Source organism: Nocardia sp. NBC_01377 (assembly GCF_045040005.1).
In the GTDB taxonomy this organism is placed as follows: domain Bacteria; phylum Actinomycetota; class Actinomycetes; order Mycobacteriales; family Mycobacteriaceae; genus Nocardia; species Nocardia noduli.
This window is the reverse complement of sequence record NZ_CP109566.1, coordinates 171237-286579: the sequence shown is the minus strand read 5'-3', so window position 1 is coordinate 286579 and position 115343 is coordinate 171237. Positions and strand designations below refer to the sequence as shown.

At 66.2% G+C, this 115343-nt stretch carries 96 protein-coding genes, 4 tRNA genes and 1 pseudogene (2 of these 101 cut by a window edge); 51 read left to right on the top strand and 50 right to left on the bottom strand.

The annotated features are described in order from the left end of the window. The 8 genes from OG225_RS01265 to OG225_RS01230 form a co-directional block, all read right to left on the bottom strand. Window positions 1-1426, bottom strand: partial view of a CHAT domain-containing protein gene (locus OG225_RS01265; protein ID WP_405180053.1) — the 5' portion only. 542 nt of this gene lie to the left of the window's left edge; only the first 1426 of its 1968 coding nucleotides appear in the window; it begins with the start codon at window positions 1424-1426; its stop codon lies beyond the left edge, outside the window. Between the two features lie 48 nt (window positions 1427-1474). Next, the gene (locus tag OG225_RS01260) at window positions 1475-1717 is read right to left on the bottom strand and encodes a hypothetical protein (protein WP_405180052.1); all 243 of its coding nucleotides are present in this window, start codon (window positions 1715-1717) and stop codon (window positions 1475-1477) included. A 66-nt stretch (window positions 1718-1783) separates the two neighbouring features. Continuing rightward, window positions 1784-2599 (bottom strand): fatty acid desaturase family protein, encoded by an 816-nt coding sequence (locus tag OG225_RS01255; RefSeq protein WP_405183149.1) that lies wholly within the window; start codon window positions 2597-2599, stop codon window positions 1784-1786. Window positions 2600-2787: 188 nt separating this feature from the next. Beyond that, the gene (locus OG225_RS01250; protein ID WP_405180051.1) at window positions 2788-3123 is read right to left on the bottom strand and encodes a thioredoxin family protein; all 336 of its coding nucleotides are present in this window, start codon (window positions 3121-3123) and stop codon (window positions 2788-2790) included. 12 nt (window positions 3124-3135) lie between these two features. Continuing rightward, window positions 3136-3846 (bottom strand): B3/4 domain-containing protein, encoded by a 711-nt coding sequence (locus OG225_RS01245; RefSeq protein WP_405180050.1) that lies wholly within the window; start codon window positions 3844-3846, stop codon window positions 3136-3138. A gap of 767 nt (window positions 3847-4613) precedes the next feature. Further along, complete coding sequence (locus OG225_RS01240) at window positions 4614-6404, bottom strand: glycosyltransferase family 4 protein (RefSeq protein ID WP_405180049.1); 1791 nt, start codon at window positions 6402-6404, stop codon at window positions 4614-4616. A gap of 51 nt (window positions 6405-6455) precedes the next feature. Then, a complete protein-coding gene (locus OG225_RS01235) occupies window positions 6456-8090 on the bottom strand; it encodes a hypothetical protein (RefSeq protein WP_405180048.1) in 1635 nt (544 codons plus the stop codon). Beyond that, a complete protein-coding gene (locus tag OG225_RS01230) occupies window positions 8087-10408 on the bottom strand; it encodes an AAA family ATPase (RefSeq protein ID WP_405180047.1) in 2322 nt (773 codons plus the stop codon). The genes OG225_RS01235 and OG225_RS01230 overlap by 4 nt, the downstream gene beginning before the upstream one ends. A gap of 380 nt (window positions 10409-10788) precedes the next feature. Between OG225_RS01230 and OG225_RS01225 the strand changes: the two genes are divergently transcribed. Beyond that, complete coding sequence (locus OG225_RS01225; protein WP_405180046.1) at window positions 10789-12099, top strand: phenylacetate--CoA ligase family protein; 1311 nt, start codon at window positions 10789-10791, stop codon at window positions 12097-12099. 15 nt (window positions 12100-12114) lie between these two features. Here the strand turns inward: OG225_RS01225 and OG225_RS01220 are convergent, their stop codons facing one another. Next, the gene (locus tag OG225_RS01220) at window positions 12115-13338 is read right to left on the bottom strand and encodes a glycosyltransferase (RefSeq protein WP_405180045.1); all 1224 of its coding nucleotides are present in this window, start codon (window positions 13336-13338) and stop codon (window positions 12115-12117) included. On the opposite strand from OG225_RS01220, the gene OG225_RS01215 reads away from it, so the two are divergent. The 3 genes from OG225_RS01215 (at window position 13324) to OG225_RS01205 (ending at window position 17695) form a co-directional block, all read left to right on the top strand. Further along, window positions 13324-15186: a hypothetical protein gene (locus OG225_RS01215; protein ID WP_405180044.1), complete on the top strand. Its 1863-nt coding sequence runs from the start codon at window positions 13324-13326 to the stop codon at window positions 15184-15186. The two genes, OG225_RS01220 and OG225_RS01215, sit on opposite strands and share 15 nt — an antisense overlap. A 114-nt stretch (window positions 15187-15300) precedes the next feature. Beyond that, window positions 15301-16113, top strand: coding sequence for an IS5 family transposase (locus OG225_RS01210; protein WP_405180043.1), 813 nt, complete (start codon window positions 15301-15303; stop codon window positions 16111-16113). A 142-nt stretch (window positions 16114-16255) separates the two neighbouring features. After that, the gene (locus OG225_RS01205) at window positions 16256-17695 is read left to right on the top strand and encodes an NF041680 family putative transposase (protein ID WP_405183148.1); all 1440 of its coding nucleotides are present in this window, start codon (window positions 16256-16258) and stop codon (window positions 17693-17695) included. A gap of 144 nt (window positions 17696-17839) precedes the next feature. On the opposite strand, the gene OG225_RS01200 is transcribed toward OG225_RS01205, so the two are convergent. The 3 genes from OG225_RS01200 to OG225_RS01190 form a co-directional block, all read right to left on the bottom strand. Beyond that, the gene (locus tag OG225_RS01200) at window positions 17840-19207 is read right to left on the bottom strand and encodes a TetR/AcrR family transcriptional regulator (protein WP_405180042.1); all 1368 of its coding nucleotides are present in this window, start codon (window positions 19205-19207) and stop codon (window positions 17840-17842) included. A gap of 379 nt (window positions 19208-19586) precedes the next feature. Continuing rightward, window positions 19587-19913 (bottom strand): hypothetical protein, encoded by a 327-nt coding sequence (locus tag OG225_RS01195; protein WP_405180041.1) that lies wholly within the window; start codon window positions 19911-19913, stop codon window positions 19587-19589. Beyond that, window positions 19868-20092 (bottom strand): PIN domain-containing protein, encoded by a 225-nt coding sequence (locus tag OG225_RS01190; RefSeq protein WP_405180040.1) that lies wholly within the window; start codon window positions 20090-20092, stop codon window positions 19868-19870. The genes OG225_RS01195 and OG225_RS01190 overlap by 46 nt, the downstream gene beginning before the upstream one ends. 648 nt (window positions 20093-20740) lie before the next feature. Here OG225_RS01190 and OG225_RS01185 point away from each other — a divergent pair. After that, a complete protein-coding gene (locus OG225_RS01185) occupies window positions 20741-22366 on the top strand; it encodes a vWA domain-containing protein (protein WP_405180039.1) in 1626 nt (541 codons plus the stop codon). Between the two features lie 392 nt (window positions 22367-22758). On the opposite strand, the gene OG225_RS01180 is transcribed toward OG225_RS01185, so the two are convergent. Both OG225_RS01180 and OG225_RS01175 read right to left on the bottom strand, forming a co-directional pair. Continuing rightward, window positions 22759-23433 (bottom strand): hypothetical protein, encoded by a 675-nt coding sequence (locus OG225_RS01180; RefSeq protein WP_405180038.1) that lies wholly within the window; start codon window positions 23431-23433, stop codon window positions 22759-22761. Between the two features lie 213 nt (window positions 23434-23646). Beyond that, window positions 23647-24184 (bottom strand): annotated as a pseudogene (locus OG225_RS01175) (IS5 family transposase); the annotation flags it as partial. Between OG225_RS01175 and OG225_RS01170 the strand changes: the two are divergent. The 3 genes from OG225_RS01170 to OG225_RS01160 all read left to right on the top strand — a co-directional run bounded on the left by OG225_RS01170 (window position 24104) and on the right by OG225_RS01160 (window position 28349). Beyond that, a complete protein-coding gene (locus OG225_RS01170) occupies window positions 24104-24337 on the top strand; it encodes a hypothetical protein (RefSeq protein ID WP_405183527.1) in 234 nt (77 codons plus the stop codon). The pseudogene OG225_RS01175 and the gene OG225_RS01170 sit on opposite strands and share 81 nt — an antisense overlap. Before the next feature lie 396 nt (window positions 24338-24733). Next, window positions 24734-26719 carry an ATP-dependent nuclease gene (locus OG225_RS01165; RefSeq protein ID WP_405180037.1) on the top strand — a complete coding sequence of 662 codons (1986 nt, stop codon included), beginning with the start codon at window positions 24734-24736 and terminating at the stop codon, window positions 26717-26719. A gap of 16 nt (window positions 26720-26735) precedes the next feature. Further along, entirely contained in the window at window positions 26736-28349 is a 1614-nt protein-coding gene (locus OG225_RS01160; protein ID WP_405180036.1) for a UvrD-helicase domain-containing protein, read from the top strand. Window positions 28350-28519: 170 nt separating this feature from the next. On the opposite strand, the gene OG225_RS01155 is transcribed toward OG225_RS01160, so the two are convergent. From OG225_RS01155 to OG225_RS01145, 3 genes are all read right to left on the bottom strand, one after another. After that, window positions 28520-30994 carry a beta-glucosidase gene (locus tag OG225_RS01155; RefSeq protein WP_405180035.1) on the bottom strand — a complete coding sequence of 825 codons (2475 nt, stop codon included), beginning with the start codon at window positions 30992-30994 and terminating at the stop codon, window positions 28520-28522. A 234-nt stretch (window positions 30995-31228) separates the two neighbouring features. Further along, entirely contained in the window at window positions 31229-32293 is a 1065-nt protein-coding gene (locus tag OG225_RS01150; RefSeq protein ID WP_405180034.1) for a serine/threonine dehydratase, read from the bottom strand. 71 nt (window positions 32294-32364) lie between these two features. Next, a complete protein-coding gene (locus OG225_RS01145; RefSeq protein ID WP_405180033.1) occupies window positions 32365-34407 on the bottom strand; it encodes a cytochrome c oxidase assembly protein in 2043 nt (680 codons plus the stop codon). Between the two features lie 209 nt (window positions 34408-34616). Here OG225_RS01145 and OG225_RS01140 point away from each other — a divergent pair. Next, window positions 34617-34690, top strand: a tRNA-Arg gene (locus tag OG225_RS01140). Between the two features lie 61 nt (window positions 34691-34751). Here the strand turns inward: OG225_RS01140 and OG225_RS01135 are convergent. Further along, on the bottom strand, window positions 34752-35183 hold the full coding sequence (locus tag OG225_RS01135; RefSeq protein WP_405180032.1) for a PPOX class F420-dependent oxidoreductase: 432 nt from the start codon (window positions 35181-35183) through the stop codon (window positions 34752-34754). A gap of 524 nt (window positions 35184-35707) precedes the next feature. Between OG225_RS01135 and OG225_RS01130 the strand changes: the two genes are divergently transcribed. The 3 genes from OG225_RS01130 to OG225_RS01120 are packed head-to-tail and all read left to right on the top strand — an operon-like array spanning window position 35708 to window position 37943. Continuing rightward, window positions 35708-36340: a sigma-70 family RNA polymerase sigma factor gene (locus OG225_RS01130; RefSeq protein WP_405180031.1), complete on the top strand. Its 633-nt coding sequence runs from the start codon at window positions 35708-35710 to the stop codon at window positions 36338-36340. Between the two features lie 23 nt (window positions 36341-36363). Further along, the gene (locus OG225_RS01125) at window positions 36364-37077 is read left to right on the top strand and encodes a FadR/GntR family transcriptional regulator (RefSeq protein WP_405180030.1); all 714 of its coding nucleotides are present in this window, start codon (window positions 36364-36366) and stop codon (window positions 37075-37077) included. 2 nt (window positions 37078-37079) lie between these two features. Then, a complete protein-coding gene (locus OG225_RS01120) occupies window positions 37080-37943 on the top strand; it encodes a sterol desaturase family protein (RefSeq protein ID WP_405180029.1) in 864 nt (287 codons plus the stop codon). 11 nt (window positions 37944-37954) lie between these two features. Here the strand turns inward: OG225_RS01120 and OG225_RS01115 are convergent, their stop codons facing one another. Continuing rightward, window positions 37955-38182 (bottom strand): hypothetical protein, encoded by a 228-nt coding sequence (locus tag OG225_RS01115; RefSeq protein ID WP_405180028.1) that lies wholly within the window; start codon window positions 38180-38182, stop codon window positions 37955-37957. 230 nt (window positions 38183-38412) lie between these two features. Between OG225_RS01115 and OG225_RS01110 the strand changes: the two genes are divergently transcribed. From OG225_RS01110 to OG225_RS01095, 4 genes are all read left to right on the top strand, one after another. Beyond that, on the top strand, window positions 38413-40482 hold the full coding sequence (locus tag OG225_RS01110; protein WP_405180027.1) for an acyltransferase family protein: 2070 nt from the start codon (window positions 38413-38415) through the stop codon (window positions 40480-40482). Window positions 40483-40550: 68 nt separating this feature from the next. Beyond that, entirely contained in the window at window positions 40551-42137 is a 1587-nt protein-coding gene (locus OG225_RS01105; protein WP_405180026.1) for a bifunctional phosphatase PAP2/diacylglycerol kinase family protein, read from the top strand. A gap of 105 nt (window positions 42138-42242) precedes the next feature. Further along, window positions 42243-42917: a L,D-transpeptidase gene (locus tag OG225_RS01100; RefSeq protein WP_405180025.1), complete on the top strand. Its 675-nt coding sequence runs from the start codon at window positions 42243-42245 to the stop codon at window positions 42915-42917. 70 nt (window positions 42918-42987) lie between these two features. Further along, on the top strand, window positions 42988-43332 hold the full coding sequence (locus OG225_RS01095; protein WP_216914081.1) for a hypothetical protein: 345 nt from the start codon (window positions 42988-42990) through the stop codon (window positions 43330-43332). On the opposite strand, the gene OG225_RS01090 is transcribed toward OG225_RS01095, so the two are convergent. The 4 genes from OG225_RS01090 to OG225_RS01075 all read right to left on the bottom strand — a co-directional run bounded on the left by OG225_RS01090 (window position 43333) and on the right by OG225_RS01075 (window position 47893). Continuing rightward, window positions 43333-44526: an AI-2E family transporter gene (locus OG225_RS01090; protein ID WP_405180024.1), complete on the bottom strand. Its 1194-nt coding sequence runs from the start codon at window positions 44524-44526 to the stop codon at window positions 43333-43335. It lies immediately after the preceding gene. A gap of 11 nt (window positions 44527-44537) precedes the next feature. Next, complete coding sequence (locus OG225_RS01085; RefSeq protein WP_405180023.1) at window positions 44538-45770, bottom strand: exonuclease domain-containing protein; 1233 nt, start codon at window positions 45768-45770, stop codon at window positions 44538-44540. Between the two features lie 72 nt (window positions 45771-45842). Then, on the bottom strand, window positions 45843-47018 hold the full coding sequence (locus tag OG225_RS01080) for an ABC transporter permease (protein ID WP_405180022.1): 1176 nt from the start codon (window positions 47016-47018) through the stop codon (window positions 45843-45845). Then, window positions 47015-47893 (bottom strand): ABC transporter ATP-binding protein, encoded by an 879-nt coding sequence (locus OG225_RS01075; RefSeq protein WP_405180021.1) that lies wholly within the window; start codon window positions 47891-47893, stop codon window positions 47015-47017. The genes OG225_RS01080 and OG225_RS01075 overlap by 4 nt, the downstream gene beginning before the upstream one ends. A 143-nt stretch (window positions 47894-48036) precedes the next feature. Here OG225_RS01075 and OG225_RS01070 point away from each other — a divergent pair, with 143 nt between their 5' ends. From OG225_RS01070 to OG225_RS01055, 4 genes are all read left to right on the top strand, one after another. Further along, window positions 48037-48519, top strand: a complete 483-nt coding sequence (locus tag OG225_RS01070; RefSeq protein ID WP_216914075.1) for a TrkA C-terminal domain-containing protein — start codon at window positions 48037-48039, stop codon at window positions 48517-48519. A 13-nt stretch (window positions 48520-48532) separates the two neighbouring features. Continuing rightward, the gene (locus OG225_RS01065) at window positions 48533-49726 is read left to right on the top strand and encodes a cation:proton antiporter (RefSeq protein ID WP_405183147.1); all 1194 of its coding nucleotides are present in this window, start codon (window positions 48533-48535) and stop codon (window positions 49724-49726) included. Window positions 49727-49830: 104 nt separating this feature from the next. Beyond that, window positions 49831-50688, top strand: coding sequence for an alpha/beta fold hydrolase (locus OG225_RS01060; protein ID WP_405180020.1), 858 nt, complete (start codon window positions 49831-49833; stop codon window positions 50686-50688). 34 nt (window positions 50689-50722) lie between these two features. After that, window positions 50723-51070, top strand: a complete 348-nt coding sequence (locus OG225_RS01055; RefSeq protein ID WP_405180019.1) for a dihydrofolate reductase family protein — start codon at window positions 50723-50725, stop codon at window positions 51068-51070. On the opposite strand, the gene OG225_RS01050 is transcribed toward OG225_RS01055, so the two are convergent. From OG225_RS01050 to OG225_RS01030, 5 genes are all read right to left on the bottom strand, one after another. Further along, complete coding sequence (locus OG225_RS01050) at window positions 51067-51708, bottom strand: CatB-related O-acetyltransferase (RefSeq protein ID WP_405180018.1); 642 nt, start codon at window positions 51706-51708, stop codon at window positions 51067-51069. The two genes, OG225_RS01055 and OG225_RS01050, sit on opposite strands and share 4 nt — an antisense overlap. A gap of 70 nt (window positions 51709-51778) precedes the next feature. Then, window positions 51779-52786, bottom strand: a complete 1008-nt coding sequence (locus OG225_RS01045) for a hypothetical protein (RefSeq protein ID WP_405180017.1) — start codon at window positions 52784-52786, stop codon at window positions 51779-51781. Next, window positions 52773-54125 (bottom strand): hypothetical protein, encoded by a 1353-nt coding sequence (locus OG225_RS01040; protein ID WP_405180016.1) that lies wholly within the window; start codon window positions 54123-54125, stop codon window positions 52773-52775. The genes OG225_RS01045 and OG225_RS01040 overlap by 14 nt, the downstream gene beginning before the upstream one ends. After that, window positions 54122-54445, bottom strand: coding sequence for a hypothetical protein (locus tag OG225_RS01035; protein WP_216914065.1), 324 nt, complete (start codon window positions 54443-54445; stop codon window positions 54122-54124). The genes OG225_RS01040 and OG225_RS01035 overlap by 4 nt, the downstream gene beginning before the upstream one ends. Before the next feature lie 450 nt (window positions 54446-54895). Further along, window positions 54896-55795, bottom strand: coding sequence for an NAD-dependent protein deacetylase (locus OG225_RS01030; RefSeq protein WP_405180015.1), 900 nt, complete (start codon window positions 55793-55795; stop codon window positions 54896-54898). A 285-nt stretch (window positions 55796-56080) separates the two neighbouring features. Between OG225_RS01030 and OG225_RS01025 the strand changes: the two genes are divergently transcribed. Then, window positions 56081-59548: an indolepyruvate ferredoxin oxidoreductase family protein gene (locus tag OG225_RS01025; RefSeq protein WP_405180014.1), complete on the top strand. Its 3468-nt coding sequence runs from the start codon at window positions 56081-56083 to the stop codon at window positions 59546-59548. A 12-nt stretch (window positions 59549-59560) separates the two neighbouring features. Here OG225_RS01025 and ectB read toward each other — a convergent pair whose 3' ends face one another. Beyond that, window positions 59561-60820: a diaminobutyrate--2-oxoglutarate transaminase gene (gene ectB / locus OG225_RS01020; protein WP_405180013.1), complete on the bottom strand. Its 1260-nt coding sequence runs from the start codon at window positions 60818-60820 to the stop codon at window positions 59561-59563. Between the two features lie 190 nt (window positions 60821-61010). Here ectB and OG225_RS01015 point away from each other — a divergent pair, with 190 nt between their 5' ends. The 3 genes from OG225_RS01015 to OG225_RS01005 are packed head-to-tail and all read left to right on the top strand — an operon-like array spanning window position 61011 to window position 63665. After that, window positions 61011-61844: an ABC transporter permease gene (locus OG225_RS01015; RefSeq protein ID WP_405180012.1), complete on the top strand. Its 834-nt coding sequence runs from the start codon at window positions 61011-61013 to the stop codon at window positions 61842-61844. A gap of 10 nt (window positions 61845-61854) precedes the next feature. After that, window positions 61855-62670 (top strand): ABC transporter permease, encoded by an 816-nt coding sequence (locus OG225_RS01010; RefSeq protein WP_405180011.1) that lies wholly within the window; start codon window positions 61855-61857, stop codon window positions 62668-62670. Window positions 62671-62672: 2 nt separating this feature from the next. Then, window positions 62673-63665: an ATP-binding cassette domain-containing protein gene (locus tag OG225_RS01005; protein WP_232839570.1), complete on the top strand. Its 993-nt coding sequence runs from the start codon at window positions 62673-62675 to the stop codon at window positions 63663-63665. Window positions 63666-63709: 44 nt separating this feature from the next. On the opposite strand, the gene OG225_RS01000 is transcribed toward OG225_RS01005, so the two are convergent. Continuing rightward, window positions 63710-64378: a DUF4389 domain-containing protein gene (locus OG225_RS01000; protein ID WP_405180010.1), complete on the bottom strand. Its 669-nt coding sequence runs from the start codon at window positions 64376-64378 to the stop codon at window positions 63710-63712. Between the two features lie 204 nt (window positions 64379-64582). Beyond that, window positions 64583-64903 carry a hypothetical protein gene (locus OG225_RS00995; protein WP_405180008.1) on the bottom strand — a complete coding sequence of 107 codons (321 nt, stop codon included), beginning with the start codon at window positions 64901-64903 and terminating at the stop codon, window positions 64583-64585. A gap of 405 nt (window positions 64904-65308) precedes the next feature. Between OG225_RS00995 and OG225_RS00990 the strand changes: the two genes are divergently transcribed. Next, on the top strand, window positions 65309-65845 hold the full coding sequence (locus OG225_RS00990) for a DUF4254 domain-containing protein (protein ID WP_405180007.1): 537 nt from the start codon (window positions 65309-65311) through the stop codon (window positions 65843-65845). Window positions 65846-65864: 19 nt separating this feature from the next. On the opposite strand, the gene OG225_RS00985 is transcribed toward OG225_RS00990, so the two are convergent. Genes OG225_RS00985 through OG225_RS00975 form a run of 3 tightly spaced genes read right to left on the bottom strand, consistent with a single transcriptional unit; the run spans window position 65865 to window position 68544 of the window. Then, window positions 65865-66221, bottom strand: a complete 357-nt coding sequence (locus OG225_RS00985) for a hypothetical protein (RefSeq protein ID WP_405180006.1) — start codon at window positions 66219-66221, stop codon at window positions 65865-65867. Then, window positions 66222-67406, bottom strand: a complete 1185-nt coding sequence (locus OG225_RS00980) for a fatty acid desaturase family protein (RefSeq protein WP_405180005.1) — start codon at window positions 67404-67406, stop codon at window positions 66222-66224. Between the two features lie 25 nt (window positions 67407-67431). Then, window positions 67432-68544 (bottom strand): ferredoxin reductase, encoded by a 1113-nt coding sequence (locus tag OG225_RS00975; protein ID WP_405180004.1) that lies wholly within the window; start codon window positions 68542-68544, stop codon window positions 67432-67434. 171 nt (window positions 68545-68715) lie between these two features. On the opposite strand from OG225_RS00975, the gene OG225_RS00970 reads away from it, so the two are divergent. Beyond that, the gene (locus OG225_RS00970) at window positions 68716-69336 is read left to right on the top strand and encodes a TetR family transcriptional regulator (protein ID WP_405180003.1); all 621 of its coding nucleotides are present in this window, start codon (window positions 68716-68718) and stop codon (window positions 69334-69336) included. 68 nt (window positions 69337-69404) lie between these two features. On the opposite strand, the gene OG225_RS00965 is transcribed toward OG225_RS00970, so the two are convergent. Further along, window positions 69405-70751: an MFS transporter gene (locus OG225_RS00965; protein WP_405180002.1), complete on the bottom strand. Its 1347-nt coding sequence runs from the start codon at window positions 70749-70751 to the stop codon at window positions 69405-69407. A 111-nt stretch (window positions 70752-70862) separates the two neighbouring features. Here OG225_RS00965 and OG225_RS00960 point away from each other — a divergent pair, with 111 nt between their 5' ends. From OG225_RS00960 to cmrA, 3 genes are all read left to right on the top strand, one after another. Next, entirely contained in the window at window positions 70863-71420 is a 558-nt protein-coding gene (locus OG225_RS00960) for a PadR family transcriptional regulator (protein WP_216914045.1), read from the top strand. Window positions 71421-71435: 15 nt separating this feature from the next. Beyond that, window positions 71436-73466: an FAD-dependent oxidoreductase gene (locus tag OG225_RS00955; protein ID WP_405180001.1), complete on the top strand. Its 2031-nt coding sequence runs from the start codon at window positions 71436-71438 to the stop codon at window positions 73464-73466. A 72-nt stretch (window positions 73467-73538) separates the two neighbouring features. Next, window positions 73539-74342: a mycolate reductase gene (cmrA, locus tag OG225_RS00950; RefSeq protein ID WP_109523926.1), complete on the top strand. Its 804-nt coding sequence runs from the start codon at window positions 73539-73541 to the stop codon at window positions 74340-74342. A 34-nt stretch (window positions 74343-74376) separates the two neighbouring features. Here cmrA and OG225_RS00945 read toward each other — a convergent pair whose 3' ends face one another. Continuing rightward, window positions 74377-75912, bottom strand: a complete 1536-nt coding sequence (locus tag OG225_RS00945) for a S8 family serine peptidase (RefSeq protein ID WP_405180000.1) — start codon at window positions 75910-75912, stop codon at window positions 74377-74379. A 207-nt stretch (window positions 75913-76119) separates the two neighbouring features. Next, complete coding sequence (locus OG225_RS00940) at window positions 76120-77661, bottom strand: helicase HerA-like domain-containing protein (RefSeq protein WP_405183146.1); 1542 nt, start codon at window positions 77659-77661, stop codon at window positions 76120-76122. 204 nt (window positions 77662-77865) lie between these two features. Between OG225_RS00940 and orn the strand changes: the two genes are divergently transcribed. The 3 genes from orn to OG225_RS00925 all read left to right on the top strand — a co-directional run bounded on the left by orn (window position 77866) and on the right by OG225_RS00925 (window position 79185). After that, window positions 77866-78513, top strand: coding sequence for an oligoribonuclease (orn, locus tag OG225_RS00935; RefSeq protein ID WP_405179999.1), 648 nt, complete (start codon window positions 77866-77868; stop codon window positions 78511-78513). A gap of 55 nt (window positions 78514-78568) precedes the next feature. Further along, window positions 78569-78641: transfer RNA gene (locus tag OG225_RS00930), tRNA-His, on the top strand. 259 nt (window positions 78642-78900) lie between these two features. Then, window positions 78901-79185, top strand: coding sequence for a hypothetical protein (locus OG225_RS00925; protein ID WP_405179998.1), 285 nt, complete (start codon window positions 78901-78903; stop codon window positions 79183-79185). 89 nt (window positions 79186-79274) lie between these two features. Here the strand turns inward: OG225_RS00925 and OG225_RS00920 are convergent, their stop codons facing one another. Then, the gene (locus OG225_RS00920; protein WP_198654133.1) at window positions 79275-80492 is read right to left on the bottom strand and encodes an Ig-like domain-containing protein; all 1218 of its coding nucleotides are present in this window, start codon (window positions 80490-80492) and stop codon (window positions 79275-79277) included. 309 nt (window positions 80493-80801) lie between these two features. Between OG225_RS00920 and OG225_RS00915 the strand changes: the two genes are divergently transcribed. From OG225_RS00915 to OG225_RS00905, 3 genes are all read left to right on the top strand, one after another. Continuing rightward, a tRNA-Lys gene (locus OG225_RS00915) sits at window positions 80802-80874 on the top strand. An 855-nt stretch (window positions 80875-81729) separates the two neighbouring features. Next, window positions 81730-82365 (top strand): transglycosylase SLT domain-containing protein, encoded by a 636-nt coding sequence (locus tag OG225_RS00910; RefSeq protein WP_405179997.1) that lies wholly within the window; start codon window positions 81730-81732, stop codon window positions 82363-82365. 70 nt (window positions 82366-82435) lie between these two features. Continuing rightward, window positions 82436-82765: a hypothetical protein gene (locus OG225_RS00905; protein WP_216915383.1), complete on the top strand. Its 330-nt coding sequence runs from the start codon at window positions 82436-82438 to the stop codon at window positions 82763-82765. On the opposite strand, the gene OG225_RS00900 is transcribed toward OG225_RS00905, so the two are convergent. Continuing rightward, window positions 82766-83239, bottom strand: a complete 474-nt coding sequence (locus tag OG225_RS00900) for a MarR family winged helix-turn-helix transcriptional regulator (RefSeq protein WP_405179996.1) — start codon at window positions 83237-83239, stop codon at window positions 82766-82768. 84 nt (window positions 83240-83323) lie between these two features. Between OG225_RS00900 and OG225_RS00895 the strand changes: the two genes are divergently transcribed. Further along, a complete protein-coding gene (locus tag OG225_RS00895) occupies window positions 83324-84301 on the top strand; it encodes a pirin family protein (RefSeq protein WP_405179995.1) in 978 nt (325 codons plus the stop codon). Window positions 84302-84433: 132 nt separating this feature from the next. After that, on the top strand, window positions 84434-84727 hold the full coding sequence (locus OG225_RS00890) for an excalibur calcium-binding domain-containing protein (RefSeq protein WP_109523936.1): 294 nt from the start codon (window positions 84434-84436) through the stop codon (window positions 84725-84727). A gap of 98 nt (window positions 84728-84825) precedes the next feature. Here OG225_RS00890 and OG225_RS00885 read toward each other — a convergent pair whose 3' ends face one another. After that, on the bottom strand, window positions 84826-85047 hold the full coding sequence (locus tag OG225_RS00885) for a DUF3618 domain-containing protein (RefSeq protein WP_216915377.1): 222 nt from the start codon (window positions 85045-85047) through the stop codon (window positions 84826-84828). A 137-nt stretch (window positions 85048-85184) separates the two neighbouring features. Here OG225_RS00885 and bcp point away from each other — a divergent pair, with 137 nt between their 5' ends. After that, window positions 85185-85658, top strand: a complete 474-nt coding sequence (gene bcp / locus OG225_RS00880) for a thioredoxin-dependent thiol peroxidase (RefSeq protein WP_405179994.1) — start codon at window positions 85185-85187, stop codon at window positions 85656-85658. Between the two features lie 7 nt (window positions 85659-85665). Here the strand turns inward: bcp and OG225_RS00875 are convergent, their stop codons facing one another. Then, on the bottom strand, window positions 85666-86388 hold the full coding sequence (locus OG225_RS00875) for a TetR/AcrR family transcriptional regulator (protein ID WP_216915373.1): 723 nt from the start codon (window positions 86386-86388) through the stop codon (window positions 85666-85668). Between the two features lie 173 nt (window positions 86389-86561). Here OG225_RS00875 and OG225_RS00870 point away from each other — a divergent pair, with 173 nt between their 5' ends. Beyond that, window positions 86562-87518 (top strand): ATP-binding cassette domain-containing protein, encoded by a 957-nt coding sequence (locus tag OG225_RS00870; protein ID WP_405179993.1) that lies wholly within the window; start codon window positions 86562-86564, stop codon window positions 87516-87518. A gap of 26 nt (window positions 87519-87544) precedes the next feature. Then, window positions 87545-88333: an ABC transporter permease gene (locus tag OG225_RS00865; RefSeq protein WP_405179992.1), complete on the top strand. Its 789-nt coding sequence runs from the start codon at window positions 87545-87547 to the stop codon at window positions 88331-88333. A gap of 58 nt (window positions 88334-88391) precedes the next feature. Here the strand turns inward: OG225_RS00865 and OG225_RS00860 are convergent, their stop codons facing one another. Then, complete coding sequence (locus tag OG225_RS00860) at window positions 88392-89669, bottom strand: hypothetical protein (RefSeq protein ID WP_405179991.1); 1278 nt, start codon at window positions 89667-89669, stop codon at window positions 88392-88394. 324 nt (window positions 89670-89993) lie between these two features. On the opposite strand from OG225_RS00860, the gene OG225_RS00855 reads away from it, so the two are divergent. Then, complete coding sequence (locus tag OG225_RS00855) at window positions 89994-90614, top strand: TetR/AcrR family transcriptional regulator (protein WP_232839577.1); 621 nt, start codon at window positions 89994-89996, stop codon at window positions 90612-90614. A gap of 72 nt (window positions 90615-90686) precedes the next feature. Here the strand turns inward: OG225_RS00855 and OG225_RS00850 are convergent, their stop codons facing one another. Both OG225_RS00850 and OG225_RS00845 read right to left on the bottom strand, forming a co-directional pair. Beyond that, window positions 90687-91124 (bottom strand): holo-ACP synthase, encoded by a 438-nt coding sequence (locus OG225_RS00850; protein ID WP_109523943.1) that lies wholly within the window; start codon window positions 91122-91124, stop codon window positions 90687-90689. 11 nt (window positions 91125-91135) lie between these two features. Next, a complete protein-coding gene (locus OG225_RS00845) occupies window positions 91136-100498 on the bottom strand; it encodes a fatty acid synthase subunit beta domain-containing protein (RefSeq protein ID WP_405179990.1) in 9363 nt (3120 codons plus the stop codon). A 387-nt stretch (window positions 100499-100885) separates the two neighbouring features. Between OG225_RS00845 and OG225_RS00840 the strand changes: the two genes are divergently transcribed. Further along, window positions 100886-100967, top strand: a tRNA-Leu gene (locus OG225_RS00840). Between the two features lie 1037 nt (window positions 100968-102004). Here OG225_RS00840 and OG225_RS00835 read toward each other — a convergent pair. The 3 genes from OG225_RS00835 to OG225_RS00825 form a co-directional block, all read right to left on the bottom strand. Continuing rightward, on the bottom strand, window positions 102005-102427 hold the full coding sequence (locus OG225_RS00835) for a roadblock/LC7 domain-containing protein (protein WP_405179989.1): 423 nt from the start codon (window positions 102425-102427) through the stop codon (window positions 102005-102007). Continuing rightward, the gene (locus OG225_RS00830) at window positions 102405-104192 is read right to left on the bottom strand and encodes a nitrate- and nitrite sensing domain-containing protein (RefSeq protein ID WP_405179988.1); all 1788 of its coding nucleotides are present in this window, start codon (window positions 104190-104192) and stop codon (window positions 102405-102407) included. The genes OG225_RS00835 and OG225_RS00830 overlap by 23 nt, the downstream gene beginning before the upstream one ends. A gap of 252 nt (window positions 104193-104444) precedes the next feature. Next, window positions 104445-104612, bottom strand: coding sequence for a DUF4236 domain-containing protein (locus tag OG225_RS00825; protein ID WP_216910312.1), 168 nt, complete (start codon window positions 104610-104612; stop codon window positions 104445-104447). A 183-nt stretch (window positions 104613-104795) separates the two neighbouring features. Here OG225_RS00825 and OG225_RS00820 point away from each other — a divergent pair, with 183 nt between their 5' ends. The 3 genes from OG225_RS00820 to OG225_RS00810 all read left to right on the top strand — a co-directional run bounded on the left by OG225_RS00820 (window position 104796) and on the right by OG225_RS00810 (window position 107360). Further along, window positions 104796-105680: an aldo/keto reductase gene (locus OG225_RS00820; RefSeq protein WP_405179987.1), complete on the top strand. Its 885-nt coding sequence runs from the start codon at window positions 104796-104798 to the stop codon at window positions 105678-105680. Between the two features lie 125 nt (window positions 105681-105805). Then, window positions 105806-106765 carry an HpcH/HpaI aldolase/citrate lyase family protein gene (locus OG225_RS00815; protein WP_405179986.1) on the top strand — a complete coding sequence of 320 codons (960 nt, stop codon included), beginning with the start codon at window positions 105806-105808 and terminating at the stop codon, window positions 106763-106765. Window positions 106766-106787: 22 nt separating this feature from the next. Next, window positions 106788-107360 carry a flavin reductase family protein gene (locus tag OG225_RS00810; RefSeq protein WP_405179985.1) on the top strand — a complete coding sequence of 191 codons (573 nt, stop codon included), beginning with the start codon at window positions 106788-106790 and terminating at the stop codon, window positions 107358-107360. 7 nt (window positions 107361-107367) lie between these two features. Here the strand turns inward: OG225_RS00810 and OG225_RS00805 are convergent, their stop codons facing one another. Continuing rightward, a complete protein-coding gene (locus OG225_RS00805) occupies window positions 107368-108075 on the bottom strand; it encodes a GntR family transcriptional regulator (protein WP_405179984.1) in 708 nt (235 codons plus the stop codon). 227 nt (window positions 108076-108302) lie between these two features. Between OG225_RS00805 and OG225_RS00800 the strand changes: the two genes are divergently transcribed. The 6 genes from OG225_RS00800 to OG225_RS00775 all read left to right on the top strand — a co-directional run bounded on the left by OG225_RS00800 (window position 108303) and on the right by OG225_RS00775 (window position 113947). Then, a complete protein-coding gene (locus OG225_RS00800; RefSeq protein ID WP_405179983.1) occupies window positions 108303-109679 on the top strand; it encodes an LLM class flavin-dependent oxidoreductase in 1377 nt (458 codons plus the stop codon). Window positions 109680-109704: 25 nt separating this feature from the next. After that, entirely contained in the window at window positions 109705-110889 is a 1185-nt protein-coding gene (locus tag OG225_RS00795; RefSeq protein WP_405183145.1) for a CaiB/BaiF CoA transferase family protein, read from the top strand. A gap of 28 nt (window positions 110890-110917) precedes the next feature. Then, window positions 110918-111817 (top strand): HpcH/HpaI aldolase/citrate lyase family protein, encoded by a 900-nt coding sequence (locus OG225_RS00790; protein WP_405183144.1) that lies wholly within the window; start codon window positions 110918-110920, stop codon window positions 111815-111817. 33 nt (window positions 111818-111850) lie between these two features. Further along, window positions 111851-112303, top strand: coding sequence for a hypothetical protein (locus OG225_RS00785; RefSeq protein WP_405179982.1), 453 nt, complete (start codon window positions 111851-111853; stop codon window positions 112301-112303). A gap of 104 nt (window positions 112304-112407) precedes the next feature. Then, entirely contained in the window at window positions 112408-113073 is a 666-nt protein-coding gene (locus tag OG225_RS00780) for a hypothetical protein (RefSeq protein ID WP_405179981.1), read from the top strand. A gap of 325 nt (window positions 113074-113398) precedes the next feature. Next, a complete protein-coding gene (locus tag OG225_RS00775; protein WP_405179980.1) occupies window positions 113399-113947 on the top strand; it encodes a cysteine hydrolase family protein in 549 nt (182 codons plus the stop codon). Here OG225_RS00775 and OG225_RS00770 read toward each other — a convergent pair. Continuing rightward, window positions 113944-114870 (bottom strand): LLM class flavin-dependent oxidoreductase, encoded by a 927-nt coding sequence (locus tag OG225_RS00770; RefSeq protein ID WP_405179979.1) that lies wholly within the window; start codon window positions 114868-114870, stop codon window positions 113944-113946. The two genes, OG225_RS00775 and OG225_RS00770, sit on opposite strands and share 4 nt — an antisense overlap. Window positions 114871-114881: 11 nt before the next feature. Further along, window positions 114882-115343, bottom strand: partial view of a hypothetical protein gene (locus OG225_RS00765; protein ID WP_405179978.1) — the 3' portion only. It continues 102 nt past the right edge of the window; the window shows 462 of its 564 coding nt (coding positions 103-564); its start codon lies beyond the right edge, outside the window; the stop codon is at window positions 114882-114884.

The following is a 115343-nucleotide window of genomic DNA, read 5'->3' as shown; positions in this document are numbered from 1 at the left end:
CGTCGGCATCTTTGAATATTCCTTCAAGTATCGAAACTTCGCGCCCCACGCCCACCAGAACTTCTCGTTTACCTTGATGAGAGCCGCCAAGTAGTAGGACACTCGCCGTCGATCGCGGTCGCAAGTCAACACCACCGGAAAGCGTTATACCATTTAATCGAAGGATACGGCCACAAGCCGTGCGAGTGCCTATGGTCTCGCCACCCACACGGGCCAGCTCAAGGGGGACCGAAAGCAACTCAGGCTCACTGTACATCTCGGTGAATGTATAGTCACCATCATTGGAAGCCCAAGTGCTCGCTGGCAGCCATACGCCATTTATCTCAGCAACTGCGTCCGCGAGACTATTATCAAATTCATCGTGCGACGATGGCTTCCGGCTAATGATCGCTGATTCCAGACGATCGAGGATGGTCTCCAGTACTGCAGGTGTTTTCGAGGAAATATCAAGTTCAAGAGGTGGAACATTTGCGATAGGTCGTTCCTCGACTTGAGTGGACACGAGTACGTACCCATTGCTGACTGGCACGTGTTCTATGCTGACAATTTTCATACGTGTGTCAGGCTCGGTTTCGTCAAGATAGTTCAGAATCGACAGCCTGCAATGTAGCGTCCACAGCTGGTCAGTTGGCATGCTCCGGATGCGGCGCCGATGCGCACGTAGGTCTAACTCTTCGAGAGCCGACAACATTGCGAGAGAAGCAATCGACCACATCGAGTCAGCAGGAGTTCCTGGTGCCCCGGGTTGCTCGCCGAATAGATCGGTACTTGAATCGTATAAGTTGGCAATTGTCTTTATAATTGCAGATCGAAGATTTGGTGCAATTGAGATACCTAGCAATGTCAAGATATTTAGTGCGCAATAGGTGTATTCCACGTATCCGGTCATGTTAGGATATGACGCATAGCCAGTTGCATCATTTGTCCAGCAGGAATCGACAAACCTTTCTATTCCAGCCATATCCGACTCGGTCAGTGTTCCGAGTAAGGAGAGTGTGACGGTGCCCCAGAAAGTTCCGATGAGGTCGGGTCGCCAACCGGGACTCGATACAAAAGCTGATACACCATTCACCTCAACTAAATGAGCACGAATGAAGCGTGTATGTGCTCGGCGATCGACCGAGTCCAACCCTCCGAGCATGTTCAAACATACGATGCCGTAAAATGTGTTGAACAGAACTGGACGCCCGAAAGGGTCGTCAGCAAAGCCGCCACTGGCAATCTCTCGATCCATCAAGAATTGTCGTACCCGGTTGTCGCGTAGCGTTGAAACTGCGTCCAGTGCGTTGAGTGTGACAAATGCTTGGAAGCAGCATTCCAGGTAACTGGTCGACTTCGGCCAGTTACCGAATCCGCCATCAGATTGCAGGCATGAATGTATCCTGCCGACGTTTTCGCGACGGTCTCCCATTTCAGGGAATACCACCCACCAAGGATGCGGGTACCACAGCGGGTGAAATACCATTCTGTCGCTCTAGCCGGTCAATGCGAAGCCGGCGCAGACGGCTCCGCCCACAAAGTACAGGACAATTCCCAATGTGATCATCCTCAGACCCACCGGGTGATTCGTCAAGACTTCTAATAGTTTGGCCAGACTTTCAACGAACTCTGCCGGTCCGCGCAGCTTTTCATCACGTTTACTGCGTTCTTCTAGCCAGCATAACATCGCGCCGACGACTACAAGTGCCAGCCCAATGGCCATTGCGACAGCACCCAAGATGATTCCTACCAAATCTCCACTACTTTCTTTAGACTGGAACGCTGACCGGGGCTTTCTGTCACTTCAAGCGGGATTAACGCCAACCCACATATCATTTATTACCGAGCGGTTTCGATCGCTGGACAGAAAGAATCCGTCGCAACGGGGATGCCCTGCGTACTGCGGCCAACCGCTTGTACATATGCTGTCGACCTCAGCGAGCCGATAATGCGGAACACTTGGGAACCAATGATGGAGAAGATGATATGCGTCGTCGGAATGAGGCCCTATCAGCCATCGGGACATTATATTTCCTCTCCAATTTCGACTGCCCCAAAGGCGACCAAGATTACGCATGCCGCCATGCTCCCCTAATTCTGCCCAATAGGTAATTGTCTGGTATGAGGTAAGAAACGGAACGAGCCAGTACAACAGCACGATCTGGGCAATCCACAGATGTTCCCAAATCTGCAAACCTGCCATGGCCAGGACGGCTACGACTAGCTTCAGAAGGCGGCGCCTGTTTCCTGCGAGGTCGTCTCTTAGTCTCCGCCACGGCATCACCGGAAGGGCAGCGAAAACCACATGAACTATCCAAAATCTCCGTCGTGTACACGAATTGCTGGAGCCGGTCTCAGTTCGTGTTAGCCGATATAAGCTGACATCTGGATCTCGGTTCTCATCCCATAGATACACGTGATGCAGCCTGTGCTGCTTGACGTACTGAAGGTATCCAATGCCCAGCGGCCACGCGCAGAGCAGGCCCCCGGTAAAGTCGTTCAAGAACTTCGAGCGAAAGAGTTTCCTGTGTGCTGCTTCGTGTAAAAGGTTACCTAACGCACGCATTCGACTACCGATGACTGTCACTGCAAGAATGTAGACCACAAGGCTATCCGCCATCGTGCTGATGGCAGCTGCTGCGCCCCACATCGACCAGTCGGCAAGTATGTATGGCACATTGTGAATATTGTCTATTTGTGAAGTATCCCGGACTGCCTTTTTGACAGTCAGTGGTGGCCTAGGAAGATCTCGATCGGCCGCCATGTTATTCCCCCGTGTGTACTCTTAGATTTTTCAACACTTGTAAGCTATGCCGGATGGTCGAGCCACCCGAATGCGCGAGTCATCCAATCGATAAGCCTGGCCTCCGATGCGGCGCCAGGCATGATCGACAGGATCTGGCCACTGCGTACCGCATAGAAGGTGGGTATCGCTTTGACCATTAGAATTCCTGCAACTTCCGGGCTGACATCTGTCCTGACTTTCGCAAAGTCTGCGCGGTTAGCGTAAGTGGCGGATATCATCTCGAACACTGGCTTCGATTGACTTGATGCTGGGCACCAATCGGAGTAGCAGCTTATTACGAGGGTGTTGCAATGCGCGACTAGTTCTGCGAGATCGTCTGCGGTACAGATATAGAGCACAGGGCGCTCAATCTAGTGGATATCGATCGAGAGTGATTCCGATGTATCCAGCATGAAGGTTCGAGCGGTCCCACCGCAGAATGTCGTAATTAGTTCTGCCATCCTCGCGATCGATTTCTCCAATATCAATGTATCGATGTCCGCTGAAGGCGCTTCTGTGAAGAGTGCGATAGACGTCGATGAATCTGTTACCTTGCAGAAGTCGCAATCTCGGAAGTTCCATTTGCGCGTGAGGACCCTCTCATCGTCAGCATAGATGACCTCACCCGGTCGGGTTGCCTCTTCGGCGGAACTTCCGATGGGCTGGAACCGCTCGTCCCCGTCTGAGAATCGCAGGTGTACGTCGCCAGATATCTTCGAGAGATCATATCCGCCGACCGGAAGGTAGTATTCAGTCTCGACTAGCAGATACGAGTCGACTGCTTTCGAAATTGTTGGAAATGTTTCGCCCTTTATGAGCCTTCGAAGGAAGGCTTCAGCAGTCGGTCGACTGTCCTTTGGTTTTACGCCGAACGCTCGGTACGCGTTCCTCCATGCCTCGATTTCGTTCAATTCATTGAGGCGTTCATAGGAGTAGTCCGTGAACATTTTATCTGCCGCAATTCGCTTGAGCGATTGCAGATTTTCGTCTATCCCTCTATTGTCGATATTCGAAGCCACTAGAATAGCGATTCTGAGATCGGTGAATTTGCGCTTGATTTCATCGGATACGATGAGCTTCATTAAAGTACGTTCTCCTTTTGTGTAGAGGATAGGCCTAGTCGGATATGTCTGATTATTTGGTGTACACACCACTTCCTGATGCCCGGTGGCCGTGGCATCCCCCTCCGATGCCAGGAGGTAATCGTGAAGTAGCCCGGTTTATGCTCTAAAGAGCTTCATTGCTGTAGTACTGCGCAGATATTTATGGCGCTCACCGATCGAACATTCTGGTAAGTAGCTTCGGCGAGTTTCACAGTTGTTCGAATGCGGGAGTGGTGGCACGGCACGATCGGTCGACTTAATTCTCGGCGATGTTCGTAGGCTTTGTGCTCTCCGTTCTCGACTAGACAATTGGTTCGAAAATTACCCACTCATGCCTGAGCTACCAGATCGAACCCCAGGGTAGATGGCGACTCAATGTTCCCGGTTTGAGTTAGGCGCGATTGTGCAGTTACGCAAGGGAATTCAATCACGCTCTAGGCTATGCGTACCAGCAATCCTTGGTTGAGGTCAGAGTCGCCAGCTTGGACACGCACCAACGCTACGTTGAGTCGAAAATCAAGCTTGAGTCGCCACGGGTTTGGCCTCAATGCCGTTGACTTACGCGGCGGCGTGGCTGGATGTCCGGTGGTCGATCGTGGTTGATGTTCCTGTGCTGCAGGTTTTCGGGGAAAGTGGTGTTTGGCGCGTTGGAGGACCCGAGGGTAGCTGCGGTGGCAGCGCGGCGGGTTCGGGCATCGAGGATCGCGAATATTGGCACACTGGGCGCAAGCCGTCGGGAATGGCAGTCAACAACTGTCTCCGCGCGCAGAGTTCCACACGTCGATCAGAGCAGTACATGAACGGGCCCAGGTGCAGGCCCTCGCCATCGTGTCGCGGACCGCCGCCGCGGTGGCGAAACTCGCACTGCGGTTGCGCATGGCGGCGGCGATGGCATGGCCCCAGCTCGCTGTGTCGTGCTCGATGTCGTCTGTCACGGGCACGACGACTTGGTCGTAGAGTTCGCTCGGCAGGTGCTGGTGAAGCAGCATCGCCAGTCCGCTCTGGTCAGTCGCGAGCAGGGGCGTTCCAGTAACGATGGCTTCCAGTCCTACCAGTCCGAATGCTTCAGTCCGAGAGGGCATCAGGGCCAGGTCAGCCCGCATCATGTCGTTGCGGAGGCGGTCGATCTCGGTGGTGTAATTGCGGACGATGACCCGCAAACTCGTCTGCTGCGACCAGCCGCGAACGGCCTCGTGCAGTTCCTCGGCCTGCCCCTCCGGAGAACCGCGGAGGACGAAGTCGAATCTGGGGGCACCGTTCGCGATGTGCACCGCCCAGCCAGCTGCCGCAGCGGCGATATCCAGTCCTTTCGGCTTCGCATCGCCGAGCCGGCCGAGCATGAGAATCCAGGGGCGTCCGGGCGATGGAACGCGAGTCTTGTTCTCGACTGTGTCGAATCCCGGGTCGAACCGCAGCAGCGGCGGCGGCGACTCGCATGGTGCGAGCACCGAAGAGAACCATTCGTACAGCATCGGACCGACGGCCGCGACACAGTTGGCAGCTACTCCGAGCTTCTCCTCGATATCCGATCGCGATTCGGCGCGCGTGCCCGCGTCGATGTGCCGATCGGTTTTCGACCATTCCAAATAGTCCGGGATCATGTGGACGATGTGGTAAAGGAAGGCATCCGGATAGAAACTGTCCCGCAATGCCTTGGCCTGTGGCCCGGTGACGCGGCCGTGCCCGATCAAGATGTCAGGTATGAGGTGGTCGGCGAGTGGGCGGGTCATTCCGAGCGCTGCGCCCGGCTCAAGGCCAGGGATACCAGCAGGCGTCACGAGTTCGACACCTCCTCGGCGTGCATCGGCGAACTCCTCCGCGCGTGCGGAGGGAACGACGCAGTAGACTTCCAGTCCGGTCTCGGCCAGCCCGAAGGCCAGATACCGGTTCAGCGAACTGATTCCGCCCTTCGACGGCAGCCATTCGTCGGCGACGAGCAACGCCAGCGGCGGACGACGAGACGGCACTCTCTCGCTCGGAGCCGCATGAATCCGTTGCCGGAAAGCAGGATTCGGTGCATCGGGGAGTTTTGTGAGAGCTCCTGCCCGCTGCAGCTGCTCGGACAACTCGATCATCCGGAGATAGGGCATCTCGTGCCGTAGATCTTCCGGGAGCCCTGCCCATAGGGCGCCGCGCTCGGCCGCGTCGGTGATATCGGCGCGCATCTCCCCGACGACATCCCGACTCTCCGGTCGGAAGCCGACCTTCTCGATGTCGAGGAGAAAGGGGGCGATGGCCGCCAAGACGATCGTCGGTGACGTCGCGCCAGCCGCCTGCAGGCCGAGGACGAGCAGTGTCGAGCAAAGCGCAGATCGAAGATTCCGGGTCGAGGTGGTGACCGACCATTGCCCGACGCGCATCGGAAACGGTGTGCCGGAATGGTCTTCGAGAATCGATAACAGGACGTCGCCGATTTCGCCGATCTCAGCGGCTGTGACGGCTCCCAGATCGTCGGCTACTCGGGTGACCAGGCGCTCGTCCACCGTCACCTGATCGTCGAGTGAGGAGGACAGCCAATTGAATACATCGTCGGGCACGGGACCGCCTTTTCTTGCGCTCACGGATCACACTGGAGAGTTGAACAGAATCTATTCGGTTTCTTCGAAGCGCCACCAAGCGGTCAGGAGCCAGGTCGTGACCGCGCCGATGTCGCCGATCACCTCGTCCGGCACGCGAAGATCCGGCATGACGAGCTCGGCGTAGTCATCGAGTACCCGCACGAGGTCACCGAATCCGGCATCGCCGCGATAGCAGAGGAACCAGCTGCCAGGTAATTCTTCCAGGCCGAAGACCACGAGGTTCACCTGCCGGGCCACGCCGAGGTGGAATATCCGGTAGCGGACTCGCAGTTGCTGATCGACCCAGGTGGCGATCTGCCGTTTCAGCGGTAGGTCGATGAGGATGAACGACAGCGGTAGCGCGAGCACCGCCGCTCGGTAAGCGGCATACCGGGTGGTTCGCAATGTCGTCAGGACGACACAGCGAGGTCCGGCGAACATCGCGCGTAACGCCGCCGGTGATGTCTCAGGCTGGATAAAGGCCACCGGAACCCTCCGGTCTCCGGACGCGCCCCGGGCATTGCCCATGAGCAGCAGGACCGCTCGATCCGGGGACAGATCTTCGGCCAGTTCGGCGAACTGGCGCCGCAACGTTTCTGTGATCGCATACAGCGCAACAACCCGGGTGCCGTCGGTATCGGCGATGCGGAACTCCGGCACCCGATCATCGAACGTATCCGGCGGCACGATATCCGCGACGGCACGCTCGCGGTACAGCACCGCCGATTCACGTTCAACACCCAGCGGTTCGTCTGCGACCCCGTGCCCAGGCAGGAGCAGCTCCACCATCCAGTCCTCGGGGGCCGATTCCAGAAACGACACGCGCAGTTCCTCGATGGCATGCAGATAACCGGCTTGGTCGAGAGTCGGCAGGCCCGCCGCCGTCAACCGCAACGTTGCGGTTTCCGACAATTCTGGCAACAGAAAGGTCTCCTCCCAATCCTTCAGAGCCATAATCGCCGCCGGATCATCGGGAAGTCGCCGGGCGTGCTCGTCGCCGAGTTCGCCCCCGCGTTCGGGCCATTTCTCCGCCAGTTCGGTGAACACTCCGTCCCACCAGTGCGGCGCGGCAGCGAGAATCCGGCGCAGCCGTTCGTCCGGCCGGGCCTGCGGGACGGCGACGTCCTCGACACGGAGTCGCCGGAATCCGCGCTCGGCGATCGCCGTCAGCGCGGCGGGTTGCATCGTGGCACGCAGCAGCATCTGGACCGCCGATTCCCGGAATTGCCACGGCCGATCGGATTGCCCACCCAACCGGATCCCATCGTCCAAGTAGCGCGTGTACGGGGCATTGCCCGTGAGCATTCGACGGGCGGCCGGGATCCCGACGACGCCGGACGACACCGTGGTTGCGAAGGTCTCGTGGACCGTCCGGCAGGAATCGTGCATCTCCCGCGCGATCCGACCGAGCCGGTCCATGCCGGCCTCGGCCAGCAGCCCGGCCATGGCGGACGAGATTCCCCAGCCGGTCGACCACTGCAACTCGTGGTGGAGTGATTCGTGAAGCGATACGAACAACTGCTCCACCCGGTCGCGCATCGCGTAGAGCATCACCGAACGCCGATCGCGCCCGTCGAAACCACCGAGCAACTCGTGCTGCGTGGATGATTCGAAACCTACTCGCGCACAGGCAAATCGGAACTCGTGCCCGGTCTCTTCCGTCATTCGCTCACTCCTCGATGCAGCCGGCCGCGCGAGGCGTCCTGACCATCCAGCTTCGCAGCCACCCGGGCGCGATCCGGATGTCTAAGATCGTCGAACATCGCCAGTGCGTTCTCCCAGTATTCGACGGCACGGTGCGATGTTCCACGGCGATCGTGGATATCGCCGAGTTGCTCGGTCGCCAGCGCGGCGCGGTAGTGGTCACCCAGCTCACGATCGACGGACAACGATATTTCGACGTGTTCGAGCGCGACCTCGAAGGAGCCGAGCCAGGACTCGGCAGCCCCAAGGGTGAGCAGAATATCGGCGCTGCCCTCCTCATAGCCGAGCTCCCGGTAGTACGCCAGGGTTTCCGTTGCCATGGTCACCGCTTTCCGATGGTTTCCGCATCGCGCGTTGAGCCTGGCAGTGGCGTTGAGGTAGTCGGCGTAGGCGAGTACACCGTCCTCGGGCACAGCCGATGTCAGTGCGGTTTCCGCGTGCGCGAGTGCCGTCTCATAGGCGCCGAGCGACTCGTATACCCGGCACAGCGAAAGATGTGCCTGCCGTACACCGTCCGGGTCGTCCAGCACCTCGAACTCGCGCATCGAAAGGGTGAGCAACTCGATCGCGGTGCCATGCTCGTCCAGACGAGCAGTAGCGTCACCGAGCAAGCGCAGGGTGGTGGCGTGAGCGACGGGATCGTGGCAGGCTGCCGCTGCCGCCACAGCGTGCCGGTGGATCTCCCGGCGCTCCCGGCGCCGCCCCGAGCGCCGCAGATACGTCGTGCACAGCACCGCCAACCGCCAGGCATAGGCCGGAAATCCCTCGGCCGCAGCCATTTCGACCAGGGCGAGCAGCGATCGCCACTCCCGTCCGAACCACTCCATGCTCTCGGTGTATGACCGGTCCGGCACGAATTCCGACGCTGGTTCCATCAGCGGCAACTCATGCGCTCTACACGGCTGGATTCCCAAATTGGCGGCAGTCGTGGCCCGCAGGTAGTGGTCGAGCAGGCGCGTGGCAGCCGCGCTCCGCTCGGCTGGCTCGGCGCGCGACAGCTCCTGTGCGTACAGACGCAGCAGATCGTGAGCGGCGAAACGACCGCGGTGCTCGGTGAGCAGATTCGAATGGGTGAGAACTCGCAGCAGTCGGCGCGCGTCTTCGTCGTCGCCGAGCAGGGCCGCACAGGCCTCAGGATCGATATCCGGCCCCGGATGGGCCCCGATGAGGCGGAACAGTCGCGCTGCAGGCTCGGGCAGGCTCCGATGGCTCCAAGACAGCACGGTGCGCAGATCGCCATCGGCTCCGTCGACGCCGAGCAGATCGAGCCTGCTCTGTTCGGCGCGAAGCTCCGCGACGCGCTCGGCGATCGAACGCTCGGGGAAGTCGGCGGCCACGATGCTCAACGCCAACGGTAAACGAGCGCACAAGGTTGTCAGCTCGGCCACCGCGGGATCGCTTCTGGCCGACGGTGACTCTTCCCGCAGGCGTGTGAGGAGTATGTTCGTCGCATCGCGATCCGCTGGCAGCCCAACGACGAGCCGGTGCGCGCCCTCGGTCACCACGAGACCGTCCATCCGGTTCCGGCTGGTGACTATCGTGAAACAGCCTGAGATTTCGAACAACATCGGGCGCACCTGGTCGGCAGACCGCGCGTTGTCGAAGATCAGCAGAAGGCGGCGATCGGCCATGATAGTGCGGAGCAAAGTCGTCATGGCGGTCACCGAAGTCGGGATTGTCGCCGCCGCGATCCCGAGTGACTCCAATAGCTGGTGCAGTGCCATCGCCGCATCGATCGGCGTGGCCGCGCCGAAACCCTGAAGGTCGATTAGCAGCTGACCGTCCGGGTAACGTCCGACGACGGTACGCGCCCAGGTACATACGAGTGCCGTCTTGCCCACTCCGGCGGTTCCGGTGACCACGATGATCGTCGAGTCCCCTGCTGCCGCGTCCGTCGCCGCAGCGGAGAGTCGTTCGAGCTCCTGGGCCCGGCCGACGAAATGTGGCGTGACAGGCGGCAGCAGCGGAGGGCGGGGCCCTGCGACTGCCACATTGTCGGCCGTGCTCCTGCGTCGGCCCACGGCGTCAGCTCGGTCACGCAGGGTGGCGAGGCGCCCGGAATCGGCGCCGGTTATGCCGAACCCGTGCAGCAGGCGATCAAGGGTGCTGATCGGAGGCAATATCGTGCCGTTCAGATAGGAGTAGAGCGTCGACCGGCCGATGTTCATACGGCTGGCCAACTCGGCCCGATCGATGCGCCTGCCGCTTAGCCGCTCTGCACGTTGGATCGCCGTCGTCAGCTCGGAGACGAAGCGGTCGCGCGGATTCGTACTGTTCACCTGAACCTCCGGACAGCCCCTCCAGCGGAGCGCGGTGAATCCAACGCTGTCCCGGGTTGTCCAGCGTTATCCCGCCAGCGCGGCCGGCGCCTGCGCGGAGAGCGGAAGCTCATTGTGCGTTCAGGCACTCGATACCACCCTTGGCACGAAGGTAGACCATGGCACCTACGGACACTGGACCTCAAGCGACGACATCAGCACAGTCGGCTTGGCGGGCCAGCACTCACACCGATATCGTCCCATACCCCGGCCCGGCCCCGTTCGGCACAACGGACCCGGCTGGTCGGGCCGGGCTGGTCGCCGCACTCGCGACCTTCCGCTCCGCAAGCAGCTCGCCCCGCTACGCAGCCTTTCTCGCAGCTCACGGTGTGCATGCCGAGATGATCAGCGGCCCCGACGATTTCCCGTCGGTGCCGCCGATGACCAAGAAGGATCTGGCAGCGGCCTGGCCCCTGAGCGAGTGCGTCGATGGCACATCCGAGTCGGCAGCGCTGGTGGTCGCTAGTTCGGGGACATCCGGCACCGCGACCTTCTGGCCGCGAGGCGAAAAGTCTTTCACCGACGCCGAGGAGCATTTCGATTCGCTATTCCGTTCGCAGTTCGGTACAGACGAGCACCGGACCTTGGTAATCGTCTGTTTCGCCATGGGCACCTGGACCGGCGGTACCTACGCTTTGCTTGCGCTGCTCGGCTTGCGCTTGCGGGGCCACCGGATCACCGTCATCACACCTGGCGTCGACCTGATCTCGGCCCAGACCGCGCTGACGACCCTTGGGCCGCTCTTCGAGCGGATCGTGATCGCAGGGTACCCGCCCTACGTGCGTGACCTGCTCGATCAGGCGACCGAACCGGCTCTCCGCCAGGACATCCGGCTGCTGGTCGGCGGGGAACCGACAAGCGAGGACTGGCGTGACCACGTGGTGGAACTGCTCGGGCGCCGGGAGCAGCCGGAGCGGGTGATCGCCGTTTACGGCGCATCGGAGATCGGATTCGTCGGTAACGAAACCGCTTTCACGATCGCTGTTCGCCGCACGGCACGCCGGGACGACGCCCTGGCGGCGGCAGTCTTCGGAACCGATGATTCGGGTGCTGCCACGGGGTTGCAGCCTACGCTCGTCGAGTACGACCCGCAGTCGTGCTACATCGAAACCGAGGACGGGTACCTACTGTTCACGATCGGCGGGACGGTGCCGACGGTGCGGTACCGGGTCAATGATCGGGGCGCCGTCTTCAGCGGATACGACCTCGCCCGGATTCTCGGCTCCGCGGGCCACACTGACCTGGCTGGGGCGGTGCGCGCGGATTCGTGGTATCTGGCCATGTCCGGCCGCACCGATGTCGCAGCATCCCTGTACGGCGCGAACATCTACCCCGATCCGGTCCATGCCGCCATCGACCATCCCGCTTTCGCTACCGCGATCACCGGGAAGTTCGTACTCTCCACCACCCGTCACGAACAGCGCGAACAGCTGCGGATCCAAGTCGAGCTCCGTCCGGAGATGGTCGCCGACGAGACACTGGCACAACGTCTCTCGGCCGCAGCGGCCGATGCACTCTCCGCCGCCAACAGCGAATATCGAGTGCTCCGTACACAACTCGGCACGGTCACCGATCCTGCAGTGGTTCTGGAGCCGTACGGGTCGGCCGCGTTCCCTCGTGGCATCAAACAACGCCGGGTGCGACAGCCATAGGTCGTCGCGCGGACGTCACGGAATCGGCTCGAATCGCGCGGTGTTCCGACCCGCCCGGACCGCCGCATGCAGCCGACCGGCGGCTGCGGACCATGGGAGACAGGCGGCGAGAACCGCTCGGACATGATGGGCATGTACGAACGCCGCGGGCAGATCGCTCAGGACTCGGTAGATGGCGTCGGCCCAGATCCGGCGATCGTGGTCGACATCGTCGGTGACATCGACGATCATCGTCTCCGCGACGACGCCGAGATGTTCGCGCAGCAGCTCCGCCGCACCACTGTGCGCGCTGAGCAACACCGGAGTACCTGCAGCGATCGCTTCCCAGGCAACCAGCCCGAACCCCTCTGCCCGCGAAGGCATCAGACACAGTGCCGCGCTCCGCAGGTCGCGATGGACGGCAGAGTCGCCCGTGTAGGGGCGGACGTCGATGCGGCCACGAGCGAGCCCGGACGCGGCCACGAGCTCCGCGTGCACGGCATCACAGGCTGCGGCGGGCGCACCTCGGACCTGGAGGGTGGGTACGGGCAGCGCACCAGGTGCAGGCAACGACGCGACCGCCGCAGCGGCGATATCGAGGCCTTTGAGGGTCACGTCACCGGTCCGGCCGAGGACCAGGACGGTCGTCTTCACCGGGACCTGCCGCCGCCTCTCGATGGTTCCACCTTCGACATCGAGTCCGGGATCGAGCCGAACCACCGGCACCGCGCGGTACCCGTCGCCGAGAACGTGCTCCGCGTAGCGCGTCAGCCGGGGACCGATGCCGGCGACCACGGTCGCGGAGTTCGCCACCTGACGCGTGAATGCCTCGCGGGTATCGGCTTTCGAGCCTGCGGAGGTGACGTCCTTGTACGGCTCGATCTCGGCAGGTGCGGTGTGCTGGATGTGCACGAGCCTGCTGTCGCCGTACCGGCGCGCGTACAACCAGGCGATGTGACCGGTAATCCGATCGTGGCCCACAACGACATCCGGTGCGGCTGAGAGGATCTCATCGACAGGAAGGTGCAGGTCGGGACCGGCGGGCGTGGTCCCTGCGACCACCAGACGCACGCCGCAGGCAGCGGCCTCCAAACGCTCCTCTTCGGTGGCGGATTCGACCAGGCACATGGTCGGATTGCCGATCTCGGCCACGGCCTTCGCGAGTTTCCGGTTGACTACGGAGATGCCGCCGGTCTTGGAGAACCACTCGTCGCAGGCGAAGAGGTAGGACATCGGCGAATCGGTGTGCGTATCGGTCATGGCGACACTTCAGCGAGGCGGCCGTATGAAAAGAATATCGATCGTATGAAAGCACTGGTAGGGAGTGGATTCGTGACCGATGACTTCGCGCCCGAGTGGCGTCGCTGGGCCAGTGCAATGGTCCCGGTGCGCGATCTCGTCCGCAAGGAACTCAAAGGCTGCACACCGGGCCAGCTACGCAAGGCGCGGGTCACGGTCGCGGAGGCCCCGATCTTCGCGGGGCTGGGGCCGCGCGCGGTGCCACCGGAAGACCGCGGCCGCTGGATCGCTGCCCGGGTCCGGGAGCGACTCAACCAACTCGCGGAGTCCAGGCACCCCATCAGCCCGATCGGGACGCGGGCGATTCGGTGCTGGGCGGTCTTCATCGATGAGGGACGCACGCCGATCGAGATCTACCATGAGCACCGCGATCTACTTCCGCAGAGGGAGGCGACAGACAGCCCGGCCGCGAGGCGCGGTCGCGTGCACAGCCTCATGTGGGCGGGCGGCGCGCACGGCGACAAGGACTCCATCGACGGATTGCAGCTGATCGCCGCGGAACTCAGGTCCGCGCTGTCGACCGACCTGCCCGAGGGCACCGTCATGGACGTGACAACTCTCGACTACGAGTGGCGGCGCCTCGGCCAGGTGCGCCCCGAAGGCTGCGATCTCCTTCAGGCGTTAGCTCGCCTGGCCCCCGGAGAGCCTCTGCCGCAGGCACTCCTGCGCGCGGCCGGTGACTGCCTGCCCGGCCTGATACCGGACATCTGCGCACAACCGGACCGCCTCCGCGCTACCCTCACCGAGCTTCGTGGACGAGGCCTGGTCGAACTGAAGCGCGATTCCGTCCACATCGCAGCCCGGATTGCGCCCCTGATGGTCGACCGAGCCACTGCTGCTCAGAATCTGCGTTGGACCTCGGCAATGCTGCGATTCCTGACCTCCGCACTGCCCGACGACACGCACAGCGTGCGGTCATGGGACCTCTGGCAGGCCGGGTATCCTCACGTGCTCGCACTCTGCGCCGCCGGAGAACGAGACCAGGTAAATCTCGGAGATGTCGCGTACCTCCTCGACCGGGCCTCGGTGTATGCCCGAGAAGGGTTGGAAGATGCCGACGTAGCCATCGCGCTCGGCGAACGAGCACTCGAAGTCAGCCTCAGCATGGACAGCAACGATCCCGTGCTGCACTCGGACTGCGCGGGCAATCTCGCTCTCGCCTACCGGCTGGCAAACCGCTTCGAGGACGCCCTCGTGGTCTCCGGCCGCGGACTGCAAGAGCTGGCCGCAGCGATCGGCGAGAAGACCGAGGCATACGCCGAAAGCCTGAACGTCCACGGCTCGCTGCTCGCCTCGATAGGGCGCCGCAACGATGCCGAACGGGCACACGCGCTCGCGATTGCCATCCTCGATGAACTCGGTGGCGAGGAGCCCACCGGATCCATCCGCGCTCTGCTCATCGAAGCCCTCAACGATCATGCAGTGCAACTGCTGGAAGTACGTCACAGGCCCGGGGCCACCCGTGCAGGCCGGGTGGAACAGGCGAAACGGCAACTGATCCGAGCATCGCGACTGATGAAACAGCATGATTACGGGTGGACCCAGATCGAACTGAATCTCGGCCTACTCTCCCACGAGACCGGAGACCTCGGGGCGGCACGCACCCATCTGGAGGCGGTGAGGGACTACTGTCGCGAATCCATGCCGGGGCCGTCAACCACCGCGATCGCCGCATTGAAAGCCCTATCCGAGGTGTATCAGGACCTGGGACTCCCGAACGCACAAACGATACTGCGCGAGGCTCGTCGTCTCGACGACGAGCTGGCGCCGGCCGCCAAGCGTCCACCACGCCAGGGGCGAACGCGCTGAGGTTGCCGACTTTTATATGTACGGTACGGTAGCGGTTTCGTGGTCGACGTAGCTGCCCATAGCGTGCCGCAGTGAGCCGGGTGGTGTGACTCCTGATGCTTCCGGACACGCTCTGTGGCCGTCCTCCCAGCGCGCCCGCCACTGCACCGGGTCCTCGACGGGATCCGGTGGCGGACCCGGGCGGGTGTGCCGTGGCGGGATCTGCCACCGCAGTACGGGCCCTGGCAGACGGTCTACGGACTGTTCCGGCGCTGGCAGCGAGTCGGGAACTGGGCCTTCATCCTCAAAGCGCTACAAGCCTTCGCTGACGCCGCGGGCATGATCGGCTGGCAGATCGGTGTGGACTCCACGATCATGCGCGCCCATCAACACGCTGCCGGTGCCCGCCGTGACGGGCAGCAACAGCGGGAGCCACCCGGCGGGTGTGACACCGAGCCACGAGACCATGGGTTGGGTCGGTCGCGTGGTGGTTGGACGACCAAACTGCACCTGGCGTGCGAGCAGGGCATGCGCCCGTTGTCGTTGCTGCTCACACCCGGTCAAAGCGGTGACAGTCCACAGTTCGTCGCGGTGCTGGAAGCGATCCGGGTGCCCCGGCTCGGGCTGGGCAGGCCACGAGCGCGGCCCGAGCGGGTGCTCGCGGACAAGGCGTACTCCTCCGGCGCCAACCGTGAATATCTACGGCGGCGCGGTATCAAGGCCACCATCGCGATCCCCGATAATCAGGCCTGCCATCGCAGGAACCGAGGCCCTCGGGGTGGGCGGCCACCCACGTTCGACCCCGACATCTACCGGGGCCGCAACACCGTCGAACGCGGGATCAATCAGCTCAAACACCACCGTGCCGTCGCGACCAGATTCGACAAACTCGCCGTCCGCTACCTCGCCACGATCCACATCGCGGCCATCAACCAGTGGCTACGCTGACCGACTTTCAAAACACGACCTAGCTTGAGTTTTAAGCTCGGGCGGCCGGAGTGTGGGCCCTGGTTGATCTTGAATGAAGCCCTTGGGTGATGATTCCTCTTGCGACAGAGAGAACTTCGACCCAAGGGCTTCGTTGAACAGTGTGCACGACACCGGCTCGACCGGTGCGCTCGGGGACCTGTCGGGGTTCCGGCAGGAGTTGTATCGGTGTCTGACCGCACGAGCGGATGCGTTGTTCGAGCTGGCCGATGCGGTGTTGTGCGCGGACGGGCCGGTGCGCTCGTTGCCGGAGCTGTCGCTGGTCGGTGAGCATCGCCGAGGTCACGGCAGTGTTTACGGCGCGCTGGACCGAGGCCGGATCGAGGTCGATCGGTTGCGGCGAACGCTGACCGCGGCGCCGTTGCCGCGAACGGCTGACGGCCGGTTGGTGTTGGCGGTGGATATCACCAGTTGGCTACGCCCGGAAGCGCATACGTGTCCGCAGCGGATTCTGTGTCACACCTACGGCCGGGCCAAGGACTCTCACCTGATGATCCCGGGGTGGCCGTACTCGGTGGTGTGCGCGCTGGAATCGGGGCGTAGTTCCTGGACCGCGCCGCTGGACGCTGTCCGCTTGACTCCCGGTGACGACGCGGCCACGGTCACCGCCGTCCAGTTACGCGCCGTGATCGGTAACCTGATCGAGGCCGGGCACTGGTGCCCGGGTGACCCCGATATCTGGGTCGTGACCGACTCCGGCTACGACTCGCCCCGGCTGGCGTTCCTGCTGGCCGATCTGCCCGTGGCCGTGTTGGGACGGATGCGTTCGGACCGGGTCCTGCGCCGGGCCGTACCGCCACGACCGCCCGGCACCAACGGTCGACCACCCCGTCACGGTGGTGAGTTCGTCTTCGGTGACCCGGCCACCTGGGGAGAACCCGCCACGGCGACCACGACCGATACTCGGCTCTACGGTCCGGCCACCGCCAGATCGTGGAATCGGTTGCACCCCAGATTGACTCACCGCTCGTCCTGGGTCGCCGCGACCGGGACACTGCCGGTGATCGAGGGCACCGTCATCCGACTCGACGTCGCTCGTCTGCCCTCGGGAGCGATCCCGAAACCGGTGTGGTTGTGGCACTCGGTCGTCGACCTCGACGCCGCGATGGTGGATCTGTTGTGGCAGGCGTTCCTGCGCCGGTTCGATATCGAGCACACCTTCCGCATGCTGAAACAGACCCTCGGCTGGACCAGCCCGAAACTGCGTGACCCGGCCTCAGCGGATCGGTGGACCTGGCTGCTGCTGGCGACCTACACCCAGCTACGCCTCGCCCGCGACCTCACCACCGACCTCCGGCACCCCTGGGAGAAACCCACTGCCCCGCAACGGCTTACACCCGCTCGAGTCAGGCGGTGGTTTCGGCACCTCCGCCCGAAGACCGCCTGCCCCGCCGGTGCGCCGAAACCCTCCCGACCCGGACCCGGACGACCCGCAGGCCACCCCAACCAGCGCCCGGCACCACGCTACGACGTGCACATCAAGACCGCCGGCAACGCCAGAGCATCGAAACCAGCCGGACCACGACCACGCCGCAGAGCTTAAAACTCAAGCTAGAGCCACCGACGTCGAGGAATACCGGAGGACCGAACGAAACGGCTTTCACCGCAGCAGGTTTCGGCAAGAATATCTGGCACGCGTACCTTCCATCGTCGCCCGGCTCCATCGTGGACGAGCGTGAACCCTGTTTCAGCCAGGTGGACTGGAGCCCAAAGAGTGGGGTGGGCCAGAAGCAGCGGGTCGGCTAAGGAGCCCCTGAAAAAATATCAGGTCGATTACTGAGATTATGGAATCTGCAGATTCATCACGACGACTTAGGCATCGAAAGATAATGTTGTTGGTATAGGTAGACGCAAGTTCGATCGCAGCAACGCCATTATTCAAGACGCCGTGTGCTTGCCCTTCGGTAAACGCGTCGACGACGAGTCCAGGGAAGAACAATTCTTCACGAATGCGAGTCGCATTGACCGGCGCCTGTGCAGTCTGCAGGCTGATCACCAGAGCCATCGCGTCAAAAAACGACCGGTTTTCGGCGATAAGCTCGGCAAATCTGACACCATAGCGTTGAATAATGCTTAGCGGCGTCCGCCGCAGTCGGGTGTCAACTGCAATTCGCTTCTGAAGGGCGTCGTACGCCGGTTTCAGTCCTGCAACTACGATATCGACGTTCGACGGAAATAGGTATCGAAGCGTTTCGAGATCGACGCCCGCTCGTCCTGCGATTTGAGCGCGCTCAGTTGCGAAGTATCCGCGCTGTCCGAACTCAAGTCGGGCAGAATCGATGATGGCCTGCTCAGGATCATCGGGAAGTTCGACGGTGTGGGCAAGTTGATAGCTTTTGATAGCGGCTTCGGCAAGCGGGGCCATTACATCGTCAATATGCCCATGGGTCTGATCGATATCGATGATCGATCCAAGTAATGCTACAACTGCTTCGCCAAACAAGTCGGACGGAACGGCATCCGGGTCAAACCGCGAACGTAACACCAGCCCCTCAACTAACGCCGACAGCACCACAGCCAACCGATCGAGGGTAAAGGGTTGGCGTAAACTGGCACTCCACGCGCGGAGCATCCCAGAATTAGTTTCGTTGGCGATATGTACGATATCATTATAATGAGATTGAATTCTGGCAACCGCCTCTCTATGGTCGGCGGCTACCGCGCAGACAACAAATCGAAGTTGCGTTTCAGGAGAATCCCGTACGCGTTCGAAGTCCCAACGACAAACATCGCGGATAATTCTGCGTGGATCGCCGCTGGCCTCCGCTGACCGGTTGATTAGTTCGGACTGCACTCTCTGTTGAATGTCTGATTCTCGTCGCGGTAACAGTGATGACAATAACTCGTCAAGAAATGCAGCCTTCCCGCCGACGACCCCGGACTCCGATCGCCGGGGGTAGATGTTGTAGAAGGTCTGGGTGGACAGTCCCGCTCGCTCGGCTACATGTTCCACGAGAAGGCCACTTGTCAAGATGTTGACGTCGATCTCGACAAGTAACTCACGGCCCGCAGTCAGCAGCCGCTCGCGTGTTGAGGCCGAGCTCGTTGTTGCCACGACATGTCCAATCTGCGCTCACGGCATACGACCTCGAAAGGTCGCCTGCGCGGTCCTAATCTCAAGTAAAGTATGCCCGGGCTGCCGCGTCCGCACGAAACCTCCCCGATGTATCGCGCAGAACGGGAAGTCAACCCTGAGCCGCGACAACAGGGGCGACCTGACTGCGCCGCCTGCTGTTCGAAGGTGTCTGGCAGGGTCGGCTGCCAGGATCGGCATCGCCGTGACAGCCGAGGCAACGCGCGAATCAGATTGCGCTTGAGCGCAATTGCCGGGACCCAGCCACTGGATTGTCGACAGAACGTGGATACTGGATCTCGCACAGACTTGGTGATTGCCCCGGCTCGGGATACATAGGGGTGGTGGATGTTTCATCATGTCACAGGTGTTCTAATCTTGATCGGATGAGGTTGGAATCCGACGCTACCGGTGAATAGGACGAGTCGACGCTGTAGATGGTGAGGTAGGTCAGGGTCTGGGCGAAAGTAATGCCGTCGCGGTAGCCCACGATCTGCGCGGCAGGGTCGACCTCGAAACGCGGTTCACCGTCGGAGGTTCCAAAACCGGGATGGTCGTAGACCAGATACGCCAGCCTGGCCGCGCTGAACACTTCGGCGTACGGGGCCACCCATTCCTTGACTCCAGCGAAACCGTGCATCATCACCAGTGGAGCGATCCCGACACGCCTTCCGGTCTGTACAGCCACCCCCGAAGTATCGCTGCACCCCCCTTCTTGAGGCAGTCATTGTCGTTGCTCACAAATACCACGCATCGACCCAGGTCGCCCTTCGTGGCCTCGGCAAACGTCAACCAGATCAACGCATCACGATAGCCCTTATCGGTGTCATCGAATGGATGGGTGCGACCGCAACGACCACTCCACAATCAGTTCATGAGGTGGTGCTGCGATCGGCGCAGCGGCAAAACCCATGGCGGCCAACCGCTCACGAAAGAACTGGTGCGCACGATCCTGACTGAGCCCCTCAGAGTCGCGCAACTCCCGGACCTCGGGAACTTCGACAGGACGGGCCAGTCGTCTGAGAGGCCGAGGCGTCCAAATTCTGCTCGATCAGTTTGACGGCCGTCTCCAACTTCTTGCGGGCGTCCTTGGCTGCAACGTACATGTGCCGCGCGGTTTCCCGCACCAGATCTCCGGAAATGCCACCTCCACGTCTCCCACCGCCACCACCAAGGCTAATGCCTTCCAGGCGGCGACTGCAGCGTCCGATCGGCATACACCATGTTCGTATGGATCACTAACATGGGCCGCTGTACCGACACCTCGTCGTCTAACCCGCCCGGTGGGGCAGGTCACTGACCTTCCCTCGCGCCCAACAGGTGACTACCGTTCCTGCAGTCCACTTCTCACGAGCAAGCACGTTAGCTGACCAGGAGGCAGACCGTGGCCGATCCGACTTCTGTTGACAATGTGCTCGAAGCTCTCGGCCTCTATGAGGCGAACCACGACACAGAACTCGACGCCGCCCTACGGCAAGCGTTTGGTGTCCCACCGGGCCAAACCTTCGAGAGGCGTTGTCCTCCGAGGAGCCCGCCACCATACTCATTGCGGCGGCAACGGCAGCCGCGCCGGTCGCGGCCATGGTTCGCGATGTATTCGCGGTACTCGGCAGAATTTCCCATACGCAGGCGGTCGCCAACCTGACGGCGACCTTCACCGACAACCATCTGAATAGCTTGAACCTCGATCCCAAGCAGTACGCCGCATACGAACGCACAGTGGTCGAGGAGGCGCTCTCTTCAGTCTTCGACCGCGCCCGGCTGCCCGCACGCACACCACTGGCCAACGGTCACGACGCACACTGGCCACCCGCCTGCTTCACACGCGAGCCCGGCAGAGTTCCGCCGATAGCTTGCGCCGGGTGCGACGGGCAGCCAGCTCTCCGATTTGCGCGCGTAGAACGGGCTCTCCAAAGTGCGTTGCAAGCCGAAACCTCGACACCACCTCTTTCGGACGGCGCGCGCCACGACGTCGACTGGTTTCTCGACAGGCTTCCGTCGATCCTCCCTGAACTGAGCCGGCGCGGGTGGATCGATGGCCCATGTAGCTACGAAAGCCTCTTCACAGCAGAATATCTCGATAAAGGGGTTGCCGACCTGGAGGCAGCATTCCGCACGGTAAGCGCACCGCAACTCCGCAGATTTTTCGACCTTCCCTATTGGACTCAACGCTGGCAGATCTATGAGATCTGGATCCTGTTTATGGTCTTGGACAGCTACGACATCGAGCAGTGGTCGCCAATCACAACTGGAGGGGTTTGGGACATCAAGGCTGGTTCGACCAACCCTAAAGCGGTATCGGTCTGCGATCTCAAGCAGGGTCGCCAGCTACGCTGCTACTACCAGCATCAATCGACACCCCCAGCCTCGTTGATCGCAGACGCTGAAGACCGTCCCGAGATCCTGGTCACTATCGCCGACCACGCTGATAGCGCTGCAGCACCCGGCGCATCGACCGAACAGATCATTCTCGCTGTCGAGGCCAAGGCGAGATCGAATTATAAAATCCAGGACATGAAGGGTGCCACCCTCTCACTGCTCGAATGGGAACCGCGATGCGCTCTCGGCGCTTCCTTCTACTCCCTGAAAACCGGAATCGACACACTCGACACTAAGGTCATCGGTAGCACGGAAACAGCATTAGCCCAGCACCTGCAGCCAGGCTCGCGCTCGATATCGCTCACCACCGCCTGGCTCAAGAAATGCTGGTCGGACCATGTCATCGGCAGCGTCGGGATCGTCGCGGTGGACGTCAGCGGCAGTATGGCACCTGGCGCTGCATTGCAATACATCCTGACGATGACCAACAGCGAGCTCTTCCCCGACACGGCAGACGGCCTGGGCCCAATGAAGATTTACCTGACCACGTTCGGCGAGGAAAACCCGACCCTGGTGCGCCTCCCAGCGCTAACTCAGGACGCAATCAACAGCGCCGGGCTTAGCTTGGTACCGGCAACACCCGGCGAGAATCTGTCAGTCGCCGTCGAAGTTTGGCTTCAATACATAAAGACGTTGCCGAATTTTGCGGACCGTATCGACATCCATCTAATAACGGACAAACAACCATTCCGGTCAGTCGACAGGGACGCCCTCAATCAACTGCGCGACTGCGAGATCCGTGTCCACACTCACATCGTTTGACATCGGCGCCAGTTGCACGCCCTGACCTGCCCCAATCAAGTGACCCGAGGCGGCAGCGGGCTGTCAGCAGCATGTGACGTCCTCCCTCCCACACGCGGGCAATCAAGGAGTGTGTAACCGACATCTCACCCCCGCGAGTGGGGCCGACTCCGCACTCCCAATGTCCGGAGCAGCCCACGCGACCAGCGGCAATACAGTGAGTCCGACAACACTCAACCTTGATGGCGGCGATGGTCTCGCCAACGACGCGGACTCCTACGGCTTACTCAACTTGACAACGCCGGGCTCCTCGACCATCGGCTGCGTCGAAGCCGAACTCGGTGGCCTAGTCTACCTCATTCGTCCGAGTGAAGTCGTAGCCATCACCCACTGTCCGCGAAAATACCCGCAGCTCAGGGACGGCCGAGTCCGACGCCGAGCGTCCAGGTTGGAAGCTGTAGTTCATGGGGGATCGGGATGTTGTAGGTCTTCGCGAGACGATTCACTATGGAACCGATTTCTTCGCGCATGACGTCCAAGTGCTGATTCGCGTGAATCTCGCCTTTGCTCGGCCATCCGTCGTCTCCGACGATTACGTTCTTCATCAGGTTTCGTGCTGCGGCACCGATGGCTTTCAGATCCTTTCGCAACTGATCGTCGTCGGCCATCTCGCGCAGAGCCCGGTTCATCTCTGATCGCAGGTTCCGCAGCGCCTTGATCACGTGGGGCCAGAGTTCCATGTGGACCGAATAGTGCAGCGATCGCTTGTCGGCGAGGATGTCGAACACCTGCTGAACAACTTTCGCGTTGTGCTCAAGTCTCATCAATTCGGGCAGAAGTGGGAGGCGCGGACTGGCAAGCAGCCGCCGTACCTTGGCGGTGTGATCGTCGCGCCATAGGGTCAGCAGCGCCACCGAATATCCAGGGCCGCTGTTGTTGTCGACAAGATCGTGACAGACACCGCACAGGAAGATCGCGTTGGCCGGTTCAGATCGCTGTTCGTCGGTCATGTCCGCGTCGTGTCGAGCGCTTGCGAACTCTCTGCCCTGGATATGCGCGAACTTCCCGATGTTGCTCTTGAGCAGCACGTCTCCGGTCTTGACCTCCGGGCCCACGAGTAGCCGGTTGCAGTCAGGATTGGTGCACATGTAGCCCGCACACGCCGCTACCAACGCTTTGGTTGCTGCCGAAAACCTACCATTAGCCACCGGACCCTCTGTTCATCGAATCAGACTGCGCTACAAGAGGAACCGTACCTGTCAACGTTGGCAGCCGCGCGAGGCTGCCCAAATTGTGGGCTATCGAGTCCGCCGCCACGGCCGCCCGCGACGTCCGTGCAGGACCGGTAGCGCGTCCCGTAGCGGGATCAGTTGTGTGACGTCGTGACAGTTTCCGCCGGTCAGGGTGACCGCGAGGGGTGTTCCGGCGGCGTCGGTGATCAGGTGGTGCTTGCAACCGGGTTTCGCGCGGTCGATCGGGCTGGGACCGACATGGTCCCCTTTTCAAAGCCTGCAGATGCGACCCATCGACCAAACGCGGTCGACAGGTCCAGCTTCCCCGCCGCGCGTAGTTCGGTGAGCACCAGTTCGTGCAACCGCTGCCACACCCCGGCTTCCTGCCATTCGGCCAGCCGTCGCCAGCACGTCGCACCCGAGGCCCCGTACAACCTGGTCGGCAAATAGTTCCGCCCGATCCCGGAGCGAGCCACGAACAGGATCCCCTCCAACGCCGCATGGTCACTCTCCGGCGCCGACCCGGATGACGGAAACTCCGCTGCTGCACCAGAATCAACGCCTCCAACCGCGCCCACAACGCATCGGTCACCACCTCGTCTTCCACCCCAGAAGTTCGGTCTCCTACCAGATCTTTTCGTTGTGCGTAGGTACGGATGCGTTCGCGGTCGTCTTCGGTTGCTGGATGCTGGACGACGAGTTGCAGACCCAGCGCGATGCCCTCGCTTCAGCGGTGCGCGATCTGGTCAGCAGGGTTTGACATGAGTGCGGAGACTCCCTGTGGCGCAACAACTCCCACTTCATCGCCGGGAGTATGCCCTGTCCGCAGTCACCACGTCCGGCTCGCTGTCAGGCAAGGAATCGACCGCATGCCTGCTCGGCCTGCCGGTAACCTTGCACCCGTGCCCGACGGTGCACCAGACAATCCGATCATGACCGCAGCCTTAGTGGTTCGCGAATGCGGTAGGAAACCCGGGACCTTGCTACCCCGCGATCCAGTCGGCGAACAGCAGGTTAAGCACGCGGGCGACGGGGCGCGCTAGGCTCCCAGCTTGATAGCGCGACGTTGATATCGGTTGATTCGAGAGGGTTTCCTGTGTATTTGAGCCGAGTGCGTGTGCGGGGCTTGCGGGGCTCGGTCGACCATCCATTGGAAGTGTCGCTTCCGGGGCGGTTCGCGGTGATCGCGGGCGCGAACGGCGGAGGGAAGACTACGTTCAGCGATGCGGTGTACTTGGGGCACCCGGAGCGATTCCCATACTTGCCGCGCCACTCGGCTGCCGCCCTCGGACCAGGTGACCGGGACGTCGAGCTGGCGTACAAGTTCGAGGCGGATGCCGCGAAGGAGGGCCCGCTTGGCCTTCAACTGCAGGCGCAGAGCGGCCGTTCGGCGCCCGGCACGGTCGCGGCCCTCTGGGCGCGGACCCTGCACCGGAGCATGGGGAGCATCAAAACTCAGGTCCTGACAGCGTCCGTAAGTGGAGTCGAGGACAAGATTCTGCTGGTGCACTTGCCCGCGTGGCGCAACCCCCTCGATGAGCTGTCGCGCCGCGAAGCGCGAGTCTTGGTGGAACTCCTGCGTGCACAGCAGCAGAACCGTGGTCGTGGTCGCGACCTGTCAGACCTACGGGCGCACGCTTCCCGGCTGCTCGAGAAGCTCGCGACGCACGCGGTTCTCGAAGACCTGGAGGACCGGGTGGGGGAGAACCTTCGGGCTCTCTCGGCCGGCGTGTCGCGAAATTGGCCCTACATTCGTGGCCAAGTCATCGATGACCGCTACTTGGCCAGGGTGCTGGAACTGATGCTCGCCACCTTCGAGGGCCGCGCCGACGCGCTGCCGCTGGAAGTCGTGGCCCTCGGTTACGTGAACCTGCTCCACATCGCTGTCACTCTCGCCGCTATCCCGGACGCGACCCAGATCGCAGCATCAGCGGCTGCCGCACAGGCGGCCCTCGCTCAGCCTGCCGATACAGCACCGCAGCCGCCGGGTCCGCAGCAGGCCGAGCACGCGGTTCCGCCACCCGAGCCGACCGCGGACCAACTTGTCGAAGCCGACCGCATCCTGGCCCAAGCCAGGGCCGAGAGCGAGAGCATCGAGGACTCCTTCTTTCCGGATAGCCCGTTCCACGTGACCCTTTTGATCGAGGAACCCGAGGCCCACCTGCACCCGCAACTGCAGCACTCCCTGGTGCGATACCTGCGGCGTGAGGTCGAGCTCCGCCCCGAGCTGCAGGTCGTTCTGTCCAGCCACGCGACCGACATCATTACCTCCTGTGACCCGACCGAGTTGGTCATCATCCGCCGAGATCGCGAGGGTCGCCCGCTGTCACGGGCTGTCGCGGAAATTCCGCTCACCGCACGGGACGAGGTCTTGCGGAAGGCCAGGCTGCACCTGGACGCCAGCCGATCGGCTTCGCTGTTTGCAAACCGAGTCCTGCTCGTGGAAGGGGTGACCGAGGTAGCCGTCTTGCGTGAGCTCGGATGGGCTTGGGCCAGCGACGACGTGGACAAGCAGGCGTTTATCGACGCGCTCAGCATCGTCCCGATGGGCACCAAAGTCGGCCCATGGGCCGTCAGGCTACTCGCGACCCGAGACCACGAACTCTGCGGCCGCGTGGCGGTTCTTCGAGACAGCGACCAGGACTTCGACGAGGAGCCGGAGCAGCCGGCGTGGGCGGCCGACCACGACCCCGACGTCCTACTCGTCGAGCACAGCCACCCAACGCTGGAACCGCAACTCACCGAGTTCAACGCGGGCTACATTCGGCTGGCCTTGCAAGACGTCGGCCTGGACGTGCCCGACGAGGTGTCCCCCGAGGCAGTGCGGGACATCTTCCGCGGCAAGCACAAGGATGACGGCCAGACGGTCAAAGCCGGGCCAGGCGCGTCGAAGAAGGGTGAGTTCGCCGAAGCGCTCGCCGGGCGGCTTCGCGACGCTCGATACGCAGGAAACATCGATGTTCACGTACCTCATCCGTACGTGAACATCTTCCAGTTCCTGCACGCCGCCCTACCATCGTCGCTGGCTTCAGGACCGCCGTCGGAGGACGCAGGCGCCGTCGCTGACTCGACGGTCGCAACCGACGACACTGACCAAGCCACTACAACTGGGCCGGAGAGCCTCGACGTCGACGAGTTCTGAAGGAGGTCGGACAATCGTGACTGGCTCTCTCGCTCACGCAGGCGCGATCGATACGCTGACCGCTCAGCAGAGGCACGCGGCGGCCACCAGGCAGAAGAACATCTTCATCGAAGCTGGCCCAGGAACCGGGAAAACAACCGTCTCGGCTCAGCGATTCGGCGTCCAACGGTTCGCTGCCGAGTACCGGCACGACCCGCGTGCAGTCGTCGCAGTCAGCTTCACCCGTGCGGCCACATACAATTTGCGTCGCCGGGTCCAGCGTCTCTGGGGCACCGAAGCTCTTGCCTGGCCCCACCGCATCGTCACCCTCGACACGATCATGTCCGACCTCCTTCACGACCTCCTCCGTGAAGGGCTCGTCGAGTGGCCAGGCGCGAAGAAGTTGTGGCCCGACGGAAACGTGAAACTCACGGTCCGCGACAGCTGGGCATCCTGCGGCGGTACGACGTCCACCCGTTCCATCTACGAACTAGGGCTGAACGGCAAGTCTCTGACGTTCAAAGAGACGTTTGCGACGAGCTACGCGAACCGCGTCCCAGCGGTCAACATCGTGCCGCACATGCTCCAAGGTATCTGCACCCATGACGACGTCCGCAGCATCCTTCAGCACGCTCTGACACGCCCTGACTGCGACACACACATTCGAGAACGCCTGGGGCAGCAGATCCGCGCGCTCGTGGTCGACGAGGTCTTCGACGCGAACGAGCTCGATATCGCCATAATTGAGGCCGCCATCGCGGCCGGTGTCGCTGTCACCCTCGTCGGTGATCCGTGGCAGGCGCTCTACCTGTTCCGAGGTGCGAAGCCGCACGTCGTGCCCGACTTGCTGACCCGAAACAGCATCCCGACGCTGCCTCTCACGCGATCGTTTCGGTGGCAAACGGAAGAACAAACCGAACTCGCCAACAACCTCCGAAACGGAGCCGGAGTCGTCCTTCCCGCCGACCTGGCCGACTTCGACGTAGCCCTCGCGTTGTTCTGGAAGGACCTTTGGGCAATCGGCGGTGTCCTCCCACTCGCCTACAATTCGTTCAAAGGCGGGTACGAAGAAGCCGCCGCGACCCTCCTGCTCAACCATGTCACCCGCAACATCCTCGATCTGGACGCCACATACCTCGGCGACGCGCTCACGGCGCTCAACATCGAAGACCGCGACGTGGTGAGACAACTTGAGCCCGCCCTCCAGCGGGTCATTGAGAAACTCGAGCCCGGGACCCCCGCTGCCATCAAGACTGCGTACAACGAGCTCGTTGCAGTTGTCGGTGCCGTGTCCGCCCGGAACCTCCGTCCTGCGCACACAGCGCATACCAAACGGCTGGCCTTACTTCAGTCGCGCATAACTTGCCCCGGACGTCCCGTACCAGGCCTCACCACCCACCAAGCCAAGGGAGGGGAATGGGACATCGTCGGTGTTTTCCTCAGCGACAACGAACGCAAGGTGCTCGGCGCTGGGCTCTCCGTGACCCAAGACACCCACCGCAAGATTTACGTCGCGACTACTAGAGCTCGCTACCGCACCATCGAAGTGTTCCCGGCCGCCCCGCCGCCGAAGAAGCGGGCGGCTCGCAAGGCCACAAAGTCGACGACCGGCGAGGAGTGTGTAACCGACATCTCACCCCGATCACGGTAGCCATCGCTTCGTACATGATTACGCCCCTTCGCATCCGGACCGGGAGACCCCCGGTTGTCCTCCCCCGTGTCACGGGGGCACCTTCAGCGTGGTCGACCACCTACCCTCGTGGCAGCGCGATCTCGGGAATGTGGACAACTTTCCGGATTGTGGACAACCCGTGCTTCGCCTCATACCGCGGCGAGCGCGGCGGTGTCGGCGGACAGTGGCAACTCCGTCGAACTGGTCCCCACGTGCACGGTGAAGACACCGGGCTCGATACGCCAGTTCTCGTCCCAATGCGCGAAAGTCCTCGGCGACAGCGGGATACGGATCCGGACGGATCGTCCGGCCTCGACCTCGACCGGGGTGAAGCCCGCCAGCCAGCGCACCGGGCGGTCGACGGTCGACTCCCCGCGCGACAGATAGACCTGAACGACCTGCTTACCGGCCCTGGCGCCGGTGTTGTGCACGGTGACCTCTATGTCGACGGAACCGTTCACGGTCGGGTCGGCGACGACGAGATCGGTCAGCGCCCAGGTCGTGTAGCCGAGCCCGTGTCCGAACGAGTAGGCAGGCCGCACACCTGCCTTCAACCAGGCTCGATAGCCGATATGAATGCCTTCGTCATAGCGCAGGACCCCGCGCACCGATGTCGTCGACAGCACCGGGACGTCCGATTCGGCCGCGGGCCAGGTCGTCGGCAATCGACCGCCCGGCTCCCGGTGACCGAGCAGGACATCGGCGAGCGCGTGCCCCAGTTGCTGTCCACCGAACCAGACGAGCAGCACCGCGGCCACGTCGTCGCGCCACGGGAGCAGGACCGGACCACCGGAATTGACGACGACCACCGTGCGCGGATTCGCGGCGGCCACCGCACGCACCAGGTCGTCCTGTGCGCCCGGCAGCGCGAGGGTGGTGCGGTCGAAACCCTCGCTCTCGGTCTGCGAACCGGTGCCGACCACCACCACCGCGACATCGGACGCACGCGCCAGCGCCACCGCCTCGGCGATCGCCTTCGCGGGGTTCGCTGTGCCGCTGGCTGTTCCGAGCGTGATCGCGACCAGGCCGGGCATCGCGTCGTCGGTGGCGAGTCGTTGCCGGACACGCACCGCGTGGACGACGTCGGTGCTCACCGGAACCGTCGCGACCCCCGGCGTGAACAACGCCGCACCGAGAGCCTCGCCGCTGCCGGTGAGCACGGTGTCGAGGACCGGCGCACCGTCGATCTCCATCCGGGTCGCACCGATGCCGGCGACGCCGAGCAGCACGGTTTCGGGGTCGTCGGGTCCCGCGAGGTATTCGGTGGTGAGTTCCAGCGTCACAGCGCCTTTCGGGACCGTTCCGAGGTAGACCAGTTGACCGGCGCCACGATGCTCGCTCAGCAGTTCGGCCCCGTCGCCGTCGAGGAATCGGGCGCGCAGGCCGGGCTCACCGATCGACGGATCGGTCATGGCCGTCAGCGGCAAGGGTTGGATTCCGGTCTGCACCGGGACCCCCGGGTGGGCGATGATCGTCGCGTCCGGCAGTGCCGTGCGCAGTCCCTGGACGGGGTCGATCACCTCGTCCGGTACCACCGTCGCACTCCCGCCGCCCTGCGTGCGCGGCCACGAGCCCGCTTCGCCGATCACCGCGATCGTCCCGGGACCGGCACTCGGCCACGGTAATTCACCCTCGTTGCGGACCAGAACCATCCCCGCCGCGGCCACCTCGCGCGCCACCCTCAGGCCCGTGTCGGGCGTGTGGGACACACGGCTGCGACCCACGCCGTTTCCCGCGACCGGAGCATCACGATCGGTCAGGTTCAGCGCGCCGACCCGAGCCGCCAACCGGAGCAGTCGCGCCACCTTCGCGTCGACGGCCGCCTCCGGCACCGTTCCCGCGCGCACCGCCGCGACGAGTTCCTCCCCCCACGGTCCTTCCGGTCCCGGCATCACCAGATCCTGGTCCGCGTTCGCCGATGCCTCGGTGCTGCGCACGGCGGTCCAATCCGACACCACCACGCCGTCGAATTTCCATTCGGTGCGCAGCGGCGCCGTGAGCAGGCGGTTCTCGGTCATCGTCACGCCGCGCACGGCGTTGTAGGCCGACATCACCAGCCACGCGCCCGCACGCACCGCGGCTTCGAACGGCGCGAGATACAGCTCGCGCAGCGCGCGGTCGCCGACCTCGACGTCGGCGGTGTAGCGGTCGGTCTCGAAATCGTTGGCCACGTAGTGCTTCGGGGTCGCCGCGATCCCGTGCTCCTGTACCGCGCGCACGTACGCGGCGGCCAGCTGACCGGTCAGCAGCGGATCCTCCGAGAACGCCTCGAAATGTCTGCCGCCCAGCGGACTGCGCTGCAGATTGATCGTCGGCCCGAGGACGATGTCGACACCTTTGCGCCGCGCCTCGGCCGCCGAGGTCGCACCGTAGGCGCGGGCCATCTCGAGATCCCAGGTCGCGGCCAGCGCGGTCGCGGACGGCAGATTCAGGGAGGGCTCGCGTTCGTCCCACACCGGTCCGCGTACCCCGGACGGACCGTCCGACATGGTCATCGACCGCAGGCCGATGGCGGGCTCCTCGGGCGTCGACCAGATGTCGGAACCTGTCAGCAACCGCACCTTCTGTGCCAGATCCAGTTTGCCGACCAGCGCGTGCAGGGTGTCGTCGGTCAGCTCGGACATCAGTGCTTCTCCCTCGGATCATGAGCCTGAACAGCCGAACCGCATGATTCGACCGCACCTGATCCGGCCCGACGACCACGCGGTTCACGTTGTGTCACCGAGTGCCAATCTACGCATCAGCTATCAATCAGCGACCTCCCGCGCCAGGGGATATCGACCTGTTATGCAATGTGGAACATCGGCATCCGCTCGCGGTCAGGACGCGACCGAGATATCAGGCGTGATCGCGGCGGTTCACTGCACGACGTGTTCGGTATTCGCGCTGCACAGGACGATCACCGGCCGCTCACCCGGCGGCGGCACGTACACACCGCTGTGCACGGCGGCGAGCGCGGTGGCACCGGTCGCCTCCACGACGATGCGGAATTCGCGCCACAGGTATTCCCTGGCCGCGACGACGGCGTCATCGGCGACGAGCAGCGAGCGGATGTCGTAGCGCCGCGCGATCCCCAGCGCGATCGCGCTGATGCGGTGCGCGTGCGGAGCATCCGGCGAGCAGGGTCCTACGGCGGGATCGGTCTCCAACGCGGTGTGCAGGGCCGGGTAACCGACGGGTTCGACGCCGATCACCTGTTGCCTGCGACCGAGTACCGAGGCGACACCCGCGACCAGCCCGCCACCACCGACCGAGATCAACACCGGTGGCCGCCCACGAACCTGTTCCTCGAGCTCCAGCCCGACGACCCCGGCGCCCGCGACGACCGCGGGCAGATCGTCGACGCGCAGCAGGAGCGCCCCACGTTCGGTCGCCAGATCCGCCGCGTGGCGACGCGCCTCGCCGTAGGTGGTGCCGTGCCACACGACTTCGGCGCCGTGCGACCACATCGCCGCCACCTTCGTATGCGGCGCCGATTCCGGTACGACGACCGTGCACGCCTTACCCAGTTGCGTGGTCGCGACCGCCGTGGCGATACCCGCGTTGCCGTCGGAGGCGATCACGACCTCGCCCGCCGAGACGGGCGACTCGAGTAACGCGTTGAGACTGCCCCGCACCTTGTATGTCCCGCCGTGCTGGAGATACTCGAGTTTCAGCGTGACCGGCACCGGGCCGTTCGGACCGGCGATCGAGGTGTGCAGCACGGGTGTCTTGCGTATCCGCCCCGCCAGCCTCTTACGCGCCTCGCGTGCGTCCGACCGGGAAACCCGTCGGGGCGCGCCCGCGTCATCGGGACCGGCCCCGACCACACCACCACCGGGCACGGAGCCACCGAAACCGGCGCCGATGCCTGGTCCACTCACTGCCACATTGTGCTCACTCACGATCAACCGGCGCCCGAGCAACCCCGCGTCGAGGTCCATCGTGCACGAGTGTGACGGGTTCCGCTCACCTCACGCATGCCCGAGGTCCACCATCGCCGATTGCCCGCAATTCACTTGCGCACCTCGCGATCCCGTTTCGCCAGCTCCGCGTACATGGCGTTGTGGGCGGCGAGTTCGACGCCGTGATCGCGCTCCGCGGCACGGTCGATGCGCTTGGCCAGCTTGGCGTCGCCACGAGACCACTGGATGAGCAGCGCGAGCATCACCACGACCAGCGGAACCTCGCCACTCGCCCACGCGAAACTGCCGCCCGTGCGCTGGTCGCCGAGCAGATCGCCGTTCCAGTCCAGCCCGAGACCGCGGAAGAACCACCCGCCCATCACCGTCGTCATACTCATCAGCGCGATGCCGAAGAAGGCGTGGAAGGGCAGCGAACCGAACACCATCCCGAGTTTGGTCAGCGGTTCCACCTGACGCGGTTTCGGGTCGATCCCGACGACCACCCAATAGAACAGGTATCCGCTGAGCAGGAAATGGATGTTCATCAGCAGGTGCGCGGCGTGCGAATCCGCGAACGAGTCGTAGATTCCGCCCATGTAGAGGGCGTAGAACCCGCCGACGAAGATCACCGACGCCACGATCGGATGGGTCAGGAACCGCGAGACCGGGTTGTGCACCGCGGCGAGAATCCATTCGCGCGGTCCGGGCACCCCGCCGCGTCCGGCGGGCGGCAGCGCTCGCAGCGCCAAGGTCACCGCGCCGCCGAGGGCGAACAGGATCGGCGCGAGCATCGACAGCGCCATGTGCTGGCCCATGTGCACGCTGAATACCGCGGGCGCGTACCGCCCGACGCCCGAGGAGGTCGCCAACAGCAGGACCGCGCACGCCGACAGCCAGGCGATCGTGCGCCCGACCGGCCACGCGTCACCGCGCGACCGCAGCCGCCGCACCCCGAGCAGATACACCACCGCGAGCACGATGGCCAAGGTCCCGAAGATCAGATCGAAACGCCAGTCGAACAGCAGTCGGCTCGCCGACGGCGGTCCCGCCAGGTCGTATCCGAGTTCCACTTCGGCGGGTGTGGGAACACTGGTCGGCGGTGGCGGCGGGGTGCGTCCGAGTCCGACGGCCAACCCCATGGTCGCGGCGAAGATCACCGCCTCCACCCCACCGAAACGGATCAGCGCGGCACGGTCACGCGGGTCGGCGGCGAGCGCGGGCAGCGACGCGCGACGCTGGAAGTAACCGAGGATCCCCAGCACGATCAGCGCTGCCGCTTTGGCGAGCACCAGCCTGCCGTAGGTGGTGGTGAACAGTTCGTCCAGCGGAACCCTGACCCAGGAATTGATCACACCGCTGACGCCGATGACCACGAACGCGACGGTCGCCGTCAGCGAGAACCGGCGAGCCGCGATATCGGTGTGCGCGCCGCCGCGCATCGCGTGAGCGAGGACGGCGAACAGCCCGCCCACCCACACCGCGGCCGAGATCAGGTGCAGGATCAGGCTGTTGGTGGCCAGGTCGTGCGCGCCGCCGGAGGAGGAATGCCCCGTCAGCGCCAGCGGCATCATGGTCACGATCGCGCCGCCGAACAGCAGCGGCGTCCATCCCCACCGCAGCACGAGCTTGCAGCCCACCGCGACGATCACCGCGAACACCACCGTCGTGCGCCACGCCTCGGCCAGCGCGATCTGGTCGACAGCCCGCCACAACTGTTCGGGCCGCCACACCTGCCCGACCGGCTGACCTGTCGTATCCGAGACGGTCAACGGGACCAGCAGCGCCGCGCAGCTCGCCCACGCCAGCGCGAACCAGGAGGCGCGCCGCACGGCCCGATAGCCGCCCGCGTCGAGCAGCCCGTCCGGCTGCGGAGGTGTCAGGAAGGCCGCGAACAACAGCGAACCGACCGTCAGCGCGGCCGACAGATCGGCGAGCGCCCTGATCGCGGGCAGACCGTAGGTCGTCACCGGGCCCGGATCCGGTATGCCGAGCAGGCTCAGCGCGTGCGCCGCCGACAACCCGACCACCAGCGCCGCGACCACCGCGGCGACCGCACCGGCGATCACCGCGAGCACTCCGAAATTCCCCGCCGCACCCGACCTGCCGACGTCCGAGACATCGGTTTCGACGGGCTGATCCTGCGGCAATGACATACGACTGAGCGTAGTTCCAACAATATGGCGTGGCCCGTTCGGGCTCGGCCGGATAATCTGATCTCGGACCTGACCGCCCCGGTCAGTACGTCCTTCCGCGCGACCGAGGTGGCCGAAACGTTGCTGACACTGAGAACTTAGCCAGCTGGACGGTCGCTATACTTTCCGTGCTGGACAGCACGGTCGACGTCGACCGAGGTTGCCCCACTGCCTCCGTAGCTCAGTTGGATAGAGCAAGGGCCTTCTAATCCCTAGGTCGCAGGTTCGATTCCTGCCGGGGGCGCAACACCGGGTTGACCTGGAATATTCCAGGTCAACCCGGGACTACCCACACAGCGCAACGCTCAAACAGCCGGAAATCCCGACGTCGAATTCCGGAGCGTCAGGTTCCGAAGCCGGTGATCCGTTCCGGAACGACACGCACGATCCACCGTCGAACGTCCGCGGGCTCCGGCGGCGGTAACTCCCCCACGTATTGTCAGGGACAACCGCGCCGGAAGTCGCTTGTCCGGATCCGGCAGCAGCTCGGCGGTTCCCGCGATATCGATCGTCCGGTAGGGATCCTCGGAGTCGAGCACGGTCACGCTGACCCGGGGGTCGCGGGCGAGATTGCGCCCTTTCCGACGTCGCGCGGTCGTCGTGAACACCAGGGCGTCGTCATCCCTGTCCACCCACACCACCGACGTGTGCGGTGAGCCGTCCTCGTTCACCGTGGCGACCACCGCAAAGTTATTGTCGTCCAGCATGTTTCGAATGCGATCAGGAAGTTCGGTCATTACACGAAAGCTACCCGTGTGGGGTATCCGGGAACATGGCCGGAAGACTCATCCCCATATCCCGATCGCTCATCGAGCCCGCGACGGCGGCCAAAGCGAAGTTCGTCACGGGACGGTCGCCCGCTCTCTGCCTCGGGCGTCGGGACCACGCCCGAGATCACGCGGAACGTGGCCGAAGCGTGATATTTCCGCAGGTCGGCTCCATTTTCGTACCGAAAGTCGGTATACGCAGACTTCGCAGGTTGCGAATCCCCCAATCTGGCGCAAATCGGGTGCGGGTGTGGGCGATACGTCATACAGTGCGCAGTATCTCGATCGCAGCAACATTCGAGCGGCGCTCATCGGCGAGCGGATCGCTCGGTCGATCGACTGACTGCGGTACGCGACATAGCGTGCCGCATTCGGGGCCGAAATGCGGGGGAACAGGGATTTCATAGCATATGGCCGCGTCCCGGCCCCTGTCGATCTGACCGATCTCGGCACCGAACAGCGATCTCTCAGCCTTACCGGATGTGGAGCAAGCGATGATAGTCACCGCACAGCAACGGGATGAAGTGGCGTCTTCTCTCGAGCTGGAATTTCCTCGCCATCACCTCGGCGACCTGCTGACCGCCACCGCCGCGGGGGACGAAAACGCGTTCGCCGAGTTCTATCGGGCGACCAACCGGCGGGTGTTCGGACTCGCGGTGCGCATCGTGCGGAGCCCGACCATGGCCGAGGAGATCATGCAGGAGGTCTACCTCCAGGCGTGGAACAGCGCCCATCGATACGATCGCTCCCGCTCGGCCCCGCTGACCTGGTTGATGATGCTCACGCACCGGCGCGCGGTGGATCTGGTCCGGGCCGAGCAGGCCAGTACGGACCGCGACAACGCCTACGGCAGTGCCGATTTCCGGCCGGGGCACGACACGGTCACCGAACAGGTCGATCTGCGTTTCGACCATCAGTCGGTGCGTGACCATCTCGGTCGACTGACCGCGCTGGAACGTGAGTCGATCGCACTCGCCTTCTACGGCGACCGCACCTATCGGGAGGTCGCGGAGTTGCTCGACATCCCGTTGCCGACCGTCAAGAGCCGCATCCGCTGTGGCCTGAAGCAGTTGGAAGTGCGGCTGAACAGCGAATGGAATGACTGGTCCAACCAGTTGACCAATTGACCTGAGGGTTGCACACTGGTCACGTGGAATTCATCGTCGTCACGCGCACCGCCGTCTCCGACGAGGTCTTCGGCCAACTCGTCGACGCGATCCTGGCCGGACGTATCGCCCCGGAGGACGCGCTGCCGGGCGAACGGGAACTGGCCGAGAGCTTCCAGGTGAATCGGCACGCGGTGCGCGAGGCGGTGAAGCGGCTCCAGCAGAGCGGGCTGGTCCGGGTGACGCAGGGCGGTAAGACGCGAGTACTGGACTGGCGCACGAACGCCGGGCTCGACATCCTGTCGTCGCTCGCGCGCTCGGGCGCGGTCCCCGCGCAGCGGATTCTGCGCGATATCGCGGTGATGCGACGCTCGATCGCGGCCGACGCGGCCCGGCTGTGCGCGCGACGCGCCGATGACGTCCAGCTCGAAGCGGTGCGGGCCGCCGCCGACGCCTACCCCGATCCGACCGAGGAATTCGACACCGTCGTCGCCGCCGATATCGCGTTCTGGGTGGCGATCCTGGACGGCTCGGGCAACCTGGCCTACCGGCTCGGGCTGAATACCCTGGTCGCCGGTTATTTCGGCATCGGCATGGAGCGTATCGCCGAACTCGGACTCGGCAAGGAATACGTCGATCGCGACGCCCATCAGCGGTTGGCCGGACACATCACCGCCCGCGCGGCGGACGCGGCCTACGACCTCGCGTACACGCTGCTGAGCGGTTTGGTTGACGCCCAGGAAGAACCGAGCGAGTAGCCGTGTTCGACCTGATCGCCCACGCCATACCGGTTTTCGTGCTCTGCCTCGCGCTGGAGGCGATCTCGTTCGCGGTGCGGCCCGACGACGAGAAACTCGGCTATCGGTTCGACGACGCGCGCACCAGCGTGCTGATGGGCCTCGGCAACGTGGTGATCAATCTCGGGTGGAAACTCGTGGTGGTCGCGGTCTATGCCGCGGTGTATCTGGCCTCGCCCCTGCACCTGCCGACGAACAACCCGCTGACCTGGATCGCCCTGTTCTTCGCCGACGAGATCGCCTTCTACTGGTATCACCGCACGCACCACACGATCCGGGTGCTGTGGGCCAGTCACGTCGTGCACCACAGCAGTCGGTTCTACAACCTCTCCACCGCGTTGCGACAGCCGTGGACGCCGTTCACCGCCCTGCCCTACTGGCTGCCGCTGGCTCTGCTGGGATTCCCGCCGTGGATGATCCTGCTCCAGCAGTCGATCAGCCTGCTCTACCAGTTCTTCATCCATACCGAACGGGTCTCGACGCTGTGGCGGCCCATCGAATTCGTGTTCAACACGCCGTCGCACCATCGCGTCCATCACGGGTCCAACGAGCAGTACCTCGACACCAACTACGGCGGGATACTCATCGTCTGGGACCGGATCTTCGGCACCTTCCGACCGGAACGCGAGAAGGTCCGCTACGGGCTCACGAAGAATATCGACACCTTCAACCCGATACAGGTCGCCACCCACGAATTCGCGGCGATCCTGCGTGATCTACACACCGCGCGCGGCTGGCGCGAACGGGCGGGATACCTGTTGCGCGGGCCCGGCTGGAAACCCGCCGACACCCCCGCACCGGGACCGGGCCTCGCGGAACCGGCCTGATGTCGGCTTCGTCACGTCGAACCGCGCCTGCGCGTCAATAATCCGGCGGCCCAGCCGATCAGGAACATCACCAGCAGGATGAGCCACATCGGCGCCGTGATGCTGACGAGCAGGATCTCGATGGACACCTGCGCGCGGTTCTCCACCACGAAAATCACAGCGAGCACGGTGAGTCCGAGCGCCAACCACTGGGTAGGCGAGATCCGGGAGAACAACGAGCGTTTCTTCGTCTCGGCCATATCCGCTCCCTTCGTCGCCATGGGTCCGACCTCCAGGTTCGTCGCGGACGAAGTGGGGTACCTCACCCGCGAGGGGTGATCCGTGCCGCGTCGGCAACCTCGCGTACGCTCCCGATACATCTGCGGTTTGCCTGAAGTGTGCCCGGTACGGCATCGTTTTCTTGGTTCGTCGGAAATTCGGCAAACCCGGCTCCGGAATCGGGTCGGGTGCTTACGGCGGGGAGTCCTGGGTGTTCACACAGACATCGACGGTGACGCGGCGGTCCGACGCGACCCACCGACACGATCTGGACGGGCTGCGCGGTGTCGCGATCGCGCTGGTCGTGGGTTTCCACATCTGGATGGGCCGGGTCTCCGGCGGCGTCGACATCTTCCTCGTCCTGTCGGGCTTCTTCTTCACCGGCATGCTGTTGCGCCGGGTCGACGCCTCGGACCGGGTCGCGGTGTGGCAGACGCTGCGCCGCACCGCGCGCAGGTTGTTGCCGACGCTGGTGGTGGTACTCGCGGCCGTCATCGCGGGCACGGTCTTCGCGCGGCCCTACACCCAGTGGGGTGACATCTCCGCGCAGACCCTGGCTTCGGTCTTCTACTACCAGAATTGGTATCTCGCGCACGCCGAATTGAGCTACGCCGCCGCGGACCCATCGGTGAGTCCGCTGCAACATCTGTGGTCGATGGCGATCCAGGGTCAGTTCTACCTCGCCATGGTGCTGCTGGCCGCGGTGTGGGCGTGGCTGAGCCGGGGACGCGGGCCGGGACCGCGTCGGGTGAGCCTGCTCCTGGTGATCACGGCGCTCGGCGCGGTGTCGTTCTGGTACGCGGCACAGGGGTCGGGACGTCATCAGGCCTGGAACTACTACGATTCCGGCGCGCGCGCCTGGGAATTGCTCGTCGGCGCGGCCGTGGCGGTGGCCCTGCCGTGGATCCGGCTCTCGACGCCGATCCGCGTGCCGGCGGCGGCGCTCGGCGCGGCCGCGGTGCTGTCGTGTGGGGTGTTGATCGACGGCGCCGACCTGTTCCCCGGTCCCGCCGCGCTCTTCCCGGTGGGGGCGGCGGTCGCGCTGATCCTGGCGGGCGCCGGTCTGCCGCCGGGCGCGCAGCCATGGCCCAACCGGCTGCTGGCGAGCCGGGCCTGCGTCGAACTCGGCAGCCTCGCCTACGCGCTGTATCTGTGGCACTGGCCGCTGCTCATCTTCTATCTCGTCGAAAACGGCAAGGCGACACCGGGTCCCGGCGGCGGACTGTTGATCCTCGCCTGCTCGGTGATCCTCGCGGTCCTCACCCAGCGTCTGGTGGAATCGCCGCTGCGGGCGCGCGCGAACAGCGAGGTGAAGACCGAAGGGTCACCGAGGTACCGCCGCGCGGTCGGCGTCACCGTCGCCGTGACCGGCGTGGCCGTTTTCGCGGGCGCCGTCGGCTGGCAGATGATGTTGCGCGCCAACCCGGCCCACCCGCCCCAGGCACTCGACGCGATCAGTTATCCCGGCGCCGCGACCCTGCTCAGCGACAGCGTCGAGCAGAAGTCGGCGGCCATGCGACCGACCGTCTTCGAAGCGGAGGCGGACGCGCCCGCGCCCACCTACGACGGCTGTATCACCCCGAATCGTGAAGTCCGCGTGTGCACCTACGGCGCCCCCGATGCCGCGCGCGCCATCGCCGTTGTCGGTGGTTCGCATTCCGAACACTGGCTGCCCGCCTTCGAAATGCTCGGTAGCGAACACGGTTTCCGCGTGGTGACCTATCTGAAGGAGGGTTGTCCGCTGACGCTGTCGGATCAACCGTCCTACGCCGAATTCCCCTTCCCCGAATGCCGGGAATGGACCGAGGAAGTCCTCGATCGGCTCGCCGAGACCCGACCGGAATGGGTTTTCGCCCCGGGCACCCGCTATCGCATGCACGCAGACGGCGACGAGGTTCCCCCGGAATTCCTCGACATCTGGACGGCGCTGTCGGACCGGGGGCTGCGGGTACTCGCGATCAGGGACACCCCTCGGTTGCGCCGCGACGGCATCATGTACCGGGCCATCGACTGTCTCGCGCATCGCGGGACCGCGTTCAGTTGCGGTGTCGAACGCACGACGGCCCTGGATCCGCAGAATCCCGCGGAACAACCCGCCTCGGCCTATCCCAATGTCTTCCCCTTCGACCTGTCCGACTCGATATGCAGACCCGACCGTTGCCAGGTGGTCGAGGGCAATATCCTCATCTATCGCGACGAACACCACCTGACCGCCAGTTACTCGCGATCGCTCGCACCCGAACTCGGCAGGCAACTCGGCGCGCTGACCCAATGGTGGTGACCGCGCGCGGCATCGTGACTTCGGTCGCCGGGCGAATACCCGGCGCCACGCTGGGTACTGTCGATCCCGTGAATGTGTGGTTGGGCCGGAAGTTCCACCGGGTGGGTCGATTCGACAGGGCAGTGAGCCGGGCGGTGGCCGAGATCCCTGTTTCCGCCGTCGACAGCGGCCTGCTGCGCCTGACCCGATCGGCGAACTACAGCCTGCTGTGGACCGGTGTCGCGGCCGGGCTCGCCGTCCGGCCGGGCGCCACGCGCAGGGCCGCGTTGCGCGGCATGGTGTCGGTGGGCGGCGCGAGTTTCGTCGTCAACGTGGTGCTCAAATCCCTTGTCGCGCGACGCAGGCCCGCCGCCGAACTGCTGCCGCTGCCGCGCAGGCTGATCAACGCACCGACCTCGTCGTCGTTCCCGTCCGGGCACAGCGCGGCGGCCGCCGCCTTCGCGACCGCGGTCGCGCTGGAGAGTCCGCGCACCGCGCTCGCGGTGGCTCCGCTGGCCGCCACCGTCGCGTATTCACGGGTCCACACGGGGGTGCACTGGAGTTCCGATGTGGTCGTCGGCGCCGCGGTCGGCAGCCTGATCGCCCTCGCCACCAGGCGCTGGTGGCCGGTGCGTGAATCCGATGAGGCGCAGGCCCGCATCGTCGCCGAGGTGCCGCTGCTCACCGACGGCAAAGGTCTTGTGCTGCTTGTCAATCCGGTCTCCGGCGCGCCGGGCTACGATCCCACCGAGGATGTGAAGGCCGCCCTGCCCGCAGCGACGGTACTGCGCACCGAGATCGGCCGCGATTGCGTCGAGCAGTTGGAGGAGGCGCTCGGCGCGCAGCCGGACAAGGCGCTGGCCGTGGGCGCGGCGGGCGGTGACGGCACCATCGCCGCCGCGGCCACCGTCGCCTTGCGCAACGCCCTGCCGCTGGTGGTGATCCCGACCGGAACGCTGAATCATTTCGCCCGCGATCTGGGCGTCTACGACCTGCTCGAGGTCGTGGACGCGACGGGCGCGGGTGAGGCCGTCGGCGTCGATATCGCCGGGGTCGAACTGGAGACGGACGAGGGGACCCGCACCTTCCACTGGATCAACACCGCCAGTCTCGGCGCGTATCCGGATCTGGTGCGGCGGCGCGAACAGTGGCAGGACCGGTGGGGCAAGTGGCCCGCGTTCACCGCGGCGCTCATCGTCACCTTGCGCAAGTCCGAACCGATCCGCGTACGCCTGAACGGGCAGTGGCACGACCTGTGGTTCGTCTTCGTCGGCAACAGCGCCTACCACCCGCACGGCGCGGTCCCCGCCTTCCGCTCACGCCTCGACGACGGATTGCTCGATGTGCGCTGGCTGCGCGCCGATCTGAAATTCTCTCGAACCCGCGCGGTGCTCGCGCTCATGCTCGCCGCCATCGGCCGCAGCAAGGTCTACAGCGAGAAACAGGTGAACGAACTGATCGTGCACCTGAATGCCCCCGAGTCCGTCGCCGCCGACGGCGAAGTGCTCGGTGAGGCAAGCCGACTGCGGTTCACCGTGGCGGGGCAGGTCGCGACCTATCGACGTGACGAGGAAAATCCGCGCTGGGCGACGCGCGCGCGGCCACATCATCGCAGGCCGCTGGCTCGGCTCCGGGATTTCCGACGCGGAAGGCCGCAGAACCGGGACCTCGACTAGGCGGCGGATCGCCGCCCCGACCTCTCCGGCCTTGCGCGGGCGCCCACATCATGATCAGCTATCTTTCAGCTATCGGCAGATCCACCCGACGCGGGGAGTTGCCAGATGTCCAAACGGAAGATCCTGATCATCGCGGCGCTGGCCGCCACCACGCTGGGCGCGAGGGAGAACGTGGCGGCCGATCTGCCACTGCCCTATTTCGGCACCGCGGGCCAGGTCATCACCGTGGTCGCCGACTCGCCCAGTGCCACGACCGCGACGCTGACCGCCTGGCAGCGACGTCCGGACGGCTGGCATTCCGAGATGGGCCCGGTCCGGGCCTTCGTCGGTAGCGCCGGGGTCGGACTGACCGCCGACAACATCCCGCGCACACCCGTCGGGGTGTGGTCGCTGACCGAAGCCTTCGGCATCGAACCCGATCCCGGCACCGCCTTGCCCTACCGGCATGTCGACACCTCGGACTGGTGGGTTTCCGACGCACGCGCGCCGCAGTACAACAAGCACGCGCGCTGCTCGGCGGGCGGCTGCCCCTTCGACGAGGCCATCGGCGAGAACCTGGGCGAGATGGGACCGGTCTACGACTACGCCGTGGTGATGGACTACAACCGCAACCCCGTCGTCCCGGGTCTCGGTTCGGCGTTCTTCCTGCACGTCACCGACGGAACGCCGACCCTGGGGTGCGTGGCGATCGGCGTGGACGAACTGCGCGACATCATGCGATGGTTGGATCCAGCTCATCGTCCGGTCATCGACATCGGGATCGCGCGACGTCTGTGGTGAGCGGACCGGGGGCGCATCGGTCCCGCGCAGCGCGTTTCCCGAGGCCCCGCCCCGCTCTACACTGAGCGGCGTGCGTTGTCGAAGACTGATCACCCTCGCCCTGTTCGCCCTGCTCGCCGTCTCGGGAGGGGCCGCGTGCACCGTCGAGGGACCGGGAAGCAGCGCCGACTGTCATGTCAGCGGGTGCACCGTCACCTTCACCCGCGGTGTGGACGCCAAGGCCAGCGTGCTCGGCATCGACGCCGAACTCGTTGCGGTGAACGGTAATACGGTCACCTTGAAGATCGCGGGGCAGCAGGTTCTCGTCCCGGTCGGCGAGACACAGCCCGCGCAGGGGCTCGATGTCACCGTGCAGGAAGTCACCGACGAGAAGGTCGTGATCAAGCTGTCGACGGGTATCACCACCACCGGCTGATCACCGCGCTGGCGCGTCGTCTTCTGCCGCGTCGGCGCTCTTGTCGGACAACGCTTCCCGCGCGGTGTGGTCGATGCGCGGATCGTCGGGCACGTCGTAGCGACGGATGTAGAGACTCAGGAACGCTTGCACGGTGGCCGTCGCCGGAATCGCGAGCAGCGCGCCGACCGCGCCCAACAGCGCGCCGCCGCCGAGTACCGCGAGTAGCGCGACCGCCGGGTTGACGTCCACCGTGCGGGCGGTCAGGCGCGGTTGCAGGATGTAATCCTGGAACAGCTGGTAGACCACGACGAAGATCAGGATCCACACCGCGTCGATCGGGGATACCGTGAGCGCGACCAGTACCGGCAGGATTCCGGCGATATAGGTGCCGACGGTGGGGACGAACGAGGCGATCACCCCGAACCAGATGCCCAGCGCGACGGCGTCGGGAATGCCGAGTATCGCCAGGAAGACCCCGTGCGCGATCGCCGAGATCGCGGCGAGCAGCGCGCGACTGTACAGGTAGCCGCCGGTCTTCTCGATGGCCAGATCCCATGCGCGCAGCACCGCGTCGTGACGCCGGGGCGGCAGCAGCGAACAGATCGCGCGGCGCATCCGGGGACCGTAGGCGGTCAGGTAGATGCTGAACAGCGCGATCATCAGGAATCGGACGAGTCCGCCGAGAATCGTATTCGACAGTCCCCAGGCATTGTTCGCGGCGCGTTCGGCGTACGCGCTGATGACGTCGGAATCCTTCAGCAGTCTTTCCCGCAATTGGGTCACGGTGAAATCCTGATCGAAGGTCCTGTTGATCCATTCGACCGATTCGTTGAGCAACCGCGGCGTTTCCCCGACCACATTGTCGACGGTCTCCACGAGCAGGATGCCCAACGCGGCGCTGAATCCCACCAGGCAGGCGAACAGCACCACGAAAACCAGTCCGGTCGCGAGGCCGCGCGGCATGCCACGCGCCGCCAGACCGTCCACCGCGGGTTCCATCGCCAGCGAGACGAAGAAGGCGACGAGCACGACGACGAACAATCCGAGCAGCCGGTGCACGGCCCAGGTACCGAGTTCGTAGGCACCGAGCAGTACGAAGGCCAGCGCCATCGCCTTCGGCAACCAGGGCGGCATCCGACGCGCTCGATCCGCCGTCCGGGACGCGGACGGGCTCACGACGACGGATCCCTCGTCGGCAGGCGGATCGACCACGCAGCCCAGTGTCATCCAGTGACCTGCGAATTCCCGGTTACGACTCGCGTCGGACCGCTATCGCCGAAGGTGACCCCGGCACCGTCGAGTTCGACAGCCTTCGCCAGCCGGTGATCGGATTCCGCACCGGGCAGGGTCAGCACATCGGTGACCCTGGCGGACATATTCACCGCGGCCGAACCGCCCAGCTCGCCGATGCGCGCGCGGATCGCCGCCGCTTGCGTATGGGATCCGCCCAGGACCAGGAATCGGCGTCCCGATAACGGTGCGTCCGCTCGGTTCTCCCGGCCGCGCCGTGAGGCCGCGGCGGGATCGTCCTTGCGCCGACCGGGCCGGACCTTCTCCAGCAGCGTGCGGAACTGTCGTTCGGTCAGCACCGGCGTCGCGTATTCGACGGCTCGGCGTGCCTTGCCGGTCCCGGAATGTGGCATGTTCGTGACGAGCGCGCTCGTCAGTTTGCTGACCGCGCCGGTGACGTCGAGTCCGGCCGCTTCGGCTTCGGCGACGAGGATGTCGCGATCGACGCTCGTCTCACCGGTGAACGCGATCTTCATGCCCTGCACCAGAGGTCCACCGGCACCCAGCCGACCCGGATAGGCGTAGAGGCAGGGCTGTTTAGGGCCGGTGCGCGATGTTCTGCGGCTCCAACTGTCCCGGTAGTTCTCCTTGGGCGGGCAGGCCAACAGGGGCGGCGCGACACCCAATCGCGCGGCGTCGGCCACCAGTGCTCGCAGCACACCCGCCAGCACGCGGGTGTCGTCGAGGGCGTCGTGCGCCCGCGTCTGCGCGATGCCGTAATAGGACGCGAGTGTCGCGAGTTTGCAGTCCGGGACGGGCAGACAGACTCGCCGTGCGAGCGCCAGGGTGCACAGCCGTCGACCCACCGGCAGGACGTCGCCGGTGAGATCGAATTCCCTGGCGAGGAATCCGTAGTCGAACCGGGCATTGTGCGCCACCATGACCCGGTCGGTGAGCAGTTCCGAGAGTTCTTCACGCACGTCGGCGAACGGGGGCGCGCCGCGTAAGACCTCGCGGGTGAGGCCGTGTATGTGCACGGGTCCCGGATCGCATCCGGGATCGAGCAGGGTGTGGAATTCGCGGGTCACCCGTCCCGCGGTGTCGAGGGTCAGCGCCGCGACCGAGAGGACGCGGTGCTGCGCGGCCCGCAATCCGCTGGTCTCCACATCGACCACGGTGAAAGACCCGAATCCCGCGTCGAGGGACACCTCACCAACATTCGCCATCGGCTGCATGAGCATCGCATCGCGCGGGCACCCGAAAATGTTGCACCGCACGGTGTGTCACTCGCCTGATGGTCAATCCTGTATCGCGAGCGCCTGTCTGATCGTCAGCCTGCCCTGGGTCTGCGTGAGTGAGCGGCGGTAGATCTTCTCCGCGACGACGACGATGCCGTAGGCCGCCACAGCCATCAACGCCAAGGCCACCAACGGTTCCCACCACGCGGCGGTGCCGTCGGCGAGCCTGCTCGGCATGGCGACGATCGACACGACCGGGACGTAGGAGGCGACCACTCGGCCGGTGCCGGTGAGGAATATGCCCGCGAACAGCACAATCATGATCAGGATCGACAGCGGTGTCGCGGTGGAGTTGAGGTCCTCGCTGCGCGTCGCGAGTGATCCGGCCACGGCCCACATTCCGGCCAGTGCCAGGAATCCGACGACGAAGAAGACGATGAACCAGCCCGCGGCGCCGCCGATCCGGCCGACCTGGTCGGCGCGTCCGGTGGCGGCCAGGCCGACGAGTCCCGCGCCGACGAACAGCGTCAGCTGCGCGAACGCCATCGCGGTATTGCCCGCGACCTTGCCGATGAGCAACTGCCGCAGCGGAATCGCGCTGGCGAGGATTTCGACGATGCGATTCTGTTTCTCCTCGATGACGCTCTGCGCGATCGACATGCCGAACAGCACCGACGCCATGTAGAACAGCAGGGCGAAGACGAAGGCCACGATGCGTGCCAGCGCCGGGTCGACCGCGCTCTCGTCCAGCAGGTCGTAGGTCACCCCGCCACCGCGGCCGAGTTGTTCGAGCGAGGTGCCGGAGGCCTCGGCATTGCGCTGCAACGCGATCTGCTGTGCGGCCGCGCCGAGATAGGTGGCGGCATTGTCGTCCTCGGCGGATTTCCCGATGAGCCGCCAGCCCGAATCCGTCGGCACCAGCCCGACGTCGACCTGTTCGTCGCGTACCTGTTGTTCGGCCGCGGCGATATCGGCGACCGGATGGGCGGAGAAGGCGACGTTCTTGTCGGCGCGATCGGCGAGCGCGCCGGCGGTGCGCAGCACCTGCTCGGTGTCGGCGCCGACCACCGCGACCTCGATCGTGTCGGTACGTCCGGTCACCAGGGTGCTGATCACCAGCGAGGCGACGATCGCCGCGATCGTGACGAGCGTGGAGATCAGGAAATTCTGATCGCGCAGTTTCACCGCGATCTCCCGTGCGGCGACGATCCGCCACACTCCGCGCGGGGCGCTCACGCCGTCACCTCGCGGTAGATATCGGAGACAGATTGGCGCACCTCTGCCAGTTCGCGCACCGAACCGCGGGCGAGCGCCTCGGTGAGCAGGTCGTCGGTACTCGCTCCGGTCAGTTCGAGCAGCGCGGTCGCACCGTCGACTTCGAGCACCCGCACCCCGGCGAAATCCTCCAGCCAGCCCGCGTCACCACCGAGCGCGAGCCGATACCTGGTCGTGCCACGCGCGCGCAGATCCGCCACCGATCCCCGCCCGACCACCCGGCCCGAGGCGAGAATCACCAGCTGATCGCACAGCCGCTCGACCAGATCGAGCTGATGCGACGAGAACAGCACCGGAACCCCCTGCCGCGCATAATCTCTCAGCAGCTCGGCCATGGCGTCGACGGCGCCGGGATCGAGACCGGAGAACGGTTCGTCCAGGATCAACAGGCTCGGCTCGGCCATGACGGCTGCGGCGATCTGCACTCGTTGCTGATTGCCGAGCGACAGGGATTCGAGTTTGTCCCCGCCCCGGTCGCCGAGGGCGAAACGTCGCAACAGCTCATCGGCCCGGCGTCCGGCATCGTCGGCGCGGACGCCGCGCAACCGGGCCAGGTACACCAGTTGATCGCGGACGGGCTGTTTCGGATACAGACCGCGTTCCTCCGGCATGTAGCCGAACGAGCGACGATCGTCGACGGTCACCGGCCTTCCCCGCCACCACACCTCACCCCCGTGGGCGGCGAGTACGCCCATGATCATCCGCATGGTGGTCGTCTTACCCGCCCCGTTGCCGCCGACGAATCCGGTGAGCGCTCCCCCGGGCACCTCGAACGACACATCATCGACCGCCACCTGCTCGCCGAACCGGCGAACCAGGTTCGCGACTTCCAGCATCGAGTCCCCTATCCGCGTCGATACACTCCACCCTACCGAGCGTCGGCGTCGGCGCGGCCCTGCTGCCACGGCCCCTCACAGGCGACGCGTCAAGAAAGTAAGGTAAAGTAAAGGTAATGTGGAGTTAAGCGTTAGGGCGTGGGGTGAACGTTGAAGTGACACCGCTGCCGGGAATCGGTGTGCGTAAAGACTTTTCATTGAAGGGCGTTCGTCGCCGGGTCGGTGTGGTCGACCACAAGGACGGCACCATAGATCTGATCTTCACCACCGAAGCGGATCCCGATACGACGGTGCAGATCCCGCTGTCGGGCAACGAGGCCAGGGTGCTCGCCAATCTGCTCGGCGCACCCCAGCTGGTCGCCCAGCTCCGCGAAGAACACCGGGATATCGAAGGCGTGAACACCAGGACGCTGCCGGTCCTCCAGGGTTCGCCCTACGACGGGCGCACGCTCGGTGAGACCGAGATGCGGACCAGGACCAGCGTCTCCATCGTCGCGGTGATGCGCGCCGGTCAGGTACATCCCTCCCCCGGACCCGATTTCGTGTTCACCGCCGGTGATCTGCTGATCGCCGTCGGCACCGCGTCGGGCCTGGACGCCGCCGCCGAACTCCTCGCGGACGGCTGAGCCGCCGATGGTACTGGAAGGAACCACGCTGGCACTGATCCAGTTGGGCGCGGTCTTCTTCGGGTTGGGCGTTCTGGGCCGCGTCGCGGCGAAAATCGGGTTGTCGCCGATTCCGTTGTATCTGGTCGGCGGACTCGTGTTCGGCACCGGCGGCCTGATCGAACTGCACGAAGTCGACGAATTCATCCATATCGCCAGCGAGATCGGCGTCGTCCTCCTTCTGTTACTCCTCGGCCTGGAATACACCGCGGCCGAATTGGTCACGGGCATGCGAAGATCGTGGCCTGCCGGTCTGCTCGATATCGCGTTGAACGCCACGCCGGGCGTCATCGTGGCCCTGATGCTCGGTCTCGGATTCACCGGCGCGATCGCCCTCGCCGGGGTCACCTACATCTCCTCCTCCGGCATCGTCGCGAAGGTGCTCAACGATCTCGGCAGGCTGGGCAACCGCGAAACCCCGGTCATCCTGTCCATCCTGGTCTTCGAGGACCTCGCGATGGCCGCGTATCTGCCCGCGCTCACGGCCGTGCTCGCCGGTGTCGGTTTCGTCGCGGGACTCACCACGCTCAGTATCGCGCTCGTCGCGGTGACCGTGGTGCTCGTGGTCGCGTTGCGCTACGGCAAATACGTCTCGGCCGTCGTCGCCAGCGACGATCGCGAGATCTTCCTGCTCAAACTGCTCGGCGCGGCGTTGCTCGTCGCGGGTCTGGCATCGGCGGTGCAGGTGTCGGCGGCGGTCGGCGCGTTTCTCCTCGGTATCGCGATCTCCGATTCCACCGCGCACAACGCGACGAAAGTCCTCGAACCGCTGCGCGACCTGTTCGCCGCGATGTTCTTCGTACTGTTCGGGCTCAGTACCGATCCGGCCAGTATCCCGCCGGTGCTCGGCTGGGCGATCCTGCTCGCGGTGGTCACGACGGCGACCAAGATCGGCACCGGGTGGTGGGCCGCCAAACGCACGGGCGCGAGTCCGTTGGGCCGGGCCCGCGCGGGCACGGCGCTGGTCGCGCGTGGCGAATTCTCCATCGTCATCGCGGGTCTCGCCGTCACCGCGGGCGCGCTGCCCGCCGAATTCGCCGCGCTGGCGACCACGTATGTGCTGCTCATGGCGATTCTCGGACCGATCGCGGCGAGGGTGGTCGAACCGATCACGCGGTGGCTGCTCGACCTGGCCGCGCGACGTCGGACCGACCCCGTTCCGGACTGACCGAACACCGTGCCGCCCGACCCCGATGAATATCGGGTCCGGGGTCCGTCTTCACCTGCGACCCCACCGGATACCGGTGGCGCACGCAGTGAGAGGCGGCAAGCATGGAGACGATCACCACCCCGGCCGGAATCGAGATCGCGTTCGATCGCTACCGCGGCGGCGACGCGGGAACGGTCATCATGATCGGTGGCGCGTTCAGCTTCCGGAAGTTCCCGAAGATGGAGGAGATCTCGCGCGCGCTCGCCGACGCACACAGGCTGACCGTCCTCAACTACGACCGTCGCGGTCGCGGTGACAGCACCGACTCGCCGGGTGTCTACGACGTCGACAACGAGATCGATGATCTCGCCGCACTCGTCGAGGCGGCCGGTGGCTCCGCGTCGCTGTTCGGATGGTCGTCGGGGGCGGGCCTGGCATTGCGCGCGGCGGCATCGGGGCGGGTGCCAGGTATCACGCACGTGGTCGCCTTCGAGCCGCCGTTCGTCGTCGATCACGAGAATTTCGTGCCGGGGGCCGAGGTCGGCGCGCGCTTGCACGAGTTGATCGCCGACGGCCGTCGCGCCAAGGTCGTGCGGTTTTTCATGACCCGGGCCATGGGGATGCCGCGCTGGGTCGTGGCGCTGATGCGGGTCACGCCGATGTGGAAGGATCTGCTCGCCACGTCGGGCACGACCGCGCACGATTGGGCGATCATGGAGCCCTTCATGCGGGGTGAGGCGCTGATGGCCGCCGACTGGGCGGGAGTCACCGTACCGACGCTGGTCATCTCCGGCGCGAAGAGCGACGCGCTGCTGCGCACCGCCGCCCGCGCGATCACCGCGGCGCTCCCGAATGCCACCCACCTGGAAATCGCCGGGTTGAGCCACAACCCGAAGGTGAAGCTCATCGCGCCGCACGCGGGCGCTTTCCTGACGGGGACGACAGCACACGGGGATTCGGTCGCCCCCGAGCACGCCTGACCGACCGATCGGCCACAACGACGAGGAGATATCGATGCGAAAGATCACCGCGGGCCTGTTCATTTCCCTCGACGGGATTATCGACGACCCGCAGGACTGGCATTTCCCGTACTTCGACGACGAGATGGGCGCGGCCGTCAACGCCCAACTCGCCACCGCCGACACCCTGCTGCTCGGTCGCGAGACCTACGAGAGTTTCGCGGGCGCGTGGCCGGAACGCGAAGCGGCCGGTGGCGTGGACGCCGGGATGGCGCGCGCTCTCGGTGACCGTGGTGTCGCACCGGATTTGACCACGGGCGTGCTGCATCTTGTCTACGGACCCGGGGAGTTGCTCAGCGCCGATTACGACGATGCCAAGGTCCACCTCGAACAACAAGGCTAGGACCGTTGCGGCGCCGCGGCGGCCAGTTCGTCGACGGTCCCGGACATGATCGTGCGGATGTGGGCGGTCAGGTGCTCGAGGGGCCAGTCCCACCAGGCCAGCGCGAGCAGGCGGTCCACCTCGGCATCGCTGTAGCGGCGGCGCAGCAGCCGCGCCGGATTGCCGCCGACGATCCCGTAATCGGGTACGTCGTCGACGACGACCGCGCCGGACGCGACGATCGCGCCGGAGCCGATGCGCACTCCCGGCATGACGGTGGTCCCGTTGCCGAACCACACGTCGTTGCCGACGACGGTGTCCCCGCGCACCGGCAGATCGACCAGCAGGTCGGTGTGTTCGGCCCACGATCCGCCCATGATGGGGAACGGGAAGGTCGACGGACCGTCCATCCGATGGTTGGCACCGTTCATGATGAAACGGGTGCCGGTCCCCAGCGCGCAGAATCTGCCGATGACCAGCCGCTCGGGTCCGTAGTGGTACAGCACGTTGCACGTTTCGAACGCTGCCGGATCGTCCGGGTCGTCGTAGTAGGTGAACTCCCCCACTTCGACCAACGGCGAGGTGATCAGTGGCCGCAACAGGATGACGCGCGGCTGGTCCGGGATCGGATGCAGGACGGTCGGATCGGCGGATGGCACCGGGCGGCTCCTCACTTCGCGTGCGACGACTGTCGGGCCATCATGGCCGATCGCGGCCGCGCACCCCGCCTCAGCCCTGCGCGATCGCCGTGATCAGCGTGCGGTTGGCGGACGTGCGGGTGGTGATCAGCTGGGTGAAGGTGTTCGCCTCCTCGCCGGGAACCTGCTGGGTGAGGCGGACCCGCCACCGGGTCTGACCTTCGGTCCCCTCGGCGGGGGTGATCTCCACGCAGTACAGGGTGCCCATCGGCACCTGGTTGATACCGCGCTGGATCTGTTCGGCGAGCGGGACGAGGGAATTCTCCGCCACCACCGCGCGCGCGGCGAAACCGGAACGCTGGACGTAGTAGGCGCGTTCGAAGGCGAGGATCGCCGAGGGGCCGTCGGTGGTGCCGCCGGGATCGGTGCCCGAGACGATGCCGGGGGCGCGGCGCTGTTCGCATCCGGGGGTCGCGATGACGGCGGGTTCGCCCGGCGCCGGGCTGGTTCTGGCGGCGACCGTCGACGACGGCTGCGCGCGAGCACTTTCGGTTGCGGCCGGTCGCTTCTTGTCCGAACCGTGCAGCGCGATCAGGACAACGGCGCCCAGCGCGACGACGATGCCGACCCCGATCAACGCACCGAGCCATCGACTGCCGCCGCTCCCCTGCTCCTGCGCGGTGCGACGCGGACGGCGCAGGGCGACACCGGGATTGCCCCCGGTTCGATCGACGATCGACGGGACACGAATTTCCGGATCGTCCTCGGGCGGCGGTTCGACGTCCTCGTGGCGAGCGCGCGGCGGCGGCTCGACGATCGGTTCCGGTACGGGCCTGGTCCGCGCGACGGGTTCGAGCCATTGCTCCCAATCCCCCGAGCGCCCCGTGTGATCGGAGGGCGGACCGGGATCGGGCAGCGGCGGTTCCGCCGGATAGTCGGGCGTTTCCGCGAGCGGATCCGCGGCCGCCGGACCGGTGCGAACCGGCGGCCTGCGCCGCTTCTTGGGCTGTTTCTTCACCGGCTGGCGCAGCATGGGCAAGCCGGTGTCGAACGGGTTGTCCGGGCCGGGGCCCGGACTGCCGGAATCAGACGAAGTCATCGCCGAAATCGCCGATGACGGCGGCCGGGACCGTCACGGGTTCGAGATCGAGCCCGCCCGCCGGAACCGTCACGCCGAGCTGGCCGTCCTTCGGTTTGTGTTCCTGGTCGTTGCCGCCGGATTGCGGCGGCATGGCGACACCGCCGGTCGGCCCGTGCTGTTGCGTGGGTTCGGGCACGGACGGGCGCGGCGTCGCGCCGCCGTTGTTCTGCGGACTGTTCGCGCCGAAGGGCGCCTGCGACAACGGCGCGGGCCTCGGATCGTCGGCGACGGAGGGATCGTCGCGGCCCGGCTGGACCAGCGTGCTGCGATTGTTCGGGGTGCCCGCCGGACCCGTTCCGCCGAAATCGAATTGGCCACCACCGGGTTTCGACCCGGTTCCGGTTCCGGTCCCCGTGCCGTTGCCGTCACCGGTGGTGCTGCCGGGATGGATCAGCTCGGGAATCGCCTTGTCGATGACCTTGTCCACCGAGGCCGCGACAGTATCCATCGCGTGGGTGCCGACCTCGACGATCTTGTCGATGAGGTGGGTGCCGATATCCACGCCCGCGCTGATGCCCGCGGTCCCCAACTGCACGCCCGCCGAGATCAGCTGCTGCTGCAATTGCAGCTGCGCCGCGAGCACCGGATCCATCTGCTGCACATTGACGTTCTGCGTGCTGCCGCCGGTGGCGCCGCCGGGGACGTATTGCAGCGTGCCCTGGGTCTGGGACCGGTTGTCGTAGGTGGTCTGGTTCGTGTCGAAACCCGCGGGCGCCGATACCGTGACCGGCCCGGTACTGCCGAGCTGCCCGGTGAGATTGTCCATCTGCGAACGGGTGGACTGCACGGTCTCGATGGCATCGCGCAACGCCTGCGCACCGCGCTCGACCACCGCGTCGGTATCCGGCGACGCCGTGGCGACGCTGAGGATGCGGCGGGCGTCCCTGCGGAAATCGGCGATGATCTCGTCGACCTTCGCCGCCCCGCGCGAGGTGGTGGTCTGCGCGTCGGAAAGCACCGCGAGATAGGCCGGTCCGCGATCGGAGATCTCACCGAGTTCGGTCTGGGTCGTCCGCAGATTCGGGATCGCGGCGTCCGCGGCGTTGGAGGTCCACGTGGATTCCAGCGCGTGCAGACCTTCGCGATGCGGAGTCTCGGTATCGGCCGTCGTGGTCGACGCCGCGGACAGCGCGCTGGTGATGGCCTGGTTCGGGGTGCCGACACCGGTGCCGAGTGAGGCCCGCAGTTTCAGGATGGGCTCGACGAGCACGGCGACCAGCGGCGGATCGACGGAGGGATCGAGGGTTCTCAGCGAACTCGCGTCGCTGTCGGAACCGCGTTTGCGTAACCGCCTCATGCCCATTCCTCTCCGGTCCTGGCCAACCCGCCCGCGGTGTCGGCATCCAGGTCCTGCATATCGGCGCTGTAGGCGCGCAGCACCTGACCGTAGGTCGCGACCAACTGGCCCGCCGTCGACAAGGCCCGCGAATGTTCCGCGACGGCTTCGGTGAACCGCGCGGCGAATTCGGCGCCGACCAATCCGAGATCGGCGGCGAGTTGTTCCGGGCGCACGGCCTCGGCCGCCACGGCCGCCGCCGAGGCGAGCTGCTGCGACACCCTGTCCGCGGTGGTGGTGTAGGCGGCCACCGCCGCCGGGTCGAGATTCAGCGCGTCCACTGTTCCCCCTTCACCGAAACCGGCAATTCCGAAACCCCATATCCGAGAATCGACAACTCGGCGTCATCAACAGCGCGGTGTCATCGATAGCGCAGTGTCATCAATAGCTCGGCGTCGCGGCATGATTCGACACAGCGAGCGTACCCGTGAACGCCCCTCCCGTGCGCCCGATCCCCGGAGTCCGGGCAAGTTCCGGCCCCGTCGCGTGCCCTCGGGCCGCCCGGTTTCGCGCGGCTCCACAAGGCACGACGCCGATTGCCCGGCGCATGCCGGACAGGTACGCCGGTACCGAACGAGACCGGAGAGTCCGGGTCGGGCCGACGGGACCGGGTGGTGGCGACGGATTTGCCGATGGTCGGGAACTCTTGCGCCACAGCGTCGTCGGCCTCGACTTCCGGTCCGGAGTTCCGGCATTGTGGCGTGCGCCACGGCCGGATCATCCCGCGACGGTCAGATCGCGGATCTCGCTTCGAGGTCCGGGCGCTCGACCGCCGAGGACGCGGCATCGACACGACGGTTGTCGAAATGATCTGCCACGGCGGTCAGCACGGCCGAACAACTCGCGTCGAGGACGAGGGTGGCGAGATCGTCGGCGCGGGTGTGCCCGCGATTCAGGATGACCACGGGTTTGGCCTGTTTGGCGGCGTGGCGGGCGAAGCGCAGGCCCGACATCACGGTGAGCGAGGAACCGGCGACGAGCAGCAGGTCGGCGGCGTCGACGAGGGCGAACGCGGCGGCGACCCGTTCGCGCGGGACGTTTTCGCCGAAGTAGACGATGTCGGGTTTGAGCATGCCGTCGCAGTGTTCGCAGTCGACCATCCGGAAATCGGCGGTGTCGGCGACGATCGCGTCCGCGTCCGGGGCGACCTCGACACCGGTGATCGCCATCCGCTCCCCGAATCCGGGATTGGCGGCATCGAGCCGGTCGGCCAGTGACATGCGGGAGATGAGCGCCCGGCAGCCGAGGCAGCACACGCGGGCGTAACTGCCGTGCAGGTCGAGCACCGTGCGGTGCCCGGCCTTGGTGTGCAGCAGGTCGACGTTCTGGGTGATCAGACCGGTGACCACACCCTGACGTTCCAGCCGGGCCAGTGCTCGATGCCCCTGATTCGGTCGCGCGGCGTCCATGTGCCGCCAGCCGATGTGGTTACGTGCCCAATAGCGCTGCCGGAACACCGGGTCGCCGACGAACTGCTGATACGTCATCGGGGTGCGCGGCGGCGAGTCGGGGCCGCGATAGTCGGGGATTCCGCTGTCGGTCGACACGCCGGCACCGGTCAGCACCGCGACCCGGCGGCCGTCGACCAGCGCGAGCAGCCGCGCGATCTCCGGTTCGGCGAATTCCGACATGGAATTCAGGGTACGGCGACCCGACGAATCCGCCGCGCGCGGCCACGGACCTGCCGACCCCGGGTGGGCGGATCTCGCGACGGCGACCTCGTTCGGCGCGGTCGGGATCACCTCCACCTCCCATCCTGCCTATGCAATGCACATCCGAAGGCTCGGTAATCGTGCAGATTGCTCAGTCATTCCGCTATCGGTTGTTCACCTGGTGCTTTGTGGGCAAGATGGCCGTCACGAGTGATCAACCACGTGATGCGCCCGACCGGCGCCCGAGCGAATGGGTGGATCCGCATGACCGACCTCACCGATCGCGCACCGATTCCCACCACCGACGACCTGGCCGACCGCTACCGCGTCGGTGCGAGCACGACCGTCCTCACCGGCGTCCAGGCGATCGCCAGGCAGTTGGTCGAACAGCATGTGCGCGATCTGCGTGCCGGGCGGCGCACCGGTACCTTCGTGTCCGGCTATCAGGGCAGCCCGCTCGGCGGTGTGGACAAACTGTTGTTCGGCATGCCCGAGGTGCTCGCCGAACACGACATCGCCTTCACCCCAGGGCTCAACGAGGAACTGGCCGCGACGTCGGTTTTCGGCAGCCAGGCCGTGCTGCCAGGCGACGCCGCGACACACGACGGCGTGGTCGGCGTCTGGTACGGGAAGGGACCGGGGCTCGACCGCGCCACCGACGCCCTGCGCCACGCGAACATCTACGGCGCGAACCCGCACGGCGGCATGCTGCTGCTGGTCGGTGACGATCCCGCGGCGAAATCCTCGACGGTGCCGGTGGCCAGCGAACGCTCACTGGCCGCGATGCATATCCCGGTGCTGTTCCCGCGCAATGCCCGCGAGGTGATCACCATGGGATTGCACGGCGTCGCGCTCTCGCGCGCGAGCGGCTGTGCCGTCGCGCTGAAGATCGTGGCCGATGTCGCCGACGGCGCGTGGACCGTGGACGGGTCGGTGGGCGATATCGACATCGTCGTCCCGGACATCACCCGCGACGGACACCCGTTCACCTACCTCCAGCGTCCGATGGCGGCCCCCGCGGCCAGTGTCGCCGCGGAGGCCGATCTGCTCGGCCCGCGCTGGGACCTGGTCAAGGCCTACGGCGCGCGCAACGATCTGGACGTCATCGAGGTCGATCCGGTCGACGCCACGGTCGGGATCGCCGCGGCGGGAACCACCTTCGACGCGGTACGCCAGGCCCTGCTCGATCTCGGCGCCGACGACGCGGCGCTGCGCCGCGCGGGCATCCGGTTGCTCCGCATCGGCATGCCCTATCCCCTCGGCCCGCAACGCGTCAGGGAATTCGCGACCGGATTGAGCTGCCTGATCGTGGTCGAGGAGAAGTCCGCCTTCCTCGAGTCCCAGATCCGCGGCATCCTCTACGGCACCGTGGCGCCGCCGCGCGTCATCGGCAAATACGACGACGACCTCCCGCTGTTCCCCCTCGACGGCGAACTCACCGCGGCCCGCGTCATCGCGCCGCTGCGCCGGGCGCTGGCCGGTCGGCTGGAGATGAGACGTCCACTGCCGCCACCGCTCACCCTGTCGGTCCTGCCCGCCCAGCGCACCGCCTACTTCTGTAGCGGCTGCCCGCACAACCGGTCCACCGTGGTCCCGGACGGCTCACTGGCCGGTGGCGGGATCGGCTGTCACACGCTGGTGACGATGTCGGGCCGCGCCGACAACCAGGTGCTCGGACTGACGCAGATGGGCGGCGAGGGCGCGCAGTGGATCGGGCAGGCCCCGTTCACCGGTATCGCGCACCTGTTCCAGAACCTCGGCGACGGAACGTATTTCCACTCCGGGCAACTCGCCGTGCAGGCGTGTGTCGCGGCCGGGGTGAACATCACCTTCAAATTGCTGCACAACGAGGTCGTCGCGATGACCGGCGCGCAGCACGCGCAGGGCGCGCTCACCGTCCCCGCGCTGACGCACCGGCTCGCCGTCGACGGCGTCCGCCGGATCGTCGTCTGCACCGACGGCCCGTCCAAATACCGCGCGCGCGATCTGGCGCCGGGAACGCTGCTGCGACACCGCGACCAGCTCGACGAAGTCCAGCGGACGCTGCGCGAGATCCCGGGTGTCACGGTGCTGATCTACGACCAGCACTGCGCCGCCGACGCGCGCCGCGACCGCAAGCGGGGCACCATGCCGGCCCGGCGGACCAGGGTCGTCATCAACGAGGCGGTGTGCGAGGGCTGCGGTGATTGCGGCGTCAAGAGCAACTGCCTGTCGGTCCAGCCGGTCGACACCGAATTCGGCCGCAAGACGCGGATCGACCAGACCTCCTGCAATACCGACTACAGCTGTATGGACGGCGATTGCCCGTCCTTCGTCACGGTGGAACTGCCCGAACCCGGGCGCGCGACGCGGCGAACCCGCCACCGGCAGGATCCGCCGATGCTGCCGGAGGTGGTGCGTGGCGCACCCGCCGCCACCCAGAACGTCTTCCTCGCCGGGATCGGCGGCACCGGCATCGTCACCGTGAATCAGGTGCTCGCGACCGCGGCCCTGCGCGCCGGATACGAGGTGGCGAGCCTCGACCAGACCGGGCTGAGTCAGAAGGCCGGACCGGTCGTCGCCCATCTGCGATTCGCGGCGGGACCGCTGGAACCGGCGAATCGGCTCACCCCCGGTTCGGCGGATTGCGTGCTCGCTTTCGACCTGCTCGCCGCCGCGGACCCGAGGAATGTGGTCTACGGGTCGGCGACGACGACCGTGTCGGTCGCCTCTACCAGTCGCACGCCGACCGGGCCGATGATCTACGACACCGGCGTCACGTATCCCGACACCGGTGAACTGCTCGCCCGGCTCGGCACAGCCTCGCTGGCGCTGCGTTCCTTCGACGCGCTCGCCGCCGCCGAGACGCTGTTCGGCGACACCGCCGCCGCCAATTTCCTGCTCGTCGGCGCGGCGTACCAGCTCGGTGGACTTCGGTTGCCCGCCACCGCGATCGAGGAGGCCATCGGCATCAACGGCGTCGCGGTGAGCACCAATATCGCCGCGTTCCGCTGGGGCCGCGTGGCGGTGCAACGGCCGGAGGATTTCACGGCGGCGACGGCCACTCGACCGTCGCGGCGCACCCAGATCACCGTCCCCGCGCAGCTGCTCGACGGGCTCACCGCGACCGGGGAGACCCGCCGCCGGGCCGAGTTGCGCGCCGGAGAGCTGATCGGATTCCAGAATGTCCGCGTCGCGCGGCGATACCTGGGTGTCGTCGAACATATCTGGCGAGCCCAGCGATCGGTCACCGAGCGCACCGAATTCAGCGAGGCGGTGGCGGCGGGCCTGTACCGGTTCAGCGCGTACAAGGACGAATACGAGGTGGCCCGCCGCCTCATCGATCCGGAATTCCGGGCCGAGGTCGGCGAGCGTGTTCCCGACGGCGCGAAACTCACCTACCGCCTGCATCCGCCGATCCTGCGCGCGATGGGCAGGCGCACCAAGATCGGCATCGGGCCGCGCGGTCACTTCGCTCTGCGGGTACTGGCCGGAGGGAAGCGGTTGCGCGGCACCCCGTTCGATCCGTTCGGCTACGCGCGGGTGCGGCGGGTGGAACGGGAACTGCTCGCGCACTACACCGCGATGGTGACCGCGCTCGCCGACGAACTCACCCCGGCGAACTACGACCGCGCGGTACGCGCCGCGGCACTGGCCGAGACCGTCCGCGGATACGAGGACGTCAAACTCGCCGCGGTCGCCCGGTACCGCGACGGCCTGCGCGAACTCGGGATCGACCCGCCGCGGATCTGATCCGCGGCGCGGTCATCCCGCGCAGATGGACCCGACCGCCTCGGTGAGCACGGTCAGCCCGTGGTCGATCTCATCATCGGAGATGGTCAGCGGCGGCATCAGTTTGATGACCTCGTCCTCCGACCCCGACGTCTCGACCAGCAGTCCGCGTTCGAAGGCGATCCTGCACACCTTCGCGGCCCGCGACGCGTCCTCGAAGACGAGACCGTGCACCAGTCCGCGCCCCCTGGTGGACAGACCGCTGTGCGCGCCCGCCACATCGGCCAGCGCGGCGCGCACCCGTTCCCCCTTCGCCAGGGTCGAGGATTCCAGCGCACCGTCGGACCAGTAGTGCTCCAATGCGACCCGCGCGGTGACGAAGGCCGCGTTGTTGCCGCGGAAGGTTCCGTTGTGCTCGCCGGGAGTCCACTGATCCAGTTCCGGCCGGAACAGCACCAGCGCCATCGGCAACCCGTAACCGCCGATCGACTTGGACAGCGTGACGATATCCGGGGTGATATCGGCGACCTCGAACGAGAAGAACGGCCCGGTTCGCCCGCACCCCATCTGCACGTCGTCGACGATCAGCAGGATGCCGCGCGCCGAGCACAGTTCGGCGAGGCTGCGCAGCCAGTCGGCGCGCGCGACGTTCACCCCGCCCTCGCCCTGCACCGTCTCCACGATGACCGCCGCGGGTTTGTCCAGGCCGGAGGAGGAGTCGTCCAGGGCACGGCGCATCCATCGCAATTCGGACTCGTCGCCGAGGTATCCGTCGTAGGGCATCGACGCCACGTGGACCAGTGGCACCCCCGCGCCCGCGCGTTTGGCCGCGTTGCCGGTCACCGCGAGCGCGCCGAGGGACATGCCGTGGAAGGCGTTGGTGAAATTGAGGACCGACTGCCGCCCGGTGATCTTGCGCGCCAGTTTGAGCGCGGCCTCGACGGCGTTGGCGCCGGTCGGGCCGGGGAATTGGACCTTGTAGTCCAGACCGCGCGGCACGAGGACCAGGTCGCGCAGCGATTCGAGCAGGGCGCGTTTGGCGACGGTCGACATGTCGAGCGCGTGCGTGATGCCGTCGCCCATGATGTAGTCGATCAGCGCCCGTTTCATGACCGGGTTGTTGTGCCCGTAGTTCAGCGAGCCCGCTCCCGCGAAGAAATCCAGGTAGTCGCGACCCTGTTCGTCACGCAACCAACTGCCGCTGGCGGTGTCGAAAACGGTGGGCCAGGATCTGCAGTAGCCGCGAACATTCGATTCGAGTGTTTCGAAAACGGCCATCTCGGCGACAGTCATCGGCGACCCTTCCTGTCGTGACGAGCGGTTGTGCCTTGTCAGAGCGGCGATGGCGCCAATCTGAAGTGACTGTGTTTCTAACACTGACGCGTCAGGTGTGCAGCAGTTTTCGAAAAGACGCGCGGAATCCTTCCGCGTGTCCGCGTCGCCGCACTAGAGTTGACTCCTTGTGCGCGGCGGTGCTGAGGGGGTGGAATGGCTTGCCGTGGCCATGCGCGCCCGGCGAACGGCGCGGGTGTACCAACAACTCGCCGTCGCCGGATTCCGCCGCCAGTCCCAATACAAGTTGGCGATGTTCGCCGGCCTGTTCACCAATTGCGTGTTCGGGCTGGTCCGTGCTGCGGTGATGGTGGCGGCCGTACGGGCCGCGGGCGATTTCGGTGGTTACGACGAAGGCTCGATCGGCGCCTACGTCTGGCTGTCACAGGCCCTGCTCGGCGCGATGCAATTCATGGGCCCGCCACTGGAATTGGTGGACCGGGTCAAGAACGGCGATATCGCGGTCGACTTCCTGCGCCCGGTCGACGTTCAACTGTCCTATCTCGCCACCGATCTCGGACGGGCCGCATGCACATTGATCCCTCGAGGCATACCGAGCGTCGTCTTCGGCTATCTCACTTTCGGACTCGCGATGCCGCATTCGCCATGGCCGTATCTGCTCGGCGCGATCTCGGTGTTACTCGCGGTGGCCCTGTCGTTCCTGTCGTTATTCGCTGTTGGCCTGATCGGTTTCTGGGTGGTGGAGACCCGTGGCATACGGGTGCTATACCAGATTTGCGGCACGTTTCTGGCCGGGCTGTTCGTGCCGGTCCACATGTTCCCGGAATGGCTGCGCACGCTCGCGCACGCCACCCCGTTCCCCTCGATCCTGCAGGCGCCGATCGATATCCTCTCCGGTCGTGTACTCGGCTCGGAGGCGATCGGGGTCGTTGCCACGCAGATGGTTTGGGTGGTGCTGATCGGCATCGCGGGTCGGATACTACTGGCGGCGGGCCGCCGCAGGCTGGAGGTGCAGGGTGGCTGAGCTTCCGCTGGTGAGTACACCGGCAGGCACCTGCCTCACCCCGTACATCGCGGTGCTGCGCTCACGCATGCGCGCCCAGCAGTCCTACAGATTATCCTTCGCCAGTGAGGTTTTCAGCGCCTTCCTGATCGGGCTGATCGAATTCGCCGAAGTCTGGGTCATCTTCCACACCGTCAAGGTGCTCGGCGGCCTCGATCTCGACGCCGCGCTGCTGCTTTTCGGCCTGAGCAACACCACCTTCGCGCTGGCACAGGTCATGGTCGGCCACCTCGATTCCCTGCCGACGCTCATCCGGCTCGGCACCCTCGACGCCTTCCACCTGCGCCCGCAACCGCTGCTGCTGCAACTCATCACCAGCGATATCTCCTTGCGCCGCCTCGCGCGCGCCGCCGTCGCGATCGTGGTGCTGACACTCGGGCTGACGCGCAACGATATCGACTGGGGGCCGAGCACTGTCGTCCTGCTCGCGATCACCTTGATCGGCGGGATCCTGATCTTCGGCGGGATCTTCGTCTGCGCGGCCGGACTGCAATTCTTCCTGATCGACGGCGCCGAACTGACGAACAGTTTCACCTACGGTGGCTCGTTCGCCGCGATGCAACCCGCCTCGGTATTCCCCCCACCGCTGAAAATCCTGTTCGGGTTCGCGATCCCGGTGTCGTTCACGGCGTATCTGCCGACCATCTGCCTGCTCGGACTACCCGGTCCACCACTTCTGCCGTCCTGGCTGGTGTGGTGGTCCCCGGTCGCGACGATATGGGTTTGGCTGCTCGCACTCTGCTTGTGGCGAATCGGTACTCGGCACTACCAGGGAGGCGGCGGGTAAGCGTGGCGGCCAGCGACTTATCGGACACGATCATCGATATCGAGAATCTGACAAGGGAATTCACCCTCTATCGCCGGAACGGCAAGAAATGGCGCCGTACCCGCGACACCCTCACCGCCGTCGACGGCATGACCTTCCGGATCGAACGCGGCGCCGCCGTCGGCTATATCGGAGCCAACGGCGCGGGGAAATCCACCACCATCAAGATGCTGACCGGAATCCTGGTGCCGACATCGGGCAGCGTGCGCACCTGCGGACTGGAACCCGTGCGTCAGCGGCGCAGACTCGCCTCGCGGATCGGCGTCGTGTTCGGGCAGCGGTCCCAGCTGTGGTGGGATCTGCCGCTGCGCGAATCCTTTTCGATCCTGGCCGCCATCCACCGACTCGACCCGGATATCACGCGTAAACGCACCTACGAACTGGTCGAACAGCTGGAAATGGCCGAGACGCTCGATACGCCGGTACGGCAACTGTCGCTGGGGCAGCGGATGCGGGCCGAGGTCGCCGCGGCCCTGCTGCACTCACCGGAACTGGTGATCCTGGACGAGCCGACCATCGGCCTGGATGTGCTGTCCAAGCAGCGACTACGTGAATTCCTGCGCGCGGAACGGGTGGACCGGGGCACCACGCTGCTGCTCACCACCCACGATATGGGCGATATCGAGCGACTGTGCGATCGCGTACTCGTAGTCGACCACGGCAGCCTGGTCTACGACGGTTCGCTGCCCGGTCTCGGCGCGACGGTCGGCGCGCGCCGAGTGCTTGTCGTCGACCTGGCCGAGCCGACCCCCGACCTGCTCGACCTACCGTGCGACGCGGAACTGCTCACCAGCGAGGGCGACGGGATGCGGCAGCGATTGGCCTTCGACGCGGAGAAGACGACGGCCGCGCGATTACTCGCCGCGGTCTCGGACCGGGCCCAGGTACGGGATCTGTCCATCGAAGAACCCGAAATCGAGGATATCGTCCGGCGGATATACGAATCCGCCCGCTGACAGCGTCAGCGGGCGGATCAGCGCTATTCCTCCGGGGGCGGGAATCAGGGTTCGCGCGGCCCCTGGTCGAGCCGGAACGGCGGATATTCGTCGCGCAGCAGCCCGGCGTAGACCGATACGCGCAGCAGCCATCGGTTGGCGCCCATCGAGAAATCGAAAAGCCCCTTCGGATAGACGCCGGTGAACAGCAGACCGAGCACCGCGATCAACGCGAGAACACCGAGCAGCGACGGCCACGACACCGTGTAGTCGTCGGAGACCGTGGTGTATCCGCCGACGAAGACCATGGTCACCAGGTAGTGCGGAATCGCAAGCAACCACGACTTGACCACTACCAATCCGCGATGCAGCCGCTCGGGATAATCGACCTCGAGATCCGCGGGATAGTTCGGATCGGAGGCGAGCGTGAACGGCGGATACTTATCCGTCCCGAGCGGTGACCAGGCATAGAAGCCGACGCGCCAGCCCCAGCGGAGCACACCGATCGAGTAGTCGAAGAGCCCGCGCGGATACTTGCCGGTGAACAGGATCGCGAAGAACGCGATCACCGTCACGACGAACCATCCGATATGCAGGAAGAACAGCACAATATAGTGCGGAATGGCCAGGATCCATTTGACCAGCCACATCCATCGCGACAGCGCGGGATCCAGATCCCCCCTGACGCGAACCGGACTCGCGGAACTGACTGGCTTCTCGAGTTCCATTTCCATGATCGACGCTCCTTCCGGGCTTCGATGCGGCGGCAAACCGTAGAACGATAGTCGGATTGTCCCGTATCGGGGAAATGTCCCGACCACGATCCGATACCGACATGCCAACGATCGAAACGTCGTCATCGATATTTCCGCGGACTCCGGTCACTCGCGAGGAACCACCGCCCCCGCCGAGTGCACGGATGTACGCCGCGCGACCGGTCAGTCGGGAGCCTGATCGGTCGTCGAATACAGGCTCACCTCACCGCTTTCGCTCAGGAAGGCATTGACCAGCATCACCCGATTGGCCTGGAGTTGTTCGCGATCCGGCGCGGCGGTGGTGATGTCGATCTGCGGAATCGTCGCCCAGTTCACCACATACCGCTCGGGCGGGCCGTCGTCGTCGGACAGCCGCGCCAGCCGGAAGACCGACACCGTCTTGCGTTCGATGAGGGTGCGCACTACCTCGGCGATTCGCTCCGGGTCTTCCAGCGCGAACAGGAAGCCGAAAGTCAGCTCGGGCGAGGACACGTAGGCGGGCACGAATACCGAGGCTAGCCGATCGCGGACCGGTCCGCAGCCGCCCCGTCGCCGGGATTGCCGCACGTGCGCTGGCATTCGATCCCGCGGAAATTCACTACCGAAGCTCAGGAAATCCCGCCGGCGTATCCGAATCGTGACGGACCATAACAATTTTCGCCATGCTCGAGATTCTTACGGCATATGGTTGCGCGGCCGACGGCCGTCGCGCTTTCCTGAAAGAGTCCCGATATTCGGGCCGCCTTTCTCGCCGCATCGTCGCGGATTTCCCGGTTGCTTCACCGTGCGGTGAACCGTGCGAGAGGCGGCCCGCGCGGGACTACGCCGGAGCCGAGGGATCGCCCCTCCCCGAAATCTCCCTCGGCCCTGGCGTATCCATGCTCGGATCATCACCACAGGGGCTGCGCCATGGCAACCGAACACACCGAGAACCGCATCGTCACAGGCGAACTGCCGACCCGATCGGCGCTGTTGCACACCTTCCGCACGCCGGGCGATCCCCGGCTGCGCGGACACCGGGTACTGGAGGCGGCGGGCGAACTGGTGGAATGCCACGAGAGCAGGCAGCGCGCGCTGCGAACCGCGCGCCGCCCCGGCGCGTCGAGCGGACGGGTCGCCGCGTGCGCCCGGCAGGTGGACGATATCGACCACCGCAGGGCCGAACTCGTCGGGCGGATCGATCGGTGGGTCGCGACGAATGTCGCGCACCGCGGCGGCGCGTCGCTGCATACCGAGACACTGGGCTCGGTGATCGACCGGCTCGCGGCGAAATGGATTGTGGCACAACAGGCCGTCGGTCCGAAGGCGTCGATCGACGCACCGCGTCCGCTGCGGACGGACGGTATCGCCCATCTGGAATGGACCAGACTGGCCGAATTGGCCGACGGCTACCAGGATCTGATCACCGACGTGACCGAACACCGTCGTAGGCTGCCGGTCTGGTGACCGGCAGCCTACGGCTGGACTATCGGCGGTCGTCGGTGTCGGGCCGCACGGGTTCCGGTTGCGGGTCGACGAGTTCGGTCTCCACGATCTCGGCGTCCACGAACGGGGTCGTGCTCGGCGCCTCGTCGACGGTGTCGTCGATGATCGAGGCGTCACCGGTCGCGTCGAGCCCGCTCTCGCGGTCGGCCTCCGCGTCCTTGCGCGCGGCCGTGGCGGCCTCGTTCATCTCGATCGCGTCGGTGATCCACTCGCCGATCTCCCGGGTCACCTCGGCGACGGTACCCGTGATGATGCCGGCGATATTTCCGACATGACGGGCTCCGGAAGACGTCAATTCCTGAATCAAATCCTTGTTGCTCTCGAATTTCCCGATCATTTACACGCCCACTTCGGTCGCCTTCCGCTGACGCATCACGATAACACCGGGTGAGGGGTCCATCCTGAGCGCAGCGGGCAGGAATTCGGCGATTCCGGATTCGAACAGCGCGGGCGGCAGCGCGAGCTTGAAGATCTTCGACCACACCGAGCCGATCTGCTTGCCGAACGAACCGGTGTTGTACGGCAATCCGTACTTCGCGCACAGGTCGCGCACCTCCCCCGCGATCTCGGGGTAGCGGTTCGCGGGCAGATCGGGAAACAGGTGATGCTCGATCTGGTGCGACAGATTGCCGGACATGATGTGGAACAGCCTGCTGCCGGTGATATTGGCCGATCCGAGCATCTGCCGGACATACCACTCGCCCCGGGTCTCCTCGGCGGTCTCGTCCTCGGTGAACGTCTGTACGCCCGAGGGGAAGTGCCCGCAGAAGATGATCGAGTAGGCCCAGACGTTGCGCACCAGGTTCGCGGTGACATTGCCCGCCAGCGTGCTCAGGAACAGCGGACCCGACAGCGCGGGGAAGACGACGTAGTCCTTGAGGACCTGTCGTCCGGCCTTGCGCCACTGGCCCTTCAGCAGTGATTTGACCTGGTCCCAGGACCGATTGCCGCGCATGATGTTCTCGACCTCGAGGTCGTGGGCCATCACGCCCCATTCGAACAGCATCATCAGCGCGAACGCGTAGACGGGATTGCCCAGCCGCGCGATATTCCACTCCTGGGCCTGGTCCATGCGCAGGATGCCGTAGCCGATGTCGCGGTCCATACCGTGGATATTGGTGAAGGTGTGGTGCAGGTAGTTGTGCGAATGCTTCCACTGATCGGCCGGGCAGACCGTATCCCACTCGAACTCGCGGGAATTCAGGTCCGGCTCACGCATCCAGTCGTACTGGCCGTGCATGACGTTGTGGCCGATCTCCATATTGTCCAGGATCTTCGACACGCTCAGGGCGGCCACCGCGGCCAGCCAGACCGGCGGCAGGAAGCCCAGGTACATCAGGCCGCGGCCCGCGATCTCGAATCCGCGCTGCGCCTTGATGATCGAGTAGATGTATTCGCGGTCGCGTTCGCCGAGATCGGCGACGACGCGCTCACGCAGTTCGTCGAGCGCCTTGCCCAGCTCTTCGACCTGGTCGGGGCTCAGGACCAGCGGTCCGTCCTTGGTTTCGGTCAGAATGGTCATGTTCGAATCCCCTGTCGATTGATTCTCAGATGTCGATCTCGACGTCGCCCACCGGGGCGTTGATGCACAGCTGGATGGGCTGATCCGGATCACTGTCGGTGTCGCCGGTCCGCAGGTTGCGGGTGCAACCGGTGCGGCGAACAGCCGTGCAGGAGAAGCAGATACCCATCCGGCAGCCGAACTCCGGGCTGAGTCCGGCGCCCTCGGCCTGTTCGAGCAGACTGGCACCGGTGTTGTCGGCGCTGACCCCGCTGCCGGAGAAACTCACCGTGCCGTGCGCCGTCGCACTGTCGACGGGAGCGAGCGCGAGGGTGAACTCCTCGGTGTGCAGCCGGTCGGACACCCGCTCGGCCGCGAAGATCTCGCCCGCCGCGTCCATCAGCCGCTTCGGCCCGCAGACGAAGGTCTGCGCGTCGGCGAACCAGGGCGCTACCCGCACCAGCTCGTCGTAGCCGAAATACCCGCCGCCGCTGACTTCTACACATGCGCCGGTGGCCGCCGAGCCGATCGGATCGGTGGCGCGCCTGCCCGGATAGCGCAGTTCGATGCGGAAGTTGCGGTGCGAGCGCGCGATCGCGTCGAGTTCGGCGCGATGCGGGACGAGAACCGGCGATTTCGCGTAGTGCAGGAAGACCAGTTCGCCCCGATATCCCTCGGCCGCCAGCGTCCGCATCATCGACAGCACCGGCGTGATGCCGCTGCCGCCGCTGATCAGCAGGATTCGGTCGGGGCGCGATTCGGGCAGCGCGAACGTGCCGTCGGCCGGGGCCAGATCGACCACCATGCCGACAGCGGCGTTGTGATGCAGATACTGCGACACCAGCCCGCCCCTGTGGGCCTTGACGGTCAACTGGATGTAGCGCCCGCGCCTGCCCTCGGGATTCACCGGCGAATAGCACCTGGTGTGACGCACGCCGTCGATCACCACGCCGATCCGGACGAACTGGCCCGCGGTGTGGCCGCGCCAATGCCGGGTAGGGCGCAGGGTGAGCGTCACCGATCCGGGGGTCGAGCGGCGCACGTGGGTGATCTCGGCCCGCATCCGACGCGCGGTCAGGGTCGGACGGACCAATTCGAGGTAGCGGTCGAGCGGGTGCGGCGTGGTCAGGGTCTGCACCAGATCGATGAGATCCACCATCAGATTCTCCGTGCCTCTCGGGGGCTGCGGCGTGCTCCCACAATTTCAGTGCACGCCTGTACACTCAACTAGTGTGACTGATGAACGGGGTCAGGTGTCAACCGGCAAGTTGTGTGACCCGAACAACATCCTTGGAACGGACGTATGGTGAACGGATGTATGCTCACCGTGATGACTGAGCAGGCAGCGACCAGAAATGAGCGCAAGGAGCGCACCCGGCAGGCCCTGCTGGAGGGCACCCTCGCCCTCGCCTCCGACCGCGGATTCGCCGCGCTCAGCCTGCGCGAGATCGCCCGGTCGGCCGGAATCGTACCGACGGCTTTCTACCGGCATTTCGAATCCCTGGAAGATCTCGGCGCGACTCTGGTCGATGACGGGGTGACCGCGTTGCGGCTGGCCCTGCGTGAGGTACGCCGCAATTCCGACGCGGGCCTGACCGATACGGTGCGGTTCGTCTTCGATCAGGTCGGCCCCAAACGCGACCTGTTCGGCTTCCTGACCAGGGAACGCCACGGCGGGTCCGCGGTACTGCGCCGTGCCATCGCCACGGAATTGCAGTTGATCGTGCGCGAACTCGTCGCGGACCTCTCACGCGTGCGCGCGCTGGACGAGTGGAGTCCGCGCGATCTGGAGATCGCCGCCGACCTGCTGGTCTCCACGGTGACCGACGGCATCGCGGCTTATATCTCCGCGTCCTCGCGTGAGGCCCAGCACATCATCGACCGGACCGTCCAGCAGGTCCGCCTGATCTCCCTCGGCATGGGAGCCTGGTCACCGCCCAAACAGCGGTAGCGCGTCGGGCCTTCCACCGGGCCGTGGCACAGCGCTGCCCGATCGCCGTCCGCGTGGCCGAATCATGGTCAGGCAGGCGGGTACGCCGTTTCGACGGCACGATCCGGTCCACGCACGGGCAGCAGAGCGATCAGCCCGACGGCGAGGACGAGCAGCAGGCCGATGATGCCCGCCCGTTCGGCGTCGAAGATCCAGACGAAGAGGCCGAACAGCGCGGGGGCGAGGAAAGACGCGGCGCGCCCGGTCGTGGTGTAGAGGCCGAACAACTGCCCCTCGCGGCCGGGCGGCGCGATCCTGACCAGGAAGGACCGCGCCGATGCCTGCGCGGGCCCCACCGACACGGTGAGCAGCAAGCCGAAGACCCAGAACAGCACCGGGCCCGAGACGACGAGCAGAACGGTCCCCCAGACCAGCATCGACGCCAGCGAGACCACGATCACCACCTTGGGCCCGACCCGATCGTCGAAACGGCCCGCGACCAGCGCGCCGATCGCGGCGACCACATTGGCGGCGATGCCGAACAGCAGCACATCGGCGTCCGCGATGCCGTAGACCCGCACGGCCAGCACAGCGCCGAAGGTGAAGACGCCCGCCAAGCCGTCCCGGAAGACCGCGCTTGCCAGCAGGAAGCCGACCGTGCGCCGGTCCACGGACCACAGTTCGCGCAGATCCCGCCACAGCACCCGGTAGGAGCCGAACAATCCGGCCTTGTCCGCACCGGGATCGGCTGTCGTATGCGGTATCTCGGGGACCGAGAGCAGTACGGGCAGGGCGAACACGGCGAACCAGACCGCCGCGAGAATCGCGACGAGGCGGATATTCAATCCGTCGTCGGTGGGCATCCCGAGCAGTCCCCGGTTGTCGCCGTCGCCGGAGATGAATCCCAAGTAGCAGATCAGCAGTAGGAAGATGCCGCCGAAATAGCCCATGGCCCAGCCGAATCCGGAGACCCGGCCGACGGTGGCCGGGGTGGAGACCTGGCGCAGCATGGCGTTGTACGGCACACCAGCCAGTTCGAACACCGTGGAGCCGAAGGCGAGCAGTACCAGGCCGAGCCACAGGTCGTTGTAGTCGTCGTGCACGAAGAACAGCCCGGTCATCGATAGGATCGTCAGCGCGGTGAGCACGGCGAGCGCGCGTTTGCGGCGGGCGGCGGCGTCGAAATACTGGCCGCTGATCGGTGCGGTGAGTGCGACGATGACGCCCGCGATGGCGATGGCCCAGCCGAGCCACGAGCTGGCGCTGATCCCGCCGGGCAGATCGTCGCCCACCGTATCGGTGAGATAGACCGAGAAGACGAAGGTCAGGATGACCGCCTGGAAGGCGGACGATCCCCAATCCCACAGCCCCCACGCCACGATCTGCCCGCGCCCGGCGGCCTGCCCAATGGTCGCCTCGGCGTTCACCTCGGTCATGTCGCGCAGCCTAACGGGGATCGGGGCCACGTACGGCGGCAACAACCGACGACCATGGCGCACTATGCACCTAATTGCATAGTACCGAGTGTTACGGCTATCCTGTCCGACATGGCCCTCGAGCACGCGTTGCTGGTATCGCTGACCGAGCGCGCCGGCTCGGGTTACGAACTGGCGCGCCGCTTCGACAAATCGATCGGCTTCTTCTGGAACGCCACCCACCAGCAGATCTATCGCGTCCTCAAGCGCATGGAGGAATCCGGCTGGCTCGACGGTGTGACGGTGGCCCAGGAGGGCAAACCCGACAAGAAGGTGTATTCGGTGAACGAGGAGGGCCGCGCCGAATTGTCGCGCTGGATCGCCGAACCCACCGATACCGATCTGCCGCGCAGCGAACTCGGGGTGAAGATTCGTGCCGCCGCCCACGGCGATATCGCCGCTCTGCGCACCGAGGTCAACCGGCACCGCGACCAGCACGCCCAGCGACTCGAGGTGTATCTGCGCATCGAGAAGAACGACTTTCCCGCGCCGGAACAGCTCACCGGCACCACCCTGCACCAATACCTGGTTCTGCGCGGTGGGATTCGCGTGGAATCCGGATTCGTCGAATGGTGCGACGAAGTCCTGCAAGCCCTACGACCGAGTGCGTCAGCCCCGCACCCGGAGTGACGGAGAAAGAGTGAGATGACCTCCTTCCCCCACCTGTTCGAACCGCTCGACCTCGGTTTCACCACGCTGCGCAATCGCGTGGTGATGGGGTCGATGCATACCGGCCTGGAGGACCGCGCCTGGGATACCGACAAATTGGCGGCCTATTTCGCCGAACGCGCGAAAGGCGGTGTCGGACTCATCATCACCGGTGGTTACGCGCCCAATCGCACCGGCTGGCTGCTGCCCTTCGCCGCGAAGCTGACCAGTAGGAACGAGGCCTACCGGCATCGCAGGATCACCCGGGCCGTGCACGACGCGGGCGGCAAGATCGCCATCCAGATCCTGCACGCGGGCCGCTACTCGTATATGCCCGGCAGCGTGTCGGCGTCCTCGATCAAGGCGCCGATCAATCCGCTGCGGCCACGCGCGCTCTCGGGCAGAGGCGTCGAGCGGACCATCGACGATTACGCGCGCTGCGCCGCGCTGGCGAAATTCGCCGGATACGACGGCTGCGAGATCATGGGCGGTGAAGGCTATTTCATCAACCAGTTCCTCGCCCCGCGCACCAACAAACGCACCGACAAGTGGGGCGGGTCGCCGGAGAATCGACGTCGTCTCGCCGTGGAGATCGTGCGCAGGACCCGCGCGGCGGTCGGCCCGGAATTCATCATCGTGTTCCGGCTGTCCATGGCGGAATTGGTGGAGAACGGCCAGACATTCGACGAGATCATCGCCCTCGCCCAGGAGCTCGAAGCCACGGGGGCCAATATCCTCAACACCGATATCGGCTGGCACGAGGCCAGGGTGCCGACCATCGTGACCTCGGTGCCGCGCGCGGCCTTCGTGGAGTTCACGGCCAAGATCGCCCAGCGGGTGAACATCCCGGTCTGCGCCTCCAACCGCATCAATATGCCCGAAGTCGCCGAGGAGATCCTGACCAGGGGTGACGCCCAACTCGTGTCCATGGCCCGGCCGTTGCTCACCGACCCGGAATGGGCGAACAAGGCGGCGGGCGACCGCGTCGACGAGATCAACACCTGCATCGCCTGCAACCAGGCCTGCCTGGATCACGCGTTCGGCCGCAAGACCGTCTCCTGCCTGCTCAATCCGCGCGCCGGACACGAAACCGAACTCGTCCTGCTGCCCACCCGGCGCACCAAACGCGTCGCCGTCGTCGGCGCGGGACCGGCCGGACTCTCGGCGGCGGTCAACCTCGCCGAACGGGGTCATCGGGTCGACCTCTTCGAAGCCGACGACAAGATCGGCGGCCAATTCGATATCGCCCGCCGCATCCCCGGCAAGGAGGAATTCTCCGAGTCGATCCGGTACTACCGGCGGATGCTGGAGATCACCGGCGTGCACGTCCACCTCGGGAAACGGGTCAGCGCCGAGGAACTCCTCGCGGGCGGCTACGACGACATCGTGCTCGCCACCGGTGTGCGACCGCGTATCCCGGATATCCCCGGCATCGATCACCCGATGGTGCTGTCCTACGCCGAACTGGTGCGCGACGGCCGTCCGGTCGGCACACGGGTCGCGGTCATCGGCGCGGGCGGCATCGGGTACGACGTGAGCGAATTCCTCACCGTCGAAGGACATCCGACGCTCAAACTCGACGAGTGGAAAGAGGAATGGGGCGTCACCTCCGACGACGAGCAGGTCCGCGGCCAGCTCACCACCCCCAAACCCGCTCCCGCCGCGCGCGAGGTGGTTCTGCTGCAACGCAAGTCGACGCCGTTCGGCAAGGATCTCGGCAAGACGTCGGGCTGGGTGCACCGGGCCGCGCTGAAGGCCAAGGGCGTCGAGCACGTCGGCGACGTCAACTACGAACGCATCGACGACAGCGGACTGCACATCAGTTTCGGTGAGAAACGCACACGCCCGCAGCTGATCCCGGTCGACAACGTGATCGTCTGCGCGGGCCAGGAATCGGTGCGCGACCTCGAGGAGCCGCTGCGCGCGGCCGGTGTCGCCATCCATCTGATCGGCGGCGCGGACCTGGCGGCCGAACTCGACGCCAAACGCGCGATCGACCAGGGCACCCGGTTGGCGGCACGTCTGTAGCGGATCACACGGCCACGCGGGCGTCCCGTTGCCTGCGCACGGGCCCGCGACGCCATCGCCTAGGCTCGCAGCGTGAGCCTGCCTTCCCCCTCTTCCGAGAACCGCGCGGTCGTCACCGGCGCGTCGTCCGGTATCGGCACCGCCCTCGCCACCGAACTCGCGGCGCGCGGATATTCGCTGATCCTCGTCGCCCGGCGAGGTGAGCTGCTGGACAAGCTGGCGCAGCGGCTCACCTCGGCGCACGGAATCACCGCCGAGGTGCGCGCGGTCGACCTCTCGGACCGGGCCCAGCGCGGGCCGCTCGCCGAGGAACTCGCGGCGCGCGATATCGCCGTGCTGTGCAACAACGCGGGTGTCGCGACCTTCGGCGCGGTCGCCGACCTCGATCCGGCGTTCGAGCGTTCGGTGATGGAACTCAACGCGGTCGCGGTGCACGATCTCACCCTCGCCGTCCTGCCCGGCATGATCGAACGCGGTGGCGGTGGCATCCTCATCACCGGCTCGGCGGCCGGAAACATGCCGATCCCGAACAACACGACCTACGCGGCGAGCAAGGCCTTCGCCAACAGTTTCTCCGAATCGCTGCGCGGTGAACTGCGCGGCAGCGGCGTCAACGTCACCTTGCTCGCACCGGGCCCGGTGCGCACCGACAACCCCGAGCAGACCGAGGCCTTCGTCTCCGACAACAAGGTGCCCGAATTCATCTGGGTCTCGGCCGAATACACCGCGAAACTGTCGCTGGACGCCCTGGCGCGCAACAAGATGCGCGTCGTCCCGGGACTGCTCGGCAAGGGCATGAGCGTCGCGGGACAGTTCGCCCCGCGCGCGCTGTCCGCCCCGATCGCCGGCGCGCTCTACAAGCGCCTCGGCAACTGACCGAGCCCGGGACGGACATCCTCTCGCCTCCGGCTCAGACGACCGGAGTCACCTGCATCGACGTCTGAGCCACCCGGACCGCCGCGAGCGCGTCAAGCCTGCCGAATCCGTATCTGTCGCTGCGCCCGTCCGGTCCGTAGGCCCCACCCTGCGGATCGATCTTCTCGCAGGAATCGCGGAGCAGAACCTTCACCCGATCCGAGGTCAGATCCGGCTGCACCGACAGCATCAGCGCCACCACACCGGCCGCGCCGGGGCAGGCGCTGGATGTCCCACCGAAACTGTTCGTGAAATCACCGGTCGCGTCTCCGTCGGCGACACGACCGGAGTTGTAACCGTCGCGCCCGTGCCGATCGACGGTCCAGATACCCCTGGTCAGCGGTTCCGGGTGGCCGAACGGGCGGTGACCGAAATCGCTGCTGGGGAACGCGCACCACACGGCTTTGCCGAAATCGCTGTATACGCTGCGCTTTCCGGTGTCGTTGCAGGCCGCGACGGCGATCACCTTCGGGAAACTCGCGTAGCCGTCGTTGTCGACCGATTCGTTGCCGTTGCCCGCCGCGAACAGGATGACGCAGCCGCGCCCGCCCCGGCCCGTGGTGAGAGCGTGTTCCATCGCCAGCCGCGTGCTGGCGGGCAGGGCGACGACCCGGCTGTGCACGGGGTCGTTCGGCTGGAACCACGCGCCGTCGGCGGGACCCCAGCTGCACGAGATGACATCGGCCCCGTGGTCGGCCGCCCACTGGAACGCCTTCGCCTCCGCCTGTGAACCCAGCCCCGAGGCGAGGCGGACCGGCATGAGTTTCGCCTCCGGCGCGACTCCGGAGGCCCCGACCGTGCCATTCGCGCAGGCGACCCCGGCGCAGGCGGTGCCGTGGTTGTCCCCCTCGTCCGGACCGGTGCCGAAACTGTCCTTCGGGCGCGGATCGTCGGTGCCGGTGGTGACATCGCGTGGCGCGACCACCTTCCCCGCACCGGCGAACTCGGGATGATCGATATCGACTCCGTCATCGACGACGGCGATCGTCACCCCCGCCCCGCGCGTGACCGCGTGGGCCGCGGCCACATTCGCGTGCGCGTCGACCGATTTCCCACCGATCACGGCAGACTGGAGATGCCACTGCTGGGGAAAGATCGCCTTGCGCGAACTGCGCCGGATGAGTTCGGGATGGCAGTACAGCACGTCCGCGCGGGCCAGCAGGGCGTTCGCGATATCGAATACCCGCTGCCCCGTCCCCTCGGGCGCGGCAACGAAAAACGCGTTCGCCGCGTAACCCACCTGCTCTCGGATCCGCAGCCCCGCCTCGGCCGGTACGGCGCGGCATTCCCGCGGATCCGCGTCGTCGACGAATTTCACGAAGATGTTCTCGGTGTACAGCACCGGCTCCCCGGTACCGGGATCGACGAGGACATGTCCGGCGAAACGCACCTCAGGGGCCGCGTCGAGCACCCGTTTGCGTTCCGCGACCGACGGTGAATCCGCGGGCAGCCGATACACCTCGACACCGGCGTCCGGATACCGCACGACCAGGCGCGCGTCGTCGAGTTCCGCACTCAGCGGTGTACGCACCGATCCCGACCGGTGCGGTATCCCCGGTCCGCTGTGCGTCCTGACCACGATAAGGTCCGCACTCTGTTCCAACTCGAAACCGGGTTCGTCCTTCGTCCCGAAATTCGCGGTAGGCACCATGACTCCCTTCGTCGCATGGTCCGAACACCGTGAATCTATCGCCGGTTCGCGTCCGGGGCGCGGGTACCCGGTTCTACCGCGGCGGCGTCAGCGCTTGCGGGTGCCGAACAGGCTGCGACCGATCTCGCGGCCCGCCGCACTCGCGGCCGAACGCAGGAAACTCTTCACCGCGGGGTTCTTCATGATGCGCTCGGCGCCCGAATCCTGATCCACACCCGCCGCCGGACGGCCGGACGGGGGCGGTGCCTGCGGATCGTTCGCGGCGGCGGCTTCTATTTTCGCCGTGAGGATTTCGTAGGCCGACTCCCGGTCCACGGTCGCCCCGTATTTCGCCGACAGCGCGCTGGACAACGCCCTGGATCCGATCGCGTCCTCACCGATGGTGTCCATCAGCGATCGCGGTGGCCGGATCCTGGTCCACGCCACCGGGGTCGGCGCGCCGCGTTCGGAGAGCACCGTCACGATCGCCTCACCGGTGCCGAGCGAGGTCAGCGCCTTCTCCAGGTCGTAGGCGCCGGTTTTCGGATAGGTGCGCACGGTTTTCGACAGGGCCTTCTGATCATCCGGGGTGAAGGCGCGCAGGGCGTGCTGGACGCGCGCGCCCAATTGGGAGAGAACGGGATTCGGGATATCGGTGGGTAACTGGGTGCAGAAGAAAACGCCCACACCCTTGGACCTGATGAGTTTGACCGTCTGCTCGACCTGTTCCAGAAATGCCTTGGAGGCATCGGAGAACAGCAGATGCGCTTCGTCGAAGATGAAGACCAGTTTCGGGGCGTCGACATCGCCGACCTCGGGCAGCGTCTGGAACAGATCCGCGAGCACCCACATCAGGAAGGTGGAGAACATCACCGGCCGCGCCGCCTGGGCGCCCAGTTCGAACAGGGTGATGACGCCCTGGCCGTTCTCGGTGCGCAGCAGGTCGGCCGGATCGAGTTCCGGCTCGCCGAAGAAGGTCTCACCGCCCTCGGCCTCCAGATTCACCAGCGCGCGCAGGATCACCCCCGCCGTCGCGGCCGACACCCCGCCGATGCCCTTCAGATCGGCCTTGCCCTCGGGGCTGGTGAGATGGGTGATGACGGCGCGCAGATCCTTCAGGTCCAGCAGTGCGAGTCCCTGTTTGTCCGCCCAGTGGAAGATCAGCCCGAGCGTGGATTCCTGGGTGTCGTTGAGCCCGAGCACTTTACTGAGCAGCACCGGCCCGAACGCGGTCACCGTGGCGCGGATCGGGATACCGATGCCGCCGGTGCCGAGCGAGACGAACTCGACCGGGAATCCGCTCGGTGTCCAATCCCGCGCGCGAGAGCTGTTCGGCGATGCCCTGGAGTGTTTTGGTCTTGCCGGTGCCGGTCGCGCCAGCGACGAGACCGTGTCTGTTATGTGTGCGCAGCGGGATGCGCACCGCCGCAGCGGGATCCACCTGTCCGCCGACCACGACGGTGCCGAGTTCGAGCGCGGCGCCGTCGAACGCGTAGCCCGCGGCGATCTCCCCGGCCACCGACAGATCGGCGGCCTCGGCGGCGGCCTGCGCCCGCGCCGCCACTCGCGCGGCTTCCTCGGCCGCCTTGCGAGCCGCCGCCTTCTCCTGTGGGCTCGGTCCGACCTCGGCCGCGTCGCCGGGTGGATCATTCCGAGATACGTCCATGGCACGTTCTCCGTCCGGATCCGACCCGCCGTGGCGGGTTTGCTGTCGCACCGAAACATCTGTCGAACTCTGCTGGCGAACTCGAGGGAAAGCCTATCGCCGCAGCTCATGTTCGCCGGGATAACCGCCCGGTGACGGCGGGACCGACCTGCGCCACCTCGCGAATCGGGCACAGTAAGGTTGCCCGGGTGTCCGACAAACTAGTGGTGTGGATGGATTGCGAGATGACGGGGCTTCGCCTCGACAGCGACAAGCTGATCGAGGTGGCCGCGCTCGTGACCGACAGTGACCTCAATATTCTCGGTGACGGCGTGGATATCGTGATCCACGCCGACGACGAGGCGCTGGCCGCCATGCCCGCGGTGGTCGCCGATATGCACGCGCGATCCGGGCTCACCGAAGAGGTGCGGCGTTCCACCGTCACCCTCGCCGAGGCCGAACAGCAGGTGCTCGACTACGTCAAGCAGTTCGCGCCGACCGCGGGAACCGTTCCGCTGGCCGGTAATTCGATCTCCACCGATCGCGGCTTCATCGCCAGGGATATGCCCGCCCTCGACGGTCATCTGCACTACCGGATGATCGACGTGAGTTCCATCAAGGAACTGTGCAGGCGCTGGTATCCGCGCATCTATTTCGGCCAGCCGGAGAAAGGGCTGACCCACCGCGCGCTGGCCGACATCAAGGAATCCATCCGCGAACTCCAGTACTACCGCCGCACCGCGTTCGTGACGCCTCCCGGCCCCTCCACGACCGAGATCGCCGCCGTCGCGACCGAGCTGAGCGGCGGGCCCGCCGCCGGATCGCCGCAGCACAACGGCTCGCCGGACGCCGATTAGGGACTAGCGGGGGTGACACGCTAGTATCGAGCGCGCCGATGATTCATCGGCGATGGTGAGTGTAGTTCAGTTGGTAGAGCACCAGGTTGTGATCCTGGCTGTCGCGGGTTCGAGTCCCGTCACTCACCCCGAGAGGGCCCGGTCGAGATGCGAATCACGACCGGGCCCTCCCTCGTTTCCCGACCGGGCTGTCACCGGTTGCCCGACCGGGCACACCTGCCGCTCTGGTCGAACCATTTGTCCGCGAACACCGTAGTGCCCCTGCGAAACTATGATGTGAAACGCAAACCCTCCTGATCGTGATACATATCCCCTCGAGGTCCGTAGACTTCCCTCACCGAGGCGCAGGCATCGGACACCGGTCGACCAGAAAGACAACAGTTCGTGATGCGTTCCGCGGTTATCGCAGCCTTCGTCGGGGCCTCCCTGCTCACCGGCACCTCCGCCACGGCGGCCGTTTCCTCCACCGCCGGTACCGGTTCGGGTACGGCGACCACCGGATCGTCCAGTGGATCCGCCGGTGGGGCCACCACCACCGGATCCGGCAATTCCGGGTCGGCCACCGGACTGGAATCCCTCCTCTTCGGCGGGCCGCTGCTGTGCGCCGCGATCGGCAGCGCCATCAACGCCAATCTGACCTGCCCCGGCACCGCGGGCCCCAATATCCCCTGAGTCACATCCCCGGGGTCATATCCCCCGGGGCCCGGAACGACAAAGGCTCCCCGCGGTGCGCGGGGAGCCTTTTCGCTGTCCGAGGCGGATCAGCGGATGTCGGCGTTACCCGCTTTCCACTCCGCCCACGGGATATTCCAGTCACCGAGGCCGTCGGTTCCCGACAGCGTGCCGCCTCGGGTGTTCTTGACGATGGTGATGTCACCGCGCTTGGCGGTCTGGAACACCCACTGCGCGTCGGTCGGGCTGAGGTTGAGGCAGCCGTGGCTGGTGTTGGAATTGCCCTGCGCGCCCACCGACCACGGGGCCGAATGGAAGAAGATGCCGCTGTAGGAGAGCCTGGTCGCGAAGTCCACCGGCGTCTTGTACCCGTCCGGCGAATTCACCGCGACACCGTAGGTCGAGGAGTCCATGATGATCTTCTCGTGCTTGTCGGCCACGATGTAGACACCGTTGTCGGTCGGCGTGCTGTCCTTGCCCATGGACGTGTCCATGGTGCGGATAACCTGACCGTTCTGTTCCACCACCACCTGCTTGGTGTTGTCGTCGGCGGTGAACACCGTCGCGTCGCCGACAGTGAAGAACGAATGCAGATTGTCCTGGCCGAACAGGCCGTTGCCGAGATCCCTGCCGTAGACGTTGACGTCGATGGTGACCTTGGTGCCCGGCGCCCAGAAATGCTCGGGCCGCCACCGCACCTCGCGATTGTTCACCCAGTAGAACGCGCCCTCGACGGGCGGCTCGGTGGTGATCTTGATGGCATCCTGGGCCGCCTTGCGGTCCGGGATGTTCTCGTCGAACTGCACCGCGACCGGCTGGCCGATGCCGACGATCTCGCCCTCGCCCGGGAGCAGGTAGGGATGGGTCTGGTTGTTCGGCGAACTGGTGGTGAAGCGCAGCGCGGTCGTGTTGCCGCCGCCGAGACCGATCGCGTTGGCGGTCAACGTGTAGGACTTGCCGTAGCCGAGTACCTCGGTCGTCTCCCAGCTGCGACCGTCGGCGGCGAGCCTGCCGCTCACCGGATCGTTCTGCGCGTTGAGCAACTTCACGTCGGTGAACTGACCGTCGTCGACCTTGAACGTCATCGGGACGCCCGGCGAGACACCGACATCGCCGTCCTTGACCGGAGACATCAGCTTCGGCTTGATCAACTCGGTGATCGGATTGCGATCGATCGCGACCACGCCACCGGTGCTGCCCGACGACGACGCGCACGCCGAAGCTCCCAGCGCGAGCACCGCGAGGACGGCAACCGGTCCAGCTAGCTTCCGCATCGACCAACGATGTCGACCTCGACCAATGCTCATATTCAACCCCGTTTCAAGTCCCGGCGCCCCTGTAGAGCACGCCGATGGCTTCGGATCCAAACCGATTGCTGCGCTCAACTCACCGCGCGGGCGGGATCGGTCGAGACCACGTCCAGCTATTGTGCCAGCCCGACGGGACCCATCCAATGTGAAGATCGCCGCGCCGCGACCGGGTCCACCGGATTGATATGTCGCGGGGCCCTCGGTGTTAACACCGCCCGGCGACACGACATCCCCCCGCTCAACTGGCGATTTCACTTCTGCCACCTCCGCCTGTTAATGTTTGTCCCGCACCGGAACACGGGGCAGGCGCCATTAGCTCAATTGGCAGAGCAGCTGACTCTTAATCAGCGGGTTCGGGGTTCGAGTCCCTGATGGCGCACAATTAATTCTTCCCTCTACCAGCGATTTCGCTGATGAAGAGAACCGCGGGGCGATCGAACGATAGCGGGATCTGTAGCTTACGGCGACTCCCTCCGATCCTTCCCGAGAGCGCGGCCAGCGTTCCGAATCTGTGATCTACCACACGAACCGACCGGCACGTCCGGGTTCGTTCCGCCCGCGTAGGGCACGACTCCCCCGATTCCCCGCGAGCGAAAGTATCGCGCAGATCACGATGACGTCACCGACCGCTCGGCGGCAAACCTCGGGCCGGTTCTCGCGTCACCGCACCGTGACCTCCACACCTCGCCGATCACGATTCAGACACGGGGCGGGCTCGGAACGGGCAAATTCCTGGCTTACTCAACAAAAAGTTCTGTGACCTACAGCACATGACGTTTAGGGGCAAACCCCCAGCATATGAGCATGGTTTCGACGTCAACCTGGGCTTTCCAAGATCTTCAGCACCTTTGATTCACTTTTCGTTTACCTTACGTTCATGTCTCGTGACCATTCTGCAATCAGGTCACACACGACCTGAAGTTCGGTTCGACCGAGATTTCGTTATCAGCATTCGGAAACGAACGCAGAGTCCAATCCACGGCTCACGAACTTCAGCCTCGCGCTTCACCTTCCAGTGTGAAGCCATGCGCATCAGCGCGGGCCGGGACTGCGCACAGCGCACCGATGCCGATACGAGATCGGCGCCCGGCCCGGGGACGCATCGTCCCCACAACCAAATCCCATAACAGCACACCAGCTCGAACGGTGAGCGATCGGTACGGCGCTCGCCCTGGATTCGCACTGCCTCATGGCATCCGAATCGGTCCTGTCCCCGAAGAAGGAATACCTCGTAATGCCTGTTGATAGACGCTTCTCTCGCATCCGCCGCACCACGCTTCGCGAAGGCTTCACCTTCGCCGTCGCGGCGGCAGGCATCGTGGCCGTCGCGGCCTCGTCGGCGGTCTCGGTGGCCGATGACAACGTCGCCACTCGCATTGCCATCGTCGCGGACGAGCAGCCCGCCGCTGCCGCTGCCGCCGCACCGGCTCCGGCCGGACAGGTCATCGCCCAGGACGCCGCCGCGGTGGCCCCGGCCCCGATGCCCGTTCCCGCCCCCGCCGCGGAACCGGCGCCCGCGCCGATGCCCGCCCCCGCGCCGCCGGTCTACGAGAACAATCTCGACGGCTGGATCCACCAGGCTCTCGACATCATGTCCGCCAACGGAATCCCCGGCACCTACGAGGGCATCCACCGCAACATCATGCGCGAGTCCACCGGTGACCCCCAGGCGATCAACCTGTGGGATTCCAACGCCGCCATGGGCATCCCGTCCAAGGGCCTGCTCCAGGTGATCGACCCCACCTTCGCCACCTACCACGTCGAGGGCACCCCGTTCGACGTCTGGAACCCGGTCTCCAACATCGTGGCCGCGTGCAACTACGCGGCGCACCGCTACGGCTCGATGGACAACGTCGACTCGGCGTACTGAGTCACACGCGTTCTCGGGTAGCCCCCGGCCTCCGATCGAGAGATCGAAGGCCGGGGGCTACCGGCGTACGATGCTCGACGTGGCCGATTACGCGCATACCGACGCGTCGGTCAGCCGCCGCGCCGAGAAGGCGCGCCGATTGGCCGCCTATCTCTGGGACCGCGACATCAGCGGCGCGGAACTGCTCGACCTGCCCGCGACCGTCCGGCGCAAAGTCGCGCGGGCGGCCGACACCAATCCGCCGAGTACCGACGAGACCTGGACGGTCGTCGCCCGGCTGCTGGACGAGAAACAGGCGTGGTCGGTGCGTAACCCCGGTCACCCCGCGGGGAGCCGGGCACACGCCGAGGAGAAGATCCTGTGGGTGAAACCGCCGGTCAAGCCGTGGTCGACGGGCTAGTCACGGGCAGGATACGTCCAGCGGCGCCGACCGCTCGGCCACCGGGACCACCCGGTCGGCGAGCGAGCGGATCGCCGCGGCTTCGTCGGCGCTCATCGGTTCGATGAACAGTGCCCGCACCAGTTCTACGTGATTCGGCGCCGCCCGCTCGATGGCGGCGCGACCCTGCGGCGTCAGCCGGACCAGGATGCCCCTGGCATCGTCGGCGGCAGGCGTGCGGTCGACGAGACCACGAGATGCCATGCGCGCCAGGTGTTTCGACAACCTGCTCTTCTCCCAGCACACCTCTGCGGCCAATTCCTTGGCGCGCAGGCTGTCGTCGGGTGCGGCCGAGAGCGCGACCAGCAGTTCGTAGTCGGCGGCGGACAGTCCGTCGCGCGCGAGGCCTGCCGCGATGGCCGCGTCCATCCGCTGCCGCAGGCGCACATAGGCCTGCCAGGTCTGCTGCTCGTCATCGCTCAACCACTGCACCACGGGAATTATCCTAGCCCTGCGATAGTTGACATGGACACCAACCGCCGCAATAGCCTCGCCTCGACAATCTCCCGGAGGTGCCCAATGCCCGCCATCACCGTCGACGACATCATGATCCTGCCCCGCCTGCCCAGGCCGGACCGGACCGCGCCGGAACGTCCGGTCGACAAGATCGTCACCGCGCACAAGCAGTTGGAGGGTGCGGGATTCGAGGTGCGCAGGCCGTTCCCGAGCCTTGATCTGCGTTCGGCGGATCCGTTCATCCTGCTCGACCAGATGGGGCCGGTGACCTACGAGCCGCACCAGGCCAAGGGCGCGCCGTGGCATCCGCATCGCGGCTTCGAGACCGTCACCTACATGCTCGACGGCGCCATGGTCCACCACGACTCGCACGGCGGTGGCGGCACCATCAGCGAGGGCGACACCCAGTGGATGACCGCCGGGTCGGGCATCCTGCACGACGAGGTGCCACCGGAGGAACTGGTCGCGACCGGCGGCTGGTTCCACGGGATCCAGCTCTGGGTGAATCTGCCCCGCGCGCTCAAGATGGCGCCACCGCGCTATCAGGATCTGGACGCCTCGAAGCTGACCCTGGTCAGTTCGCACGACGGCGGCGCGCTGGTGCGCGTCATCGCGGGTGAGATCGGCGGATTCAGCGGCCCCGGTTCGACTTACACGCCCATCGCCTACGCGCACGCGTCGATCAGTCCCGGCGGACAGCTGGAAATGCCATGGCCGCAACACTTTACAGCAATGGCATACGTTTTATCCGGTAGCGGAACAGTGGGTTCACAGCGTCATCACCTCACCGAAGGGCAGCTCACCGTGTTCGGGCCCGGGTCCACGATCACCGTCGCAGCTGATTCCGAGCAACACAATGCGACCGGGGATCTCGAAGTCCTGCTGCTCGGCGGACAGCCCATTCGCGAACCGGTCATCCAGTACGGACCGTTCGTGATGAACACCAAGGCCGAGATCATCCAGGCCATGGAGGACTACCAGGCGGGGCGTATGGGCAACATTCCAGCGGAGCACGTACGCGGCACCGTGATCGGCGAATAGCGCGATTTCGCGGTATCCCCTAATTTCCTAATTCATAGTCCGCGCGGTTGACAACTGACCTGAGCGTCACGAAGGTGGATGCGGCGTCGCCCCCTCGGCGCAACATCCACCGCACCAGACACTGAGGAATACATGAACGTTCGCCGGCTCACCGTCAGCGCCGCCGCCGCGGGCCTGACCCTCCTGGCGGCCCCGGCCGCCATCGCCGCACCCACCGGTTCGGCAGGGACGGGTTCGTCCGCCATCGATACCGGCTCGGCCGCAACCGGTTCGGCCGGTCTGTCGCAGACCGGTTCCACCGGAGGCGCCTTCAACAACTGCGAGGACGCCAAGGCCGCCGGTCGCGCCCCCCTGTTCCGCGGGGAACCGGGCTACGGACCGCACCTGGATCCCGACGGTGACGGATTCGCCTGCCCGACGGTCTGACCACCGCAGAAGACAGAACACCCGGTGTGGCCCTCCTGGCCACACCGGGTGTTTTTTCGTATGCCTCGGATCGACCGACCCGAATCGACCGTCTCGGGTCAGCGGAAGATCTTGAGCAGAACCAGGCCGACGACGACGGCACCGGCGCCGATCAGGCTGTACTTCACCTTCGGCTCGTTCAGCTTCGCCAGCACCATGTGCTTGGTGTCGCCCGCGATCCGCTGCGGGTCGGCGCGCACCGCGAGTTCGTCGAGGGTGCTCGCGAGCCGGGTGCGGGCCTCCTCGATATCGCGCTCGATCCGGTCGGTATCCCTAGCCACGTCAATGTCCTCCTGTCGAATTCGGCGCCACCGGGCGCGGACCAGGCGCGAAGTGCAGGCCGTCCGCGAGTCACCAGGGCTCGCGGACGAGTGTATCCGCACGCCCGGTGTCGGTATGTTCGGTTACCGTGCAGGGCGTGACCGACAACCAACGACTCTCCGCGGGCGATACCGCCCCCGCGTTCACGCTGGCCGACGCCGACGGCAAAGAGGTCTCGCTCGCCGACTATCGCGGCCGCAAGGTGATCGTGTACTTCTATCCCGCCGCGAGCACGCCCGGCTGCACCAAACAGGCCTGCGATTTCCGCGACAATCTCGCCGACCTCGGCGGCGCGGGCATCGACGTCATCGGGATCTCCCCCGACAAGCCCGCCAAACTGGCCAAGTTCCGCGACGCCGAACAGCTCACCTTCCCGCTGCTGTCGGATCCGGACAAGAGCGTGCTCACCGAGTGGGGCGCGTTCGGCGAGAAGACCATGTACGGCAAGAAGGTCACCGGAGTCATCCGGTCCACCTTCCTGGTCGACGAGCAGGGCAAGATCGAGTTCGCCCAGTACAACGTGCGCGCCACCGGCCACGTCGCCAAGCTGCGCCGCGACCTGTCGGTCTGATCCCGCGCTAGAGCCCTCGGACGAAACTTTCGTAGCCGTCGAGCAGGCGGGCCAGACCGAATTCGAAATCGGCTCTGTTCCAGTCGATGTCGTCGTCGAAACTGTTCGAGGACAGTGCCGCGACCACGTTGGGGTAACGCCGCGGATCGATCAGCTGCTGCATTACCTCGGCGTAGTCGTCCTCGCCGCCGGTATCGACCGTCAGGCCGCGTGCCAGGCGCATCCGGCCCATCACGAAGAACGACAGATTCATCACCAGCTGCATCCGCACCGGGACCGGTATCTCGGTGGCGGCCAGCGCGCGCAGACCGGTCTCCAGCCACTGCATATTGTTCGGTCCCATGGGCGGGCCGATGAGCGGGATGTCGAGCCACCACGGATGCCTCTCGATCGCGGCGTATTCCGCCATCGCCCATTGCCACAGCGCCTCGCGCCACGGCGTGTCGGGGGCGATCGTCGGCGGTGTGCCGACCACCCGGTCCAATAGCAGGTCCACCAGCGTCTGCTTGCTGTCCACGTAGCGGTACAGCGACATCGCCGTGAAGCCCAATTGCGTGGCGACCCGGTTCATCGACAGCGCCTGATACCCCTCGGCGTCGGCCACCTCGACCGCGGCGTCGAGGATCTGATCGAGCGTCAGGCCGCGTTTGGGCCCGCGCCCGCCGGGCACATCCAGCCCCCACAACAGCGCGATGGCTTTCGGGATCGCCGCTTCCTCGGACGTCGCCATCGACTTCCGGCTCCTCTCCGCCACGTGGGGCTCCGGGCGCCGAACGGGCCCGGCGCCGATCCCCATTCTCGCCCGTACCGCCGACCCTTCTCGTCCCGGTCCACCACTTGCGCCCGATAACTGTTTACTATATAAACAGAGTTTATTACATAAACAGTTATCGAGGAGAGTCCATGACATCCCGATCCCGGCCCGCGCTCACCACGCGGGACCTCACGAAGACCTTCGGCGAGCACACGGTGCTGGCCGGAATCGACCTGTCCGTGGCCGCGGGAACCGTCTTCGCGCTACTCGGCCCCAACGGTGCGGGAAAGACCACGCTGATCCGCATCCTGGCCACGCTCAGCAAGCCCGACAGCGGTGATGTGCGCGTCCTCGGGCACGACCTGATCCACGAGCCCGCGGCTGTGCGCCGCAGAATCGGCGTCACCGGGCAGTACTCGGCGGTCGACAATGTGCTGACCGGCGCCGAGAATCTCAGACTCACCGGCAGACTGCTGCATCTGGAACGCGCGCGGATCGCCGAACGCACCGCCGAACTGCTGAACAGATTCGACCTCACCGATGCCGCCGACCGGCGCGCCGAAACCTATTCCGGCGGTATGCGCCGTCGCCTCGATCTGGCGATGAGCCTGATGGGCGGACCCGACCTGATCTTCCTGGACGAACCGACCACCGGCCTCGATCCGCGCAGCCGCCGCGAACTGTGGCGGGTCATCCAACGTCTCACCGACGACGGCGTCACCGTCTTCCTCACCACCCAATACCTCGAGGAAGCGGATCAACTGGCGGATCGGGTCGCGGTGCTCGACCACGGCGCGGTCGTCGCCGAAGGCACACCGGAGGAACTCAAACAACGCGCCCCCGGCGGCCATATCCAGCTGCGATTCGGCGACGTGGGACAACTCGAGGCCGGTATCCGCGCCGTGGGGGACCGGGCGGGCGCCGCCGATCACGATCAGCTGACCCTGCAGGTGCCCTCCGACGGCAACGCCGGTGACGTGAAACGCCTCCTCGATCGTTTCGAGGAACTCGACGTCACCGTCGAACGGCTCACCATCCACATTCCCGACCTCGACGATGTCTTCTTCGCGTTGACCGGTCACCCCCATCCCGCTCCGGTCGCCTGACCGCGCCCACCGAACGAGACAACACCATGACCACACTGTCCCCCGCCCAGCGCACCCTGCGGGCCGCCAAGGATTCGGGCACCATGCTCGACCGCAATCTGCGCCACACCCTGCGCAGCCCCGACACCATGATCATGACCATCGCGCTTCCGGTGCTGATCCTGCTGCTGTTCGTCTACGTCTTCGGTGGCGCGATGGATGTCGGCCCCGGACCCTACATCGACTACGTGGTGCCGGGAATCATCCTGCTGTGCGCGGGGTTCGGCGCGGGAACCACCGCGGCGAGTATTTCCACCGACGTGAAGGACGGCATCATCGACCGGTTCCGAACGATGGATATCGCGCGTTCGGCGGTACTCACCGGGCACGTCGCCGAAAGTCTGATCCGGAATCTGATCACCACGAGCCTCGTGATGGTGGTCGCGGTGGCGCTCGGCTTCCGTCCGACTTCCGATCCGCTGCGCTGGGCGGGCGCGCTCGGGGTCATCGCGATGTTCGTGCTCGCGCTGTCCTGGGTCGCCGCCGCGCTCGGTCTGCTGGCGAAGAATCCGGAGGCGGCCAACGGCTTCTCCTTCGCGTTCACCTTCATTCCCTACGTGAGCAGCGCGTTCGTGCCGCCGGAATCCATGCCGACCTGGCTGCACCGGTTCGCCGAGAACCAGCCGGTGACACCGGTGATCGAGACGGTGCGCGGATTGCTGATGGGCACGCCGATCGGCGACAGCGCGCTGCTGGCGGTCGCGTGGTGCGCGGGCATCGCGTTGGCGGGCTATCTCGCGGCCGGAGCGCTGTTCACGCGACGCACCACAGACTGAGGCCACGCGCACGAGAAAGGTCCGGCACCGAGGGGGCCGGACCTTTCGACGTTCGTGCTCAGGCAGCCGTGAATTGCTGGGCGGCCCAGGTCATCAACTGGCGGAAGTGGTTGTCCCACCACTGCTGGGATTCCACGGTGAACGCGGGCGGGGGCGGCGCTTCGCCCAGGAAGAGCATGAAATCGCTGGGCGCCGCGAATTCGGTCGAGGCCTCGGGCACGCCGCTACCCGGCGCCGCGGGCGCGGCGGCGGTCTCCGGCTCGTGCTCCGATTCCGCCGGATCCAGTGGCAGCGTGTACGTCCCCGGCCACTCGGGCATCACCTTCGACCGCGAGGATCCGGTGTCGGTGGTGTTGTACACCCTGGGTTCGCCCACCCGCGACGCCGTTCCCGCGGCGGGCGTGCGGCCCGCGTCGGATCCGGGATGCACCGGCGATACCGGCGAATCCGCCGACGCGGCCGGACCGTTCACCGAGCCGCCGGTCCGCCCGTGCGAATCGACGACGGCACTCATATCGGCGGCCACCGGTGATGCCGGCTCCGACAGCGCGTTCACGGCGTAGATCCCGCCCGCGGTCACTCCGCCGACCAGCACGCTGGCCGCCGCGAACAGCGCGGCGGTTCCGCGCCCGTAGCGGCCCTGCTCCACGGCCGCGGCGACGCCTTCGGTATCGGCGGCCATGACGGTCAGCGCGGCGCCCACAGCGGGCGCGGACGAGGCGAAGGTGCACGGCAGCACCGGCGCTCCGAAGCGCTCCAGGGCGGCGCGCACCGGAACGACCTCCGCACCCGAGCCGATCAGCACGACCGCGTCGGGGCGAACACCGGCCGCCTCCAGTTGATCCCACGCCGCGGTCACCGCGGCGCCGAGGGATTCGCGGGTGGCGCCGCCCGCCTGACTGGTCGCGGCGAGAACCCGGCTGCGGGCCCGATCGACCAGGGTGAACGACTGATGTCCCGGCACCACCTCGCAGATGAGCAGATGATCGAATTCCTTGAGCCACGTCATCATCGCGGCGACGCTCAGATGCGCCGATTTCGTCGAAACCAGCGAGGTGGACTGCCAGGGCCCGGTCGCCAGCCTGGTGACGATGGCACGGCGCTCGGCGGGATCGCGGTAGACCACCGCGGTGCCACCGATCTCCTGATCCGGACCGATTTCGGCGGCGACCTCGTCCATCGCGGCCTCGACCGCGGCCGCCACGTCCGCCTTGGTGTCACCGAATGTCCGTTCCACCCGGTGCGCCAGCACCCGCTCGGGCAGTCGGTCGTCGGAATCGGCGAGCGCTACCGCGTGCACCGCGCCGCGTTCGGTGGAGACGCCGAGTGTAACCACAGATCGAGCTACCACAGATATGCCTTCCCGGTGCGACTCACGGACCCGCCGTCCGCGTCTTCTGCCGATCGTCTTCTGGCAATCGTCTACTGCCATCTCCTGAGCATTCGATGCGTTCGAATCCACGCACGCTCGTTATATGTTCGGAACCACATCGGTTCCGGATGGGTCATGAAATGTGACAGAACCGAACACACGAATCCACTGCGCGTGTCGCGTACCCGTCGGTACCGCTAGCCTGAGTGGGTGGATGTACACACGGAGGCCAGGGCGAAGCGGCACCTGGACCCCGCGTTGGAGCTGCAGGACGACCCGCAGGAGCTCATGCCGCGGCGCCGCCCGACGCAGGAACGAAGCAAGCGCAAGTTCGACGCCTTGCTGCAGTCATCCAGAGAATTGCTGGTAGAGGTCGGATTCGAATCGTTCACCTGTGAAGAGGTGGCGGCGCGCGCCGAGGTCCCGATCGGCACCCTATACCAGTTCTTCGCGAACAAATACGTCATCGTCTGCGAGCTCAATCGCCAAGACCTGGTGGCGGTTTCCCAGGAACTGGCCGATTTCCACGGCGAGGTTCCCTCGCTGGACTGGTTGCGGCACATGAACCAGTTCGTGGACCACCTCGCCAATCTGTGGCTGACCGATCCGTCCCGGCGCGAGGTCTGGCTGGCGATGCAGTCGACCCCGTCCACCCGGGCCACCGGCGCGATCCACGAGAAGGAGTTCGCCGAGGTCGTCTCGCAGATGCTGCGACCGCTGACCCCGCGAACCCCGCGCCCGCGCCGCACCATGATGGCCGAAGTGCTCGTGCACGTCGTCTACTCGATGCTGAATTTCTCCGTTCAGGACGAGCAGAGCAATGCCGAGGCGGTCTCCGAACTCAAACGCCTGATGGTGGCGTACCTGTTGGTGGCCGAGAAGGAGTCGCGCAGCGCCAGCGAACGCTGACGCCGCGCACCTACGACGACGAGAGGGCGGACCGGATGATCCGGTCCGCCCTGAGTCTTTCCGCCACGGGTGCTAGGTGAGCCCCGCACGCCCTTCGATCAGATCGGCCAACTCGCCCGGATCCTCCAACACCACCATGGCCGCGGCCGTATCGCCGTCATGGGTCAGCGACAGGTGAACCCTGACCCGGGGCAGGAATTCGGCGGCCAAGCCGTGCAGCTTGATGCTCGGCCTGCCCCACGCGTCGTTGACTACTTCGATCAGCGGATACGGGTTGTCCCCGATCTGCGGGCTGCGGGCGAAGCGAGACGACGCCCACGCCTTGATCACCGCCTCCTTGGCCGCCCAGCGCGCAGCGTAACTGCGCGCCGGGTCGGTGCCCTTGCTCTGGCAGTACCGCCGTTCACCGGCGGTGAAACTCTCCCTGAGCATGGTGGTTCCGGCACGTTCGAGCTGTTCGGAGAACTCGGAGATAGTCACCAAGTCCAAACCGATACCGAGGATCGTCACGAACGCGCAGCCTACGACGCGGCGGGCCCGACGGGGGCCGAACCGTCGACAGCGGGTTGACCTGTGTTGCCACCGAAGCCGTTCGCCCGGTACGTGCCGTCCGTGGCGAGGCGGGCCTCGGCCGAGAGCAACATATCCGCTTCGAGCTGGCGAACCTTGGCCGCGGGCGTGCCCTCACCGCCGAGGCGGCGATCCGCGGGACGCTCGTACAGCGGTGTGCCGCCGCACATGGCCTCGGCGAAACGCTGCCGTCCGGCGAGCTGACGCTGCTCGGCCCGGCGCTGGTACTCCTCACGCCGTCCCGGCTCGATCGCCGCGACGAACGCCTGCGGATGTACCACCGCGAGCAGTCCGGAGACATGCCCGAAGCCGAGCGAGGTCACCAGACCCGCCTTCAGCCCGAACTTGTCGCCGAAGCGCAGCGGTTCGCGCGCCCACACCAGATGCGGGTATTCCCGCATCTTCTCGTCCACACAGTCCAGACTCCGGTTCGGCGGCACCACACCCTGTTCCAGCACCTGGCACAGGCCGATGAGCTGGAACGCGGCCGCGCCGCCCTTGGCGTGTCCGGTCAGGCTCTTCTGCGAGACGACGAACAGCGGAGCGCCTTCGGTGCGTCCGATGGCCGCCGCGAGCCGCTCGTGCAGTTCGGACTCGTTGGGATCGTTGGCCGCGGTGGAGGTGTCGTGCTTGGAGATCACCGCGATATCGTCCGCGCCCACACCGAGTTTGCGCAGGTCGGCCGCGAAGCGGGATTCCCGTCCGCCACGACCCGCACCGAGCGCGCCGAGTCCGGGCGCCGGAATGGAGGTGTGCACGCCGTCCGCGAAGGACTGCGCGTAGGCCACCACACCGAGCACGGGCAGGCCGAGTTCGAGCGCGACGTCACCGCGGGCGAGCAGAACCGTACCGCCACCCTGCGATTCCACGAATCCGCCGCGACGACGGTCGTTGGCGCGGGAGAAGTACCTGTCACTGATGCCCTTGGCACTCATGACCGCCGAATCCGCGGTGGCCGACATATCGCCGAAGCCGACGATGCCCTCGATACCGAGATCGTCGAAACCGCCGGCGACCACGACCTCGGCCTTACCGAGCCGGATCTTGTCGACGCCTTCCTCGACCGATACCGCCGCCGTGGCGCAGGCCGCGACCGGATGCACCATCGCGCCGTAGCTGCCGACGTAGGACTGCACCACGTGCGCGAGCGCCACGTTCGGCAGCGCCTCCTGCAGGATGTCGTTCGGGCGCGGCTCGCCGAGCAGGTTGTCGACGTAGAGCGAGCGCATCGAGGACATCCCGCCCATGCCGGTGCCCTGGGTGTTGGCGACCAGACTCGGATGCACCCAGCTCATCAGTTCGGCCGGGCTGAACCCGGAGCTGACGAACGCGTCCACCGTGCAGGCGATGTTCCACAGCGCGACCCGGTCCACCGAGGACGCCATATCGGCGGAGATTCCCCAGATGGTCGGATCCCAGCCGGTGGGGATCTGCCCGCCGACGGTGCGCGAGAGCTTCGCCTTGCGCGGCACCCGGATCTCGGTGCCCGCCTTGCGTGTCACGGTCCAGTCGCCGGAATCGGCGACCGGGGTGATGACGGTGTGCTCGGGATCGGCGGCGTGGAAGGCGCGGGCCTCGGCCTCGCCACCCACCGTGAACGCCAGGTCCTGATCGAGGAAGACCGAGGTCATCAGCGGCGCGGCGTTGTCGACCATGGCGCCGTCGTCGCCGTAGCGGCGCACGCCGCAACGGGCGACCACGGTGTCGTGATAGCGCTCGGCCAGTTCCGATTCCGGCACGAGATCACCGGATTCGACGTCGTACCAACCCGGCTTGGGATCCTGCTCCCAGGTGACGAGGCCGGTGGTCCAGGCCAGCTCCAGCACGCCGGCGGCGGACAGCTCGTCGGAGACCTCGACCTCGAAGCGGGTGCGCGAGGACCCGTACGGGCCGAGTTCGCCCGCGCCGACGATGACGACCATATCGGCGAGATCGGCGGTCACCTCGCCCCATTCGGGGACGGGAAGCGCCGAACTGAGGGTCGGCGGCGCGGGCAGCGCCGAGATGGTCACGGCACCCGTCTCGTCGGTCTCCTCCGCCGCGGCGGCTTCCTCGGCGGCCTGCTTGGCCAGTTCGGGAAGGTTGAGCTTGACCCGGGCGAGACCGCCGGTCAGGTCGATCTGCTGCGGACCGGTGGTGGTCACCTGGCGGGCACGCGAGGTGCACCACTTGAGCAGTTCGTCGGCCATCTCGAGGGTGGACCAGGTGTGCACACCGGCCTTCTCCACCACCGAGACCACGGGATCGTTGTGGCCCATCAGCCCGGTGCCGCGCACCCAGCCGATCAGCGCGTGCACCAGGGTCACCCGCGCGGACCACGACTTCTCCACCCGCGAGCGGGCGACGAGGGCGTCGAGCGCGGCCTTGGACTCGCCGTACGCGCCGTCACCGCCGAACATGCCGCGGTTCGGTGAACCGGGCAGCACCACGTGCAGTTTCGCGTCGACATCGTGGTCGGCGCCGATCGCGGACAGGCCTCCGATCAGCCGCTCGACCGACCAGAGCAGCACCTTCATCTCGATTTCGGCGCGGGGGCCCGCGTCGGAGAGATCGCCCGCGACCCGCGGCGCCGCGAACGGCAGCAGCAGCGACGGCGTCATCGCGTCCTTGATCTTGACCTTCGCGCCGCCCGCGTTGTCGACCTGCTCGTTGCCGACCCAGTCGATCAACGCGTCGATGTCCTGGTAGGAGGCCATATTCGCGGGCACGACCCACAGCGCGGCACCCTGGCGGGCGTTCTCGCGGTAGAGCGTGCGGTAGAAGGCGAGACGTTCGTCGTTCAGGCTCGAGGTCGTGACGATCACGGTCGCGCCGCCGCCGAGCAGACGGCCGGTGGCCGCCGCCGCGATGGAACCCTTGCTCGCGCCGGTGATCACCGCGATATCGGAGGACCACACGCCGGGCTCGTCGGTCTGTGCGGCCGCCTCGGCGATGCGTCCGTAGACACCCGCCAACACCGAACGGGCCTCGTGCTTGGCCCGCTCGCGCCACCAGCCCGCCTGCGCGGCAACCGCTTCGCCCGCGCCGACGAAACCGTCGATCGCCACGTCGTCGGTATCGGTGGCCAGCCACAGCCTGGCCAGATCCTCGCGGGCGGTGGCCCAGCGATCGTCGATGAGAACGGCCTTGCGGGCGTCGAACGCGGGCGCGACCAGTCGCGGCCAGTCCGAACCCAATTCGGCCGAGACCAGATCGACCAGCGATTCGTCGGCCGCCTCGACCGCCGAGAGCTGTTCGTTCAGGCCGAGTTCGCTCAGGATCACCCTGGCCGCCTTGGCGAGCACGCCGTCGCGCCCGGTGATCTGCTCGGTGAACTCACCCAGCGCCGCCGCGTCGACGGTGCCGCCACCGCCACCACCGGTCGCGGGCAGCGAGACCGCCACACCGCGCCTGGCCGCGACCGACTGCACCGCGGCGTCGATGGCCGCGTCGACCGAAGCGCCGTCACCCAGCGCGCCGCCGACGAGTCCGCCGAGATCGCCGCCGCGCACGCTGGCGCCTTCGCGGGTGCCGAGGGAGACCTCGGCGGTGACATGGTTGGCCCAGCCGTCGCCGAGTTCCCAGACCTTCTTCACGCGTTCGGCGATGGCCGCGGGCCTGCGCCCGGACGGGCCGAACACCTTGCGCAGGTGGTCGCCGATCGAATCGGAGAGCACCGAGCCGAAGGGCTTGTAGGTACGCGCCAGCCGTTCCACGGTGGCCGAGAGCGCGCCCATGTCGGCGTCGGCGGCACCGTCGATGGCACCGAGCGACAGCTCCGCGCCGAGGTCGACGAGCAGCTGGTTACGCCGGGAGGAGACGCCGTCGCACAGACCCTCGATGGTGTCCACCGGACCGATCTGGTCCATCCGCAGCTTGGTCCACAGCGCGATGAGCACGCGGGTGGCGTCGGCGGCGGTGAAGGCGATGTCGTCCGGGCGGGGTCCGCCGGAACTCGCGACCGGGGCCGCGGGTGCGACGGCGACCGGTGCGGCGGCGGGAGCCGCCGCGGCGGCGACCGTCTCGGCGGCCTCCTCCGGCTCGTCGGCCGGGGCCGGATCGGTATCGGTCGAGTAGACGATGCCCGCCTCGCGCTCGATATTGAGCACCTCGACGGTGGCGGTGCCGAAGCTCGGGAGCTTCAGGGTCTGGCTCGCCAGGTTCGCCACGGTCGGCGTCGCGCCGAGACCGATCTCGACGAACCGCTCGACCCCGAGCCCGCCGTGCGCGGTATCGGTGAACAGCAGGTCCTGGGTCTCGATCCAGCGCACCGGGCTGGCGAACTGCCACGCGAGCAGTTCGATCAGCACCACGCGGCACAGTTCGGTCGGGCGCTGCGCCCAGCTGTCGAAGTCCGCGAGCACGGCGGCCAGCGGCTCCGACGGGACCAGATCCGCGATCTCCTGGACGAAGGCGCGCTCCAGCGAGAACGGCCTCGGCACCAGGTTCGGGATGTAGCGGCCGAGCAGGACCTCCGGGTGCAGATCCGCCGGAAGCAACTGCTCGAGCTTGTGCCGGAACTCGGGAACGCCCTTGCGCAGCACGGTCGAGTGGAACGGCACGTCGATGCCCGGCACCAGGATGAAGGCCCGCTTGCCACCGAATTCGGCACGGCGACGATCGATCTCGGTCTCGAGAGCCTCGAGACCCGCGACCGTGCCCGCGATCGCGTACTGCGAACCGCGCAGGTTGAGGTTCACGACCTCGAGGAATTCGCCGACCCGCTCGCCGACACCGGTGATGAAGTCGATGACCTCGTCGTCGGGCAGTCCGATCTGCGACGGCCGGATGGCGGCCATCCGGTAGTCGCTGCGGCCCTTGGAGTCACGCGGCACCAGCTCGTGCATGGCCGAACCACGCTGGAAGACCACCTCGAGGACGGCCTCGAGCGGCAATACGCCCGCCACCGCCGCGAGGGCGTTGTACTCGCCGACCGAATGTCCGGCCAGCATGGCGCCTTCGACGAAGGCTCCGGCCTCGCGCAGTTCGGCGACCTGGGCGACACCGAGGGTCGCCATCGCGACCTGGGTGAACTGGGTCAGGTGCAGCACGCCGTCGGGATGACGGTGTTCGACGCCGCGCGCCTTGAGGTAGGTCGGGTTGTCGCGGACCACGGCGAGGATCGAGAAGCCGAGCGCCTCGCGGGTGTGCTTGTCGGCGCGCTCCCAGACCTCCTTGGCGGCCTTCGACCGGGTGCGGGCGTCCAGACCCATCCCCTTGCGCTGGATGCCCTGGCCGGGGAAGGCGTAGACGGTCTTCGGTGCGGCGGTGCGACCGGTCGCGGTCATCACCAGATCGCCGCCGGTGCGGCAGGACACCTCGACGATCTCGCTGCCCGCGTCCACCGCGACGCGCTCGACGCGCACGTCGATCCGCGCGCCCGGACGGACCATGCCGAGGAACCGGGTGGTCCACGCCGTGACGGTGCGCGCGGGAATCGAGCTCTCCGGATCGACGGCCGACACCGCGTGCTGGGCGGCGGCCGACAGCCACATGCCGTGCACGATCGGGCTGCCGAGTCCGGCCAGTCTGGCGGCGGATTCACTGGTGTGGATCGGGTTGTGGTCACCCGACACCGCGGCGAAGGCGTGCATGGCGCGCGGAGCGACCATGGTGACATCACGACGCCTGCGACGCGGGGTGTCGGTCGCGGAGTCGGAGACGGTGCCCGCCGCGCGCGGCGGATCGGAGAGTTCTCCCGCGCCGTTGCGGCCACGAATGGCGAAACGCTCGGTCAGCGTGGCGACGGTCGGCATGGACAGCCCGGTCTCGGGCTTGTCCAGCATGCCGGTGATCTTCACCGTCACCTCGACGACGCGACCCATATCAGTGTCGACGGTCTCGCCCGCCGTCGCGCGCACCACGAGAACGCTGGTCTCGGAGGGCAGTTCGCCGTCGAGTTCGATCCGGTGATCGAGGTGGACCAGGTCGAGCATGCCCTCGATGACACTCGCGCCGTCGGCGGTGCGGGTGGCGCCCAGCACCGCGAAGACGGCGGGCCAGCACGCGCCGACCAGCACATCGGGCACGGTCCGGCCGAGCGTGCTCAGCGAGGACGGCAGACCCGAACCGGTGACGCCCGCGTGGTCGGCGATCAGATCCGGGGTCCACGCGACATTGAGGTGGGCGACGCCGCTCTTGACCTCGGGCAGCGCCTGCCCCGCCGCGACGGCGAGCAGCGCGGACATGGCGGTTTCGGCGTCGGCCTCGGTGATGACGGGCGCGCCGCCGTTGTAGAGGGAGGCGGGGACGGTGATCCTGATCCGCACGGCATCGCGGCCGAGCAGCGGAACACTCAATTCGACGTAGGAGTTCTCGGCGTCGGCACCGGTGGTCTCCACCAGCGTCGCACCGGTGCGCGGGTGCACCGCGCCCTTGCTGTCCACGGTCCACTCGGCCGGAGCGCCGAGGCGGTGGACCGGGTTGATGGTGGTGCGTCCCGACCATTCGACATCGGGCGCGGCCAGCACCACGTCGACCGGGCCGCTGGTCACGCCGGCGGCGCGTCGTGCGTCGACCTGGCCGGGGACCACACCGGAACGCACCAGCGAGTACGCGGTGTCCTGTTCGAAGCGGTCGAGCAGTTCGCCGACCGGCTCGTCGACGCGGGTGATGCCCGCGACCGCGACGGTGCCGGGGATGACGCACACCTGATCGGCCGAGTAGCGCGGGTCGTGCGCCTGCCACAGCGAATCCGAACGCCACCAGCGACGCACGTCGCCGTCGACGACGGGCACGAAGTTGACCGGCTTGCCCGGGATCTTGCACAGGGTGACGAAGAACGGCACATCCGCCGGATGCAGCAGGGTCCGCTCGGCCGTCGGGTACTGCTCCTTCAGCGCGCAGATCGCGTCGACCGGACGCTCGAAGGCGTCGTCGGCGGCGAACAACGTGGGGATCTCACCGCGATCGGCCGGGTTGAGCCGGGATTCGGTGCGCCGGATCATCTCCGCGAACCGGTCGCGCCAGGTGATGTCGAGCCACACCGAGCGGGTTGCGTCGATGATGGCGTCGCCGATATCGCTGCCGCAGTCGAAATCCTTGCGGCGGTCGAGGCCGACGGCCAGTTCGACGTAGCGCTCGAGCCATTCCAGGTAGGTCATGGTGGCCACGTCGCCGAAATACGGCTTGGCGGTGGCGTTCAGCGCCGCGATGATCTCCTCGCGGCGTTCGGCGACCGCGTCGGAATCGCCCGCGACCTCGTCCAGCAGGCGGCCGGTGCGCGAGGCGGCGTTGTCGATCTCGTGGATGTCGGCGCCCAATTGGCTACGACCCGAGGCCATTCCGCCGTTCGCGGTGCCCGCGCCGACCCAATCCGGAGTGCCGGGGGTATCGACGAGCAACTGCTTGACCTCGGGGGCCGTCGTGGCTTCGAGCGTCGCCATAGCCGCGGTGCCGACCAGCACGCCGTCGAGCGGCATCACCGGGTAGCCGTGCGCGTCCGACCATGCGCCGGTCAGGTATTCGGTCGCGCGTTCCGGCGTTCCGATGCCGCCGCCGACACAGATGACCACGTTGGCGCGTTTGCGCAGTTCCGCGTAGGTCTCGAGCAGCAGGTCGTCGAGGTCTTCCCAGGAATGGTGACCGCCGGCCTTGCCGCCCTCGATATGCATGATCACCGGGTAGTCGGGGACCTCGTCCGCGATGCGGAGCACCGCGCGGATCTGCGCGACCGTGCCCGGCTTGAACGCGACGTGCGAGATGCCGACCTCGGTGAGTTCCTGGATCAGCGCGACGGCCTCTTCCAGTTCCGGGATACCCGCGGTGACGATGACGCCGTCGAACGGCGCGCCCGCACTGCGCGCCTTCTGCACCAGGCGCTTACCGCCGAGCTGGAGCTTCCACAGGTAGGGGTCGAGGAACAGCGAGTTGAACTGCACCGCGCGCCCGGGATGCAGCAGCGTCTTCAGCTCGGCCACGCGGTCGGCGAAGATCTGCTCGGTCACCTGACCGCCACCCGCGAGTTCCGCCCAGTGCCCGGCGTTCGCCGCGGCCGCGACGATCTTCGCGTCGACGGTGGTCGGGGTCATGCCCGCGAGCAGGATCGGCGAACGACCCGTGAGCTTGGTGAAGGAGGTCTCGACGACGATCCGGCCGTTCGGCAGGCGCACCGGGCGCGGCGCGTACGCCGACCACGCGGGGGCGACCTCGGGCGCGGCGCCCGGGGTCAGCAGGCTGCGCTGTCCCGTGCGGGTGGCCGCGGCGACGATGCCGACACCGGTCCCCTTCAGCGAACTGCCGGTGACCCGGCTCAGCAGATCACCCGGGCCGAGATCCAGAATCCATTCCGCGCCCGCGGCGACCACCTCGTCCACGGTGCCGACCCAGTCGACCGGATCGACGAGGATCTCCTTTGCCAGCCTCGCGGCCAGCTCCTGGTCGATCCCGCACTGTCCGGCCCAACCGGTCACCACGTCCACCGTCTCGGCCAGTGCCGGGTGGTGGAAGGCGACGTCGACCAGCAGGTCCTCGAAGACGGGGGCGAACACCGCGCCGCCGAACTGCTTGGCCTCGCGTGCCTTGGTCTGCTCGTCGTGGATCTCGGTGCAGCGCTGACGAACCCGGTCCAGCTGGGCCGGGGTGCCCGACAGCACGACGCGCCTGCGTCCGTTGCGGATCGAGATCACCGCCGCGGCGTTCGGATCGACTCCGGCCGACACCTCGGCGAGCACCTCGCGCAGCCGCTCGGGGTCGACATTGGACACCGCGACCATCGAGGAGCGCTCACCCACCGGCATCAGCCCGCGCCGCCGTGCGACCAGGCTGCCCGCCGCGCCGACCAACTGCGCGATGGCGAGCAGTTCCGCGTCGCGAGCGCCGCCGGTTTCCACCGCCGCCGCGGCCAGCCGTCCCTGGGAATGGCCGACGACGGCCACCGGGGCGTTTTCGGCCGGATCGAGTCCCTGCAACCGCAGCGCGCGCAACGCGGCGAGCTGCGCCAGCAGCACACCGGGCATCGAGACCGCGGCACTGCGCAGCACGGCCTCCGACGGCGCGCCCGAGGTCTCACCCTGATCGGCGTCGACGAGCTCTTCCTCGAGCATCCACGCGATCGGGTCGAACCCGACGGGGCGCACGACCAGCAGTTGCCGCGCGACGGGTTCCAGCATCGCGGCGGCCTCGTTGACCAGGTCGGTCAGTTCCGGCTCCAGCGCGCTGTCACGCCCGATCTCTTCCAATTCGCCGAGCCATTGGGCGCCCTGTCCTCCGAACGCGAGCGCGTAGGGCGCTCCGTCCAGCAGACGATCCAACAGCGGCGCCCGCACCCCATCCCGCTGGGGGGTCGCCTTCGCGCTCGGTCCGGTCCCGGTCTCGGTGCTCTCGTTGATCGTCAAGACGCTTCGACTTCCTTCTCCTGGCAACACACCCCTGTCCGGTGCGTCGCTCCCTCCGGTTCGCACTACTCCGCAACCTCTAGGCCTGTTATGGGCGAGGATTCCACAGAATCATGAGGAAATCCTCACGTTTCTCCCCGGCCCCCACTCTTACCCCTCGGTATTCAGGTACGAAAGTGCCAGAATTATTAGGAACATGACCCTTCCTCATATTTGAACCCGCAGGTCGTTTCAGTTACCAACGCGTACGAAACATGAGCGCTCCTCATGTTGACCGTTGCGAAACCGTTATAATCCCAGGTCGGGTTACCGGCGAGTACGACACTCGCCACATGAGCTTCGCGATCGCGGTCGAGGCCGGTAGAGTTTGGACGGTCGTACCATCAAGCGCGAGTGGCGAAATTGGCAGACGCGCCAGATTTAGGTTCTGGTGTCCACGGACGTAGGGGTTCAAGTCCCCTCTCGCGCACAGTTTCACGTCATCCGTGACACCTTTTCCGCCTCGCGCCGGAGTACCTTCGCACCCGCGGAGGACATCGACGAAAACACACTCCCACCTGCACAGATACATGACACGTCCGCCGGACGCGGACCCATCGATCGCCTGCGAGGAATTTGCTGACGGGTGCGATCGGCAGTGATCGCGCCGGTCACCCCGCTGCGACCGCTGTTGCAGGAACCTGTTCACCGACCGCAGGTCACGAACCGCTCGGTCCGTAGCCCCTACTGCCTCTCCCCCTGGGAAATCCGCAGTTCTTCGGCGACGGAAGCCGTGTCGTCGGCGAGCACATCCCTACTGCACTGGACTTTTGTCCAGGAACCCCGCTCGAACCCCGACCACTCGACTACAGCAGACGAGGACATCCACATCGCCGCGAGCGGTCACTTCCGCGCTCCCTATCGATTTCGGCGTCGAGCGGACCACACACAACGACCGCGCCCCGCCTCATCGAACACCGCGCGGCGACCGGCTGCCGGGCCGCCACGAGACCGCTCGGCGTCGGTCGCGGTTCCGCAGCGAGTCGCCGAGTTCTAGGCGTCGAACAGCAATTTCTTATCCGCGCGGCGGGTCTGCGACTGTTCGAGGAGGCCGGACCATGGCGGCGTCGACCCTCCGTGCGGTGTCGACCGGAGCGCGACTGCTGCCAGAACTCAGCACGGTGGCGTGACGGAGGCCACCGGCGGAGCGGCGATGGCGTCGGAGGCGAATATCGCGGAGAGAGCGACCAGCGCCGTGACCTGACAGACAAGTAGAACGGCCGCGATCGACGTAGCGAATCACCAGCAGTGTCAGGAACTCGCGGTTGATGAACAACCGGTCGCGACCGATCTTCAGGTCCCTGAAGCGGGCCTGCCGTCACAAGATCCTGAAGCCAAGCGGTCGCGGTCGGCCGTGCAACTCCGTAGCGCGACGCCGGATACAACGGCCGCAGGTCTCCGGCGGCAAGATCGGCACGCGCGGCTGGACCCCGGCCACCGGCGGTATCACGCACTGACCCCGCGCGCTCACGGCTTTCGCGCGCCGACCTCGTCCAGGGTCGGACGCGCGTCGACCGAGAGATGGGCGCCGACGCGTTGCACGGTCTGGTTCATCTCGTAGGCCACCATGCCCATATTGGCCGTCTCCACGGTCAACAGGGCCAGGCAGGCGTTCTCGCCCGCCGCGGTGATGAACAGCACCGCCTCGTCGAGTTCGACCACCGTCTGGCACACACCACCGACGTCGAAATGCGCGCCCGCGCTACGTGCCACACCGTGCAGAGTCGAGGCCATCGCACCGAAACGCTCCGCGTCGGGCTGATCCATCGACCCGCACTGGCCGAGCAACAGACCATCGGTGGACAACACGATGGCGAAACGGACATCGGGCAGTCGCTCGATGAGATCGTCGAGCAACCAGTCGAGGCTACGGGGCTTGGAGGTTGTCACCGGCACCTTCTTGTCGATCGGACTGCGTAATAGGTATGTCTATCTCGGCCCGATTCGTGCGGCCCTGGCGGGTACCACTCTCGATCGCCGACATCAGATTGCGGGCCTCGTCGGCGGACCGTCGCCGCGGCGAACGCGCGGACCCGGTCCGCGCGCCGGTGCTGCCCGCGGCGGCCTCCTCGGCGGCGCGCTGCCGCCGGGGCAGCGCCGGTTTCTCCTGCGACGGATGCACGGTCCAGTCCGCCGTCGGGTCGAATGTCGGGATCGACTTCGACGCGTAAGCGGGTGACGATCGAGAATCCTCGGCCGGGGCGTGGCGCTCGTCGGATCGGTCGTCACCGATGGCGACGAGCGTATTGGGGATCAGCACGATCGCTTTGATGCCGCCGTAGTCGGATTCGGTCAACCGCACCGAGATCCCGTGGCGCTGTAACAGTTTCGCGACCACGAACAGGCCCAGCCCGGCGTCGGTCGACAACGCGGCGACGCTGAAGTCCGGCGGCTGGGTCAGCAGCGCGTTACGTTCGGCGAGTTCGGTCGCCGACATGCCGAGGCCCTGGTCTGCGCCCCCGACGGCCACCCCCTTGCCGACCTGACTACCCGAGATCTCGACCCGCGACTGCGGCGGTGAGAAGGCGGTGGCGTTATCGGTGAGCTCGGCGATGAGATGGATGACGTCGGCCACCGCGCCGCCGGTGATCCGCAGATCCGGAAGCTTTCCGGTGTTGATCCGGGTGTAGTCGAGACTCTCCGCCACCGAACCCCGGACCACGTCGATGAGCGGCACCGGATTACGCCAGCGCCGACCGGGTTTACGGATTTCGGTGGTGGCGTTCGTCCATTCGCCGATGCTCAGCGGGAGGTCCGCCGGAGCGGGCGCGGTGGCCCGCCGGGTGGTGTTCGTGGTCGACGCGCGACCACCGACGGGGTCGTCCGACGAGGCCACCGTGGTGTCCGGCGCGGCGATCACACCGCGAGCGATGAGCGCGTCGCCCATCGCGACGAGCTGCTGCCATGCCCGACTGTCGGCGATCGCACCGAGCCGAGCCCGCCGCTGCCCGGTCAGGATCGCGTTCGCGTAGATCAGTTCGGCACGGGCGTCGCTGATATTGCGTGTGAAATCGGCGAATTGAACCGGGGTGATCCGATTCGTGATCAACGCGGTCGACCCGATGCTGAGCCCCTTCGAGATCGCCTCCGCGGCGCGCAGCATCGGGATCCCGCGCACCATGTCCACCGCGATGGCGGCGTCGGGCGCGACCGTCGCGGCGATCAGATTTCCCGAAACGATGGTGTCGATGATCGCGCTGAACGCGCCGAAAACCTGCTCCGACGGCAGCGCACGCGCGTCGATTCCGCCGCGCAGCATCGGCATCGACCGGAGCAATTGATCGATACCGGACATGTCGTCGGCGAGTTCGGGCCGCACCTCGGCCGAGGTCTGACTGTAGGTGAGCAGGTACGCCAGCGCGCTGTCGGAATTCTTCCTGGCGGTGACCAGGGTGTTGTTCGCGGATTCGTCACCGGCCGGCACGAGCATGGTCGCGGCCCGCTCGGACTGGAACGCCTCGATCATGGTGATCGCGGGCGTGGTCGTCTCGCCCGCGAACTCCGCCCAATCCTTGGATTTACGTCCGTCCTGGATCAGGTACACCGCCGCGCCGATACCGACGCCGAGTAGCGCGATGCTGGGGATCAGCACGATGACGAGCAGCCTCGCCCGCACTCCGAGCGGTGTGCGCCGCCCTCCGCGAGCGAGCACCACGGCCGAGAACCCCCGAAACAACCTGCGACCGAACACCAATGATCGTGCCTACTTCTGGGCGTTCCGCCCCTCTGTGACCGGCTTACAGCAACCGCGAGTCGATGTGTCTCAGGTCACTTTATCCTCGAGTAACCGGGTTACGCAAATAAATTCCGATAGCTGGGCAATCGCCCTCGCGGGCGGGCGGCGCGGGCGATCGGCACTACACCGCCGCGGGCACATCCACGGCGGTACCCGGAATCCGGGCTCGGTTCAGCGCTGGCGCCAGCTCAGCGGACCCGGTAGGTCGACGCTGTTCTTCTTGGTGCGCGAGTTCCACGACCACGGACCGATTTTGATACCCCACGAGGACAGGCCCGACTGGGTGAAATTGAACTTCAGCGGTCCGAAGGATTTGCGCTGACGGAACCTGATGGGCATGCGGCCTCCCTGACTTGTCCCCAGGGTAGCCGATCGAGGTTGGCTCCCAAGGGTTTCGCCGCATCCGTCGCAGTCGGTCGACAATCGATGACGGGCACGGCACCACGAGGACGAACCAGGTACTGCCGGTACCTGGTCGGGCGGTTACTCCACGAAGTCCCCCGCGCGCCTAGGGTCGAAAGCATGACCATTCCGAATCTCACCCTGAACAACGGCGTCACGATGCCCGCCATCGGGTTCGGCGTCTACCAGACCCCACCCGCGGAGACCATCGCCGCGGTCGACAGGGCGCTGAGCACCGGGTATCGGCATATCGACACGGCGGCGGCGTACGGCAACGAGCGGGAGGTCGGCGAAGCGGTCCGCCGCTCCGGACTCGACCGCGACGACGTCTTCCTGGAGACCAAGATCTGGATCTCCGACTTCGGCTACAGCGAGACCCTGCACGGATTCGACAAGAGCGCGGGCAAACTCGGGGTCGACCGGATCGACCTGCTGATCCTGCACCAGGCCCTGCCCGACGAATTCGAGCTGACCGTCCAGGCGTACAAGGCGCTGGAGAAGCTCTACGCCGACGGCAAGGTCCGCGCGATCGGCGTCTCCAATTTCATGCCCGACCACCTCACCCGGCTGCTCGCCGAGACCGAGATCGTGCCCGCGGTCAATCAGATCGAGGTGCACCCCTACTTCCGCCAGTCGGAACTGCTCGCCGTCGATACCGAGCACGGCATTCTCAACCAGGCCTGGTCCCCGATCGGCGGCATCACCTTCTATCGCGACGGCTCGAAGGGCTCGACCCTGAAGGACCCGGTGATCGGCGAGATCGCCGCCGCGCACGGCAAGTCGCCCGCGCAAGTGATGCTGCGCTGGCACACCCAGCAGGGCAGGCAGGCGATTCCGAAGTCGGTGACGCCCTCGCGCATCGCGGAGAATTTCGACATATTCGACTTCGAACTGAGCGCCGAACAGCTGTCCGCGATCGACGCTCTGGACACCGGTATCCGCGGCGGCCCCGAACCCGAGGCCATGACCCGCCAGCGATTCGGCATGCCGATCCCGGAGGCCTGAGAGTCGACGCGGCGGCCGGGGAGTCGCGACCATCGAGGTCGATCGGCCGCCCGCCACTGCCTCAAAATATTATAAGCCATCTGATATATTGACGCCGTCGATTTCGCCGAAGGGAAGTACCAGCAGTGACGACACGCCCCACCCGACCCCGCCGCACGACTCTGGCCGTACCGGGATCCAGCCGGAAGATGATCGACAAAGCGCGCGATCTCGACGCCGATTCACTGTTCCTCGACCTGGAGGACGCGTGCGCGCCCGCGGCGAAGGCGGACGGGCGCAAGATCATCGCGAGTTCCCTCAACGAGGGCGGATTCGGCGACAAGACCCGCACGGTCCGGGTCAACGACTGGACGACACCGTGGACCTACGCCGACGTGATCGAGGTCGTCGGCAACGCGGGCGCGAATCTGGACTGTCTGATGCTGCCCAAGACGCGCGGCGCCTCCGATGTCGTCGCGCTGGATCTGCTGCTCACCCAGGTCGAGAAATCCGAGGGGCTCGAGGTCGGGCGGATCGGCCTGGAGATCCAGATCGAGAACGCGCAGGGCCTGCTCGCGCTGGAGGCCATCGCGACCGCGAGCCCGCGCATCGAGACCATCGTCTTCGGTCCGGCCGATTTCATGGCCTCGATCCAGATGAAGACGCTCGTCGTCGGGGAGCAGCCGCCCGGATACGACGTCGGCGACGCCTACCACCATATCCTGATGAGCATTCTGATGGTGGCCCGCGCCCACGATCTGCAAGCCATCGACGGCCCGTACCTCGCGATCAAGGATCTCGACGGGCTGCGCCGCGTCGCCCAGCGTTCGGCCGCACTGGGTTTCGACGGGAAATGGGCGCTGCACCCGACTCAGATCGACGTGCTCAACGAGATCTACAGTCCGCGCCAGGGCGACTACGACCACGCCGAGAACATCCTCGACGCCTACGCCTGGCACACCTCGGGCGCGGGCGGGCATCGCGGCGCTGCCATGCTCGGCGACGAGATGATCGACGAGGCGTCGCGCAAGATGGCGCTGGTCGTGTCGGCGAAGGGCAGGGCGGCGGGGATGTCGCGCACCGATATCTGGCAACCCGCCGAATGAGCGCGAACACCCGGAGCCGACGATGACCACCCCGCCCACCGGGCCCGGTGGCCGCCACCGCGCGGCCGAAAGCGCTGACCACGAGGAAGTTTCGGCGGAGCGGTTCCGTTCCGCCTTCCGAGGCCACCCCGGCGGCGTTTCGGTGATCACCGCCGACGCGGGCGCCGGGCCGGTCGCGTTGACGGCGACCTCGGTCGCCTCGGTCAGCGTCGAGCCGCCCGCGTTGACGTTCTCGGTCTCCGAACAGTCATCGAGCGCGCCCACCCTGCGCGAGGCCGACACCGTCGTGGTGCATCTACTCGCCGCCGACCAACTCGATCTCGCCGAACTGGGGGCGACCAGCGGAATCGACCGATTCGCCGATACCTCGATCTGGCGGCGACTGCCCACCGGTGAACCGTATTTCCCCGCCGCGCGCACCTGGGTGCGCGGGCGAATCACCGCGCGACTGGACGTCGGCGACCCGCGCAGTTCGAGCGTGCTCGTCGTCGAGGCGCTGGAGATCTCGGGCGACGACCGGGGCGAGGCCGCCGCACTCGTCTATCACGATCGGGTGTGGCACCGGCTCGGATCGCATTCCCGGATCGCCGGGTAGGGACCGGCTACCCGGACGGTGCGCCGAGTTCGGTGTCGGCCAGACGCGCGCTCAACAGTTCGGCGGCGGCACGGAAATGTTCCTCGGTGACGGTGCGGGCGGCGACCGAATCGCCTTTCGCGAGCGCGGAGACGAGCAGTTCGTGGTCCTCCACCGAACACGGCACCTGTTCGGGGAACAGTTCGAAGAAACGCCTCGGCACCATCCGTCCGGCGTCACCGAGCATCCCCTGCAATCGCGTCGAACCGCAGGCCCGGTTGATCTCGCGGTGGAACAGCCAGTTCAGGGTCGCGACATCCTCACCCGCCTGCGCGGCGATCCGGATCTCGCGATGAAGTTCGCGCACCCGAAGCAGCTGACGCGGCGTGATCTTCTGCGCCGCCCACTGCGCGGCCACGCCCGACAGCGCGGCCATCAGGGTGAAGTTCTCCAGCGTCGATTCGGCCGACACCCCGATCACGATGATGCCGCTGCGCTGCGCGACCCGCACCAGTCCCTCCTGCGCGAGCACGAGGCACGCCTCACGAACGGGCGTGCGGCTGGTGCCGAATTCGGCCGCGGCGGCGTCGAGATCGATGCGGGAGTCGCGGGCGAGTTCGCCCGCGAGGATGCGTTCGCGCAGGACATCGGCGAGACGTTCGCGTTCGGTACGTTTACCGCCTGCCTTGTCGTCGACCTCGCCGACCGGCCATGGACCGCGCTCGGGGACGGTCATCGACCGCACCGACCCGGGTATCGCACGACCGCGCACGCGCGCGAAGGATCCGGCGACGCGTCGACCCGGGAGAACTCCATCGGGTCATTCTCGCTCACCGTGTCCCGGCGTCGGCAGACACCCGTCTTCGCTCACCTCCCGGCATCGACGTCGAGCTTGACAACGACGCCCCACCTCTTAAATATATCAGTCATAATCTGATATATCTTCCTACGAGAGGGCTCCCGATGTCCACACCAAGATCCGACCGCATGACGCTGGTCGCCTTCATGCAGGCGTCGAACGTGTCGGTGTACTCCGGTTCGTGGCGCTACCCGAGCTCGGCGCCGGACTACCTGAACCTGCGCTACTACCAGCGCATCGCGCGCACGCTCGAAGACGGCTGTTTCGATCTGATGTTCTTCGACGACCGGCTCGCTATGCCCGCGATCTACGGCAACTCGGTGGCCGACGCCGTCAAATACGGTGCGCGCCCGATCAAGCTGGATCTCACCGCCGTCCTCGGCGCCGCCGCGGCCGCCACCGAACACCTCGGACTCGGCGCGACCTACTCGACCACCTACTACGAGCCGTTCCACGTCGCACGGACCTTCGCCACGCTCGACCACCTCAGCGGCGGACGGGCCGCGTGGAACGTCGTCACGTCGGTCAACGACGCGGAAGCCCAGAACTTCAGCGTCGACGCGCATTCCGAACACGATCGGCGCTACGACCGCGCCGAGGAGTTCATCGACGTGGTCACCAAACTCTGGGACTCGTGGGAAGACGACGCCATCACCGGCGACAAGGAGGCCGGTGTCTTCGCCGACCCCGACAAGGTCCACGAACTGCATCACAAGGGCGAATTCTTCACCGTGCGCGGGCCGCTGACCGTGCCGCGCACCCCCCAGGGTCGCCCGGTGATCATCCAGGCGGGTCAGTCCGGACGCGGACGCAGTTTCGCGGCGAAATGGGCCGACCTCATCTTCACCGGCGACCCGAGTCAGGCGGTCGCGACGGAGCACTACCGTCAGCAGAAGGAACTGATCGCCGAATCCGGGCGCGAACCCGATTCCGTGCGCATCCTGCCGATGGTCTACGTCATCGTCGGCGAGACCGAGCAGATCGCCGCCGAGAAGGAGGCCGTCTTCCTCAACGAACTCGTGCATCCGATGGCCTCGCTGACGCTGCTGTCGGAGGTCACCAACCACGATTTCTCCGGGCACTCGCTCGATGACGTCGTCACCGACGAACTCATCGATTCGGTGTCGGGCATCCGCGGTCTGGTCCAGGGAGTCAAACGCCACGTCGGCGAACAGCCGCTGACCCTGCGCGTGCTGGCCAACCATCGCGCCACCCTCTTGCAGGGGCCGCGCTTCGTCGGCACCGGCGCGCAGATCGCCGAACAGATGCAGCAGTGGTTCGAGTCGCGGTCCTGCGACGGATTCGTCGTCGCCGCCACGCATTTCCCCGGAGCTTTCGAGGATTTCGTCCGGCTCGTCATTCCCGAACTCCAGCAGCGCGGACTCGCCCGGACCGAATACAGCGGCAACACCCTGCGCGAGAACCTCGGACTCGAGCGACCGGCGAACGTCTTCACCCAGGGGGTGCCCGCCGGTGTCTGACACCACGTCCGCACCGCGCAGCCGGATGCTCGAAGGCATCCGGGTGCTCGATATGGCCACCCTCGCCGCCGCGCCGCTGGCCGCCACCTACCTCGGCGAATTCGGCGCGGAGGTGATCAAGATCGAACAGCCGCGCGGCGGCGATCCGATCCGGGGCTGGGGCGCGCAGAAGGACGGCGTCGGCCTGATGTGGAAGAGCATCGGGCGCAACAAGAAGTCGGTGACCGTCGACCTGCGCACCGCCGAAGGGCAGTCCCTCGTCCGCGATCTGGCGCGCACCTGCGATGTCGTCGTCGCCAACACCCGGCCGCACACACTGCGACGGTGGGGTCTGGACTACGACACGCTGCGCGGGGTCGACAGTCGCGTCGTCATGCTGCATATCACCGGCTACGGGCTCACCGGCCCGAAATCGACACGTCCCGGTTTCGGCACCCTCGGCGAGGCTATGAGCGGATTCGCCCACACCACGGGCGAATCCGACGGGCCGCCGACGCTGCCCGCGTTCATGCTCGCCGACGGCGTCGCCTCGCTGAACGCCGCGTACGCGGTCATGATGGCGCTCTACCACCGCGACGTGCACGGCGCGGACGGCCAGTTGATCGATATCAACCTCATCGATCCACTCGCCCGACTGCTGGAACAATCGCTGGTCACCTACGACCAGACGGCCACGATTCCACGGCGGGCGGGCAACAAATGGGATATCTCCGCCCCGCGCAACACCTACCGCACCAAGGACGACAGGTGGCTGGCCATGTCGGGCAGCGCGCCCACCATCGCGCTGCGCGTCTTCCGGGCGATCGGTCGCGCCGATCTGGCCGAGGATCCCGACTTCTCGGATCCGCAGCGCAGGCTGGCCCGCTCGTCCGAGGTGGACGCGATTGTCGCCGAATGGGTCGCCGAGCGGACACTGGCCGACGCGATGGCGGTCTTCGACGAATTCGAGATCGCGGCCGCACCGGTCTACGACGTCTCGGAACTGATCGACGACGAGCAGATGCGCCACCGCGGGGTCTTCGTGCGCATCGAGGACACCCAACTCGCCAGCATGCTCGTGCAGGCGCCGGTGCCCCGGTTCTCCGACAGCGCGGGCATCGTCGACGGGCTCGGCCCCGAACTCGGCGCGCACACCGCGGCGGTGCTGAGCGAACTGCTCGGGCTGTCCGACGCCGATATCGACGCCCTGCGACAGCGCGACGTCATCTGATCACCCACCCGTTTCAGGAGAGATGGACATGATTGCCTTCCGCAGGCGTTCGGAATTGGCCACGCCCGCCACCAACGACCGGATGTTCGCCAAAGCGGCGGCCTCCGACGCCGACCTGGTCTTCCTCGATCTGGAGGACGCCGTCGCCCCGGCGCTGCGCGAACAAGCCCGCGCCGAAGCCGTCACCGCGCTCAACGATCAGGACTGGGGATCGACCGCGCGCGCGGTGCGTATCAACGGCATCGACACCAGATGGGCCTACGGCGACATCATCGAGATCGTCACCGGGGCGCGCGAGAACCTCGACACGATCATCGTGCCCAAGGTGACCGCGGCCCGCGACGTCTGGTGGGTCGATGTGCTGCTCACCCAGATCGAGGCCGCCCTCGGCCTGACCGAACAGATCCGCCTCGAAGTCCTCATCGAGGACGTGGCCGGAGTCGCCAACGCCCAGGCCATCGCGACCGCGAGTCCGCGACTGGACGCGCTGATCTTCGGCGCGGGCGATCTCTCGGTCTCCCAGCACGCCCGGGTCGACACCAATTTCAAACCGCGCGTCAGCTACCCCGGCGATTTCTGGCACTACGCCAGGATGCAGGTGCTGACCGCCGCCCGGGTCGGCGGACTCCTCGCCATCGACGCGCCCTACCCGGATTTCAAGGACGAGAAGGGGTACGCCGAGGACGCCGAACACGCCGCCGCGCTCGGCTTCGACGGCAAATGGGCGATCCACCCGGCGCAGATCGCCATCGCCAACGAGGTGTTCTCCCCCACCGAAGCCGAAATCCAGCGGGCTCGAAGGAATCTGGACGCCTATCGCGCGGCCGAGGCGCAGGGACTCGGCGCGACCAGTGTCGACGGGCAACTCGTCGACGCCGCGCACGTGAAACTCGCCGAGGCGGTTCTCGCGCAAGTGCCGGGGGCATAGACCCGCCATGACGACGAAGACGCGGTAACCGTGATGCGCCGACAATCCCGATCGGCACCCGTGGTCGGCCTGCTCGACAGACAAACCACCGACCACCCGGTGACCTGGGTCGTCGGCGCACCGGATACCGGCGCGCTCGAACACGCCGTCCGGATCAGGGCCGAGGATCTGCGCGATGCGCAACGACAGTCGGCGCGCGTGCGCGCCGGGTCGTCGACGCCGCCGCTGGTTCTGCTCGATATCGAGGTGCTCGTGGATATCTCGGCGGACGCGGCGCGCGGGCACCTGCCCGACTCGTCCGATATCGCCGACGATCCGCCGATATCGTCCACCAGCTATGTCGGCACCGTCACCGGACTGTGCGGGCTCATCCGCGATCTGCATGCGCTGGGGATCGCGGACGGTGTCCTGCTGATCCCGCTGAGCCCGGATCCGACGGTCGAACTGGTGAAGAGTTCGCTGCCGTTGTTCTTCACGCCGAGCTGACGGCACCTCGCGGGTGGACGGCGATCCCGAGCCGTCGCCGTCGGACTCCCGCGGACGATCCCGTGGCCGCTGGACCTGTCGGCCCCGGACGCTACTCTGCCGGAATGGTCAGTCCCGATACGGCTCTGCGCCGCCTGCTGCGGGAGACGGGAAAACTGCTCGAGCCGTACGGCTTCGGCGGCTCCGAACCCACCTGGATCCGGGTCGAACCGGGCGGAGTCGCCTCGGTCGGACGCACCCGGGTCTCCCGCACCTGGACCGACGGGCAGCAGACCCTCCGATTCGGCCTGCGCCTCGACGCCGCCCCCGCCGCCTGGTGGGAATTCCGCAACTGGCGCGACACCCGCCTCGGACTCGCCCCGACGTCACCGGAGAACGCCACCGGCCCCGGTCTCGTCGAGCCACACCCGCCCACCCTGGAACCGCCCGAGTCGTGGTCGCTGCGGGTGGATCCGGAGCGGGCGGGTCAACACGCGGCACAGGCCGATATCGACGTCATCCGCGCCGAACTCCCCCGCCGCGTACACGCCTACGCCCGCCGCGCCATCGCGCTGATACAGCCCGACCGGTACCTCGACGAACTGCTGGCCCACCCCGAACCCGATCTCGACACGCGACGCGCGATCGTCGTCCTGCTCGCCGACCGCGGACCGGGACCGGAACTCGACGACGCGATACACCTGCTGCGGCAAGCGATCTCGGAACAGGAGGCATCGGAGTACGTGGAGGAGGTCGTCACCTACGCGCGCACCCGCGCCGCCCTGGTCTGATCAGCGACTCCGATCGGGCCCACGAACGGACTTCGGCGGAGTTGCCTCCGGTTCGCGGACGTGCGTTGGCAAGGGGCGCGAGGTGGTCGCCCTCCCCCTCGTCGACGAGGGCCACCACCGACTACGCCCCCGAATCCCGGTGATCGCGGGTGAGCGTCGCGCGGGCGATCACCTGTCGATCACCGAGGATAAGGTGACCCTAACCCACGGGATTTGCCGACACCAGCCGTTCGCTCGGCAACCCCTGTTGCCCGGCCCGTTCGGTCGGCGCTACGTTGCGTAGTAGTAGATCTCCGTCGTACCGACGTATCCCGGAAGGCATCGAATGTCTCGGCAAGCCCTCATGGTCATGGATATCCAGAACGCCGTGGTCGCCCGGTACCCCGATCCCGCCTACCTGCCCCGGCTGCGCGAGGCCATCGCCCGCGCTCGGGCGGGCGGTATTCCGGTGATCCACGTCGTCGTCGGATTCCGGCCCGGGTATCCCGAGATCAGTGCGAACAACAAGATGTTCGGCGGACTCGCGCGACGAGCGGCCGCCGCGGGCGAGGAGATCGGGATGCAGATCCACCCCGAGATCACACCCGAACCCGGCGATATCGTCGTCACCAAACGGCGGGTCAGCGCCTTCGTGGGCAGCGATCTCGACGTGGTGCTGCGCGCGGGCGGTATCGATCATCTCGTGCTGACCGGTATCGCGACCAGCGGAGTCGTCCTGTCCACACTGCGGGAGGCCGCGGATCGCGATCTCACGCTGACCGTGCTCGCCGACGCCTGTCTGGACTCGGACTCGGAGGTGCACCGGGTACTGACCGAGAAGGTCTTCCCGATGCAGGCCGAGGTCACCACCGTCGCGGCATGGACGCCCGCCTAGAACTCGGGCAGCACCCGCGACGCGAGAAGTTCCAGCGACAGGTCCGACGCGCGGTCGTGGGTGAACAGGATGACCTGACCGAAGCCGGTTTCGCGTAGCTCTCGCAGGCGTTGGACCACTTCGGGCGCGGTGCCGACGAGTCCGCCCTCGGCCAGTCCGTACGCGGGTGCGCCGAAACGCTTCTCGGCCTTGGCCTTGACCTGGGCCACCGAGGCGTCGTCCGGGGCCAGCGCCATGACGGCTTGCAGCGACAGCGTGATCGACGACGGGTCGCGGCCGATGTCCGCGCAGCACGATCGCAGCACGTCGAGTTTGCGATCGAGTTCGCCGAGCGCGTAGGTCGGGACGTTCCACACGTCGGCGTAGCGGGCCACCAGCGGCAGCGTGTACTTCTCGCCGACACCGCCGATGACGATCGGCGGCCGGACCGACGGCGCGGGAACCACGGCGACGTCGCGAACCGAGTAGTGGTCGCCGGTGAAATCGATCCGCCGGTCGGTGAAGGCCTGGGTGAGGATTTCCAGGGTTTCGGCCAGCCGCCCCGAGCGATCGGCGAACGATCCCCACGGCAGACCAGCCCGCGCGTGTTCGTCCGCGATGGAGCCGCTGCCGAGTCCGAGCGCGAAGCGGCCGGGTGCGATCTCGGCGAGCGTGGTCGCCATCTGAGCCAGCAGCGCCGGGTGACGGAACTGGTTGCACAGCACCAGGTGGCCGATGGTGAGCCGTTCGGTGCGGCTGAGCAGTGCCGTGGCCAGGGTCCAGGCTTCCAGCGACGGGAGGTCGGGGGCGCCGGGTCCGTACAGGTGGTCGTAGATCCACAGCGAGCCGATGCCGAGTTCGGCACAGCGTTGCGCGCGATGGAGCAGTTCGGGATAGGAGAAACCGATCTGCGGCAGGTAGACGCCGATATCGAGATCGCTCATCGCGTGGCCTTTCATTCCAGGACTCGACGCAGGAAGTCGTCGACGTCGGCGCGGGCGAGCCCCGGCGTCGTGCGGTGGTCACCGTCGTACACCTGGAATTCGTAGCGGGTGCCCGCCGCGCTCATCCTTGCCAACAGCACGGCCGTCGCCGGGATCGGGACGGCGAGGTCGGTGTAACCGTGGGCGAAGAAGATCGGGCGGTCGTATCCGTCGGCGGGTACGGCGGTGTAGTCGGCGACGGCGCGGCGGAACGCGGGATCGTCGAGCGGCCTGGCGAGCATCGATCCGATCGACGCCCCTCCGATGATCGAGTGCCACCGGTTCTGGCAGGTGCCGACGAGTCGGTCCAGGATGTCGACCCCGCGCGGTGAGAGGTAGGAGTTCACATCGATATCCGGCCGGACCGTGCGCAGACCGAGCAGGATGGCGGCGGCGTACTCGTTCAGTCCGTCGATGCCGGGCACCTCCGGGAA

Excerpts from the sequence above, each read along its gene's own strand:
- OG225_RS01060 (WP_405180020.1), top strand. The coding sequence starts at position 49,831 with ATGGAGACGATCACCACCCCGGCCGGAATCGAGATCGCGTTCGATCGC.
- OG225_RS01245 (WP_405180050.1), bottom strand. The coding sequence starts at position 3,846 with ATGAAGCTCATCGTATCCGATGAAATCAAGCGCAAATTCACCGATCTC.
- OG225_RS00780 (WP_405179981.1), top strand. The coding sequence starts at position 112,408 with ATGGTCAGTCCCGATACGGCTCTGCGCCGCCTGCTGCGGGAGACGGGA.
- OG225_RS00990 (WP_405180007.1), top strand. The coding sequence starts at position 65,309 with ATGGCAACCGAACACACCGAGAACCGCATCGTCACAGGCGAACTGCCG.
- OG225_RS00975 (WP_405180004.1), bottom strand. The coding sequence starts at position 68,544 with ATGGTGGATCTCATCGATCTGGTGCAGACCCTGACCACGCCGCACCCG.
- OG225_RS00890 (WP_109523936.1), top strand. The coding sequence starts at position 84,434 with ATGAACGTTCGCCGGCTCACCGTCAGCGCCGCCGCCGCGGGCCTGACC.
- OG225_RS01220 (WP_405180045.1), bottom strand. The coding sequence starts at position 13,338 with ATGACCGATACGCACACCGATTCGCCGATGTCCTACCTCTTCGCCTGC.
- OG225_RS00855 (WP_232839577.1), top strand. The coding sequence starts at position 89,994 with ATGCCGCGGCGCCGCCCGACGCAGGAACGAAGCAAGCGCAAGTTCGAC.
- OG225_RS01155 (WP_405180035.1), bottom strand. The coding sequence starts at position 30,994 with ATGTCCGAGCTGACCGACGACACCCTGCACGCGCTGGTCGGCAAACTG.
- OG225_RS01040 (WP_405180016.1), bottom strand. The coding sequence starts at position 54,125 with ATGAGGCGGTTACGCAAACGCGGTTCCGACAGCGACGCGAGTTCGCTG.
- OG225_RS01130 (WP_405180031.1), top strand. The coding sequence starts at position 35,708 with ATGATAGTCACCGCACAGCAACGGGATGAAGTGGCGTCTTCTCTCGAG.
- OG225_RS00770 (WP_405179979.1), bottom strand. The coding sequence starts at position 114,870 with ATGAGCGATCTCGATATCGGCGTCTACCTGCCGCAGATCGGTTTCTCC.
- OG225_RS00960 (WP_216914045.1), top strand. The coding sequence starts at position 70,863 with ATGGCCCTCGAGCACGCGTTGCTGGTATCGCTGACCGAGCGCGCCGGC.
- OG225_RS00785 (WP_405179982.1), top strand. The coding sequence starts at position 111,851 with ATGCGCCGACAATCCCGATCGGCACCCGTGGTCGGCCTGCTCGACAGA.
- OG225_RS00955 (WP_405180001.1), top strand. The coding sequence starts at position 71,436 with ATGACCTCCTTCCCCCACCTGTTCGAACCGCTCGACCTCGGTTTCACC.
- OG225_RS00965 (WP_405180002.1), bottom strand. The coding sequence starts at position 70,751 with ATGACCGAGGTGAACGCCGAGGCGACCATTGGGCAGGCCGCCGGGCGC.
- OG225_RS01150 (WP_405180034.1), bottom strand. The coding sequence starts at position 32,293 with ATGGACCTCGACGCGGGGTTGCTCGGGCGCCGGTTGATCGTGAGTGAG.
- OG225_RS00810 (WP_405179985.1), top strand. The coding sequence starts at position 106,788 with ATGACCACCCCGCCCACCGGGCCCGGTGGCCGCCACCGCGCGGCCGAA.
- OG225_RS01025 (WP_405180014.1), top strand. The coding sequence starts at position 56,081 with ATGACCGACCTCACCGATCGCGCACCGATTCCCACCACCGACGACCTG.
- OG225_RS00980 (WP_405180005.1), bottom strand. The coding sequence starts at position 67,406 with ATGACCATTCTGACCGAAACCAAGGACGGACCGCTGGTCCTGAGCCCC.
- OG225_RS00775 (WP_405179980.1), top strand. The coding sequence starts at position 113,399 with ATGTCTCGGCAAGCCCTCATGGTCATGGATATCCAGAACGCCGTGGTC.
- ectB (WP_405180013.1), bottom strand. The coding sequence starts at position 60,820 with ATGACTGTCGCCGAGATGGCCGTTTTCGAAACACTCGAATCGAATGTT.
- OG225_RS00800 (WP_405179983.1), top strand. The coding sequence starts at position 108,303 with ATGTCCACACCAAGATCCGACCGCATGACGCTGGTCGCCTTCATGCAG.
- OG225_RS01045 (WP_405180017.1), bottom strand. The coding sequence starts at position 52,786 with ATGACTTCGTCTGATTCCGGCAGTCCGGGCCCCGGCCCGGACAACCCG.
- OG225_RS00920 (WP_198654133.1), bottom strand. The coding sequence starts at position 80,492 with ATGAGCATTGGTCGAGGTCGACATCGTTGGTCGATGCGGAAGCTAGCT.
- OG225_RS00795 (WP_405183145.1), top strand. The coding sequence starts at position 109,705 with ATGCTCGAAGGCATCCGGGTGCTCGATATGGCCACCCTCGCCGCCGCG.
- OG225_RS00870 (WP_405179993.1), top strand. The coding sequence starts at position 86,562 with ATGACATCCCGATCCCGGCCCGCGCTCACCACGCGGGACCTCACGAAG.
- OG225_RS01075 (WP_405180021.1), bottom strand. The coding sequence starts at position 47,893 with ATGCTGGAAGTCGCGAACCTGGTTCGCCGGTTCGGCGAGCAGGTGGCG.
- OG225_RS00925 (WP_405179998.1), top strand. The coding sequence starts at position 78,901 with ATGCGTTCCGCGGTTATCGCAGCCTTCGTCGGGGCCTCCCTGCTCACC.
- OG225_RS00805 (WP_405179984.1), bottom strand. The coding sequence starts at position 108,075 with ATGACCGTCCCCGAGCGCGGTCCATGGCCGGTCGGCGAGGTCGACGAC.
- OG225_RS01135 (WP_405180032.1), bottom strand. The coding sequence starts at position 35,183 with ATGACCGAACTTCCTGATCGCATTCGAAACATGCTGGACGACAATAAC.
- OG225_RS01085 (WP_405180023.1), bottom strand. The coding sequence starts at position 45,770 with ATGGCGAATGTTGGTGAGGTGTCCCTCGACGCGGGATTCGGGTCTTTC.
- OG225_RS00895 (WP_405179995.1), top strand. The coding sequence starts at position 83,324 with ATGCCCGCCATCACCGTCGACGACATCATGATCCTGCCCCGCCTGCCC.
- OG225_RS01170 (WP_405183527.1), top strand. The coding sequence starts at position 24,104 with ATGACGGAAACTCCGCTGCTGCACCAGAATCAACGCCTCCAACCGCGC.
- OG225_RS01030 (WP_405180015.1), bottom strand. The coding sequence starts at position 55,795 with ATGTCGGAATTCGCCGAACCGGAGATCGCGCGGCTGCTCGCGCTGGTC.
- OG225_RS00905 (WP_216915383.1), top strand. The coding sequence starts at position 82,436 with ATGCTCGACGTGGCCGATTACGCGCATACCGACGCGTCGGTCAGCCGC.
- OG225_RS00875 (WP_216915373.1), bottom strand. The coding sequence starts at position 86,388 with ATGGCGACGTCCGAGGAAGCGGCGATCCCGAAAGCCATCGCGCTGTTG.
- OG225_RS01100 (WP_405180025.1), top strand. The coding sequence starts at position 42,243 with ATGTCCAAACGGAAGATCCTGATCATCGCGGCGCTGGCCGCCACCACG.
- OG225_RS01145 (WP_405180033.1), bottom strand. The coding sequence starts at position 34,407 with ATGTCATTGCCGCAGGATCAGCCCGTCGAAACCGATGTCTCGGACGTC.
- OG225_RS00970 (WP_405180003.1), top strand. The coding sequence starts at position 68,716 with ATGACTGAGCAGGCAGCGACCAGAAATGAGCGCAAGGAGCGCACCCGG.
- OG225_RS01255 (WP_405183149.1), bottom strand. The coding sequence starts at position 2,599 with ATGGCGGATAGCCTTGTGGTCTACATTCTTGCAGTGACAGTCATCGGT.
- OG225_RS01055 (WP_405180019.1), top strand. The coding sequence starts at position 50,723 with ATGCGAAAGATCACCGCGGGCCTGTTCATTTCCCTCGACGGGATTATC.
- OG225_RS00825 (WP_216910312.1), bottom strand. The coding sequence starts at position 104,612 with ATGCCCATCAGGTTCCGTCAGCGCAAATCCTTCGGACCGCTGAAGTTC.
- OG225_RS00940 (WP_405183146.1), bottom strand. The coding sequence starts at position 77,661 with ATGATCCACCCGGCGACGCGGCCGAGGTCGGACCGAGCCCACAGGAGA.
- OG225_RS00820 (WP_405179987.1), top strand. The coding sequence starts at position 104,796 with ATGACCATTCCGAATCTCACCCTGAACAACGGCGTCACGATGCCCGCC.
- OG225_RS00910 (WP_405179997.1), top strand. The coding sequence starts at position 81,730 with ATGCCTGTTGATAGACGCTTCTCTCGCATCCGCCGCACCACGCTTCGC.
- OG225_RS00865 (WP_405179992.1), top strand. The coding sequence starts at position 87,545 with ATGACCACACTGTCCCCCGCCCAGCGCACCCTGCGGGCCGCCAAGGAT.
- OG225_RS00790 (WP_405183144.1), top strand. The coding sequence starts at position 110,918 with ATGATTGCCTTCCGCAGGCGTTCGGAATTGGCCACGCCCGCCACCAAC.
- OG225_RS00985 (WP_405180006.1), bottom strand. The coding sequence starts at position 66,221 with ATGATCGGGAAATTCGAGAGCAACAAGGATTTGATTCAGGAATTGACG.
- OG225_RS01235 (WP_405180048.1), bottom strand. The coding sequence starts at position 8,090 with ATGACGGAAGAGACCGGGCACGAGTTCCGATTTGCCTGTGCGCGAGTA.
- OG225_RS01225 (WP_405180046.1), top strand. The coding sequence starts at position 10,789 with ATGATCAGCGGCCCCGACGATTTCCCGTCGGTGCCGCCGATGACCAAG.
- OG225_RS01000 (WP_405180010.1), bottom strand. The coding sequence starts at position 64,378 with ATGGAAATGGAACTCGAGAAGCCAGTCAGTTCCGCGAGTCCGGTTCGC.
- OG225_RS01115 (WP_405180028.1), bottom strand. The coding sequence starts at position 38,182 with ATGGCCGAGACGAAGAAACGCTCGTTGTTCTCCCGGATCTCGCCTACC.